This is a genomic window from Mycobacterium pinniadriaticum (genome assembly GCF_026242045.1).
GTDB classification, from domain to species: domain Bacteria; phylum Actinomycetota; class Actinomycetes; order Mycobacteriales; family Mycobacteriaceae; genus Mycobacterium; species Mycobacterium pinniadriaticum.
The window spans coordinates 1-115,343 of the sequence record NZ_JAPJDO010000009.1 but is presented as its reverse complement, the minus strand read 5'-3'; the positions used below and the strand labels follow the sequence as shown (position 1 = coordinate 115,343).

The window sequence follows — 115,343 nt, the reverse complement described above, 5'->3', positions numbered from 1 at the left end:
GCTGTACAGACGACCGTCGGTGATGTAATCCTGCAGCAACTTGGCGTAGTCCCACGGATTATGAAGCTGGGCCGGAGTGAACAGCTCATATCCGGCATGCAGAAAACTGTTCGGGTTCGCGTTTCCGTACATATCGGCAGGGAAGCAGTAGTCGTACCACAGCACGCCCCGCACTTCTATGCCGCCGCCGATCCCCGCGAACTCCAGCGCCGGCTGCCCTTCGATCTCGCGTCCCTGGGCACGTCGTGGATTGCCGAACGTCACGACGGCATCGAGATCTCCCCGGCGATCAACGAGACGGCCGGACGTGAACTCCTCTACGAGACGCGAGGCCAAGTCCGCCCCTTGCGAATAGCCGCCAAGCACCAGTGGACCTGGCGTGCGCTTGATAACACCGATAGCGTAATCCACGCCAGCGCTTACTGATTCCTCATACGATGGATTCAGGAGCGATGCCTCGGGATTCTGACCGTCGCCGTCGATGAACCCGAAGGACCCCTTATAGCCCGGAGGACATAGGAATCTGTAGCTCCAACGGGCAGGGTCGAGCCTGCCCTCGAAACGCCAGTCGACGAGCCACAGGCCAAGGCCGAAGCCGTTGTCCTCAGCCGGATGCTCCCCCCGACTCTCGGCGACCTCGGCCTCCCAAGTGCCTGGCGCCCATATGAGCGTGGTTTTCATTTCTGATCCCGAATGGCCTCATACATATCTGTTTTCCTCTCATAGTTCTGCATGACAACGGTTTTCATCCATCGAGCGCGGCAGCCCGACGACGCGGTCGGTGGTCCCGGATCAGCGACCACGTCCGCCGCCCACCGGCCTGAGTGCGTGAGGCGATCTCCGTGTGTTTCTCCGCCGTAGACCGGAACCCGTTGACGTGTTGCATAGTGCACCAGTACCTCAGCGCTGGGGCAAGGGAATCGCAGCGGTTGGATCCCCCAGGATCACGGTGCTCGCCCGATCGTGGGCGGTGACCCGACTGTAGACCAGCATGTCCAGACTCGGTTTGGCCTCGGCACCGACCAGACCGTTATAGTCCTCGCGCGCGGCCGTGTAGCTCACCAGCAGCGACCCGATAGCAGGGTAGTACGCGCTCATGGCCAGCCCGACCGGCTTGCCCGAACACACTCCGTCATGGAGCGCCCTCGTCAGGTCGGCCGACAGCGCCTGCCGGTTCGGCGGGAAGCTCAACGTCCAGCTGAACGTCGGTTCGACGTGCCCGACGAATGCCCGGAGCGGCTTGTCGCAGCCGAGTAGAGCGCGTGGAAGGGGGGCGATCGATGCGCCGGCCTGCGCGATACCGGTCAGCGTCTGATCCAGCAACGAGCCAGACTCGAAGAGACCCGTGTAGGCGGTGGGACAATCAGAGCCAGCAGAACAGCATGCTTGTGCGAACCAGATAGCTCCGTCCGGTCGCCATCCATCGAGAAGCGTTGCTGCAGCGATTATCTGGTGGCTCGCATCGACTGGAAGGCCCAAGTTCGCATGCATCGTCGCAAGGTCAGACAGCGGGCCCGTCATCCCATGGCTGGAAGTGACTACCAGCGACGGTTGATTGGCGGCAAGCGCATCGTGCAGGCGACCGCCGGTCGCCGCGGTGGCCCTGCCATCGACGAATGTCGCTCCGGTCATCTCTGGGTCGCCGTGCAGTCTCTCATATACCGGCTCGGCCACCACGTCACGCATCAGCGCGGTGATGTCGCCGCCCCCGTGATCAACCGCCCAGACGACCGGACGCGCATAGCTGGCCTGTGAGTCGTTCCAGTCGCTGAGCAACGCTTCGACGTAATTGTCGAGGGCTTCGCCGGTCAGATCGAGCCGACCGACGAAGCGAACCGGGTTCAGAGCGTATTGGATGCGCCACGGCACCTCGAGCGGTGTTGCATAGATGAGGAGGTACTGCGGCAGTTGCCGCGCCGCCGTCCCCATCGGGGAGGCCGCATTCAACAGATCGCCACCGCCGCCATAGTCACGCAAAGTCCAGTCCCCGAACTGTGTTCCGGCCCGGTAGCGCAACACCTTTCCGTTGCGGTGGGCGAGCAGGCGTTGGATCGGATCCGGGGCATCACCTGCACCGGCCAGTTGTTCCGCTGTGCGGTCGTCGCGGTCCGGCAGGATGAGGCCCCAACCGACCCGGTCATCTCGCCACTGCGCAAGATCCAACTCCGGGGGCCGCATGACGGGCTTCCCGTACCGCGGTTGCACAAGGGCCCATCCGCGATACTCGCGGGCGAAGTGGCCCACGACGGGTGCATCGCCGGTGTAGGCGTCGATGGCGATGGTTTCGGAGGTGTCGACACTCGGGTTGGGCATGGTGCACCCTCCGCTAGCCGGCGCTCAAACGGGCGTTGAGTTCGGCGATCCGCCGGCTCGCCTCAGCCTTGAGCCCGTCGGCTTGTTCCGGCGGCAAGGTGACGAGAAGTTCCTCCAGCGCTTCGATTTCCAGGCGAGCGGCACGAGCAGAGGTCCCATTGAGGACGGCCTCCGTCGGTGGTTGCTCGTCTGGTATTCCCAGGGTGGGAATACCGCGAATCGTCGGGGTCTCCGTCGCGACCTGGGAGACGACTTGGACGCTGAACTCCTCGGGTCTGACGTAGACCACTGGCAAAGTCCATTCCTTGGTGCCTGCGGCCGCCTGGCTGGGCAGCACACCCGGCGTTCGGATCAGTGCCTCTCGGACACCGACCAACAACGAAGGCCAGTCCAGCGGTTCCGGCGACCCGTCCACAGCCGCAATGCGCGCAACCAGATCCGCCAGCAGCTTCGAGTACAGATTTCGGGTCAGCAGGTTCGCGGTGTCACTGACAACGGCTTCGCGCATGCCAACCACTGCAGGCGCGATACCCTCCAGCGCCAACGACAGGGCCAGCGACTGCGAATCGGCACCGGCGTCCACACCTGCTCCCTCACAGCAGTTGAGTACCAACAGCCACGGTAGGTCGTCGGTAGGCTGGGTGAAGCCGCGAAAGTCTCGTGCCTCGGCGAGCAGCCCGCTGCTCGCCGGACCGAGCTTTTCCCAATCCTCTTTCAACGCAAGCGCGATATGAGGAGTGCCTTGCTGGGAGCCGTGGCAGAAGAAGTGCAGCAGATGGGGTCGAAACTCGCCGATCAGCGCCTGCAGCGCCCCTAGGTCGGTCGCGATGAGCGACACCCGGGCAACCTCTGGAGCCGACCCGGAGTCAATCTCCGCCTGAAGATCGACGACCAACTCTTCTTCACTGGCCACTATGAGCAACTCCACGTGCTGCGGGCCGGCCGCACGCACCGCGGCGCGCAGGGCCTTGAGCTCTCCGGCCGCCGAAATGCCCAGGCACGACAGCACCGCTGCGATACGTACGGGTGGGGAAAGCCGATAGAACGGGGCACCGGGAGTCTGGGGTTCCACCGTCCTGGCCAGCGACCACCGTTCATCAAGGCCGAAGAAGTCGCCCGTCGGCGAGCACAACGCTTCCCACGGAAGCGCTTCGGCACAGGCGGGCGCGGTGATCTCGACGAGCAGCGGACAGCGGCTTCCGGCACGCGTCTGCAGGGCCGTCTGAAGGTACTCGCCGATGACGGGGTGTTTACGCAGCGCATCAAAGAGGTGCTCGCCAGCGCGCTTGACCGAGTCGACGTCGAGCTGTGCGGCGCTTAACGCCTGAAATGCGGGATCATCGACGGCGCAGGTGAAAGCGATTGTCGGACTACCGAAGACATGTGGTTCCTCCAAGGACAGCGACACGAATGGGCTGCCATCGGGGGCGATCGTCGTGCCTAGCTGAATGACGATGCGATTCACGGTTCACCACCGTCGGCCAGTCGCTGTGGAAAGGTTTGGCCGACGTGGCGCTCGATGAGGTCGGCGACATTCTGCAACGCGGTGACTGCTGCCGGGTCCGCAGCGACATCGGCCGAGTTTGGCAGCCACCGCATCTGCTGTGATTCCATGACACGGGAAGCCGAGGCAATCCAGGTGGGCGTATCACTTTGTGCCAAAGCTGCTTTCGTCAGTTCGCTGACGAAAGCTGAGCTGCCGTCGGTGTTGAGCCCGAGGTCGTAGCGGTAGTCGTCGGGATACTGCACAAACTGGGGGTGCGCCCAGCATGTCACGGCCGGCACGGGATGGTTCAGTGCGCTTCCGGGCCGAAAAACCGTCTCGAGCAACGTCCCGAAGTCAGCACTCGCAGGGTCAACATCCAGGCAATGCTCGATCGTCACGCATGGACGCATCAATGTGACCGCGTCGGCCAGTTCACGCAAACCCACGTCGGCGGAACCACCCAGCGGCCCGCTCAGTCCCAGTCCCCAAGCGCCCACCTGGGACAAGAATGTATTGAGCTCACCCGGGCCGATCGACCGAGAGCCCTGTTTGGTCTGGCCGACCACCGGTGAGGTCGCCACAGCAAGTGCTCCCCGGTCCCCGGCCAGATACCCCGGGCCCACGAAATGCACCCAGTCGAACGGCCTGGTGCCGAGATTGTCACGCATCCACAGCAGCCACGGGCTCGAAATTTGCACGGCGGAGCCAGTATTGGACACATTCGACCGGGGGTCGTAGCCGACGGCGCCAGCCGGATCATGAAGCACAACCGAGTCCCCGTAGGCGTCGAGCCTCTTTTGGACTGCGCCGAACCAGGAGGGGTCGGTGAAGATGTGCACGGTGACGGCACGGGAAGCGGCGTGCTGCAGATATTGGGCCACCAGGTGGTCGAGGATGTCGGGCAGCTTCTTGAGTGTCGAGGACTCCTGCGACGTGGTCGCACAAATCGCCACTTCGAGCGCGTCACCGGGAGCCTGCGGGCGCACGAGGTGGTTGGGCAGCCGAATCAAGGGCCGGCCAAGCGGGGCCAGAATGCGTTCCCACGGCATGATGTAGAGCGATCCACGCGGACTGGGGAACTCCAACCACAGGGCGTCTTGCGGCGGCAACGGCGACCGTCCCAGTGTTCCAGCCGCCCGCTGCAGTGCCTCGACGACTTCCGCCGGTATCGACAGATTGTGATCGTCTACCGGGTTCAGGCCGGTCATTGCGGCCGGCAAGCCTAGGTCGCCAAGGCTGCACCGGGCAACCTCATCGGGTGTCTGTGTACCGAGCAGCACCCGAAACACCGCCTCGGAGAAGTTCGTCCGCTGCGGGTCGAGCAAGATCTGCAGGGTCGGCAGCTCGAATTCCGAGCGGATCTGCATTGCCATCGTCAGGCTCGTATCTGGCTGAGCAACGCCCACGCGGTCTCGGGTGTCTCGACAGCCCCGTGGCTGGCGATGTAGCGCGTTCCATTGACGGCGATGACCCGCAAATCGGTGGACAGCGGGTATGGATCTCCAACGGCTGGCATGTCGATCCAATCCGTGTCGACGCCGGCGGGGCCGTAGCCGCCCATCGCCGCGAACTTCGAAGGCGGCTGCCCGGCGATGACGGCCTCTGCGAGGTCGGAGTTTCGGCGAACCGCAAGATGGAAGAACTTGGTCAGCGGCACATCGTTGGCCGAGTAGGTGGTGATGATGGGTTGACGCACCCGCTCCAACGCCGAATGGTAGCCACCGGCATGCCCGTCGACGTTGTCGGTGAAGGCAAAACAGGACAGCGCCGGTTCCAGCAACAGCGCCGAGTCGACGACACGGCTCGCAGCCGGCCCATTGCACAGTGCCGATAGCACGACTTTGCAGCCGTAAGAGTGCCCAACGAGGGAAATTCTGGCCTCCGAGGTGTCAGCCAGCCGATGCAGCATTCGGGAAACCCCGTTGCCCCCTACCCGGCCGGCCCGGTCCTTCATCAGCAGCACGGTGGTAGCTCGGATTCCGTCACGGATGAGCTGGATCGGATTCCAGCCTGCCGCGGCCGGCGCACCTCCCGCCGATGCGCCTCCGTCATCGATGAAACCACCATCGAGCCCCGTTGAGGACGGCGCTTGCGCGGTTGCCACTGTGTTCCACACCGCGAGAACGTCCTCCGCGGTGACGGGAGCCTCGTCGGAGTCGACCTCGTTGATACATTGCGACACAACGGGTGCCAACATTCTCGCCAGTTGGTTGACGTCGTCGGCGCTGGGGTTGGCCACCAGGGCGAGGAAGGCGTCCTTCTGGTCGGGCGGCAAGGCGTCGGCCAGCACAGCGACATCCGCATCGGGCAGCAACGCGGCAGCAATATCCGGGCCTTGCTCCCAGGGGGCCACCAGCGCCGCGCTCGGCCAGAACACCCCGACCAAGACGGGCGCGAAAGCACGCGTCGGGGGGCGCCACCGTTGGTGTCGGATGGCGATGAACCGATCAATGAATCGGTCGTAACGACTCGTCGCGGCGTTCCAGTCGTTGTTCCAGCCGTGCGAGAACAAGATCACATCAGTCTTGCTCGCGCTCGTGCCGATGAGGTGCTCGAGCGCGTCCGGCGAAGTGCAATTGCCGTTCTTGTCGAATTCGATGACGTAGAACGGCACATCGCCGAGTTCGCTAGGTAGCGTCTTCCACGGAATGTTCGCTGCCGCGCCAGTCACCGCCGGTCTCCAATGCGCTGACCGGCGAGGCGCCCGGCGAGTCCGGTGTCGATCAGATGACCGAAACTGTACGGCGCTGGGGCCATAGCCACCTCCGTTGATCGATCGGCCGCATGAGCCCAGACCTTTCGGTGCCCTTCAGGGACGAACGATAGCCCTGCGGTTGCCCGTCTGTTGGGCGAACGGCTCACCGCGTTGTCCCCAGCTGCAGAGGGCTGCGGCGGCCCGGGTGCCCGGCGTTCTCTCCGCATGTGCGGCACACAGATCCCGCCGATGAGCGCCGGGCTGACGAACTACTTTCTTTGCTCCCGACGAACGGCCGGGACACCGAGCGTTCCGTCGGTCGCGACGAACGCCGCACACCAACCAACGGCCGCAGCACGGGAAGTTCGCTACTCGGATGCCAGCAACGAAGCTTCTCGTAGCGTACGACCACGGGGCAACCCGACGGCGATCGAGGTCGCCGAAGCCCACAGGCCTCGCTTGGCCATGACGGCAGATCGCGGCAAAGGTGGGTTCTCTTTGCGGCTCACAGCCGAGTTCATCCGACCGGCATCGCTGTCTGCGACCTCGGCCTGGCAGCCAGCCCGGCGCTCGTAGTCGGTCATCAAGGAGACATGCGCAATCCGAGACTGCGATCCTGAGGATCGAGGCCGAAGCATTGGGGCATTAGGTCCCTTCACCCTGCAGTAACGGATCTGCCATTGTGGTGACGCCGCAAATTGGGGACTGCCGGACAACAAGGCAGGACGATGAATCACAACCGATGCCGACCGTCGCGGTGGGCGCACACCCCACGCATCATCTGGCGCCACTCAACGGCGCCGGACAACCTAAGCCAGGACTGCCGCCACAGTGGCGAAATCGCGCGAACTCCCCGCACGAGACGCCCGGTGGCCGAATCGAGGTGGCAAGAATATGACCGCTGTTCGGCGTGATCCAGGTGTACTGACCGACGTCCTCGGCGACAGAATGGCGAAATTCCTTGAGCGCTATCCCAAAGCCGGCGAGATCTCCATAGCCAGCGGCAAGGACGGCGCTCACGGAGCCCTGTCGCACCACTATGGCCTCCACTACCTGGGCTCGCCCACCGCAGCGCTCGACGTCACTGCTGCCGACAAGGAAAAGAGGCGCGACTTCGCGAAATGGCTGTACGACAACTACTCCGACCACACAGTGGAGCTGATTCATTCAAGCCGAACGGCTGACGGCGGCGGTTTCTACGTCAAGAATCAGAAGCGGTACCCCGGCGGCGGTATCTACGGCGGGCCCGAGGCGATCGACCATTACGACCACGTCCATTGGGCAACCTCCGCGGACCTGCTCCAAGACCTCGAACGGCCGGCTGGTGAACAGCCGGCGATTGCGGCCGCTGATATCCCGCAAGATGTTGCGCCGGTTAGCCCCGCGCCGGGGGAACCTGCCGACCTGGTCGGCATAGCCAACACCGCTCCGGTGTGGGGCTGGGACGCATCGAATCTCGATTGGGAGCGCGGCCCCATGGACTTGGTCGCCGCCCAGGGTGACGGCATCTCGTTTTTCACCCACAAGGCAACCGAAGGAGGCGACTGGAAGGACAGCCACTACAAGGATGCGCTCGATCGTGCCCGGGCCGCAGCCATCCCCGTACTGGGCACCTACCACTATCTGAAGCCCGGTGACATCGAGGCCCAGGTGAAGTTCTGGATGGACTATGTCGACGAACAGACACCCTGGTGGAAAACCGTGCCGTGGATCTGGCAGATCGATGCCGAGAAGGAAAACGTTCCGCGCCCACCTACCCCCGAAGAGATCGGGCAAGCAGTGCAGGCGGTGCGACGCAGAATGGCGACACAGGGCACGACAGGCTATGTGATCGTCTACGCTCCGCGATCGGTGTACCAGAACAGCCTGGACGCCGGTTATGACGTCTGGGGCAGTGATTATCGCGGATCCGGTGCCGCCCGGGCGTTTAAGGAGCAGTACCAAGGCGTGACGGACTGCGCCGCCGGCTGGAGCCTCATGTCAGGCCGGAAGCCGCGGATCCTGCAGTTCGCCTCCAACGGAAAGGTGGGACGACAGGAGTCCTGCTGTGTCGACAAGTTCGACGGAGACCTGCATACGCTGATTGAACTGTGCGGTCGCGACCCGGGCTTCATCGGCGCGCCCGCTGCCCGAGTCGCCGTCACCGAGAAGGTGCTGTCCTATGACCACGCGATCGTGCCGCAGGACACGTATTACGACTGTGGTCCTGCGGCAACGCAAGTCGTACTCAACTCGTTGGGCATCAACGTCGCCGAGCACGTCCTCTGCAACGAGATCGGCACCACCAGAAGCGGCACCAACTGTGTTCAGATGATCGAGGCTGCCCTCGACAGGCGGCTGCCCAACGCCCGCTACACATCGGTCGAGATGCCCAACGATCCCCCGACCGCAGCCCAGCGTGAAGCGCTGTGGGCCAACATCGTCGGCTCGATCGACGCCGGGTACGGCGTGATCATGAACTGGGATGCGCCAGTGAGCAACTATCCCCGCGGTGTGAAAGGGTCGGTGAATCCCAGTTATCACGGCGGTGAAGTGTTCCACTATGTCGCTTGCATGGGTTACGACTCCAACCCCGCCCTGCGCGCGGTGTGGATCGCCGATAGCGGCTTTCGCCCGTTCGGATACTGGATAAGCATCGAGCAGGCCGCGTCCTTGATCCCGCGCAAGGCCTATGCCTACGCCGCCGCGACCTCGGTCAGCCCGATAACGATCACGCCCAAGCCTTCACAGGTCCCAGTGGCGCAGGGTGGCGCCGAGACACTCTCGCAGGCGATGGGCGCCAGCCTCCCCCTCGACCGGTACCGAGCGTTGTTGCCCGCCGTAACGAGCGCACTACAGGCGTGTGGCTGCGTCACCGCGGATCCCGCTACCACCATCAACCGCATCGCGATGTGGATGGCACAGGTGGGCCACGAGTCGGTCGGCCTGAAGTACATGACCGAACTCGGCGACGACGACTACTTCAGGAAGTACAACAACCGACCCGATCTGGGTAACGGACCCACCGACGGGCCGCGCTTCCGCGGCCGCGGGCCCATCCAGGTGACCGGTCGGCTTAACTACACCGAGCTGTCACGCTGGGCACACACCCGCGGGCTGGCGCCCTCCCCAACGTTCTTCGTCGACGATCCTGACCAACTCGCTAGTGACGTCTACGGATTCATCGGGGTCATCTGGTACTGGACGGTGGCCCGCAACATGAACAGCTTCGCAGACAACGCCGATATCGAAGGCGGATCGGTCGCGGTCAATGGCCGCAACTCAGTGACGGGCCGTGCCAACGGAATCGAGGATCGCATCGCACGCTGGAGCCGATGCCGAGACATCGGGACGGCTCTGCTGACCCTCACAGGACCGCCCGAGACGGGACAGATCAGCATTCCCAACGCACCGGAAATCAAGGACCCAGCTGCCGGTGTCGACGCCAACGGCTGGCCGCTGCCGTGGCGCTTCGCCTACTCGCGCCACCCGCGTGACTTCAACCAAATCGTCAACGACCCCGAGCGCGGTCCCTGGAACCGCAGACAACCCGACGGCACCCAACATGATGGCCACACCGACGCCTTTGAGCAGATTGTCCCGATCAACGAGCAGATCGCCTGGACGCACGTGTTCTCCGATGGCATCAAACGTGACTCCGGAGACGTGCTGCTGGAGTTGATGGAGTTCGCCATCGCGTGGCGCAAAGCCAACAACCTGCCGACAAGCGCATTCCCGCCTGCCAATCCACCCGGCCCCGTCGATACTGGGCTGGCACCGACACCTGTTGACGCCGGCCTCAATTCCCCGCCGGGCGGGTTCATCGCCGCAGTGACCGACAACGGTGAACCGGCGACGACGCGTCCCTCCAAACGATCGGCGAACTCGGTCAAGAGCCAACCAACCAAGGCCGCGAAGAAACGGACTGCCAAACCCGCAAAGAAGGAAACCTCAGCACCGCCGAAGGCAAACGGCACCCGATAACCGGGCCTCATATTCGTCATTTCATTTGTCAGAACCGAAATGCTCTGTCCCACAAGCCATCAGGATTCCAAATGAACGAGGTGAATGATGCCAGCTGACCAAGACGTCTATAACGGGATCAACGGGGTGCAGTCCGACGGAACTCCGCGCCCGTGGGCGTGGGTCAGGGGCCGTGCGCGCACCGTGCTCGGTGATCTCATGGGCGCCAACCGCAAACCGTTCTCCCGCGTGCTGCCCAACGGCAGCCCAGTAGCCGCGACGACCAGCCAACTCGATCATGACGTTCTCACCGCCGAGCAGGTCGGCTGGCGCTACATCGACTCCACCGGCACGGTCTGGGATCTCAAAGACTTCGTGATCGTGCTTATCGAGAAGATGGTCGCTGAGACCGATGCGGACAAGCTGGCCAAGTACCGCCAAGCGGCCTCGACCTTGCGGCCATGGCCCCAGGACTTCCCTGCCAAGCCAGACTTCGAGTAGTCGTGAGCACTCCACTGTGGCCAGAGATCCGCGCCGCCAAGAACGGGGTGTTCTGGGAACCGGTGGGTACCTTGTTCACCGTCAACGGCACCATGGTCGCCGACCCGTTCGGACCCGGCTACCCCGGCGATGTCGCCCGCGCGCTGATCGAGAAGGCGGATGGGCTGTGGATCTGGCAGCCGATCGGCTACCCAGCCGCGGTTTTCCCGATGGGTCCCTCCGTGCGGGCCGGGCGCCACCAGCTGATCAGCGACATCAACCAGCGTTCGGGCAGAATCGCTCTGAGCGGGTACAGCCAGGGTGCAATGGTGGTCGACATCGTTTGGCGCGATGACATTCTCAGCCCGAGCGGGTCCCTACATCACCGCAAAGACGACGTTGTGGCGATCGTCAACTTCGGTGACCCGATGCGTTGCCCGGGAATCGCCAATGGCAACAAGTACGCCGGGGCGGCGCCACCGACCAAGGCCGGCTGGCCTTTTCTCCCGGACACCGGGTGGCCCACACCCGAGCAGGTCAATCTTCAACATCACACGACAGGCGGTATCGCGGGACCAGGTAACCTCACGCCCGCGCAGACCCCAGACTTCTTACTCTCCTTCGCCAACGACGGGGATCTGTTTGCCTGTTCCCCGACCGGCGACGACCCCTGGCATCACGAAACCGAAGTGGCCAAAGACGAACGTCTGATCTTCGACATCGTCCAAAATGCGACGCCTGAAACCATATTGGCGATCGCCGAGCGGGTGGCCAAGATAGTTCAGAGACCCCTGACGGAAATCGTCGACATGGCGCAGGCCATTGCCAACGGGCTGGTATTCGCCAGTGCCGGAAACCAGGCTCCGCACTGGAAGTACACGATCGGCTGGGCCGTCGACTATCTGATCGAGCGGGGACATCAGCTTCGGGAACGCTCCACGGACATTTCCGCATAGTTTCGTCACTGTCGGCGGCCTCGCAGGATGCGATCAAGACGCAGCAACACAGCATCGCCGAGGCGAATCGACTCCCGATAGAGGGCCGGCAGTCAGAGACTACCCGAAGGTAATTCGCAGAGTTCCGGTCCGGCCCGCCCGAGGCATAGGCGGTGCCCCTGGCGTCCGGTCGGCATCGTCCGCCGCTTTATGTTTATGGCTGCTGTCTGGTGAGATCACCGAACAGGCTGCGTGCGAGGTCCGCGTACCGTTGTCGCACATCCTCGACCGGTGATGAAACATCAACTCCCCTAGTCAAACCGACGCCACCGGCTATCTCCGGCATCGCGGTGCCCGCGGTTGGGGCATCATGCTGCAAAATCGTCGCCAATGCGCGTCCGTTGTCGGCATCAGTCTTCGAATCAGCTGCGCGGCGTTCTGCGTCATCAACCCGACCTTGTTGGACGGCGGTACCGAACAAGGCACCCGCCGCCGCGAACGCGATGCTCTGGACGGAACTGAAGATCCACGTCATATGCGACCACAGCCTTTCGTCATCGGTCCCTGCGCGCGTCAGCAACACCGCGGCGAACACCGCCCACAAGAGCACCGAGGCGACGGCCACCGCCGTGCCCGCACGCGACAACTTCTTCTTGCTGGCCATCGTCTTGTCGGTCATGGTCCCTCCGAGCGCACACACTAGGAGACCAGGGGCGAAAGGTGACAAGTATTGAACCGATCAGCGCCCGACGCTGCGGCACACCATGCCCATGGCTGCTGTTGTTGCGGTGCACGTCCGGAAGATTGGCGTGCCTGTTCACTCGTCAATGAGTGTGTCGACTCACGGGCACGCCCCACACGGCTAGAAGAAAAACTGGGGCGATTGCCCGGCCAGGGCCCCAATACATATTTCCGACAGCTAGGCGACTTATCGATGCTGAATCACGGACACCGAGCCGGCATTGCCGTTAGCCACTGCCACATAGACCTTGTGTGTGACCGGGTCGACTGCCACGCCCTCGGGTTTGCCGTCGACGGCCACATCGTCGATCGGCTGGTGAGTGCGCCCGTCGATTACCGACACCGAACGGCCATCCTCGTTGGTCACGTAGACGGTGCGGGTGACAGGATCGACCGCTATGCCGTTGGGGTGAAGGCCGACATCTACGGGGGCGATCAGCGTGTGCGAGCGGCCGTCGATCACCCACACCGTCTTGCCTGCGTTGTTGGCGACGTAGATCGTCGGGGTATTGGGGTCGGGATCAACAGCCACCCCGTCGGGACTCCCGCCGGTCTCCAGGTCAGGGATCATCCGCGTGTACGTGTGTCCGTCGATCACCGACACTGTGCCGCTGCCGTAGTTAGTGACGTACGCCGTTCCGGTACTCCAATCCACCGCTACCCCGTTCGGCTTCACACCGACAGCGATGGGCGGCACGACCGGGTCGAACGTCGTTCGTGCCCCTTTCATCACCGCCACCCTTTCCCCCCCGACAAGGGTGACGTAGACGATGCTCTTAGGGCCCACGGCAATCCCCGAAGGGCTGTCGGTGGTTGTTGTGAGCGGGTAGCGCTGCGCCTTCGTCGACGACCTCTCGATCACGGATACCGTGCCGCTGCCGAAGTTAGCGACGTACACCGCACGAGTGGCCGGATCCACCGCAACCCCTGCCGGCTTCGCGCCGACGGCAATCGGCGGTCCGATGGGCAGAAGCTTATCCGTCGACCCGTCAAGCACAGACACCGTGCCGTTGTCGTTGTTGTGGGTGACGTAAATGGTTGCCCCGTCTAATGCGACCCCCCGGGGATTGCTGGCCACGGGCACGGTGGCGATTACCCGGTAGCGTGATCGATGTTGAAAATGTTCGACGTAGACATAGCTCGCTACGGCAACGGCGACAAGTACACCGGTGATGGCCAGTATCGACACAAGCAGCACCCGGCCTGACATCCGCTCGCGCAGACTCTGGATGCGTTGGCCTACTGCGAGTGGGCCAGGATGCTCTCGCGATGTTTCGGTTTGCGGCGGAGCAGCCGTACGCATCGGTTCGGGCGAGCGTCCGGCGACATGGAACAACACGGTGGTGTCACCGCGGACGTAGAGTACCGGCGTGACCCATTCGAGGGTTCCGGGTGCACCAAGGATCGAGACTCGGCCGCTGCGGGTGGCGTCGTCCACGCTATGGCCATGTGCTATCGCGGTATAGAAACCTGTTGCGAACGCGATCGCCGCGGCGTCGCTAACGGTGAATTGCATGGCGGCCACGGCACTGATGCCGCTGCGCACTAGAGCCGCGGCGGTGCCCGAGAACAGATCCTGGGTCCCTTGCTCACCTGACGAACAAGAGTTGAGCACTACCAACCGTGGAGTCGGGTGCGCTTCGTTAAGCAAGTCGGCCAGTTGGTCGGCGCCCACCAGGTTTGCCCGGCCATCCGAGCCGACCAGAGCTATCAGCCCTTGATCGTTGGCGACGTCGTAGTCGCCGTGCCCGATGAAGTGCAGCACGTGCCACTGTTCGGACAGCAACTTCTCCTGCACAGCCTCCCAGCTCGCCTGTGTCAGCCATACCAGTTCGATCAGGCCCGCAGAAATCGGCCCGGCCAGAGCCTGCGACAAGTGGGCCTGCTCCGCGACGACATCAAGCGTCGGCAAACCGCGCGGCGAGGCCACCAGCCCTAGCACTCGCAGCGGCAGCACCACCTCCAGCGGTTCAGGGGTATACGGCGCAGGGACGTGCCGTACCAACGGTTCTTTCCGGCAGATGTAAGTCCCGGTTTCGGGGTCAAAGAGCGCCTCCCAAGGCAGGGCGGCCAACCGCGGGGCGGTCAGCCGCAGCACCACCCGCAGACGTTCACCCTGCTGCTGCGCCGCCCCGAGGCTGGCCCGATAGGCGCCATAGACCGGACCGCTGAACAATGCTTCGAAAAGTTGCCGACCCACCTGCTGCAACTGGCGTTCCCCAGCAGAGGCGATCCTGCGTCCAGCCACCGCAGACGCCAGCACCGTGGATTCCAGCGCGTCGCGACCACGGAGAATCCCGTCCACATCGAGGCGCGTGTTCGCCGATTGCTCACCTCCCGAGACCGCACGTACCACCCGGATCGTGAACTCGTCAGGGGAGGGTCCAGCTCCGATCTCCAGTTCGATGTCGCTGGACATCCGCCCCTCCCTCGCCGCCCGAGTACCTGTCCACCAGTGCCAGTACCCGCCGATTCCATAGCCACCCCCGCGTCGGCAGATCGGCCAGACCGGAAGCTGAACCTCGCCGCAACAATAATTCGATGCATCCGCGGGTCGCTGACTTTTGACGAGAAACCGTTCCCCGCGTAATCGCAGTCCGGCAGGCATCGCATCGGAATTCGCCTATCCAGCAGCATTTTCCACGACGTCTACACCAAGAAATCAACGTGAGTGCAGCGCGAATCCGACAGGCTAGCGGGAATAGACCCTGACTGATTTCCCATCGGAGATCGGTGACTCGTGCAGCTCAATCTCGGTTGGTGTCGCGCCATCCGGTACGTCGAAAACCACCTTGACATTCACCCGATCTCCAGGGCTGATCGTGGTCTGGATTCCCTTGTTGAGCAAGAGGTCAGCCTGAGGATCTGCTGGAAATTCGTGGCCAGCATCGTCCTTCAACTTTTGGTACTCGTCGGAGTACGACTGCGGACGATCTCCCGTGTTCTCTACCACCATCTCCACCACCACATAAACGCCGTGTGCGATCTTCAACGGGTTGGCAGGGCTTGGCAGAGCCTCGGTTGTGCCTGCTCTGTTGACGACAAACGCAAATGCGCCGTCATTCACCTTGTCGCCGATGCCCGCCGGAATCAAACCCGGGATGGATTTCGTAGTCGGGGGCGGCGTCGGGGGCGGCGTCAACGACGTGACGGGCAAAGCCTCGGTCGGTTCCGTCGAAGACATTGGGACGCTAGCCATGGACGTAACGTCTGCGTCCTTGTCCCGAGCGATGGCAGAACACGAAGTACCAACGAATACGAGGCACACGACTGCCGCGGCAATCCTTGACACCGTCCTACACGTCCTGCGTACCGGATCCACTGCCGACTCACAGTGCGGCTGATTTTTTGCGCCGCTACCCACATCTCGAAATAAGCAGCGTGAAGTCGAGGGCAAAGGCACAGTCATCAGTCCCCCATTCACCGTAATTACCCAGTCTGATTGCACCGCGCAAATTCGTCAACGGCTTCGCCGTCTTCTCGGTGGCAGGCCCGGGCAGCTAGTGCGGAACACAATTTCAGTCGCACGGCCATGGCACACCAAACCCGATGGAGCGCTCGTGAAACCCTGCAATAGTCCAACGCGGCGTCGCCGACAATCGCGGAATTCATCAGGTTGAACGGCGTGACGGGGAGCCCGAAATCACGAAATCACGCGTGCCTATTTCCACAAGGACCACGTCGAGATCTTCAATGGACGTGACCTCACACTGGCTCCGAGCATGCCGATCACATGTGAACGCACCGACCGATTGCCTACCCCCAGCAGATAGCCCCGAGCAACGGCAGGGGCTATCTGTAACCCATGACGCAAGGTGAGCAATCGAGCTCGGACCCGAGTCGTCACTCTATGGAGCTGAGGGGACTCGAACCCCAGGTCATACCTGCGGAAACCCCGCTTTACGTGGCGTTTCTGTGCCTTGACATCGTTACGCGGATACTCCGATGCCTTGGCGTGTTTAGCCGAAATAACGGTGCCCGTGACAGGCGGCCAGATTCTCGCTGCTTACTCTCCAAGTGGCCAGCACGAGGGTCCGGTGTTTGGACCGCTTCAGTTCCTCGGCGTGCAACTGCTCAAACTCTGTGGAGCTAAGGGGAATCGAACCCCTGACCTTCTCGATGCGAACGAGACGCGCTACCAACTGCGCTATAGCCCCTTGGTCGGTAGCAGGCTACCAGTCGCAGCCCGCCTTGCCGAAACCGGCGACCTACTGGCCTGCGGCCCGCGGCAGGTCGAAGTGCCGCGCGAACGGAACCTCGTCGAGGTGCTCGAAGATCGGGTCCTCGTCGTCGATGTCCAGCACGGCGGCACCGGGGCGGCGCAGCCGGGAGGGAACCACGTCGAAGTCGCGATCCTCGGTGTTCTCCACGCCGAGGCGCGAACGCGCCATCCGCTGCTGGCGACGGCGACGCACCTGCTCCTCGATCCGGGTCTGCCGGCGCAGGTAGCCCAGGTAGAGCACCGTCACCGCGCCGACCGTACCGGTGGCCCACCACAGGCCGGAACTGACGGTGAAGGACAGCACCGCCGTGATGACCATGGCCGCGGCCATCGCCATCAGCATCCGCTTACGGAAGCGGTACTTGCGCGCGCTGACCGCGGCGGCTGTCGCGGACTCTGCCCGCCGCGGCCGACTGGACCGCGGGGCCATGACCGTCGCCGGTTCCTCCTCGGCCTCCAGACCCGAAGTGTCCTCGACGTATTCGTACTCGTCGGCGGTGCCGTCCTGCGGCGTGTCATCGGCGATCGCCTCGAACGTGTCGGTGGCCTCACCTTCGGCGATGGCCTCGGCATCGTCTTCCTCGACGTCTTCCTCGACGTCTTCCTCGACCGCCGGCTCCGTAGCCGCCGATTCTGCGGCCTCGTCGAACAGACTCGGTTGCGCGTCAGCGGCGCGCGTCGCGCCGCCGCCGACGGGAAGAGCGCCGGAATCCTCGTCGACCACGTCGACATCGAGGTAGTCGGGCTCGACCTCTTCCACCGTGGCGGCCACGACGACCACCGAGCGGGTGCGGGTCGGCGCGACCTGGTCGTCGGAGTCGATCACGTCGAACTGGTCTTCCTCCGGCTGCCAGTCGGGGTCGTGCCGGTGGCCGGCCGACGGCCCGCTTCGCTTGAACCTGCGTGATTTCGCGCCGCCGTTGAGTACCCGGGTGGCAAGCGCGACGTCGCTGGTGCGACGCACATTCTCGCGCTTGCTGATGAGCATCGGGACGAGCACGAACAACCACAGCACCACGAGCGAGATCCAGAGCAATGACTGGGGGATGCTTGGCATGGTGGCCTGCTCCTTTCCCGTTCAGGCTAGGTCCGTGACCTACGCAACCTGCAACGGCGCGCCGCAGTCAATTACACACGTGTAATTAGCCATTGACAAGCACCAACAGCCCCAAATGCCACATTAGTAACAAGTCGACCGCGCAATCACGTCCACTTCGCCAGCCCGCGATGCACCAACCGGCTCGCGATCGACCCGTCGATTTCCTCCACGGTCATCGCGACCAGCAGGTGGTCTCGCCAACCTCCGTCAACGTCGAGATAGCGCTCGAGAAGGCCTTCCTCTCGAAAGCCGACCTTGGCCAGCACCGCGCGACTGGCGGCGTTCTCCGGGCGCACCGTCGCCTCGACCCGATGCAGCGTGACCGGCCCGAAACAGTGGTCGAGTCCCAGCGCCAGGGCGCCGGTCGCCACGCCCGCCCCGGTGACAGCGCTGGATACCCAGTAGCCGATCCAGGCCGAGCGCAGGGCTCCATGCGTCACATTGCCGATCGTGAGCTGGCCACAGAACTGCCCGTCGAGTTCGATGACATACGGCAGCATCCGCCCCTTGCGCGCTTCCGCGCGAAGACCCGAACACACCGCCGGCCACGACGAAACTGCATGTCGCACAGTCCAGTCCACCTCGGACGTCGGTTCCCACGGTTCGAGCTGGCGACGGTCGGCCAGCCGGATGCGGCTCCACGCCGCGGCATCGCGCATCCGCACCGGCCGCAAACGGATGACACCGGCATGCACCCGCAGCGGACCCACCGAAGCGGGCCAACCCGGATGCAGAGAACTGTTACGCCACAGATTCACAAGCGGTTCCGCGGTTCAGCCACGCTGAGCCAGGAAGGCGACGTCGACGAGCTCGCCCGTCCGTACCTGGTCGACCTCGGTGGGCACCACCACCAAGCAATTGGCTTCGGCGAGTGTCGCCAGCAGGTGCGACGAGGCGCCAGGCGCACCGCCGAGCGCCTGCACCAGGTATTCGCCGGTGTCCTGGTCGCGCATCAGCTGCCCGCGCAAGTACCCCTTGCGGCCGGGAACCGACGAGATCGGCGACAGCGCCCGGGCCTGGACGACACGCCGCATCGGCTGGCGTTTGCCCAGCGACAGCCGGATCAGCGGACGCACCATGACCTCGAACACCACCAGCGCACTGACCGGGTTCGCCGGCAGCAGGAATGTCGGCACCCCTTCGCGGCCCAGCTGCCCGAAGCCCTGCACCGACCCCGGATGCATCGCGATCCGGGTGACTTCCATCTCGCCCAGTTTGGACAGCACCGTGCGCACGCTCTCGGCGGCGGCCCCACCGACGGCGCCGGCGATCACCACCAGCTCGGCCCGGTTGAGCTGGCCCTCGACCACCTCGCGCAGCTCCTTGGGATCGGTGCTGACGATGCCCACGCGGTTCACCTCGGCGCCCGCATCGCGCGCGGCCGCGGCGATCGCGTACGAATTCACGTCGTACACCTGGCCGTTGCCGGGCGTACGGGAGATGTCGACCAGTTCACCGCCGACGCTCATCACGGTCACCCGGGGTCGCGGGTGCACCAGCACCCGCTCTCGCCCAACCGCGGCCAGCAAGCCGACCTGCGCGGCGCCGATGATCGCTCCGGCCCGCACCGCCACATCGCCGGGCTGTACGTCGTCGCCCGCCCGCCGCACATAGGCACCTGACCGAACCCCGCGCAGCACCCGCACCCGAGCCTGACCACCGTCTGTCCACCGCAACGGCAGCACGGCGTCGGCCAGCGTCGGCATCGGCGCGCCGGTCTGCACCCGCGCCGCCTGTTTGGGTTGCAGCCGGCTCGGGGTACGCGCACCGGCCTCGATGACACCCATCACCGGCAAGCTGATGTCGCCGTCACCCTGTTCGTCCTCGGGATCGGCGCCGATGCCCTGAACATCCACACTGCGCACGGCATAGCCGTCGATCGCCGCCTGGTCGAAACCCGGCAGGGGGTGTTCGGTGATGACTTCCTCGGCACACATCAGTCCCTGTGCCTCGGCGATCGGCACTCGAACCGGACGTGGCGCCACCGCGGCAGTCGCCACCCTGGCCTGCTGTTCCTCTACCGAACGCACCGCGCGCCTTTCTGCCTCGATCCCCGGTCGCGCGGGCCGGCCGCAGCTCCTACTGTTCGGACTTGTCGGCCAGGCCTAGGCGCGCCACCAACCATCGCCGCAAATCCGGGCCATAGTCGTCACGATCCAACGCAAAGTCAACCGCAGCCTTCAGGTAGCCGCCGGGATTTCCCAAGTCGTGTCGAGAGCCGCGGTGCACGACGACATGCACCGGATGGCCTTCCTTGATCAGCAACTCGATGGCGTCGGTCAGCTGGATCTCGCCGCCAACCCCGCGATCGACCCGGCGCAACGCGTCGAAGATAGCCCGATCCAGCAGATAACGACCGGCCGCCGCATAGTGCGAGGGCGCGTCCTCCGGCTTGGGCTTTTCCACCATGCCGTTGACCTTGAGCACATTCGGGTTGGCCGCGTCAGGCACTGTTTCGACATCGAAGACGCCGTAGGCGCTCACCTCGTCCTCGGATACCTCGATCGCGCACAGCACCGTGCCGCCCCGCTTGGCACGCACCTTCGCCATCGTCTCGAGCACACCCGAGGGCAGCACCAGATCGTCCGGCAACAGCACCGCCACCGCGTCCTCGTCCGGGGACAGCACCGATTCCACGCACCCGACCGCATGCCCCAGGCCCAGCGGTTCACGCTGCACCACCGACTCGACCTTGATCAGGGCGGGGGCGCGGCGCACCTTCTCCAGCATCGCGCTCTTGCCGCGCGCCTCCAGCGTGCCCTCGAGCACCAGGTCCTCCACGAAATGCGCGACGACGCTGTCTTTGCCTTCGGAGGTCACGATCACCAACCGCTCGGCGCCGGCCTCGGCGGCCTCCTCAGCGACCAGTTCGATGCCCGGCGTATCCACGACGGGCAACAGTTCCTTGGGCACGGTCTTGGTCGCGGGCAGAAAGCGCGTCCCCAACCCGGCCGCGGGGACGATCGCAGTCCGCGGAATCGGGACCTCTGGCGGCCTCATCGTTCACACCCTATCGGCATCATGTTCCCCCTTCACTCTGGCGCATTCGACACGCGCGCTGACATGGTGGATGGCGTGCTCGCCGGTACGAAAGCCCAATACAGAGAAGCAATGCTGTCCGCACGACGCGCCGTTCCCGACGCGACTCGGGCCAACGAAGCGGTCGCGCTGAACGACCATCTCACCGGCATCGTCGGACGGAACGACACCGTCTGCGCCTACCTGCCGGTGGGCGCCGAGCCCGGTTCGCCGCAGATGGTGGACCGATTGCGCGAGCTGTGTGCGCGGGTGCTCTTGCCGGTGACCCGTTCGAGCGCCGACGGTGAACCACTCGCCCTGCTGTGGGGCGTCTACGTGCCCGGCGCGTTGGTCGCGGCGCGATTTGGCCTGCTCGAGCCCGCCGAGCCGTGGTTGCCCAGCTCCGCGGTGGCCGAGGCCGACATGGTGTTGGTCCCGGCGCTGGCGGTCGACCGCGCAGGAGTGCGGCTGGGGCGCGGCGGCGGGTTTTACGACCGATCGTTGGTGCTGTGCAAACCCGGCGCCATGCTCGTCGCGGTGGTCCGGGACAGCGAGGTTGTCGACGAATTGCCCAGCGAGCCGCACGACGTACGGATGACCCATGTGCTGACCCCCCACCACGGACTGTTCGCGCTGGCCGACAGGTAATGCCGCCATCGGCCTACCTTGCACCCGAGCGTCCCCCGTCGAATCGGTTTTGTCGCATTTTGTTGGCCGGCTCCCCGCGCGCGGCTTGCGGGAATGATACGCGCCACATGGCGGTTCTAGCACTTGACACGATAGAGTGCTAAAGACCCACGTTTCATCCCGGAGGTTCATGTGCCGACCTACAGCTACGCGTGCACCGAGTGCGACAACCGCTTCGACGCGGTGCAGGCGTTCACTGACGACGCGCTGACCACCTGCCCCGAGTGCTCCGGTCGGCTACGCAAACTGTTCAACTCCGTCGGCGTGGTGTTCAAGGGCAGTGGTTTCTACCGCACCGACAGCCGGGATTCGGCCAAGAGCACCAGCAAGTCGGAATCGTCTTCGTCGTCCAGCCCGGAGAAGTCGTCGACTTCCAGCGAGTCATCCGCCAGTGCATCGAGTTCGAGTACCTCGAGCACGTCGACGCCGGCTGCGGCAGCCTCCAGCTAGCGAAGGCGCCGTTTCCGTCAGGACGCCACCTCGGTCGAATTCGGGTTCGAGGTGTCGCCGAATTCGACCGAATAGCCGAGCAATTCGCTGCTCTCGTCCTTGACGGGGCGGATCAGTATGCGCGCCCTCGACCCGGTGGCCGTGGCCTCTTCGAGCGCCGGGAAGGGCTCGTCGAGCAGGTCGGTCGCGCACAGCTCGGCGAATGTCTCCGGCGTGACCCCGATCAGATCCCAGATGTGGCGGCCGGCCGCTTTCCCTCGATCGATGTCCACCGTTCGGTCAAAGGCGGTACTCGATGCGACGACGGTGCCGGTCGGATCCATGAACGCGATGGCGGCATCCGACTCGCACGCTTCGGAGAGCCGATGAGCACGTAGCTCCAGGGACATCGGGACCAACGATTCGGCGTCGTCGGTGGACGACATCAGGTCGGCCAGGACTGCCGGAACTTGGTCCGCAGGCGCCGGCCGGCCGAACAGATAACCCTGCGCCAACTTGCAGCCCATACCCCTGAGCAGGTCGGCCTGCTCGGCGGTCTCCACCCCTTCCGCGACAACCGCCAGTCCCAGACTGTGGCCCAGTCCGACCACCGCGTCGACGATCTTGCGACTCTGACGGTGTTCGTGGATCGCCATCACGAAGCTGGCGTCGATTTTGATCTTGGAGAACGGCAATGTGCTCAGCCAGCTCAGGCTCGAGTAGCCGGTACCGAAGTCGTCCATCGCAATCACGCAGCCGAGGTTTATCAGCCGCTCGAGCGTGCGTCGCGGCTGGGTCAGATCGTTGATGAAGCCCGACTCGGTGACCTCAATGTGTATGCGGCTCAACGGAAATGACGTGTCGATTGCCGCCTTGGCGACTCTTGTCGCCAGCTCGGAGTTACGCAGTTGGGTCGGCGAGACGTTGAAACCGAGGAACAGATTGTGCGGCCATTCCGCCGCGGCCAGAAATGACGTGCGCATCAATTGATCAAGCAGACGGTCGAGGAGACCGAAGCGATCGGCGATGGGGATGAATCGGTCCGGGGCGATGTAACCCTGAACCGGATCATGCCATCGGGCAAGCACTTCGAAGCCGAGAACGTGTCCGTCCTCCAAGGACACGATCGGCTGGAAGAACGGCGCCACCCCACCGCCGGACAGCGCGGACAAAAGGTTGCGCGCGAGGAGCTGGTCAGCGTTCACAGCCGCGCCCCCTTCTCCCCACCCCAGGCGCCGTAACAGCGGTTACGTCAACGTACAGGCAAAGTCGTCCCGGGACCCCGAAACAGCCAACCAGTGCCCTAAGCAGCCCCGCTTATCCACAGGGTAGCGCGCCGGGCGAAGCCCGGCCCAGGCTGCTCGGGCTACGTTGACCGGATGGGCGAGTCGCTCAATCCCACGCTGCCGGCCCGAATTCGGCAAATGCTTCGGCCCGACTTCACCCGAACGACGACGGCGCGACGCGTCGCCGCGGGCGGTCTGGTCGTCCTCGCCGGCGTTGCCGCGCTGCGGCCCGATCCCGGCGAGCGCCGAACCGACGTGGTGGTGGCCGCCCACGACCTCAGCCCCGGCCAGGCATTGGCCGCCACCGATCTCAGACTTGAGAAGCGCTCCGCGCCATCGGTGCCCGACGGCGCTTCCGCGACTATCGACACCCTCGTGGGCAGCACGCTGGCCGGGCCGGCCCGCCGGGGCGAGGTTCTCACCGACGTCCGAGTGCTCGGCCCACGACTGGCCGGTCTCGCAGCCGGACCCGACGCTCGGGTGGTGCCGCTGACCCTTGCGGACGCGGCGGTTCTCGACTTGATCAGACCCGGCGATGTCGTCGACGTCATGGGCGTGGCTGGCGCGGGTACCGACGCCGAGCCGACGGTGGTGGCCTCCGATGCGATCGTCGTGCTGGTTTCGCCCAAACAGAAAGCCGTGGGAACCGGCGATGACCGGGTGGTGCTGGTGGCACTACCGGCGGCCGCGGCACACTCCCTGGCGGCGGCCGCCCTGGTCAAGACCGTGACGTTGACGATCCACTGAGCTTGCGGCTAGCCGGCGGGCGGGGCGGGCACCGCTGTGGTCGTGGGCGGAGCTTGTCGCGCAATGGCATCCATCACCATATCGGCGATGTCGTCGGAGGACGACGCGCTTGTCGGCCCGGGCGCCGGAGCCGGACTTGGTGCGGCAGGCGCGACACCGCCGGACACCGTCAGCGCACCGAACAGAACTGCGCCGGTGGCCGCGATCATGACCGGCCGGGGCGGCATCGACATGCTGGTTTCCTTCCAAAGAGGCCTGCGGCCAAGCTAACAGCTCGGCGCTCCGCCCGCCTGGCGCGTAATACCCTTCGAGGACCGTTACCTCCCACCGAAAGGGGCAATGCCGTGTTGAAAGGTTTCAAGGAATTTCTGTCCCGCGGGAACATCATCGATCTGTCTGTCGCGGTGGTGATCGGTACCGCGTTCACCGGGCTGGTGACCAAGTTCACCGACAGCATCATCCAGCCGCTGATCGACCGGATCGGGGCGGGCAAGGACACCGAATACGGCATCCTGCGGATCGGCATCGGTGGCGGACAGGCCATCGACTTGAACATTCTGCTGTCGGCGTTGATCAACTTCGTCCTGGTGGCAGCGGTCGTGTACTTCTTCGTCGTCGCCCCCTACAACCGGCTGCGCAAGAAGGGCGAGATCGAACAGGCCGGCGATACCGAGTTGAGCCTGCTCACCGACATCCGCGACCTCCTAGCCGATGCAAACGGCACGCCCAAGAAGGTCACCGGCCCGGGTTCTGGCCCGAGTCCCGACACCGCAAAGACCAAGAACGCGGACTAGAACTGCGTGTCGCGCATACAAAATGGCCCCCGGCTTGAGCCGGGGGCCATTCTGTTGACTGCTCTAGGGAGAGGTCAGTTCATGTTCCAGGGTTCGCCGTAGGTGGTGACGCTGTCACCGGCCTTGGAGATCAGCCGGGCGAACGGGCGCAGCAGCACACCGCCGGCCGCACCGGTGACGGTGCCGTGGGCGTTGGCCACGGCCACCGAGCCGTTGGGGCCTTCGACGTCCACCGAGAAGGTGGCGACTTCCTGGATGCCGGGGCCGTTGCCCAGGTCAGCGCTGATCGACACACCCGGGAACAGGTTCGGGGTGATCACCGAGCCCAGCGGGTTGAAGCCCGTCGGGGAGATGTCGGCGTCGTCGAGCAGGATGTTGGGCGTGGTGTAGCTGAAGTTGATGCCCACACCCAGCGACCACGGGAAGCCCACCTGGTAGCCCAGCTCCAAGGTGCCCGCGAAGTCATCAGCACCCGGGCCGACCACGCTGTAGACGGCCTTGCCGGAGTGGAACCACTCGCGAGTCAGCCGGTTGCGGTCCAGGGGGAACACACCGTTGAGGTAGGTGTCCCACTGCTGAATCGTCATCGTGCGGCCACCGCCGTCAACCAGACTCAGTTCGTTGTCCAAACCTGCGTGCGAGGTACCTGTCCCGACGAAGAGCGCCGCGACGGCAGCGATCATCGCCACCAGTACCCGACCGATTACCTTCATGTTCTCCCTAGCTATGTCGACGGCGGACCCGTGGGCTCACCGAGTTTTGTAGTTCGTGCTCGGGGTCCAAAACATGCTGACACCGCACACGGCGCTCGGCAGTTCAATGAGAATCCTCACAACCTGCTCTTACGCTTTGCTCATCGTTGACACGAGGAACATAACGGGATGGCATCTGGGCGGCAACGCGTAGGGTCGCGGTGCGCCGAGGTGGTGTTTGCGTGGGGAAGTTTGCTGGGAGCGGTGCCACAGCCATCCGGACGCCGGGGCGGCCTCGGCCACGGCGACACCAGGAACCACGAGTTCGACCCGCCCCCTTCGGAAGCCTCCCCGGCCATCTGGCACGCGTAGACCTGCCCGATCAGGACCTGCTGATCCTCAATGGTGGTGTGGCGGAACGTTATCCCTGAACCACTGCTCGCGGTCCGCGATGTCACGACGGTCGTCCGAATCACGTTCGTCGGACGACTCCTGAGGCAAGTCGGTACCGAAGATCTTGTTAACTGCGCTTCGGCTCTGGCGCGAGGATCCCATCACATCACCCCATATTTGTGACAAAGATCACAATCTTGATGTTTGTGCAGTTCACGAGGTGTTAACACAACATGCCTACCCCTCGTTGTGGGTCCCTTAATTGACGGTACGCCACCACCAGGCGCGACCGCCGATGCTCCGCGTGGAGCTTGCTTAGATCTCCAGGCTGGACAGCTGGCCGATGACATGGGCCGCCAGCGGGTTCAGCGTCGCCATGCCGTCGCGAACCGCGTAACGCGACCCCGCGATGTTGACGACCAGCGTGCTGCCGGAGATCCCGGCCAGACCGCGGGACAAACCTGCGTCGGTGATTCCCGCCGACAGGCCGGAAGCGCGCAGCGCCTCGGACATGCCGAGGAGTTCGCGATCGAGGATGGTCTTGGTGGCCTCCGGCGTCACATCACGCGGAGTGACGCCCGTGCCGCCCACCGAAACCACCAGATCAACACCACCGATGACGGCGGTGTTGAGCGCGTTGCGAATCTCGACCTCGTCGGCAGACACCACCACGACGCCGTCCACCACGAAACCCGCCTCCGCGAGCAGCTCGGTGACCAACGGCCCGCTGTGGTCCTCCTCATCGCCGTGGGCCGTGCGGTCGTCGACGACGACGACGAGGGCACGCCCCACCAGCTCCCCTGGCTGTTCCATGGATGTCACCGTATATCCGCCCGACGACATCCCGGCAGTCGTGCTGGTCAGTGTGACGGGATATTCACCCACCACCCGGATCACTGGGTTGCCTTTCCGAGCGTGACCTGCACGGAACGGTCAGTTCCGGAGGGGTCGGTGAAAGTCAGCGTCACCTTGTCGCCCGGGGCACGCGATCGGACGGCGGCTACCAGGGCGTCGGCACTGCCGATCACCCGGTCATCGACCTTGGTCACCACCACGCCGCTGGGCAGGCCCGCTGCCGCGGCGGCACCGCCCTTTGTCACGTCGACGATCTTCGCCCCGTGAGTGGTCATGTCGTTGCTGACCTGCACACCCAGTGAGGCGTGGGTCGCGGTGCCGGTACTGATCAGCTCGTCGGCGATCCGTTTCGCCTGATCCACCGGGATGGCGAAGCCCAGCCCGATCGAGCCGCTCTGGGCGTCCGGGGAGTCCCCTCCCAACGTGGCGATCGCCGAGTTCACCCCGACCAGCTCGCCACTCATGTTCACCAACGCACCACCGGAATTACCAGGGTTGATCGCGGCATCGGTCTGGATCGCATCCAGCACGGTGTTCTGGTTGTTGGCATCACCACCGGTGGCCACCGGGCGGTTCAGGGCGCTCACGATCCCGGTTGTGACCGTGCCCTCCAGGCCCAGCGGCGAACCGACCGCCACCACGTCCTGGCCGACCCGCAGGTTCGACGACGAGCCCACGCTGATCGGGGTCAGGCCCGACACTCCCTGCGCCCGAACGACGGCGATGTCACTGGCCGGATCGGTGCCGATCACGGTGAACGATGCGGTGCGGCCGTCAGAGAACGTCACGATCGTCTTCGGCGCTCCATCGGTGGACGGAGCGCTCGGCACGCCGGAACTGCCTGGTCCGCCTGGGACCAGCGACGGCAGACCCGGTATCGCCGGCGGGGCGGCAGGCCCCAGGCCACCGGGCTTGGCGGCCGCCACGACGTGGTTGTTGGTCAGGATCAGTCCGTCCGAGGACAGGATGATGCCCGAGCCTTCCTCAGACTGGCGGCCGAACTCGGTCTCGAGCTTGACCACACTGGGGACCACCTTGGCCGCCACCTGCTCGACCGAACCCACCGGCAAATTGGCCGCCGGAACATTGGCGGGCACGTTGGGTGAGCCTTGCAGGACGGAGCCGACCGGTTGCCGGTCCGGTTGAGCGAGCAGCGCCACCGTGCCGCCGACGCCGGCCGACACAACGGCGATGGCAAGGGCTCCCGCTGTCAATGCCCCTGCGCGCGACCGTCGCCGTGGTGGCATCGTCGGCATACCCGGCGTGGTGGACGGATGTCCTTGCCGTACAGCGTGATACGGGTCATAGGCTTGCCGGTAGCCCGGCTGCTGTTGTTGCGTCGCGTAGCGCCAGTCATAGGGCTGCTGGTAACCGGCCGTGCCTGGTGGCTGTGAATACCCTGATGCCGCATGCTGATTCGGCCCGGAGTGGCCATGTTGCTGCGGCGGCGAGTACCTCGAGGGGTCGGTCATGTCGTCAGATCGCTCTTTCTCTTCGCACGACGCACGCTCTTATTGATCAAAGAGACGTTGCCTTCAAGCTTGCCTTGCGCTACTGAGAATCGACTGAGATAACACTCGGTACAGTCGATCGTTTTTGCTGGGAGGCCCCTTGACCACCGTTGGTCTTGGCCATTTTGGCCGTGATTTCGCTCTCAGCTGAAGCATCCGGATACGTCATCGCGGTCGTCGGCAGCCCCGGTAGCAGGACGTAGAACGCGGTGCCCGGCGGCTGGCCGCCCGGCACGGTGTCGGCGATTCGGATCATCCCGCCGTGCTTGACGACAACTTGCTTGACGATCGCCAAGCCCAGCCCCGACCCGGGCATGGCCCGTGCCGATGCCGACCGGTAGAACCGCTCGAACACCAGACCACGTTCGGCAGGGGGAATCCCCGGCCCGTGGTCGGACACCACGAGCTCGGCATGGGCGGCGTCCACCTGACGCAGCCGAACCCCGACATGGCCGCCCGACGGGCCCCACTTCGCCGCATTGTCGAGCAGGTTGACCACCGCCCGGGACAGTCCGGCGGGATCGCCGTAGACCTGCCAGCCGACGACGTCGACGTCGAAAAGAACGTCGTTGCGGCGTCGGCGCGCACGCTCGAGGCTGCGGTCGACGATGTCGCTCAGGTCGACCGCTTCGTGCACCACCCCGCCGGCGTCCTCACGCGTGAGGTCGACCAGATCGCCCACCAGCGTGGACAACTCCTCGATCTGTGCGATCACATCGGTGCGCAGATCGGCCATTTCGTTCTCCGGCAGCCGCGGGGCACCCGGTTGCATCGACGCCATCAGCAACTCGACGTTGGTACGCAGCGACGTCAGCGGCGTGCGCAATTCGTGCCCGGCGTCGGCGACCAGCCGGGCCTGCCGTTCCCGCGACTCGGTCAACGCGCGAAGCATCGTGTTGAACGTTTCGGTGAGCCTGGCCAGCTCGTCGCTGCCGAACACCGGGATCGGCCGAAGATCGTCTGTCCGCGCCACCCGCTCGGCGGCTTCGGTCAGCCGCGCCACCGGTCGCAGGCCGGTCCGTGCCACCATGCCGCCGGCGATCGCGGCGACCACCACGCCGATACCGCCCACCGCCAGCAGCACCCATTTCAGCTTGGTCATCACCGCGTTGGTGGGGGCCAGGCTCTTCGAGATCAGCAGTGAGCTGCCGGTGGGCAGGTGAACCGCCAGTACCCGCTGGTTGGCCACCGTCCGGCGGGACATCAGCAGGTCTCCGCCGATGACAGACTTCTCCGGCTCGCCGACCGGTAGCCGCTGGCCCTGCTGGTTCGCGGTGTAGATCGATCGGCCCGGATTGACCAGCATCGCGTTGACATCGGAGTAGGCGGTGCCCTCGATCGCTTTTCCGGGATCGGCGGCCAGCGACCCGCTGGCGATCAGCAGGCTCGCCCGGCTCTGCAACTGGTTGTCGATGTCGGTGTAGAGCGCCGCGGACACGACGGCGTAAACCGCGACGGCCATCAGCACGACGACCATCGCCACCATGGACATGGCCAGCAACATCACCCGCCATCGCAGGGACAGCGATGTCGTCGATTCCTCGGGCGCCCGCGAGGCTCGCGCGCGCCGCCTCAGTCGTGCCATCAGGGCGGTGTCTCACGCAGCACGTAACCCACACCTCGCACGGTGTGGATCAGCCGCGGTTCTCCTTCTGCTTCGGTCTTTCGGCGTAGGTAGCCGACGTAGACCTCCAGCGCGTTGCCGGAAGTCGGAAAGTCGAAACCCCACACCTCTTCCAGGATGCGACTACGAGTCAGAACCCGTCGCGGATTGGCGATCAGCATCTCCAGCAGCGCGAACTCGGTCCGGGTGAGGCTGATGGCGCGTTTGCCTCGATGCACCTCGCGGGTCACCGGGTCCAACGTCAGATCGTCGAACGTCATCAGCGCCGAATCGGACTGTTCGTCGGGGCTGGTCCGGCGCAGCAGCGCGCGCATCCGCGCCAGCAACTCCTCCAGGGCGAACGGCTTGGGCAGATAGTCGTCGGCGCCGGCATCCAGGCCCGCCACCCGCTCAGACACCGAGTCCCGGGCGGTCAGAACCAGGATCGGCAGATCGTCACCGGTGCTGCGCAGTTGCCGGCAGACCTCGAGCCCGTCCAGCCGGGGCATCATCACGTCGAGCACGAGCGCGTCGGGCCGGTCGTTGGCGATCGCATCGAGGGCTTCGACACCGTCCTGCGCCAGATCTACGGAATATCCGTTGAATGAAAGGGACCGGCGCAACGACTCGCGCACTGCGCGATCATCATCAACGACAAGTATTCGCACGGGCACCAGTGTCAACCCAACGCCTGAGATTGGGCTGAGAGGCACGCCGTGCTAGCAGGCAATTCGCGGTCGGCGAACGTTGTCAGCGCTTGTCGAGGTCGATCAATCCGAGCCGCGCGGCCTTGAGCAACCGACGCGGAACCTTGTGCTGGCGGCCGCCGACGGAAACGTTGACCAGACCGGTGGCCTCGGTCTTCCACTGCGCGCGCCGACTGCGAGTGTTCGCGCGCGACATTCTGCGCTTGGGCACAGCCATGACGTGCTTCTCCTTGATCAGGGGTGTCGCCGCGCAGGAGTGAAATGGTGCCGGCGGCCAACAGTTGCACTTCAGGATAGCCGCTCACCTGCGTGGGCTCCAAAACGTCCCGCGGCCTGCGGTTGGTGCCTTCACCCCTTGACTGGAGACCGGACGTCGCCAGTAACCTACCAGTTGGTTGGTCAACGAGAGGGAAGACGGCGCGCGTGGCGAATGCGGTGCGGATCGGCAACTGTTCAGGCTTCTACGGTGACCGTCTGGCCGCGATGCGCGAAATGCTCACCGGCGGTGAGTTGGACTATCTGACCGGCGACTACTTGGCCGAGCTCACCATGCTCATTCTGGGCCGCGACCGGATGAAACATCCCGAACGCGGCTACGCCAAGACATTCCTGACCCAGCTCGAAGAGTGCCTCGGATTCGCCCACGACCAGGGAGTTCGCATCGTCGCCAACGCCGGTGGCCTCAATCCGGCGGGCCTGGCCGACGCCGTCCGCGAGCTCGCCGATCGGCTCGGCATCCCGGCAACAGTGGCCCATGTCGAGGGCGACGACCTGCTCCCCCGGGCCCCTCAACTTGGCTTGGGCTCGCCGCTGACCGCCAACGCGTACCTGGGGGCGTGGGGCATCGTCGACTGCCTGCAGGCCGGCGCCGACATCGTCGTCACCGGCCGAGTGACCGACGCCTCCGTGGTGGTCGCTCCAGCAGCGGCGCATTTCGGGTGGGGCCGCCAGGACTACGACCAGCTGGCCGGGGCGGTGGTGGCCGGTCACGTCATCGAATGCGGCGCGCAGGCCACCGGCGGCAACTACGCGTTCTTCACCGAGATCGCCGACCTCGGCCACGCCGGCTTCCCGCTGGCGGAGGTTTATGCCGACGGCTCCTCGGTGATCACCAAGCACAGCGGTACCGGTGGCCAGGTCAGTGTCGGCACGGTGACCGCGCAGTTGCTCTACGAAATCGGCGGCGCGCGCTACGCCAACCCCGATGTCACCGCCCGCTTCGACACCGTCGCGCTGGCTGACGACGGAATAGACCGGGTACGCATCAGCGGTGTGCGCGGCGAGCCTCCGCCGCCCTCGCTGAAGGTATCGCTGAACAGCATCGGCGGGTTCCGCAACTCGGTGACGTTCGTGCTCACCGGACTCGATATCGAGGCCAAGGCGACATTGGTACGCCAGCAGCTGGAGTCGGCGCTGAGCGTGAAACCCGCCGAGATGGGCTGGACGCTGGCCCGCACCGACCATGTCGACGCCGACACCGAGGAGGCGGCCAGCGCACTGCTCAGTTGCGTCGTGCGCGACCCCGATCCGAATCGGGTTGGCCGCCAGTTCTCCTCGGCTGCAGTCGAACTCGCGTTGGCCTCCTATCCCGGCTTCACCTCCACCGCACCGCCGGGCGACGGTCAGGTCTACGGTGTGTTCACCGCCGGTTATGTACCGGCCGACGAGATCGCGCAGGTCGCCGTCGGACCCGACGGGAGCCGAACCGACATCGCCCCTGCCACAAACACACTGGAGCTGGCCGAGGTCGACGCGCCGCCGCTGCCCGAACCGCTGGCCCCCGGTCCGACCAGGCGCCTGCCACTGGGCACGATCGCCGGAGCGCGCAGCGGGGACAAGGGCGGGGCGGCCAACGTCGGCGTCTGGGTGAGCACCGACGAGCAGTGGCGCTGGCTGGCCAACACGCTGACCATCGACGTCCTGCGCGAGTTATTACCGGAGACAAAGGCTCTCGGAATCTCCCGGCACCTGTTCCCGAACCTGCGCGCAGTGAACTTCGTCGTCGACGGGATCCTCGGACAGGGCGTCGCCTATCAGGCCCGGTTCGACCCACAGGCCAAGGGTCTCGGCGAATGGCTGCGTAGCCGGCACCTCGACATCCCGGAAGCGATCCTGGCATGACCATCTGGAACACCCCCGAACGCCAGCAGCTACGCAAGACCGTGCGCGGCTTCGCCGAACGCGAGATCCTTCCTCACGTCGAGGAGTGGGAACGCGCCGGTGAGCTCCCCCGCGATCTACACCGGCGGGCCGCCGCCGCCGGGCTGTTGGGGGCCGAGCTGCCGGAGTCGGCCGGTGGCGGCGGCGGCGATGCCGCGGATTCGTTGATCATCTGCGAGGAGCTGCATGAAGCCGGCACTCCCGGTGGGGTTTTCGCTTCGCTGTTCACCTGCGGTATCGCGGTACCCCATATGGTCGCGGCCGGCGATCAACGGCTGATCGAGAAGTTCGTCCGCCCCACGCTGCGAGGTGAGCTGATCGGCGCGCTGGCGATCACCGAGCCCGGCGGCGGCTCCGACGTCGGTCACTTGCGGACGACGGCGATTCGCGCCGGTGACGAATACGTGGTCTCGGGCGCGAAGACCTACATCACGTCGGGCGTGCGCGCCGACTACGTCGTCACCGCCGTGCGCACCGGCGGTGACGAGTTTCCCGGTGCCGCCGGGGTGTCGCTTCTCGTCGTCGAGAAAGGTACGCCGGGGTTTGACGTCACCCGCAGGCTGGACAAGATGGGCTGGCGATCCTCGGACACCGCCGAACTCTCCTACACCGAGGCGCGGGTTCCGGCGGCCAACCTCGTCGGTATCGAGAACACCGGCTTCGCCCAGATTGCCCAGGCCTTCGTGTCCGAGCGGATCGGGCTTGCCGCCCAGGCATATTCGTCGGCACAGCGCTGCCTGGACCTGACTGTGCAGTGGTGCCGCGACCGGGAGACATTCGGCCGGCCGTTGATCTCCCGGCAGGCGGTGCAGAACACGCTGGCGGAGATGGCCCGCCGCATCGAGGTGGCCCGGGTGTACTCGCGCCATGTCGTGGAGCGGCAACTGGCAGCCGGAGCCGCTGGGCCGGCGACATCAAACACGAGCACGGATCTGATCGCGGCGGTGTGCTTCGCCAAGAACACCGCGGTGGAAGCGGGTGAATGGGTGGCGCACCAGGCCGTGCAACTGTTCGGAGGGATGGGCTACATGACCGAATGCGAGGTCGAACGCCAGTACCGGGACATGCGGATCCTGGGTATCGGCGGCGGAACCACCGAAATCCTGACCAGCCTGGCCGCAAAAGTATTGGGATATCAGTCATGACGCCAGCAAGAAGCGGAGCGGATTGCCCATGACCCTGCTGCGAAGCACCCTCGACCCGAAGGCGCCGACGTACGTCGGGGCGGCCGAGGCCATGGCCGCCAAGCTCGCCGAGATCGACGGTGAACTGGCCAAGGCGCTGGCCGGTGGCGGGCCCAAATACGTGGACCGGCACCACGGTCGCGGCAAGCTCACCGCCCGCGAGCGGATCGAGATGTTGGTGGACCCCGATTCGCCATTCCTGGAACTGTGCCCGCTGGCCGCATATGGCAGCGACTTCCAGGTCGGCGCCAGCCTGGTGACCGGTATCGGTGTGGTGGAAGGGGGCGAGTGCCTGCTGATCGCCAACGATCCCACCGTCAAGGGCGGCACCAGCAACCCCTGGACGCTGAAGAAGATACTGCGAGCCAACCAGATCGCGTTCGAAAATCGGCTGCCGGTCATCTCACTGGTGGAGTCCGGTGGTGCGGATCTGCCCACCCAGAAAGAGATCTTCATCCCGGGTGGTCAGATGTTCCGGGACCTGACCCGGCTGTCCGCGGCCGGCATTCCCACGATCGCGCTGGTGTTCGGCAACTCCACCGCCGGCGGTGCCTACATCCCGGGCATGTCCGATCACGTCGTGATGATCAAGGAACGGTCGAAGGTCTTCCTGGCTGGTCCCCCACTGGTGAAGATGGCCACCGGGGAGGAGGCTGACGACGAATCCCTCGGTGGAGCCGAAATGCATGCCAGGGTATCGGGTTTGGCCGATTATTTCGCCGTCGACGAGCTCGATGCCATCCGCATCGGCCGACGTATCGTGGCACGGCTCAACTGGGCCAAACAGGGACCGGCGCCGCGGCCGGTCATCGCGCCCCTGGCCGACCCCGACGAGTTGCTCGGCATCGTGTCGGCAGATCTGCGGATACCGTTCGACCCGCGTGAGGTGATCGCCCGCATCGTGGACGGCTCCGACTTCGACGAGTTCAAAGCGATGTACGGGGGATCTTTGGTGACCGGCTGGGCCACCCTGCACGGCTATCCGCTGGGCATCCTGGCCAACGCCCGCGGCGTGCTGTTCAGCGAAGAGTCACAGAAGGCAACCCAGTTCATCCAGCTGGCCAATCGGTCGAACACGCCACTGCTGTTCCTGCACAACACGACCGGTTACATGGTGGGCAAGACCTACGAGGAAGGCGGGATGATCAAGCACGGCTCGATGATGATCAATGCCGTATCCAACTCGCGGGTCCCGCACATCTCGTTGTTGATCGGCGCCTCCTACGGCGCCGGCCATTACGGGATGTGCGGACGCGCCTACGATCCTCGCTTCCTGTTCGCCTGGCCCAGTGCGAAATCCGCGGTGATGGGCGGTGCGCAGCTCGCCGGTGTTCTTTCGATCGTCAATCGCGCGGCCACCGAGGCCCGCGGCGGCACCGTCGACGAACAGGCCGATGCCGCCCTTCGGGCTGCCGTCGAGGCACAGATCGAGGCGGAGTCGTTGCCGATGTTCCTGTCCGGCCGGCTCTACGACGACGGGGTGATCGATCCTCGCGACACCCGCACCGTTCTCGGAATGTGCCTGTCCGCCATCGCCAATGCACCGATCGAGGGGACGTCGAACTTCGGCGTCTTCCGGATGTGAGCCACCCGTGATCAGTCGAGTTCTCGTCGCCAACCGCGGTGAAATCGCCCGTCGCGTTTTCGCCACCTGCCGTCGGCTCGGAATCGCCACCGTGGCCGTCTACACCGATCCCGACGAGCAGTCGCCACATGTGTTCGAGGCCGACGCACGGGTACGGCTCGACGGCAGTTCCGGGTACCTGGACATCGCGCAGCTGATCAGCGCGGCCCGCCGCGCCGGTGCTGACGCTATCCACCCCGGTTACGGATTCCTTTCCGAGAATGCCGATTTCGCCAAGGCGGTCATCGACGCCGGGTTGACCTGGATCGGACCACCGGTGGCTGCCGTCGCGTCGATGGGCTCCAAGATCGAGGCCAAGAAGATGATGGCAGCGGTCGGTGTTCCGGTGCTCGACGAACTCGACCCCGACACGGTGACCCAAGCCCAGCTGCCGGTACTGGTGAAAGCGTCGGCCGGAGGCGGCGGACGCGGTATGCGGGTGGTGACCGAACTGTCCGAGCTGCCCGGCCAGGTGCAGGCCGCACGCCGGGAAGCCCAGTCCGCCTTCGGTGATCCGACCGTGTTCTGTGAACGGTATCTGCCCACCGGCCACCACATCGAAGTCCAGGTGCTCGCCGACGAGCATGGCACGATCTGGGCGGTCGGCGAGCGGGAATGCTCCATTCAACGCCGGCACCAGAAGATCATCGAGGAGGCTCCCTCACCTCTGGTCGAGCGAATTGCGGGCATGCGGGAGAGGCTGTTTGCGGCCGCCCGGCTGGCTGCCGGCGCCATCGGCTACGCCGGAGCGGGCACAGTGGAGTTCCTGGCCGAGGACGCACCTGGACGGGAAGGCGCGTTCTACTTTCTCGAGATGAACACCCGACTACAGGTAGAGCACCCCGTCACCGAACTCACCACCGGCCTGGATCTGGTCGAGTTGCAGCTGTCGGTGGCCGACGGAGAGCGACTCGGCGCCCAGCCGCCCGCAGCCCACGGACATGCCATCGAGGCGCGGATCTACGCCGAGGACCCGGCCCGCAACTGGCAACCGCAGGCCGGCCGAATCCATCACTTCGAAGTGCCCGGCACTGCAACGTGTTTCGGATTGATATCGAGGACGGGTGTCCGCCTCGATTCCGGGATCACCGACTCTTCCACCGTGTCGATTCACTATGACCCGATGCTGGCCAAGGTCATCTCCTTGGCCCCGACCCGGCGTCGCGCGGCCCAGGTGCTCGCCGATGCGCTCGCCCGTACCAGGTTGCACGGCGTGGGCACCAACCGCGACCTGCTGGTCAATGTCCTTCGGCATCAGGCGTTCCTGGACGGCGAGACAGACACCGCGTTCTTTGACACCCACGGTCTGACCGAGCTGACCCGCCCGCTGGCCGACGACCGCACGGTCCGGCTCGCCGTGGTGGCGGCCGCCCTGGCCGAAGCCGCCCACAACCGGGCCACCGCCACGGTGCTCGGCGGACTTCCCAGCGGTTGGCGCAATGTCGTCTCGGACAATCAGCACAAGACCTACCTGGACGCCGCCGGGCAGGAGCACCGGGTCGCCTATCGATTCACCCGCGGCGGCCTGGTCCTGCCCGACGACGACGGCGTGACCCTGCTCCGGGCCCACCCGGACGAGGTGGTTCTGGCCGATGCCGACGAGGTCGCCACCGTGTTCGCGGTGAGCCGCTATGGCGCAGAGGTTTTCGTCGACTCGCCGATGAGATCGGTGCGGTTTACCGTCGCCCCGCGCTTCCCCGAGCCGGGCTCGGCCGTCGAGAAGGGATCGCTGCTGGCACCCATGCCCGGCGCGGTGATCCGGCTCGGCGCGGAGTTGGGTGACAAGGTCGTGCTCGGCCAACCGTTGGTCTGGTTGGAGGCGATGAAGATGGAGCACACCATCACCGCACCGGCAGACGGCGTGGTGACCCAACTGGATGTCAGCGTCGGCCAGCAGGTCGACGTGGGGACCGTTCTTGCCCGGGTGGAGAACAAGAACGAAACAGAAGGAGAGCTGTGACCGCCTTGAAGACCGACACCGGATTCATCGAGAGTGCCGAACGACAGGAGCTGCGCAAGGCGGTCGCGGGGATGGCGGCCAGCTACGGCCAGAACTACTACCTGCAAAAAGCGCGCGCCGGCCAATACACCGACGAATTGTGGGCAGAGGCAGGAAAACTCGGATTCATCGGCGTGAGCCTGCCCGAGGAGTATGGCGGTGGGGGCGCGGGTATCTACGAGCTTTCGCTGGTGATGGACGAGATGGCCAGCAACGGCTGCGGCCTACTGATGATGGTGGTCTCGCCGGCCATCAACGGGACGATCATCAGCAAGTTCGGCACCGACGAGCAGAAGAAGCGCTGGCTGCCCGGTATCGCCGACGGCTCGACCATCATGGCGTTCGCCATCACCGAACCCGACGCCGGTTCGAACTCGCACCGCATCACCACCACCGCGCGACGCGACGGCAGCGACTGGATCCTTTCGGGTGCGAAGGTGTACATCTCCGGTGTCGACCAAGCCCAGGCGGTCCTTGTCGTCGGCCGGATGGAAGACGCCAAGACCGGCAACCTGAAGCCAGCGCTGTTCATCGTCCCGACGGACGCCCCGGGCCTCACGTACACCAGGATCGACATGGAGATCGTCAGCCCGGAGAGCCAGTTCCAGCTGTTCATCGACGAGGTCCGGCTGCCTGCCGAAGCTCTGGTGGGCTCTGAGGACGCCGCGATCGCCCAGCTGTTCGCGGGCCTGAACCCGGAGCGGATCATGGGGGCCGCCAATGCGATCGGGGTGGGCCGCTTCGCGATCGGCAGGGCCGCCGAATACGTCAAGACCCGGCAGGTGTGGAAGACCCCGATCGGCGCCCATCAGGGCATCGCCCACCCGTTGGCGCAGAACCACATCGAGATCGAGCTGGCCAGGCTGATGATGCAGAAGGCGGCCACGCTCTATGACAACGGCGACGACTTCGGCGCCGCGGAGGCCGCCAACATGGCGAAGTACGCCGCGGGTGAGGCGTCGACGCGGGCCGTGGACCAGGCCGTGCAATCCCTCGGCGGCAACGGGCTGACCAAGGAATACGGCGTCGCGTCTCTGCTGACCGCCTCACGACTGGCGCGTATCGCCCCGGTGAGCCGCGAGATGATCCTGAACTTCATCGCCCAGAGCTCGCTGGGCCTGCCGCGGTCGTACTGACATGACCGACTTGGTTCGCTACGCCGTCGACGGCCACGTCGCGCGGCTGACGCTGGATTCACCCCACAACCGCAACGCGCTGTCCACCCGGCTGGTCGAGCAGCTGCACTCCGGCCTGCGGGAGGCGGCCGCCGATCCGGCGGTCAGGACCGTGGTGCTGGGTCACGCCGGTGGCACGTTCTGCGCCGGCGCCGATCTGAGCGAAGCACCAGACGGCGACCCGTTCGAGACCACCGCGGCCCGGGCCCGCGAACTCACGTCCGTGCTGCGCGCGATCGTCGAGTCACCCCTGCCGGTGGTGGCGGCCATCGACGGCCACGTCCGCGCCGGCGGGCTGGGCCTGGTGGGTGCCTGCGACATCGTGGTTGCCGGTCCGCGCAGCACGTTCGCGCTGACCGAAGCGCGTATCGGCGTGGCACCGGCGATCATCTCCCTGACGCTGCTACCCAAGTTGTCGCCGCGCGCCGCTGCCCGCTACTTCCTGACGGGCGAAACGTTCACCGCGGCCACGGCCGCCGAGATCGGGTTGATCACCCTGGCCGCCGACGACCTCGACGCCGCGATCGCCGCCGTTGTGGCTGACCTGGGTCGCGGCTCACCCCAGGGCCTCGCCGCGTCAAAAGCCCTGACCACCGCCGATGTCCTGGCCGGGTTCGACCGCGACGCCGAACGGCTGGCGAAAGAATCGGCGCGGCTGTTCGTCTCTGACGAAGCGCGAGAAGGGATGCTGGCGTTCCTTGAGAAACGACAGCCGCGCTGGCTGCGATAACACCACTGTGAGAGATCAGCGAACACTCTTGCGGTTGCCTTCCAGAGCCGTACGCTCGTAGCGATGAGCAACTCGACGCCGCGGGACGCATCGACGCGAGCCGCTGACACCGACCGCATCCAGGTTGCTCAGCTGCTCACCGAGGCCGCGTCCAAGGGCCGTCTGCAGCTCGGAGAATACGAACGCCGGCTGTCCAAGGCCTATGCCGCGCAAACCCATGAGGAACTGGATCGGCTCACCGAGGACTTGCCGGAGGCGACCGACACATCGCACCGGCGCGGCGCATGCAAGCCGGCGCCCAAGACACTGCTGCTGGCCATCCTCAGCGGATTCGAGCGCCGCGGCCGATGGAACGTGCCCGGACGGATCACCACGTTCACGCTTTTCGGCGGCGGCGTGGTCGACCTGCGCTATGCCGATTTCACCTCGGCCACCGTGGAGATCCACGCGTACTCGATCATGGGTGGGCAGACCATCCTGCTGCCACCCGAGGTCAATCTCGAAGTGCGTGGGGTCGGCGTGATGGGCGGCTTTGACCACCACGTCGACGGCGCCGGCACCCCGGGGGCGCCGAAAGTCACAATCCGCGGCTTCTCACTATGGGGCGGTGTGGGCGTCAAACGAAAGAATCGTAAACCCGGCGGCTCTGAGCAACTGGCGCGCTAGCCAACCCGAGCCCGATCAAAAACTTCGGCCCCTTCCATCCGGAAGGGGCCGAAGTTTGTTGGGAGACTAGCTACTTCGCGCTGTGACCCTTGCCGGAGCTGGAGCCGCCGCTCGACTTGGAACTGCTCGAGGAGCTGGAGCTCGACTTGGCCTTCTTACCGCCGCCGAGCGCGTCCGAGATCCGCTTGCCGATCTTGGCGAGCGGGTTCTGCGGCTTGGCGGACGAGGCCGCGGTGGTCTTCGGGGTAGCAGCTGCAGCACTTGCGACCGACGTCGTGGTGCTGTCCTCGGTCGAGGTGCTGTCCTCGGTCGAGGTGCTCTCCTCGGTCGACTTGCTGTCCTCGGTCGAGGTGGTATCCGTGGACTCGGTCGCAGCCTCGGCTGGCACCGACTTGGTGCTCGACTTGGCCGCAGCCGATGCGCTGGGGGTGATCGCGGCCGCAACAGCGGTCTCGACACCCTCGACGGCGCCCTCGACAGCCGTGGAAACCTCGGTGGCGGCCGCGGTCAACGAGCTGCTGACCGCGGCTGCGGTGGGCAGGCTGTCCGAGATCGACGTCGAGATGTAGGCCAGGATCGAGGACATGCCGCCGCTACCGTAGGCGTCGCCGCCCGGGGTTTCGCCGTAGAAGTACAAGCTGGCGAGGATGCCGCCACCGACCGTGACCGGGCCGATGTCGACGGTGGGGACCAGCGACGCCGCCGAGGCGACGATCGAGTTGACCACGTTGGGAATGCCGTAGTAGAACGTCGCCTGCGCGGCCTGGAAGACCGGCGATGTGGTTCCAAAGATTTCGCCGGCGCCCACATAGGGCACCGCGGGCGCACCGATCTCGAAGTAGTAGTTGTCCAGGTCGAACGAGGAGTCGAAGGAGTCCACCACATTGTCCACCACGTAGTAGAGGACACCCGACGCACCGCTGAGGTAGATATCACTCACGCCCGGGTAGTAGAAATTCTCCGCAGTGATGTAGCCGCCCCACCCGAACCAGTAGGCATCGTTGATGCCCTGAATGGTGATGTCGGTGATCGCCGTCAGCTCGTACTTCGCGGTCGACAGCGGCAGCGGGCTGGGCGTCCCCACCGCGATGTCGTGGGTCGGCAGGAACGCCGGCGAGGCGGTGACGATGGCTGCGGCGCTGGCCAGTGCCGCGCCGGTCATCAGGAAAGGTCGAGTACGTGACGCCATTGCTGTTTCCCCTTGTGGATGCGGTTCGCCAGGTTCGTGACGAACTCGATGCTTTGCTGATGCGAATCTTAGAAGATCCTGATAGATACTAAGGGGCTGTTTGCCCTTCAGCAAGCGGAACGGGTGAAATTGGCGACCATCATCCTTCGCTTGTGTCACTTCCATCACGGCGTCTCGACAGCCATTGAGTAGCCGGTTCACAGCCGGGCGACATTCAGGTGAACAACATCTTGCACGTGTTCGCTAGGACACGATGCCGAAGAATGTTGCCGTCAATAATAACCGGGTTTGCCACGCTCTTTGCGGCCACCGCCTGAACAGGCGCTGCGCTCCAGATGGCATAGCGATTTGCTGAACACCACATGTCTCCAGCTCAGCGACGGCGACGGCGCGACCTCAGATAGTCGCCGACGACCGCCGCACCCAGGCCGTCCACGTCGGGAACGACCACCCGGCCCTCCACCCGACGAGCAACCTGGTCGATAAATCTGGCGAGACCCGGATCGTTTCCGAGCCGGAAGATCGTTACCTGAGCTCCCAGACGCGCGACCTCATCGAAGCCGCGAACAGTGTGGGCGATGGTCCGCGGATGCGGCGGGTAATCAAAAAACACCGCAGAACCCGACCCCGTCCCGTCGAAATCCTCGAGATGCGCGGTCGGCTCCCCGTCGGTGACCACCAGCACCACCGGTTGGGCGTTGGGGTGACGACGCAGATGCCGGACCGCCAGTGCCAGCGCATGATGCAGATTGGTGCCCTGCTCGTAAACGCCCTCGAGCCCGGTCAACTCGGCGGCGGTCACCGTCCGCGCGTAGCGGCCGAACGCGATGATCTGCAGCGCGTCGGACCGGAACCGCGTACTCACCAGATGGTTGAGCGCCAGCGCGGTCTGCTTCATCGGCACCCACCGGTTCTCCATGACCATCGAGAACGAGGTGTCGACCAGCAGCGCCACCGCCGCCTGGGTGCGGGTCTCGGTCTCCGACACCTCGACGTCATCGACGGTGATCCGCAGCGGGCCGCCCAGGTTGTCGGTGCTCCGCCCGATTCCCCCGTCGCTTCGCTCCTGCCCGCCGGCTTGTCGCAGCACCGCGTTGGTCAGGGTGCGGGTGACGTTCCACGGCTCGGTGTCCCCGAACGCCCACGGCCGGGTCGCGCCGGTCAGCTCACCGGCCGCCCCCGCGCGACGGGTGTCCCGCTCGCCGTGGCGGCCGGAGAGTTGTTGGGCAACATCGCGAAGAGCCGTTTGGCCGAGTTGCCGCATGGCCTTCGGGGACAACCGCCACTGCCCGTCGGAGCCGCGATCCAGGAAACCCTGATTCATCAGGGCGCGCTCGAGCTCGGCGAGCGTCCGCGCATCGATGGCGGCTTGATCGCCAAGCTGGCGGGCTAGGGCATCGAGGTCGACGTCGTCCATGGTGGCCCCGGCATAGCTCTGCGAGAGTTGCTCGGCGAGCTGCTCGAGTTCGCCGATGTCGGCCAGCGCCTGCGCTCCCTCCCCCATCCCGAGGGCGTTGTCGCCGGAGAACTCCGACGAGCCGCTCCAGTCCTCGCCGGGCCGGGCGGCCTGCAGATGGGAGTCGAGGCGGTTGAGCGCGTTCATCAATTGCGGCGAACCGAATGCCTGCTGTGCCAGGGCATCGAGCTCGGCGCGCTGCTCTGCGGTCAGGCTGTTGCGAAATCGCTGGGCCGCGGCGGCCCGCTTGGCCAGCGAGTCGAGAAGCTCCTCGACGTTCTTCGGATTCTCCGGGAAGTACTGTCCATGCTTGCGCATGAAGTCGTGAAAGTCCTCGGGGCTGTCCTCACCGCGAGAGTGCTTGTCCAGCAGGTCGTTGAGGTCGTCGAGCATCTCGTTGACGGCTTGGCGGTCCTCGTCGGTGGCGTCCTGGAGCGCCTGCTTCATCCCGGCGAATCGCTGGTCGAGCATCTCCCGGCCGAGCAGATCTTTGATCTGCTCGTATTTCTGGCGCGCCTCGGGGCTGCGCCAGTCGTAGTCGGACAACTCCTGCACAGCCTTGGCCGGTGACGGTGACAAAGCCTCGATCTGCAGTTCGGCGAACCGAGCGTCGTCGTCGAGTGCCCGCGCCAACTCCTTACGCTCGGACAACACCGCCTCGTCGAGCAGTTGTTTGATCTCCTGCAGAGTGCCATCGAGGTTGTTGCGGTTCAACAGCTCTCGCCGTCGACGGTTGACCTCGGCGGCCAGCCGGTCGGCGCCCTTGGTGTCCCTGGTGCCGCGCCGCAGCAGTTCCGACAACGCCCGGCGCGGCGACGTGCCCTCCATGACGTCCTGCCCGATCTGCTCGAGCGCGTCACGCAGGTCCACCGGCGGCGCCAGCGGATCCGGCCCCCCGGTGTAGGCCGAATACCGGGAGTCGTGCGCATGCGGGCGTTTAGAGCTCATTGGGGTCACCCATAGACCGTCTCGCCTTCTCCCGTCACCTTGTCGATGCGCTTGGCCAAATACAGTGCCTCCAGCGCTAATTCCACGGCCGCGGCACGCTCGCCCTCGGTTTCGGCCTCCAGCCGCTTGGCAATCGCGTCGATCACCGGCAGGTCGGGCAGCGCGGCCAGTACGTCCTTGGCCGGCACCTGCTCGCCGGTGGTCACCGCCGAGCCGCCCTCGACCGCGGAGACCAGCGGGCCGACGTCGATACCGCCGAGCACGCGCTGGGCGGTATCGGCCGTGGCCCGGCGCAGCAGGTGCTCGAGCACCGCCTGCTCGCGGCCCTCCTCGCCGGACTCGAATTCCAGCTTGCCGCGCAGCACGTCGATCACGGTGCCGAGGTCAACCACCCGGGCCACCGGCTCATCCTCCCCCAGCACCGCGCCGCGATGGCGTGCCGATGCCGCAACGGTCTCGGCGGCCGCGATCGCGAACCGCGCGGACACACCCGAACGCTGGTCGACGGAATTGGACTCGCGCAGATAGCGCGCGAACCGGGCGATGATCTGCATCAGGTAGGTCGGAACCTGCGCGGACAGGTGCGCTTCCTGAGTGATGACGCCGACCTCGGCGTCGAGTTCACGCGGATAGTGCGTGCGGATCTCGGCGCCGAACCGGTCCTTCAACGGCGTGATGATGCGACCGCGGTTGGTGTAGTCCTCGGGGTTGGCGCTGGCGACCACCAGCACGTCCAGCGGCAGTCGCAGCGTGTAGCCACGGACCTGGATGTCGCGTTCCTCCATCACGTTGAGCATCGAGACCTGGATCCGCTCGGCCAGGTCGGGCAGTTCGTTGACGGCCACGATGCCGCGGTGCGCGCGCGGGATCAGGCCGTAGGCGATGGTCTCGGGATCACCCAGGGAACGTCCTTCGGCGACCTTGATCGGGTCGATGTCGCCGACCAGGTCGGCCACGCTGGTGTCCGGGGTGGCGAGCTTTTCGGTATAGCGCTCGCTACGGTGCCGCCAGCCCACCGGCAGTGCGTCACCCAGGTCGGCCGCCCGGCGGATCGACCCTGGTGTGATCGGGGTGTACGGGTGCTCACCGAGTTCGGCTCCGGCGATCACCGGCGTCCACTCGTCGAGCAGGTTCTGCAATGACCGCAGCAGCCGGGTCTTGCCCTGCCCCCGCTCACCCAGCAGGACGAAGTCGTGCCCGGCGATCAGAGCCCGCTCAAGCTGCGGCAAAACGGTGTCCTCGAACCCGAAAATGCCTGGCCAGACGTCATCTCCTTGGGCCAGTGCGGCCAGCAGGTTCTCCCGGATCTCCTGCTTGACGGTGCGTTCCCGATGGCCGGACGCGCGCAATTCGCCAAGTGTGCGGGGGAGGTTGTCAGGTGAAGTCACCTCTCCACGCTACGACTGCGACGCCGTGAGGGCATTACGCGGTCGGCGCAATGTCACATATGGATCAGTGCGCGAAGTGGCGGGCCCCGGTGAGATAGAGCGTCACGCCCGCCTTGGCGGCGGCCTCGGTGACCAGCTCGTCGCGCACCGAGCCGCCGGGGTGCACGACGGCTTTCACCCCGGCCGCGGTCAGCGTCTCCAACCCGTCCGGGAACGGGAAGAACGCGTCGCTGGCGGCGACCGCGCCGCGAACCCGCTCACCACCACGCTCCACCGCCAGCCTGGCCGCGTCGACGCGGTTGACCTGTCCCATGCCGACGCCGACCGTGGCGCCGTCGGCCGCGATCACGATCGCGTTGGATTTGACCGCGCGGCAGGTCCGCCAGGCGAACTGCAGGTCGGCCATCATCGCCGGGTCCGCTGGTGTTCCGGTGGCCAGCGTCCAGTTCGACGGATCGTCACCGGACGCGTTGAGGGTGTCCCGCTCCTGCATCAGCAGACCCCCGCTGATCTGCCGCAGCTCGACCCCGTCGACCGGAGGTTCAGCGGCGACCAGCACGCGAATGTTCTTCTTGCGGGCCAAGATCTCGACCGCACCGGGCTCGTAGGCCGGGGCGATGATCACCTCGGTGAAGATCTCGGACACAAACTCGGCCATCTCCACACTGACCTCGGTGTTGGCCGCGATCACTCCCCCGAATGCGCTGAGCGGATCGCATTCGTGGGCCTTGCGGTGCGCATCGGCCACCGACACCGACGAGATGGCGATACCGCACGGGTTGGCGTGCTTGATGATCGCCACGCAGATCTGTTGGTGGTCGAACGCCGCCCGCCATGCCGCATCGGCATCGGTGAAGTTGTTGTAGGACATCTCTTTTCCGTGCAGCTGCTCGGCCTGCGCCAATCCCGGCCAGCCGGAATCGTCGCTGTAGAGCGCGGCCTGCTGATGCGGGTTCTCGCCGTAGCGCAGCTGCGAGGTGCGCCGCCAGGTGTAACCGAACCAGGGCGGCAGAAGTGTCCCCCCATCTTCTTCTGCGGGCGCCAGCACCGAACCCATCCAGCTGGCCACTGCCAGGTCATATTCCGCGGTGTGCCGAAATGCCAACGACGCCAACTTCTGCCGCTCGGCCAGGGTGAAGCCACCAGTACGGACCGCGGCCAGCACCCCGTCATAACCGAGTGGGTCGACGACCACGGCCACGCTGGCGTGGTTCTTGGCCGACGCACGCACCATCGACGGGCCGCCGATGTCGATCTGCTCGACGCACTCCTCGATTTCGGCGCCGGAGTCGACCGTCTCGCTGAACGGGTAGAGGTTGACCACGACGAGGTCGAACGGCGCGATCTTGAGATCCTCGAGGGCACGCATGTGGTCGGGGTTGCGGGTATCGGCGAGCAGGCCGGCGTGGATGTGCGGGTGCAGGGTTTTGACCCGTCCGTCCAGCACCTCGGGGAAGCCCGTGACGAACTCTACCGGGGTGACCGGAATACCTTTGTCGGCAATGGTTTTGGCCGTGGAGCCGGTGGAGACGATGTCAACGCCCGCGTCGTGCAGACCTTGTGCGAGCGGAATCAGCCTGCTCTTGTCGTACACGCTGATCAGCGCACGCCGGATCGGCTTCTTTCCGATCAATGTCCCCGCGGTCATCCTATGGTCGCCTTTCTGCCACTCCAGGTCACACCGCGCGTTGCCAGCGCGGCCAGCACGTCCACCAACAGCCGTCGTTCCACGACCTTGATGCGTTCGTGCAAGGTGTCTTCGTCATCACCGTCGAGAATCTCGACCGCCTCTTGGGCCAGGATGGGCCCGGTGTCCATGCCGGCGTCCACGAGGTGAACGGTGCACCCGGTGACCTTGACCCCGTACGCCAGCGCCTCGGGAACCGCGTGAGCACCCGGAAATGCCGGCAGCAACGCCGGGTGAGTGTTGACGACGCGGCCAAGAAACCTCGAAAGGAATTCCGGGCCAAGTATTTTCATGAAGCCTGCGGACACGATGAGGTCGGGGCTGTGCGCTTCGGTGGCATCGGCGATCGCGGCGTCCCAGTCCGTGCGGTCAGCGAAATCCTTCAACCGCACCCGGAAAGTGGGGATGGAGGCTGCCTGCGCGATGTCCACGGCTCGGCAGTCGCGATCCACCCCGACCGCGACAACGCGGGCGGGATAGTCGCCAACGGCGGCAGCCAGCAGTGATTGCAGCAATGAACCGGTCCCCGACGCCAGGACGACGAGCCGCGCCGGCGCACTCGGGGCGACATGGATCGGATGCTGCACGGCGATGAGCCTAGCGGGAGGACGACGAGCGCAGCTCACCGCTCGGGCGGGCCGGTGTCGATGTCGTCGTCGACGAACATCAGATCCTCCACGTCCTCGAGGTCGGGCGCGGGTCGAACCGGCGGCGGTGGCGTCGGCGGCGCCGGCTCGGGTTCACCCTGGGCCTCGGCCTCGGCCTCGGCCTCGGGCTCGGGCTCGTGGTCCGGCCCGGCTTCAGATTCCGGCCCCGGTTCCTCGGAGACGTCGGGTATCGGCGTGGTCAGCGCCTCTTCGTCGTCCTCGACTGTCGGCTCTTCGGTGGGCGGCGCGGGCTCGGGGGCCTTCACCCGCTTGGGGCGGCGCCGCAGGCCACCGGTCATCACCACGGTGACCGCACCGACGAGGAAAAACCAGAAGAACACCGCTGGGCCGAAGGTGGCCTGGTCCACCCCGACATCGCCGAAGTTGCCCAGCTGGCCACCGCCGGCATAGCCGAGCACGACCATCGTGACGGCCGCCAGCAGCGACGCGACCGCGAGCTTGCCCAGCGCGGTCGGCCAGGGCAGCGGACGACTGGCGCACTGCTGCCCCACCGCGACCCCGGACGCGGCACCGACGATGAGCAGCGCCACCCACACCGGTCCCAACGGTGGCGTCGGCACCGCCGCCAGGATCGGCAGCGCCGGGATGTCCCCGCCGAAGACGGTGAAGGAGCTGAAGGTGGCGAAACCGATGTGGGCGCTGGAGCCGACCGCCACCGCCGACGTCCCGACAATCACGTTGGGCACGTACAGGGCCGACAACGCCGTGAGGCTGAGCTGACCGAACAGCGAGTCCGTCACGGCGTACAACTCGTGCATGGTCCCCCAGTGCACGACCAGGGACAGTGCCGTGACCGCCCCGGACAGTCCCAGGAGCGCCAGCACGCCCGCCGTCGCGGCTCGTACGGTGTCGCCGAGCCACTCGGGGAGCCGCAGGGCGCGCAATGCCCGCCACCCCACGCGTGACCCCACCCCGATCAGCGCGCCGATGGCGTGCACCGCGAGCACACCGGAGAACGCACGCAACGCACTCGGCGTCTGCAACTCGGTGATCACCGACGAGGCGTCGTGGATGACGGCCAGGGCAATCGCGGCGAACAGCAGCGGACCGCCGATGGCCGACGCGACGATCCAGCGGATCACGAACCACGACCCCTGCGGGGACGTGGCCTGCGCCGTGGTCCGCGCGGTACCCCAGACCATCAGCAACACCGGCAGCAGCGGCAGAACCGCCAACTGATGGCCGGCGATCGAGACGGGCACCTGATGCACGGCCAGCCACATACTGGCGATCGCGCCGAACGCGCCGGTCATATCGCTGTTGGCGATGACGAGTTGCAGCAGCGTCACCGCCGCGATCACCACCAACGCCACCAGCGACGGGCCGAACGCGACCCGCACCAGGTCACGCGCCTGGCGCGCCCCGACCGGTCGCTTGTCCTCCATCCGTGTCACCCGACGCGCCAGTCAGACGTACTGCGCGACGAGCGCCCGGTTACGACGGGGTGGAACCCGATGACGGCGACGATGACGGCGCCTGAGGCTGTTCCGGCTGCGAGCCGGTCTGCTGCTGACCCGACCCGGTCGACGGCGGTGGGCTGAAGCTCGGGAAGCCCGTGGGCGGGGTGGGCGGTCCGCTCTGGGCACCGAGCCCGCCGAATCCACCGGTGGACGGACCCGATGAGTAGCCACCGCCGTACTGCGAGGGGTAACCGGGCCGCGGCGGCATCCCCTGCGGCGGGCCCTGCGGTCCGGGCTGACCGTAGTAGCCGCCGGGAGGGGGACCGTACTGGCCGAACTGCTCGTAGCGGGGCCGAGGCGCCGGGGCGGAGATGATTCCGGACTCCAGCAGCAGCGCAACCACGGCGGCGATGGTCTGCAACAGGGTCAAGGCGATCATCACCCACAACCCCCACCCGACACTGAAACCGGTCGGTTTGCCGAGCACCATGGCGATCGCCGTCAGCACCGACACCCCCGACGCGGTCGCGATCACACCTCCGTAATCGCGAGCCTTGGGCAACAGACTGGCGGCCGCCAACAACGCGGCGACCAGAGTCGCGAGGACCGGATAGCCGCCGCCACCGCCGCTGAGCTCGGCCCCGCCGAAGGGACCGAGGTCGGCCTTGATGGTGAGGATCGGTCCGAAGCTGGACAGATAGGCGGCCAAGCCCAGGACCACGACGGCGACGTTCAGGTACAGCGGCAGCTTGCTCGGCCCTGCCTCGGCTTGCGCGAATGGCTGCGCGGGAGCACCGTAGGGTCCGGCCGGCTGGCTCGGTGGGTAGCCCGGGTTGGGCGGGTAAGTCATGGCCTCTCCTTCAGCCTCGTCACGCCGGCGCTCCCCGCGGCGCTGCGTCGGTTGTGGCTCGTGAAAGGACCCGCAGGTCCGGTTCGCCCACCACGCTAGCGCACGCCGCCGTGACGACCTGTGACCATCGGCGTGTCACATCGGGCCTACCAACTCGCCGAGAGTGCAGGTGTTGTACGGGAATCGCGAGTGGGAGCGTCAACAAGTGCCGTCTGGGCGCAGCCAGCAGCCCGTAGAGCCGCGGCGGCGCGACGGACGATGCCGTCAGGTTGGCTGCGTAGATGCCTCGCGCTCACCCGAACGATCCGCCAGCCGAGGTCGGCGAAGAATTCGAGCCGGTCGATATCGCCCGCATGCTGTACCGGATCAGTCCAGTGTTGCGCTCCGTCGTACTCGACCCCGACCTTCCACAGGGGCCAGCCCATGTCAATCCGCCTGACCACCCGACCGGTGGGGCCGCAGATCGGTATCTGGGTGGCGGGCCGAGGCAAACCGGCTCGCACCAGCAGCAACCTCAGCCTCGTTTCCTGCGGTGATTCCGCTCCACCGTCAGCGCATTCGAGCACACGGCGTAACCGTCGAATATGACGAGCACCAGAGTTTCGGCGGGCGACTGCGGCGACGTCCTCCACACCGATGCCGGTAGCCGCCAACACGGCGTCGACTCGAATCACCCCAACAGTGAACTCGTAGGTGCGACCCAGGTCATAGGCAGTACGTGCCGGCGTGGTGCAGCTGATGCCCGATGCCCTGCACACTTCGTCGTCGCGGAGGGCACCCGAATGCACGACGATGCCTGGCGGGCAGCGCTTCTGTGCACGCGCAAGTTCCGCGGGATGGTTGTCGGGCATCCACGGGGCTCCCAGCAGCGCGGCTGCCGAGACCCCCGCGACGGTGGCCCGTCTCCCCGACCACATCCACGCGGCGATCGCTCGGTCAGCGGCGGACAGTTCGACCCCGCGAGGCGCATAGACATTGCGATGTACTTTGACGAATCTCTTGCCCAACTCGCGCCGGGTGACCACCCCGGCGGCAAGCGCCTCGTCGGCCATGATCAGCTTCACCACGCCGACATCGTCGCCACAACCGGCCCACGCAGCTATTCACCATGTGGATGCCCGCCCAGAGTGCAAGTGTTGGACACAACTTGCGAGTAAGTGCGGGAAGAACCGCAGTCTCGGCGACTGAAACCCGGCCTTGCCCCGGGATATGGCGCCCGTTCTAATTCAGCGCATGGATTACGGGCTCGTTCTGTTCACCAGCGATCGCGGCATCGCCCCGGCGGCCGCGGCCAAGCTCGCCGACGACCACGGCTTCACGACGTTCTACGTGCCCGAACACACGCACATCCCGGTGAAGCGGGAGGCCGCCCACCCCACCACCGGTGACGAGTCGTTACCCGACGACCGCTACATGCGCACGCTGGACCCGTGGGTCAGCCTGGGCACCGCATGCGCGGTGACCTCCAAAGTTCGACTGTCCACCGCGGTGGCGCTGCCCGTCGAGCACGATCCCATCACCTTGGCGAAATCGATTGCGACCCTTGACCATCTGTCTGGGGGCCGGGTCAGCCTCGGCGTCGGATTCGGCTGGAACACCGATGAGCTGGCCGACCACGGCGTTCCGGCCGGACGGCGCCGCACCTGCCTGCGCGAGTACCTGGAAGCGATGCGGGCCCTGTGGACACAGGAAGAAGCCGAATACGACGGCGAATTCGTCAAGTTCGGGCCGAGTTGGGCCTGGCCCAAGCCGATCCAGTCGCACATCCCGGTTCTCGTCGGCGCGGCCGGCACCGAGAAGAACTTCAAATGGATCGCCCGCAGCGCCGACGGCTGGATCACCACCCCGCGGGACTTCGACATCGACGAGCCGGTGAAGCTGCTGCAGGACACCTGGGCCGGAGCCGGTCGCGACGGCGCCCCGCAGATCGTGGCACTCGACTTCAAGCCGGTCCCCGAGAAGTTGGCACACTGGCGCGAAATCGGGGTCACCGAAGTGCTTTTCGGACTGCCGGACAAATCAGCCGACGAGGTTGCCGGCTACGTCGAGCGGCTGGCGGGCAAACTCTCCGCCCTGGCTTGAGGGTCAGGCCAGGACTGCCCGGTTGATCCCGTCCTCGCCGGCGGTCACCGTGATCGCGGCGCCCAGCGGGTCGCCGTCGCTCATGAGTGATACCAGGGCGGGGTCGGTGCCGATCGCCATGAAGCGGCTGCCATCAGCGTCGAGGCGGCCGATGATGACGCCGGTGCGTTCCGGCCAGTCGTAGCGCACCGAATAAGTCTCGATCACACCCGCTCCGGTGGCGTTACGGGTGACCGGCACCGTCGGAAGAGCGGCGATGTCCTGCTGCAGGGCCGCGCTTCGATCAGCTGCCCACTCGACCGGGGTCGTCGAGTACACGCCCACCGAATACTTGCTCATCACACCACCGTTGGCACCCACCAGCCCGAAAGCACCTGGCTTGTCCCGCATTGCGGCGACAGTCTCGGCGATACCGTGCAACGAATAGCTGTTGCCCGGTCCCCCGAAATACGGCAGGCCGCCGGTGAGCGTGAGCCCACGGGGATCATCGGCGGCCAGTCCGAAGTCATCACACACCGCGAAGACAGGGAAGGGAAAACAGCTGTAGAGATCGAAGGTCGAGACGTCGTCGATGGAGATTCCGGCTCCCCGAAGTGCCTCTGCCACAGCCTGTCTCGACGAATGGCTGACGCTGACGTCCGCGCGGTCCAGCAGGTCCTGCTCACGCTGATCAGCGTGCCCATGCAGGTAGACCCATCTCTCCTCGGGCACACCGAGTCTGCGTGCGGCCTCGACTGACATCAGCAGGGCTGCCGCCCCCTGGTTGACGGTGTCGCGGGCCACCATCAGCCGCGGATACGGGTCGCAGATCATCCGGTTCTCGGCGGTGACGGTGGCCAGTTCCTCGACAGATCGCTCCACCGGTGACGACGAAAATGGGTTTTTGGCAGCGACTTTCGAGAATGGTGCGAACAGCTCCGCCATCTTCAGCCGGTAATCTCCGACACTGAGGCCCAGCCGCGCACGGCGTGCGTTGTCCAGCAGCCCGTACTGCACCGGCGCGCCGGTCAGTCCATGCTTGGCGGTGTACTCGCTCATGTACTGCTCGAAGCCGTAGCCGCGGTCCTCGAGCTGGCCGCCGACGGTCTCGCTGTGGTCCGGTTTCCCGTCGCGACCCGCGAATGTCTTCAGCGTCGAGCCGTTCTCCGAACCGAGGATCAACGCCACCGCGATCTCGCCGGCCGCGATCGCACCCGCGAACTCGGTGACCAACTTCTGCGGACCGTTGCCGCCGATCGGCTCGAGAACCGCCCGTGCAGGGTCGGCACCGACACGTTGCGCCACCGATCGGACGTAGTTGTCCGAGCATCCCAGCCGCGGGTCGGCGAAGGGTGTGCAGATCTCGAACTGTCGCAGGCCGGCGAACACCTCGATGGCTCCGGCGACGGCGGCGACGTCCGCTCCGGTGTCGACAAGCGCCGCGCGAACCGCCTCGGTGGCCAGCTCGACCGCCGACATGCCGCGGTAGTCCGCGTCGTCGATGCGTTCGGTGAACTGCCCGACGCCGACGATGACGGGAGTACGGGGATCGACCATAGTTCGACAGGCTAACCGATTTGTCGCCCGCGTCGAAATCGACATCAGGGCTGTGACTCCAGCGGAATCACAGCCCTGATGCAGAACTCGCGGCTAGATCACAGCCCGGCCAGGATCTCCCTGGCCAGCGTCGCGGTCGCCGACGGCGTCTTGCCGACCTTCACCCCGGCGGCCTCGAGGGCCTCCTTCTTGCCCTGCGCGGTGCCGGCACCGTCGGACACGATGGCGCCCGCGTGGCCCATGGTCTTGCCCTCGGGCGCGGTGAAGCCGGCGACATATCCCACGACCGGCTTGGAGACATTGGCCTTGATGTAGGCGCCGGCCTTCTCCTCGGCGTCGCCGCCGATCTCGCCGATCATCACGATGATCTTGGTCTCGGGGTCCTTCTCGAACGCCTCGATGGCGTCGATGTGGGTGGTGCCGATGACCGGGTCGCCGCCGATGCCGATGGCGGTCGAGAAGCCGAGATCACGCAGCTCGTACATCATCTGGTAGGTCAGCGTGCCCGACTTCGACACCAGGCCGATCGGGCCCTTGCCGGTGATGTTGTTGGGCGTGATGCCGACCAGCGACTCACCCGGGGTGATGATGCCGGGACAGTTCGGCCCGATGATGCGGGTCTTCTCGCCTTTGTCGACGTTATAGGCCCATGCATACGCAGTGTCCTGCACCGGGATGCCCTCGGTGATGACGACCAGCAGCGGGATCTCAGCGTCGATGGCCTCGATGATGGCGTCCTTCGAGAACGCCGGTGGCACGAACGCGATCGACACGTCGGCGCCGGTCTCCTTCATGGCCTCCGCCACCGAACCGAACACCGGGAGCTCGACGTCGTTGCCGTCCTTGTCTTTGTGAGCCACGGTGGTTCCGGCCTTGCGGGCGTTGACGCCACCGACCACCTGGGTGCCGGCCTTGAGCATCAGTGCGGTGTGCTTGGTGCCCTCGCCGCCGGTGATGCCCTGGACGATGACCTTGCTGTCCTTGTTCAGGAAGATAGACATATTTCGTTGGCTCCCTTACTTGTTGGCCAGCTCGGCGGCCTTGTCGGCGCCGGAGTCCATGGTGTCGGCCTGAATCACCAGGGGGTGGTTGGCTTCGTTGAGGATGCGGCGGCCTTCCTCGACATTGTTGCCGTCGAGGCGCACAACGAGGGGCTTGTTCGCACTGTCGCCGAGCTTCTTCAGCGCGCCGACGATGCCGTTGGCGACCGCATCGCACGCGGTGATGCCGCCGAACACGTTGACGAACACGCTCTTGACCTGACTGTCGCCCAGGATGACGTCCAGGCCGTTGGCCATCACCTCGGCCGACGCTCCGCCGCCGATGTCGAGGAAGTTGGCCGGCTTCACGCCGCCGTGCTTCTCCCCGGCGTACGCCACGACGTCCAGGGTCGACATGACCAGGCCCGCGCCGTTTCCGATGATGCCGACCTCGCCGTCGAGCTTGACGTAGTTGAGGTCGTTCTGCTTGGCCTTGAGCTCGAGGGGATCGGTGGCGTCCTTGTCCTCGAACTCGGCATGCCCGGGCTGGCGGAAGTCGGCGTTGGCATCCAGGGTCACCTTGCCGTCCAGCGCCAGGATCCGATCGTCGGGGGTGCGCACCAGCGGGTTCACCTCGACGAGGGTGGCGTCCTCGCCGACGAACACCTCCCACAGCTTCTGGATGGTCACCGCGGCGGCGTCGAGTACCTCGGCGGGCAGGTGGCCCTGCTCGGCGATCGAGCGGGCGAAGGCCAGGTCCACACCGGTGACGGCGTCCACGGGCACCTTGGCCAACCGATCGGGCTTGGTGGCGGCGACCTCTTCGATCTCCATGCCGCCCTCGACCGAGCACATCGCCAGGTAGGTCCGGTTGGACCGATCGAGCAGGAAGGAGATGTAGTACTCCTCAGCGATGTCGCTGGCCTCGGCGACCAGCAACTTCTTCACGATGTGGCCCTTGATGTCCAGGCCGAGGATGTTCTTGGCGTGGGTGTAGGCGTCCTCGGGTGTGGCGGCGAACTTGACACCACCGGCCTTACCCCGGCCACCCACCTTGACCTGAGCCTTCACCATCACGGGCTTGCCGATTTCCGCGGCGATGGCTTTGGCGTCCTCGGGCGAGTCGGTGACCCGGCCCGGGGTGGTGGGAACGTTGTGCTTGGCGAACAATTCCTTCGCCTGATACTCGAAAAGATCCATGGGCTCACTGTCTGGTCGGCGCTGACTGCTTGTTGAAGAAGATGATTGAGGAAGTCGCTCCGGGGGAACTGTATCTAGACGACTACGGGACGCCGTCCCCGCCCACCACTCATGTGGCCCATTTCACCGCGGGGCCGAAGTGATTCAACTCACAATCCCCCGTGGAATAGGCGCTTGGGTTGCCACCTTCATTAGATCTTCGTTAACGTCGTCGGAGTCTCAGATAACGCTTTGGTCACGACTAGAGGGACTTCGAGTTTTGACGCAGCATAGGCCGGCCCCGACTCCAGTCGGAGATTCTTTGGCCTCGCATGCGAAGACCAGCACATATGGTCGTCCAGCGGCCTCGAGCCGGGCGACGGATCCGGAGCGGCTCGACGTCACCGACATCATCCCGTTCAACGAGTTCGGCGACCTCGGTGACATCGATTTCCGGGAAAACAGCGCCTTCGACACCGATGCAGAGGTTGCCCGCTGCCCGGAGCTCGACGATCTGCATGACGCGGACGACCTGAAACCGCTCCGGCTGGCCGTGCCGTCGGAGTTCGCCGCGGCCCGCGAGGACCGTCGTGCCGAAGTACCGCGCTTCAGCAACAGCGAGAACACCGACGTGCTGCCCCGCACGCCAGCCCACCGCAGGCAACCGACCGGGGCCGCGAAGGGCCGCGCGATGATCGCCGCGATGGCCGCCGGCGCCGCCGCTGCTGCCGCCTACACCGCTCTGAAGCCGGCCACCGACACCACCACACGGACCGTGCTGGCCGTCGACAAAGCGCCGATGGACGGCACCGTGACCACGCCGCGGGGAATGCAGCTGATCGCCGTCAAGCCGATCGCCGACGCATCCGTGCACGGCGAGGAACTGGCCAAAGGTGTGGCCTTCGCCCAGGAACGCGCCGAGCGTGAGGCGCGGCTGCAGCGGCCCCTGTTCGTGATACCCACCAAGGGCGTCTTCACCTCAGGCTTCGGCTACCGGTGGGGCGCGCTGCACGCCGGCATCGACCTGGCGGCTCCGATCGGCACACCCATCGTCGCCGCCTCCGATGGTGTGGTCATCGACGCCGGACCGACGGCGGGTTACGGCGCCTGGGTCAAGCTCCGGCATTCGGACGGCACGGTGACCCTCTACGGTCATGTCAACACCTGGACGGTCCAGATCGGGCAGCGGGTGTTCGCCGGCGACCAGATCGCCACCGTCGGCAACCGGGGCAACTCGACCGGGCCGCACCTGCATTTCGAGGTGCTGCAGAACGGCACCAACCGGATCGATCCGGCGCCGTGGCTGGCGCAGCGTGGGCTGGCGGTCGGCCCCTACGCCGGCTGACCTGGTGTCTGAGCCGAACGACCCGCGCACCCGCATCATCCGACGCCAGCCGTCCGGACCGATCCCCCAACCCGAAGAGCCCCGCACGGGCATCATCCGGCGTGCCCCGACCGGGCCCATTCCGCAGGTGCCCGACGAGCGCACGACGCACATTCCGCGCCCACCCGCCGACGAGGCTCAGACCGGATTGATCCGCCGGGCCGCCCCGGTGGCCGTTCCGGCCCGATCGGTTCACGTCGACATCTCGACGGGGCGAACGGCGATCGCGGCCAGCGCCGTCAGCATCCTCAGCGGATGGGCGACGGCCGTGGTCGCCACCGACCTGATCACCGGGTGGTGGGGCACCGATCGGCTGTTCTGCGCGGCGGTCGGCTTCCTCACCCTGCTGTTCGCGGTGAGCAGCATCGCCGGGGTCATCATGTTGCTGTTGCGGCGCTCGGCCGGCCGCTATCTGATCGCGTTCGGATCCGTCATCGCGTTGCTGACGTTCGGCAGCGTGTTCGTCGCGGGGGCGCGAATCCCCTTGCCGGTCTATCTGATTCCGATCTTGCCGCTGACAAGCCTGATCCTGGCGTTGCAGCCCTCAACCCGGCGCTGGTGCCGCTTGCGGTGAGCTTGCGCGACTAAAGCTTTTGCAGCGGCGCGTGATTGTGCATCAGCTTGACCCGCCCCGCGCTGCCGAAGTCGATCAGGGACATCGCCGACTCCCCCATCCCGGATACCTCCTCGACACGGCCGAGACCGTACTTGTCATGGCTGACCCGATCGCCGGGTTCGAGGACCAGCAGCGGCCGCTTGCTGCCGCCCGCCGAGCGCATGGGGGACGGCCGTGGGGTACCGAAGCGGCCCGCACCGCTGACGGGCGCACTGTAGGACGGTGTGGGGTCGGTGCGGCGCCAGTCGACAAGGTGCTCGGGGATCTCCCGCAGGAACCGCGATTCCGGGTTCAGCATCGGCTGCCCCCACGATGAGCGGACCTTCGCGCGGGTGAGGTAAAGCCGTTGGCGCGCACGGGTTATGCCCACGTAGGCGAGTCGGCGCTCCTCGGAGAGCTCGGTCGGGTCACCGAGCGCGCGCATGTGCGGGAACATGCCGTCCTCCCAGCCGGTCACGAACACCACCGGGAACTCCAGGCCCTTGGCGGTGTGCAGGGTCATCAGCGTGACCACACCGGCGCCATGTTCGGGCAGTTCGTCGGAGTCAGCCACCAGTGACACCCGCTCCAGGAACTCCGCGAGAAGGCCGGTCTGCGGGACGTCCTCGTCGGTGGTGTCGTCCTCGGCCAGCGCAGCGGCATTGGCCCGGTCGATGCTGAATTCGTGTGCGACACTGACTAATTCGTTGAGGTTGTCCAGCCGCGCCAGGTCTTGTGGGTCACTGGAGGACTCCAGCTCATTGCGGTAGCCGGTGCGGTCCAGTACCGCCTCGACAAGGTCGCCGAGCTCGTCGTCGAGCTTGCCGCGCAGTTCGTCGATCAACTTGACGAAACTCGCGATCGCCTTCTCCGAGCGGGTGTTCAGCATCGGCACCTTGCCCTCGGCTGCGGCGACCAGCGCGTCGGCGAAGGTGGCACCGGTGTTCTCGGCGTACACCGACACGCAGGCCTCGGCCCGGTCACCGATGCCCCGGCGCGGGGTGTTCAGGATGCGACGCAGGCTGACGGCGTCCCCGGGGTTGTCCAGCACCCGCAGGTAGGCGACGATGTCGCGAATCTCCTTGCGTTCGTAGAACCGAACGCCGCCCACCACCTTGTAGGGGATGCCGGCGCGGATGAACACCTCTTCCAGCGAACGGGATGAGTTGTTGGTGCGATAGAACACGGCGACGTCGTTGTAGGAGATATCGCCAGCCCCACGAGCCCCGTCGGCGAGCGCGTCGATCTCCCCGGCGACGAACCTGGCTTCGTCGTGCTCGTTGTCGGCGACGTAGCCGACGATCAGTTCTCCGTCACCGGCGTCGGTCCACAGCCGCTTCTCGCGCCGGTTGGAGTTGCGCGAGATGACGGAATTGGCCGCCGACAGGATGTTCTGGGTCGACCGGTAGTTCTGCTCGAGCAGGATCGTGGTGGCGTTCGGGAAGTCGCGTTCGAAGTCCTCGATGTTGCGGATCGTCGCGCCGCGGAAGGCATAGATCGACTGGTCGGCGTCCCCGACGACGCACAACTCGCTGGGCGGCACGGTGTCGGTGTCAGGGGCGGCGACTCCGACAAGTTCGCGCACCAGGACGTACTGGGCGTGGTTGGTGTCCTGATATTCGTCGACGAGGATGTGCCGAAAACGCCTCCGGTAGTACTGGGCGATCTGCGGGAAGTTCTGCAAGACCGCCACGGTCTCGCCGATCAGGTCGTCGAAGTCCAGCGCGTTGGCCGCGCGCAGTCGCCGCTGGTACTCGCCGTAGACGCTGGCGACCGTGCGGGCCAGATCGTCGGATTCCGGCTCGAGCGCGGCCACCGCATCCTCGGGCAGGATCAGCTCGTTCTTGAGGTTGGAAATGGCGTTGGCCAGCAGTCGCGGTGAGTACCGCTTGGTGTCCAGCCCCATGTCCTTGCCGATCATCAGCAGCAGGCGCCGGGAGTCGTCGGCGTCGTAGATCGAGAAATTCGAGTTCAGCCCGGGTAGCAGCGAGGCCTGATTGCGCAGGATCCGCACGCAGGAAGAGTGGAAGGTGGAAATCCACATGTTCCTGGCCCGGGGTCCGACGAGCGAAACCACCCGCTCGCGCATCTCCGCGGCGGCCTTGTTGGTGAACGTGATGGCCAGTACCTGGCCCGGCCCGACGTCGCGAGCCGCCAGCAGATAGGCGATCCTCCGGGTGAGGACGGCCGTCTTGCCCGACCCGGCACCGGCCACGATCAGCAATGGGGAACCCTCGTGCAGCACGGCCTGGCGCTGCTGCGGGTTGAGACCCTCGAGGAGTTCGGCCGCGTCGGCCGGAGGCTTGAAATCGGTCACGTTCACACTCATGTCTGACCCAACCTACCGCTGTATGGCGACAGTTTTTTTGCTAAGCCGCCCTTCGGAGTGGCACACTTCAAACGTGCTTTCACCGCAGCGTCGATTTTTCTACGGGTACCGGTCCGCGGTGCCCGTGGTGGTCTAGCTGCTCAACCCGAGAGCCCCGCGGTCCGCATTCCGGATCCGGGGCTCGTCTCTTGTGTGAGGCCCGGAACCTGATGGGACCAGACCCACACACGAGGAGAAGAAGCGATGACCCTGGAAATGGTTCCTGAAGCCGAACACGACATCGGCAGTCTGCGCGGCGAGATCGACCGGCTCGATGCCGAAATCCTGGCTGCGGTCAAGCGCCGCACCGAGGTGTCCCAGGCGATCGGCCGGGCCCGGATGGCCTCCGGCGGCACCCGGCTGGTGCACAGCCGCGAGATGAAGGTGATCGAGCGTTACAGCGAGCTCGGCGAGGACGGCAAGGATCTCGCGATGCTGCTCCTGCGCATGGGCCGCGGCCGGCTCGGGCACTGACGCCGGCCATCAGGCAGCGCCGGCTCGGGCACTCCTAGCGCACGGCGTCGAGCAGCCAGGGTGTCATCCACTTGACCGCGTTCGGGGTCGGGTGCACACCGTCGATACGCACCCGCACACCGTTGATCTTGTTGGTGTAGGCGCCGTTCGGCCCGAGTTTCTTGTTCAAGTCGAGCAGCGTCACGTTCTTGCGTCCGCTGACGACCTTGCGCAGCAAGGTGTTCCACTGGTCGACCCGGCTGGGCTGATCCTCGGGATACAGTTTGCCGTTCGTCTGCTCGCCGTGCCGGCTGTACGGCTCGGTGGTCACCACCACCAGCGCCCCGGTCGAGGTCAGGATGTCCAGCGCATGGTTCAGCTCGCTCCGCAGATACTGATCGAACTCGGGTTGGCCGATGTGCGCCCAGGTCCCGTGAAACTTGCGGTCGACGATCTCCCAGCGACCGATGACCATCAGCACGACGTCGGGCCGGTCGTAGCCGATCCGCTGCGCCCAGCGCTCCGGCCAGGTGTCGCATTCGGGCTTCTGCTCCAGCACCTGACCCGAGTAGCGGTACGGCCCGCCGCGCACCAGGCCGCAGCCGATGGTGGTGCGGTCCAGGAAGTTGTTGCCCGGGGTCGGCGGCAGGTACCGCATTATCGTCCAGCCGATCGAATCGCCGAACACCGAGACGGTGTGTTCGCGGGGACCCGAGTGCAGCGGCGGGGCGACCCGCACCGTTTCCACCGGTGAGATCAGCGCGGCCTGCGCGACGTCAGGACTCCGCGGATCGATCCGGGTTCCGACCGGGACGACGACGACCGCGATCGCCACGGCCGTGGCGATGGTGGCGGCAGCCAGCCGCAGCTGCGGGACGTGGACGGGCCGCCAGCGCCGAACCGGCCGCTCGATCACCCACCACGACCCCGCCGCGACCAGCACGGTGATCACGCAGCGGGCACCGAACAACGCATACCCCGACCATCCCGTGCGTTCGCCGGTGAGCACCAGAAATATCGGCCAGTGCCACAGGTAGACGCCGTAGGAGATGACGCCGAGGGCCACCAGCGGCGGGGTGGACAGCACCCATGCCACGGGTCCGCGCTGCTCGAGTGCCACCGGCGCTATCACCGCCACCGCGGCGACGGCGACGACGGTGAGCAGGCCGTGCCGGAACTCGGCGGCGCTGCCGGTGGCGACATGCGTGATCGCGGCCAGGACGGCCACACCGGCCACCGGCACACCCCAGGCCAGCCAGCGGACCCACCGTGACCGGATCAGCGGCCAGCCGGCCAGTATCGCCGGCCAGTCCCTGACCAGAAGCGCGGCGGCCGCGGCGCCGACGAGCAGTGCCTGAGCCCGGGTGTCGGTGCCGAAGTACACCCGGTTCAGTGAGCTGTCCGACGCCATCAGGATCGACTCGGTCGCCGATCCCGCTGTTCCCAACACCGCCAGGACCAGCACCGCGCGCCGGACGGCGACGATGGTAGGCGTCTTGCGCCGTCGCCGGGCGATCAGCGCCAGCAACATTGCCACCCCGACGATCAGCACCGGCCAGATCAGGTAGTACTGCTCCTCGACGCCCAGTGACCAGGTGTGCTGCAGCGGTGACGGCGGCGCACCCTGGCTGAAGTAGTCGGTCTCCTGCCTGACGAACGCCCAGTTCGCCACCCACAGGAATGCGGCGATCGCGTCGTTGCGCAGGCCGCTGACCGCGTTCGGCGGGAACAGCATGCGGGCGGCGACCACCGCCAGCACCATGATCAGCAGGGCCGGCAGCAGCCGGCGGGCCCGACGCACCCAGAACGCGCCGAGGTCGAGTTGTCCGGTGCGACCGAGCTCATCGAGCAGCAGCGACGTGATCAAGAACCCGCTGAGCACGAAGAAGACGTCGACCCCGATAAATCCGCCTGCGACGCCGGGAATTCCACCGTGGCCGATCAGCACGAGGGCGACGGCGACGCCCCGGATCCCGTTCAGCGCGGGAACACCCGAGCCGCGTGGCTTCGGACGCCGCCGCTGGCTCGGCTGTGAAACGGGATCGACCCATGGACTTTGCGCGGATAAGCGCGCCGTCACGTGCATGCCCTCCTAGTTCGAGTGCTGTGAAATCTAGATGGCATCGACGGCCAATGGACGCAGGCGCGCGGTCGCCGGCGTCAAATAGCTCAGGCAGGTGTCCGATCGAGAGGCAAACAGACCCTCTTGGGGGGATTTCGGCGCACGCCGGCGCCTTCGACACTGAAGGCTCATGAAATCGCCCGACGGCGACATACACTACGACCAGGAGTTGAAATGTGCATACCAGATTTGTTGGGCACCAACGATTTCACACCACAATGACCGCCGGCATGTATCTCACGCAGGGTCTGCACAGGTCGTCGCGCGCCACCGGCGACGACACGATGACGATCTGCGGTGACCGCGTCCACACGTTCACCGACGTCGCCGATCGGGTTTCCCGGCTGGCCGGGGCGTTCCAGTCGCTGGGCGTCCACGAGGGCGACCGGATCGCGATCCTGTCGCTGAACTCCGATCGCTATTCGGAGTACCTGCTGGCCACCCCCTGGGCCGGTGCCGTCGTCAACCCGATCAACATCCGCCTGCGTGCCGCCGAGATCGCCTACAGCCTGCGCGACTCCGACACTCGAATACTGCTGATCGACGATACTTTCCTACCGTTGCTTCCCGAATTGCTTTCGCAATTCAGCGATCTGGCGACGGTCATCCACTGCGGCGACGGCCCGACGCCGGCGGGAACCCTCGGGTACGAGGAGCTGGTGGCCACCAGCGCCCCGGTGCCCGACGCGCATCGCAGCGGCTCGGATCTGGCCGGTGTCTTCTACACCGGAGGCACCAGCGGGCATCCCAAGGGCGTCATGCTGACCCACGACAACCTGATGACGTCGGCGCTGGGCTGCCTTGCGTCGGGATTCTTCCTGACCTCCGGCGGGCCGCTATTGCATGCCGCGCCGATGTTCCACCTCGCCGACCTGGCCATCTGGCTGGCGCAGGTGATCCACGGCGGCACCCACGTGTTCATCCCGGCTTTCCGGCCGGACTTGGTGCTGGGCGCCGTGCAACAGCATCGGGTCAGCGACCTGCTGCTGGTTCCGACGATGGTGCAGATGCTCGTCGACGAGCCGACCCTGCCCGACTACGACACCTCCAGCCTGCGGATGGTCATATACGGCGGCTCCCCGATCTCGGCGGCCCTGCTGGAACGTGCGGCCCAGCGGTTGCCGACAGCGTCGTTCGTGCAGGCCTACGGGATGACCGAGGTGTCGCCGGTCGCGACGCTGCTATCGCCGGCCGACCACCACAACCCGGCGTTGCGCCGGTCCGGCGGGCGTGCCGCACCGCATTCGGAGGTCCGCATCGTCGGCGACGACGACACCGAGCTGGCGCGTGGTGAGGTCGGCGAGATCGTCGTGCGCGGCGGGCACGTGATGGCCGGCTACTGGGGCAAGCCCGAGGAGACCGCGGCCGCGTTGCGGGGCGGCTGGATGCACACCGGCGACGCCGGCTACCAGGACGACCGCGGTTACGTGTTCGTCGTCGACCGGATCAAGGACATGATCGTGTCCGGCGGGGAGAACGTGTACTCCGTCGAAGTGGAGAACGCGCTGGCCCGCCATCCCGCGGTGGCCACCTGCGCGGTCATCGGGGTGCCCGACGAACGGTGGGGCGAGCGCGTGCACGCGGTGGTGGTGCTCGCCGCCGGACAGCGCGCGGAGCATGACGAGCTGCGGGAGTTCTGCAAGTCGCTCATCGGCGGTTACAAGATCCCCCGCAGCTTCGAGCTGGTCGACGCATTGCCGTTGTCGGCGGCGGGCAAGGTCCTCAAACGCGAACTGCGGGCCAAGTACTGGGCGGCAGCCGACCGCGCGGTCGGCTGAGGCCGCCCGAGTTATTTGGTCAGCGCGATGTACTTGGTGTCGAGGTACTCCTCGATGCCCTCGTACCCGCCCTCGCGGCCGAACCCGGACTCCTTCACACCGCCGAATGGGGCGGCCGGATCGGAGATGACACCCCGATTCACCCCGACCATGCCGGATTCGATGGCCTCGGCCACCCGCAGCGCCCGGTCCAGCGACTCGGTGTAGATGTAGGACGCCAGTCCGTATTCGGTGTTGTTGGCCGCGGCGACGCCGTCCTCCTCGGTGTCGAAGCCGATGATCGGAGCGACGGGACCGAACACCTCCTCGGTGAGGATGCGGGCATCAGGCGGGACGTCGGTCAGCACGGTAGCCGGATAGAAGTTGCCGGGGCCGCCGGGCGCCTGACCGCCGAGCGCGACCCTCGCGCCCTTGGCCACCGCGTCGTCGACCAGTTCCTGCACCTTGGCCAGCTGCTTGGTGTTGACCAGCGGGCCGAGCTTGGCCGACGGGTCGAGCCCGTTGCCCAGGTTGACCTCACCCATCCGCTTGACGAATTTGTCGGTGAACTCCTCGATGACGGCATTGGCGACGTGGATCCGGTTGGCGGCCGTGCAGGCCTCGCCGCCGTTGCGCATCTTGGCCAGCATCGCCCCGTCGACCGCGGCGTCGATGTCGGCATCGTCGAACACGACGAACGGGGCGTTGCCACCGAGTTCCATCGAGGTGCGCAGCAGCTTGTCCGCCGACTGGGCCACCAGCGCCTTACCGACCCCGGTGGAGCCGGTGAACGTCAGCTTCCGCAGCCGGCCGTCGTCGATCAGGGCTTTGGTGACCTCGCCGGGCCGGCTGGTGGGCAGGATCGACAGCACACCGGAGGGCAGGCCGGCCTCGGCCATGAGCTTGGCCAGCAGCAGCATCGTCAGCGGGGTCTCCTGGGCGGGCTTGACGATCATCGTGCAGCCGGCCGCGAAGGCGGGTCCGATCTTGCGAGTCCCCATGGCCAGCGGGAAGTTCCACGGCGTGATCGCGTAGCAGGGTCCGACCGGCTGTTTGGTGACGATGATGCGCCCGGTGCCGGCCGGCGACGGCGTGTACCGCCCGCCGATACGCACCGCCTCCTCGGCGAACCAGCGGAAGAATTCGGCGCCGTACTTGACCTCGCCCATACTCTCGGCGACGACCTTGCCCATCTCCAGGGTCATCAGCGTCGCGAGATCATCGGCGCGGGCGATGATGGTCTCGAACACCGAGCGCAGGATCTCGCCACGGTCGCGGGGTGAGGTCGCCGCCCACTCGGCCTGCACCGCGCACGCCGCGTCGAGCGCGGCGACGGCGTCCGCCGCGGTCGCGTCGGCCACCGTGGTGAGGACGGCGTCGTTGGAGGGGTCGTGGACCTCGAACGTCGACGAGCCGGGTCGCTCCTCACCACCGATCCACAGGCCGGTGGGGACCGACGACAACAGCCGTTCAATGTCTGGGGTGCTCATGCCTCCATCATGTACACCTTTGGACACCTCGTCACACTAGGGTTGAACGAATGACTGGAGACATTTCCGCCACCCCCGAATGGAACGCACTGCGTCGCCACCACGACCAGATCGCCGGGAAACACCTCCGAGAGTTCTTCGCCCAGGATCCCGACCGGGGTCGCGAGCTCACGCTCACCGTCGGTGACCTCTACATCGACTACAGCAAACACCGCATCACCCGGGAGACGCTGACCCTTCTGGTCGACCTGGCCCGCGCGGCGCACCTGGAAGAACGTCGCGACGCGATGCTGTCCGGCGAGCACATCAACACCTCCGAGGACCGCGCGGTGCTGCACACCGCGCTGCGGCTGCCCCGGGACGCCGAGTTGGTGGTCGACGGCCAGAACGTGGTCGCCGACGTGCACCAGGTCCTCGACGCAATGGGTGACTTCACCGACCGGCTGCGGGGCGGCGATTGGCTAGGCGCCACCGGCGAGCGGATCAAGACCGTGGTCAATATCGGCATCGGCGGTTCGGACCTGGGTCCGGTGATGGTGTACCAGGCGTTGCGGCACTACGCCGACGCCGGTATCTCGGCGCGGTTCGTCTCCAATGTCGACCCGGCTGACCTGGTTGCCAAGCTGGACGGACTCGACCCTGCCACAACACTTTTCATCATCGCCTCCAAGACGTTCTCGACGCTGGAGACGCTGACCAACGCGACCGCGGCCCGGCGCTGGCTGGTCGACGCCCTCGGCGATGCCGCGGTGTCGAAGCATTTCGTGGCCGTGTCGACCAACTCCAAGCTCGTCGACAGCTTCGGCATCAATACCGCGAACATGTTCGGGTTCTGGGACTGGGTGGGCGGCCGCTATTCGGTGGATTCGGCGATCGGCCTGTCGGTGATGGCGGTGATCGGCAGGGAGTCGTTCGCCGACTTCCTGTCGGGTTTCCACACCGTCGACCGCCATTTCGCCACCGCGCCGCTGGAGTCCAACGCGCCTGCGCTGCTGGGCCTGATCGGGCTGTGGTACTCCGACTTCTTCGGCGCCGAGACCCGGGCGGTGCTGCCGTATTCCAACGACCTGTCCCGGTTCGCGGCGTACCTGCAGCAGTTGACCATGGAGTCCAACGGCAAATCGGTGAAAGCCGACGGCAGCCCGGTCACCACGCCGACCGGTGAAATCTTCTGGGGTGAACCGGGAACCAACGGCCAGCACGCGTTCTATCAATTGCTGCACCAGGGCACCCGGCTGGTGCCGGCCGACTTCATCGGCTTCTCCCAGCCCACCGACGACCTGCCCACGGCGGACGGGTCGGGCAGCATGCACGACCTGCTGATGAGCAACTTCTTCGCCCAGACCCAGGTGCTGGCCTTCGGAAAGACCGCGGCCGAGATCGCCGCGGAGGGCACGCCCGCGAATGTCGTCCCGCACAAGGTGATGCCGGGTAACCGGCCGAGCACGTCGATCCTGGCCGACCGGTTGACCCCGTCGGTGGTCGGGCAGCTGATCGCGCTGTATGAGCACCAGGTCTTCACCGAGGGTGTGATCTGGGGCATCGACTCGTTCGACCAGTGGGGCGTCGAGCTGGGCAAGACGCAGGCCAAGGCGCTGCTGGGCGTGATCACCAGCGACGGCTCGCCGCCCAAGCAGACCGACAGCTCAACCGATGAGCTGGTCCGCCGGTATCGAGTCGAACGCGGCCGTGCACGATAGATTTCAGGCGAACGGCTTGGTGAACCGCGGCGGCAGCACCCGCAGCAGCGCCACCAGCGGAATCCACGGCCAGCCGGGCACGATCGCGCGCCCGCGCTCGCGTTCGATGGCGTCGACCATTTGACGCACACCGGTCTCGGTGTCCACCATCAGCATGGTGGTGTTGGATTTCGCCGTCATCTCCGACTCGATGTAACCAGGCTCGACGACAGTGACTTTGATTGGGCCGGAGGCGTATTCGGCCCGCAGCGACTCCCCCAGCGAACTGACTCCGGCCTTGGATGCCGCGTAGGCGGCCTTCGCACCCGGAACACCCTTGGTGCCCATCACGCTCGAGATGAGCACCAGGTGTCCCGAACCCGCCGCCTTGAACATCTCCAGCGCCGCCTCGATCTGCACCAGCGCCGAGACGAGGTTGGTCTCGATGGTCGCCTTGTTGGCCCACAGCTTGCCGGACCCGAGCGGGGCGCCTTTGCCGATGCCGGCGTTGACGATGACCCGGTCGATACCGCCGAGTTCGTCGGAGAGTTCGCCGAATACCTTGGGTACCTGGTCATGGTCGTTGACATCAAGGGCGGCGACGGCGACCGTGATGTTCGGGTGCCGCCGGGTGAGTTCGGCCTTCAGCTCGTCGAGGCGGTCGGCGCGCCGCGCGCACAGCGCCAGGTCGCGCCCCTTGGCTGCGAAGGCACGCGCCATGCCGGCGCCGAGACCCGAACTGGCGCCGGTGATGAGGATTCTCTGCCGAGTCACGGGTGGCAGCCTATCGACTACTTGAGCAGTCGTGACATTCGCCGGTCGGCCAGCACCTTGCCCCCGGTCTGGCAGGTCGGGCAGTACTGAAACGACTTGTCGGCGAAGGACACCTCACGCACGGTGTCGCCGCACACCGGGCACGGCAGCCCGGTGCGGGCATGCACCCGCAGCCCGGATCGCTTCTCCCCCTTCAACGTTGCCGCCTGTTGCCCCACCGACCGTTGCACGGCGTCGGTCAGCACCGAGATGATCGCATCGTGCAGGGCACCGAGTTGCGCGGCGGAGAGCTTGTTGGCCGTCGCGAACGGCGAGAGCTTCGCGACATGCAGGATCTCGTCGCTGTAGGCGTTGCCGATCCCGGCGATGACCTTCTGGTCGGTGATCACCGTCTTGATCCGTCCGCCGTGCGGAGCGAGGATCTCCGCCAGCTGGTCAGGGCCGACCTCCAGTGCATCGGGGCCCAGCGCCGCGATGCCGGGGACCTTGGCCGGATCGTCGACGATCCACACCGCGAGCCGCTTCTGGGTGCCCGCCTCGGTGAGATCGAACCCCACGCCGTCGCCGAGGTGTACTCGAAGGCCGATCGGCCCCTTGCCGGGCTTGAGCGGGGCCGCGGAGAGTTTGTCGCTCCATTTGAGCCAGCCCGCCCGCGATAGATGGGTGATCAGCCAGAGGTCATCGGCTTGCAGCCCGAGATATTTGCCCCAGCGCGCCGCGCCCGTCACGGCGCGCCCGTGCAGCGCCGTCGGCGCGGGATCGAACGTCTTCAGCACCGACAGTGCCGCGACGTCGACGCGGCCGACCGGCTTGCCGACCGCATGCCGGCGTAGATGGTCGGCCAGGGCCTCGACTTCGGGAAGTTCGGGCATGTGTCAAGGCTAGCCGGGCCAGTTACCGGTCGGCGTCTTTGAACGGCAGCGAGAACACCCAGCTGACGATCGACAACACGATCGCGGCCCAGATCGCGGTCCACCAGAACTGGTTGATCTGCAATCCCCAATGGGTGGTGTGCTCGGTTATCCAGGCGGTGATCCACAACATCAGCGCATTGATGACGATGTGGATCAGCCCGAGCGTCAGGATGTACAGCGGTATCGACAAGACCTGAACGACCGGTTTGATGATCGCGTTCACCAGGCCGAAGATCACCGCGACCACCAGAACGATGCCGACCCGCTGCAGCGGCGTCTCGCCGCCGACGAAGTTGATGCCGGGCACGATCAGTGTGACGACCCACAGCGCCAGTCCGGTAACTGCGGCGCGAACGAGAAACGGTCCCATGTGGCGATCTTCCCAGACGACGGCCGCGGTCAGGGCCGGGAACCGACGATCTCGTCGAGCCAGTCGAGGGTCACCGCGTTGGACAGCGTAAGGTTCCCGAGCTGGCAGTGTGTGTCGGCGCCCTCAGCCGAAGTGAACATCCGCCCGGTGACCCTGCCACCGGCGCGTTGGCAGAATTCTTCGTACTGGCGGATCGGCTCCCCGCCTTCCCCGGTACCGACGAGTCCCAGCGCAGGACAGCGGATCTCCGCGGGATCGACGCTGAACTGACGCAGATGGGCGAACGTGCCCAGGAATGTCGTCTGGCCGAACCGTCGGATCAGTGACCGCGACATCTCCTTGATCGTCGGGGGCATCTCTTCGTCGGGGATTTCGTCGATATCGGTGAGGCTGAAATCATCCTCGGGACGCAGAACCTGTTCCGGGTCGCCACCCATCGCCGCGACGAACGACACCATGTACGCCCGTAGGTCGATGACCGGTGAATTCGCCACCAGTGCAGCGATTCTCGATTCGTGGGCGGCAGCCCGGGACACGAAGTACCCACCGAAGCTGATACCTAGCAGGGCCAGCCGGCCGGCATCCACCCCGGGGCGGGCCAATGCCATATCGATCCAGGGCGACACCCAGCTCTCGGTGTCGGGAACGAAGTGCGTATCGGGTTCGGTTCGCGCGGTGTCCATTTGGCCGGGGCCACAGATCATCATCACGTTCCAGCCGCGCTGAAGCGCTGAAACACCGATCTGGAAGTAGGTCTCTTCCAGCGTGCCGTCGAACCCGCTGGTCGCGACCAGCGTCGGGGCGGGGTCAGGCGATGCCGACAGCCAGTAGCCGGGCAACCGCTGACCATTCCACGGCAACCACAGCTCCTCGATGTGAACCGGGTCGTATTCCATTGCTGACCCGAAAGCGGCCCGGCTGGCCAGCCCGAGATCGACATGACGTTGGGCACCGAAAGGCGAGAAGTACTCGGCCGCACGAAAGCTGTTGGCGGCGTGCAGGTACCGTTCACGCGCGCTGACCCGGTGCCCCGCCGCGGCATACTGCTCGGCCTCGGCGCGCTGGCGCTCGGCGAGCGCGGCGAACGCGTCGGTCCACCCCTGTCCGTCACGGATCTGCGCGGCCACCGCGAGGCATTCGCCGACCGCCGCCCCGCCGTAGACAGCCGACCCCAGATGACGGAGCAACTGGAAGTCGAGCTCGGGATCCTCGAAGCCGGTAACTCTGGTTGTGCTACGAAGCGTCTCACCACCCACCCGTACGACCGTAGTCGACTACGCCCTCAGGAGGTAGGTGTCCATGATCCAGCCGTGCCGTTTCCTGGCATCGGCCCGCAGGGCCGCGATACGCTCGCCGACCTCGCCGACGGTGCCCGCGATCAGCAGCTCGTCGGCCGTACCCAGGTAGGCGCCCCACCAGATCCGGGTCTCAGACGGGCACGTCAGGAAGGAGCAGTCCCCGTCGAGCATCACGACGGCCGAGCCGGCCAGGCCGCTGCTGCGCAGTTGCCGCCCGGTGGTGATCAGGACGGGCTCGCCGACGTCGTTGAGCGGGATGCGATGACGTGCGGTCAGCGCCTGCACCGCGGTGATCCCGGGGATCACGTCGTACTCGAGTTCGACGTGATGCGCGACCTCGTCGAGGATCCGCAGGGTGCTGTCGTACAGCGACGGGTCTCCCCAGGCCAGAAAGGCCCCGACACCGTCGGGCCCCAGCTCGTCCTCGATCGCCCGAGCCCAGAGCTGGGCGCGGGCGAGGTGCCAGTCGGCGACGGCCTGGGTGTAGTCGCCTTCGGCGGCGCGTTTCGGATCGGGTAGCTCGACGAAGCGGTAGCGCGGCTCGTCGACGAACCGCCGGCAGATGTCCCTGCGCAGTGCGACGAGATCACTCTTGGCCTCGCCCTTGTCCATCGCGAAGAACACTTCGGTGTCGTTGAGCGCACGGATCGCCTGCGACGTCACGTAGTCGGGGTCACCGGCTCCGATGCCGATGACGTGGATCGTGCGCATGCGGGTCAGCCTATCGACAGCGCCGCACGACCGTCGGCGCCAGGAGCACCACCGCGAAGCACCCGCCGATCACCCCGGAGACCAACAGCGGAAGCCGCCCGTCACTGCCCCACAGCAGCCCGGCCCACAGCCCGGCCGCCAACACCGCGAACCCACTGGCACCTTGGAAGACTCCCTGCGCGGTGGTCTGCCGGTCCGCGCCGACGAGGGTGGAGATCCACGCCTTGCCGACACCGTCGGTGCACGCGGTGAACATCCCGTAGGCCGCGATCAGCAGCCACGCCGCGACCCGATCCGTGGTCAGCCCCAGCCCGATGTATCCGACGGCGAAGAACACCAGCCCGAAGCCGAACACCACCGACTGGGGCAGCCGGTCGGCCAGCACGCCGGCCGGAAAACTACCCAGGGCATAGACCAGGTTGTAGCCGACGTAGGCCAGGATCACTTCGACGACCCCGAAACCGATCTCGTTGAGCCGCAACAGCAGCAGCGCGTCCGGGAAGTTGACAGCACCGAAGGCGACCAGCAGCCCGGTCACCCGCCAGTACCGTTTCGGCAGTTCCCGTAGCCCGCGAAAGATCGGCTGACGGGTCGTCGACGGAATCATCCGCCGCGGCTCGCGTACCAACACCACCAGCAGCACGGACAGCACCGCGGGGACGATCGCGAGGTACAGCAGCGGCGGTATCCGGTGGTCGAGCAGCTCGTAGCCGGCCAGTCCCACCAGGGGACCGACTACGGCGCCGAGGGTGTCCATCGTTCGGTGGAAGCCGAACACTTTGCCGCGCAACGACTTGTCGATACCATCGACCAGCAGCGCGTCTCGTGGCGCCCCCCGGATACCCTTGCCGAGTCGGTCGACGACGCGACCGGCCAGCACACCGGGCCAGGCCCCTGCGACGGCGATGATGACCTTGCCCAGTGCGGCCAGCCCGTAACCCGTTGCGATCAAGGGGCGTTTGGCAAACCGGTCACCCAGTGGACCGACCGCGAGTTTGGTCAGCGATGCCGCCCCCTCTGCCGCCCCCTCGATCGCGCCGACCACCGACGGCGGCGCACCCAGGACCGCGGTCAGATAGATGGGCAGCAGCGGATACAACAGTTCACTGGCGGCGTCCTGCAGGAACGACACCGCCGAGAGAACACGGACGTTGCGGGTCAGCCAGGACGTCACGACTCGTCTGCCACGTTCAAGAAGGCCGGTGCGAGCACGAAGAAGTTCTCTTCCTCCTGAACGAAGTGCAGCCGGAGCAACGCATACAGACCGTACAGACAGGCCATCAGGTCCTCACTCTGGTCTCCCCGCACCGCGGCGGCCTCGTCGGCGAGCTCACGGTGGGCGTGCAGGCGTTGCGCGAGACGGTGAATCTCGGCGTGCATGCGGCTCATCGTCGCGGTGGCCTCGGTGCTGCCCAGCGGTCGGGCCAGCTGCGGGTACAGCGCGCTGTCCTCGGCGTCCTCGTGCGGAAGCAGCGTGTCCTGCAGGAAGGAGTCGGCGGCGCGGAGCGATACCAGTGCCTGTGCCGACTGCCCGGTTGCGAGGTAGTGGGCGGTGTCGCGCAGCAGGGACAGATCGTCGCGCATCTGGTCATGCTCGGCGGCGAACCGCCGTACCAGGGCCTCGGCGTCGTGGCTCAGTGGGGGCAACCCGTTGTGATCGTCGCGGAGCGCCCGAAGCGCGTTGAGAATCACCGCGAGGTCGATTCCTTCCTGCAGCAACGCTCCCCACGCCGGCGGCAGCCAACCGACCGCCGCGAATCCCATGGCTACCAACGACAGGCACATCCCCACCGCCGCGCTCTGCACCGCGATGCGCCGCGACCGGCGGGCGATCAGTTTCGCGTCGGCGAGCCGGTCGAGCCGATCGGAGGTGATCACGATGTCGGCGGCCTCCGAGCTCGCCGTCGCACCGCGGGCCCCCATGGCGATCCCGACGTCGGCGGCTGCCAGGGCGGGCGCGTCGTTGACCCCGTCACCGACCATGGCCGTGACGGCCCGTTCACTCTCGGCGCGCACCCGGGCGACCTTGTCGGCCGGGGTCTGCTGCGCGGCCACCTCGTCGAGACCCAGGACGGTACCGATCTGTTGCGCGGGCGCGGGCCGGTCGCCGGTGAGCATCACCAGCCGGGCCATGCCGGCCATCCGCAACCGCCGCAGGGTGCGCGGCGCGTCGGGCCGCAGCGGGTCGGTCAGCAGCACGGCACCGGCCAGTTCGTCGTCGACGCGCACCCACGCCACCACAGCTCCGTCGAATGATGCCCGCGACAGCACCGCCGCCGCCCATTCCGGCACCGCTGCGCCAAGGCTGAGATTGCCGACGGAGACCCGCTTTCCGTCCACCGTCGCCGACACACCGATGCCGGCTTCCTCGGTGACAGCACTGGGCATTCGCAATGGCGCCCCGTGCAGCCGCGCCTCCTCGACGATCGCGGCGGCCAGCACATGCGGGGACAGTTGATCGGCGGACGCCGCCAGGGCGAGTACCTCGCCGATCGTCCAGCCCGGACCGACCACGACGTCGGTCCCGCGCGGGCGGCCCGACGTCAATGTTCCGGTCTTATCGAGAACCAAAGTAACTGCCCGGCCGAGTGTTTCGAGGGCACCACCGCCCCGGACCAGTACGCCGATCCGCGATGTCCGGGACAGCCCGGACACGATGGCGACGGGCGCGGCCAACAGCAGTGGGCACGGGGTCGCCACCACCAGGACCGCGACCGCCCGCTCGGGGGTCCCGCTGACGATCCAGGCCAGGCCGGCCACCGCCAGCGCCAACGGCAGGAACCAGGCCGCGACACGGTCGGCGATGCGCACCACCGGCGCCGACTCCGCCGCGGCCTGACGGGCCAGCCGCACGATCCCGGCGTAAGTACTGTCGGCCGCGGTGGCCGACGCCCGAAGTTCCAGTGCGCTGCCCGCGTTGACGCTGCCACTTCGTAGCGCCTCACCGCGGCCGCACCGGACGGGCACCGATTCGCCGGTCAGCGCGGAGTCGTCGAGCACGGCGTGCTCCGAGAGCACGATTCCGTCGACGGGTAGCACCTCGCCGGGGCCCACGACCACGACGTCGTCGACCTCGATGTCGTCCAGGCCGACCACCTCGACGCCGTCGGGTGTGCGTCTGCGCGCGGTGCGTGGCACCCGGTCGAGAAGCGCCCGCAGGTCCATGGTGGCCCGTCGCTCGGCCGCCGCGTCGAGCGCCTGGCCGGTGGCGAGCATGACGCCGATCAGCGCGCCCGCCAGGTATTCGCGCACCGCCAGCGCACCGGCGAGCGACAAGACGGCAAGGACGTCCACGCCGACCCGGCCGGCCCGGACGGAAGCGATGACCCACCACAAGGCGGGAAGGATGGCGGCGCCGGTGCCGACGATCCAGCAGGCATCGGCCACCAGATGGGCGCCGAGTACCCATGCCACCCCGCCGGCGAGCAGCGCGGTGAGCGTAACGGCGAGAAGTGCCCAACGCATGAATCCCCCGGCGAGACCGGCATTCTTCGGCACTGGGTCGTCCATATCAGCCATGATCTCCGGTGTGTGACGGCTTTTCCCGGGCTGCGGCAACTACTACAGGGTATGTAGTATTCGCGGCTGAGCCGCAGCCCACCCATCGGCAGGAGAAATCTCAGGTGTCGACGTTCAACGGTCTACCCGTCCATGCGCTGCTCGTGCACTTCATCGTGGTACTCGCACCGCTCACGGCGGTGCTGGCGATCCTGTGCGCGGTGTGGCCCGCCGCCCGCCAGCGCCTGGTGTGGCTGGTGGCGGCACTGTCGTTGGTGACGGCGGTGCTGACGCCGTTGACCACCGAGGCCGGTGAGTGGCTCGAGCACCGGGTGGGACGTACGCCGGCGGTGCGCACCCATGCCGAACTCGGCGAGACGATGCTCTACTTCTCGGCCGCGTTGGTCATCGCGGCGGTCCTGCTGGTGGTGGTGCACCTTCGGGCGGGGCGCGGGCGGGCGCTGTCCTCGGCCCTGTCGGTCGCCATCGCGGTTTTCGTCGTGGTGACCGCCATCGCGACCATCGTCCAGGTGTATCGCATCGGCGACTCGGGCGCGAAGGCCACCTGGGGCCAGGTCGCCCTGGTATCGCCGGCCCCGAAGAGCTAACCGAGCACCTGGTCCGCGGGCTCGCCCCGCTCGGGCGCGATCCGGTCCTGCGCGATATCGGCGATCACGACGAAATTGGCCGCCAGCGCCAGCACCACCGCGCACACCGCCGCCAACAGCCACCGGCGCTGCGGTCGAGGACCCGGCCGCCGCAGCGCGTGAACGCGTCGCATCACCTCGCCCGACTCCCCGCCGATCCCGACCCACGCCGGAGACGCCGTCGCCGAGCACAACAGCGCCGCCCTCGCGACCGCTCGCAGCGCGGCACCGCGATCACCCGCGGCGGCCCGCTCGTCGGCGGCCCGCTCCGCGGCGAATCGAACCGCCGCGCACCAGGAGTGCACGAGCGGGTTGAGGCGGGCCGCGGTGTGCACCGCCTGGATGAGCAGCCAATGCCGACCGGAGAGGTGGGCCCGTTCGTGCTCGATGACGGCGCTCAACTCCTTGTCGTCGAGCTCGGAAGCCAGCGCACTGGTGATGACGACCACCGCACGCCGACCCGGGACCGCGAACGCGTCCGGCATGGTCGAGTCGACCAGAAGGACGTCACCGACGCGGCCCGGACAATCCCGAAACAGTCTCCCGGCACGCAGATTCGCCCCGACCCGCACGCTGTGGTGCACGGCGCTCAGCGATGTCCACACCAGCGCAGCACCCAGCAGCACGGCGGCAACCCGGATCGGCACGGAACCGATGCCGATCGCGGTGGTCGCCAACGCCAGCGCTGACGTCCAGGTGGTGATCGCCAGCGCCACCGCCGTGACGGCAAGGGCTTTCGCCAACCAGCCCGGAGTGAACAGGACCGCCCAGCGCCGCAGCCACAACGTCAGCACCGCACCGACGAGCCACGGCGCTGCCAGCATCAGCCAGAGCATCAGGAGGCACTCGCGTCGTCGTCGGAGAGCAGTCTGCGCAGGGCCGCTTCATCGGCCGGGTCCAGTGCGGCGACGAAATTGGCCAGCACGTCGGCACGGTCGGGTGCCAGTCTGCGGTGCAGTTCGTCGCGCATCTTGATGGCGGTTCGCAAGGCGGGCAGCTCACCGGCGGGCACCGCGAGCGAATACCGGTACGCCCGGCCGGTCTTGGTCCGGGTGACCAACTGCTTGTCGGTCAGCCGGACCAACGCCGTCATCACCGTCGTATGCGCGAGGTCACCGCCCAGTTCCGCCCGCACCGCGGCGACGCTCATCGCCGGGTGGCGGCCCAGGACCGCGATGATGGCGTCTTCGAGACTGCCGGGTTGTCTGCGCACGGGCGTTCCTTTCCGCCGAAAGGATAGGCACCCCGGCGACCGGGCGCTCGGGTGGCACTTCGACCTGCGACCATAGCCCTGCGGGTAGAACACGTTCTACTATCGCGGGCATGCGATTCACCTATGCCGAGGCCATGACCGACCCCACGTTCTATATCCCCTTGGCCCAGGCCGCGGAGGCGGCCGGCTACCACGCGATGACGATCCCCGACAGCGTGGCCTATCCATTCGAGTCGGACTCCACCTATCCGTACACCCCGGACGGCAACCGGGAATTCCTGGACGACAAGGCATTCATCGAGTCGTTCGTGCTGACCGCGGCGCTGTGTGCGGTGACCACGACCCTGCACTTCAATCACTTCGTGCTCAAGCTGCCGATCCGCCCGCCCGCCCTGGTGGCCAAACAGGCCGGCTCGCTGGCCGCCCTGTTCGGCAACCGGCTGGGCCTGGGTGTGGGAACCAGCCCGTGGCCCGAGGACTACGAGCTGATGAACGTGCCGTTCGCCAAGCGCGGCAAGCGCATGGACGAGTGCATCGACATCATCCGGGGGCTCACCTCCGGCGACTACTTCGAATACCACGGCGAGTTCTACGACATCCCCAAGACGAAGATGACACCGGCGCCGTCGAAGCCGGTACCGATCCTGATCGGTGGTCATGCCGATGCCGCGTTGCGTCGGGCCGCCCGCAACGACGGCTGGATGCACGGCGGCGGCACCGAGGACCTCGACGAACTGCTGGCCAAGCTCAACCGTTACCGGCAGGAGGAAGGCAGCACCGGTGACGATTTTCAAATCCACGTGATCTCAGTCGACGCGTTCACCGTCGACGGGGTGAAGCGCCTGGAGGACAAGGGCGTCACCGATGTGATCGTCGGCTTCCGGATCCCCTACATCAAGGGGGCGGACACCGAGCCGCTGGACGCCAAGATCCGCAACCTGGAGTGGTTCGCCGAGAACGTCATGGCCAAGGTGTAACCGTCACAGCGGATCCCACTTCGGGGAGCGCTTCTCCCAGTGCGCCATGGCCGCCTCGCGCGGGTTGTTGGTGAAGCCGGTCAGGATCTGCGTCCGGTTCTCGATCTCCTTGGCGTGCCGCAGGCTCGGCGCGTCCAGGGCCGCGTTCAGCCCGGTCTTGGTCTGCCAGACCCCGAAGGCATTGTTGGCGGCGATGCTGCGCGCCATCGCCAATGCCGCGTCGGCGAGTTGGTCCTCGGGCACCACCTCGTGCACCAGCCCGATCCGGTAGGCCTCCGCGGCGTCGATGATCCGCCCGGTCAGCATCATCTCCCGCGCGGCGCCCGCACCGACGATCTTGGGCAGCAGATAACTCGTTCCCATATCCAGTGACGAGAAGCCCGCCTTGATGAACACCGATCCGAAACGCGCGGCCTGCGCGGCGATCCGGATGTCGCAATGCAGCGCGTAGGCGAGACCGCCGCCCACGGCCACGCCGTTGACCGCGGCGACCACCGGGACCGGCAGCTCGTAGAGCCGGGTCAATTGGTCGGCCAACCGAACCTGGGCGTCGTAGGTGGTCTTGAACTGCGCGCTCGCCGGTGCGGTCCACGGCTTTCCGGTGCCACTGAGATCGGCTCCGGCGCAAAAGCCCCGGCCGGCACCGGTGAGGACGGCGACCCGGTACTTCCACGAGCTCAGCTCGTCGAGGACGGCGTCCAGCCCGTCGATCAGGGCACCGTCGATCGCGTTGAGCACCTCCGGCCGGTTGAGGGTGACACCGGCGATCCCGTCTTCGAGGTCTTCGAATTCCACAGCAGCCATGTGCTGCACGTTAGCGGTGGCCCGTCGCCGTGCTTTCGCCTGCTCGCGGAACTGTCCGGCGGGCTGCTGAACGGCCCGATAGGCCGGTTGGTCGCCCGCCAGCTCCAATCCGAAGTGCAGAAATCGGTGAACAATCTCACCGCGCCGGCCTGATCGGGACCAGCCGTTCGGCGCAGATGCCGGTGCGTTCACCGACAAACCTTCGGGTAGCCGCCATCTGCGCCGCCTCCCCGCGCTACCGTGCTACCACCCAATGACGGGAGGAAGCGCCGATGGGCGGATATCGCGAACTGTTCGACGCCAGCGTCGCTGACCCCAACCAGTTCTGGGCGCAGGCCGCCCGCGCCGTATCGTGGTTCAAGGCGCCGCAGCGGATTCTCGACGACAGCAACGCGCCGTTCTACCGGTGGTTCCCCGATGCCGAGTTGAACACCTGCGTCAACGCCCTGGACCGCCACGTCGTCGTCGACGGTCGCGCTGATCAGACGGCGTTGATCTACGACTCTCCGGTCACCGGCACCAAGCGCACCTACACCTATCGCGAACTGCTCGACGAGACAGCACGTTTCGCCGGAGCGCTACGCGGCTTGGGCGTCGGCAAGGGCGACCGGGTGGTGCTGTACATGCCGATGATCCCCGAAGCGGTGATCGCCATGCTGGCCTGCGCACGCCTGGGCGCGGTGCACTCGGTGGTCTTCGGCGGGTTCGCCGCCCACGAGCTGGCCACCCGCATCGACGACGCGCAGCCGTCGGTGATCGTCTCGGCGTCCTGCGGCATCGAACCCACCCGGGTGGTGGAGTACAAACCGATGCTCGACCACGCCCTGGAACTGGCGTCGCACAAACCGCAAGCCTGCGTCATCGTCCAGCGCGACCGGCTCCGCTGCGATCTGGTCGAGGGGCGCGACGTGGACTGGGCCGACGTGATGGCCACGGCGAGGCCGGCCGACCCGGTGCCGGTGGCCGCCACCGACCCGCTCTATGTGCTCTACACGTCGGGGACGACGGGCAAACCCAAGGGCATCGTCCGCGACAACGGCGGCCACGCGGTGGCGCTGCTGTGGAGCATGCGGCACATCTACGACATCGACCCGGGTGACGTGTTCTGGGCGGCCTCCGACGTCGGCTGGGTGGTGGGGCACTCCTACATCGTCTACGGGCCGCTGCTCGCCGGCGCCACGACGGTGCTCTACGAGGGAAAGCCGATCGGCACACCGGATCCCGGTGCGTTCTGGCGGGTTTGCGCCGAATACGGGGTGAAGGCGTTGTTCACGGCGCCGACGGCGATCCGGGCGATCCGCAAGGAGGACCCGGAGGGCTCGCACATCGGCCGCTACGACCTGTCCGGCCTGAAGTACCTGTTTCAGGCCGGCGAGCGCCTCGATCCGGACACCTACGCGTGGGCGTCGGCAAAACTCGGTATCCCGGTGGTCGACCACTGGTGGCAGACCGAGACCGGATGGGCGATCGCGGCCAATCCGATGGGGGTGCAACATCTTCCGCTGAAGGCCGGGTCCCCGACCGTGCCGATGCCCGGCTATGACGTGCAGATTTTGCAGGTGGACGGCTCGCCGTGCGCGCCCGGCGAGGAGGGCGCCATCTGCATCAGCCTGCCGCTGCCGCCCGGCACCCTGCCGACGCTGTGGGGCGACGACGCCCGCTACGAGGCGTCCTATCTGTGCGAGCACCCCGGCTACTACCTGACCGGCGACGGCGGCTACCTCGACGAGGACGGCTACCTGTTCGTCATGGGCCGGATCGACGACGTGATCAACGTTGCGGGACACCGATTGTCGACGGGGTCGATCGAGGCTGTGCTGGCGGCGCACCCCGCAGTGGCCGAGTGCGCGGTGATCGGCGTGGCCGACGAGATCAAGGGCCAGGTGCCACGCGGATTCGTGGTGCTCAAGGCCGGAGCGTCGGGCGACGGCCTGGCCGAGGCTTTGGTGGCGTCGGTGCGCGACGAGATCGGTGCGGTGGCGTGCTTCCGGCTGGTCGATGTGGTGCCCGCGCTGCCGAAGACCCGCTCGGGGAAGATCCTGCGTAAGACGATGCGCGGCATCGCCCACGGTAAGGACGAGCCGATGCCGTCGACGATCGAGGATCCGGCGGTGCTGGACACGTTGCGGCCGATCCTGCGGGGTTGATGACCGTCACGATCGACGAATTGCAGGTCGCCGACCCGGCTGATCGCTGGCGCGCAGCGGGTTTCAGCGTCGATCCCGACGGTGTCTGCCGGATCGGCGAGGTTCGGGTTCGGCTGCTCGGACGCGGTAGCGGAATCGTCGGGTGGACGTTGCGGGGCCTGCCTTCCGACGGTGCGCTCGACGGTATCCCGACGATGCGGTCCGAGAGTGATCCCCCGGCGCCGGCGGCGCACCCCAACGGCGTGACCACAATCGACCACGTGGTCCTGTTGTCGCCGAACCTGAACCGGACCGTCGGCTCGCTGGCCGCCGTCGGACTGCGGCCGCGCCGCGAACGTGACGCCGAGCTGGGCGGGCAGCCGATGCGGCAGGTTTTCTACCGCCTGGGTCCGGTGATCCTCGAGGTCGTCGGCGCACCGGATGCGGCGGGCGACGACCCGTCGACCCTGTGGGGCATCACCTATGTCGTCGACGACATCGACGCCACCGCATCGTTCTTCGGGGACCGCACGCTGCCGGTGAAGGATGCCGTGCAGCCCGGCCGTCGGATCACCACACTGCGGAATCGGGATCTGGGCATGTCGGTCCGGACGGCGATGATCTCGCCGCCTATTGTCGGCGCATGACTTCCGATGTCGTTGTCATTCATACCGACGGCGGGTGCCGACCCAATCCGGGTCCCGGAGGCTGGGGTGCGGTGCTGCGGATGCGCGAGCACGTACGCGAGATGTTCGGCGGCGAGGCCGGTTCGACCAGTAACAACCGGATGGAGCTGACCGCTCCGATCATGGCTTTGGAAGCGCTGACCCGCTCGGTGACGGTGCACCTCTATACCGACAGCACCTACGTCCGCAACGGCATCACCAAGTGGGTGGCCGGCTGGCAGCGCAACGGCTGGCTGACCGCCGCCAAGGAGCCGGTCAAGAACGTCGATCTGTGGCAGCGGCTGCAGGCCGCATGCGCGCGACACCAGGTCGAGTGGTTCTGGGTGAAGGGTCACTCCGGTGTCGCCGACAACGAGTTGGCCGATCAGCTGGCGACGCGTGGACTACAGGAAGCGATCGCCGCGTCGGGTGTCACGATCTGACCTTCGCGATCACCCACCCGAAACTTGTCGGTAGGTCGAACTATTGTTCGAACCATGAGTTCGATTGATGCGGTGTTGGAGGTGCTCGACGACGCGGTCGACGCCCTGGCCGCGGTCGATCTCGACGTGTTGTCGCCGCCGGAGCGGTTCGTGGTGTTGGAGCGGTTGGAAACCGCGCGGCGCCGCCAGGTCGCCGTCTCGCACGCGGTGGTGGCGCGGTTGGAACGCTTCGAGGGCTGCCCACCGATCCCGATCACCCTGGCCGACGTGCTGCGCATCAGCCCCACCGACGCCCGCCGCCGCATCCGCGACGCCACCCAGCTCACACCCCGCACCGCGCTGACCGGGGAGCCGCTCCCGCCGGTGTTGCCCGACACCGCGGCGGCGTGGCAAGCCGGGCACCTCGACGGTGAGCACCTGGCGGTGATTCAGAAATTCTTCCGCGACCTGCCCGACCACGTACCACCCGCCGAGGTCGACAAGGCCGAACGTTCGCTGGCCGAACACGCGGTCACCCTGCGCCCCGACCAGTTAGGGAAGCTCGCCGATCAGTTGGCTCTCCTGCTGAATCCCGACGGGCTGTTCTCCGATGAGGACCGCGCCCGTCAACGCAGCTTCACCTGGAAGGGTCGGCAGCGCCCCGACGGCATGAGTGAAGGCAAGCTGGTGGCCGACCCCGAACTACGCGCCGAACTCGATGCCTGGTTCGCCAAATTCGCCGCGCCTGGTGTCTACAACCCAGCCGACGAAAATCCCACGAGGGCGCCGTCTGATGACGTGGTTGACCGGGATGTCCGCAGTCACGGCCAACGCCAGCACGACGCCCTCAAGGCCCTGGTGCGCGGACAATTGGGGAATCCGACATTCGGCCAACACAACGGCCTACCCGTGACCGTCATCGCCACCGCCACCGTGCAGGACCTGCAGAACAAGACCGGCCACGCCGTCACCGCCGGCGGAACCCTGCTACCCATCCCCGACCTGATCCGGATGGCCACCCACGCCTACCACTACCTGGCCCTGTTCGACGGGGTGAACGGGCGAGCCCTGTGGCTGGGCCGCACCAAACGTATCGCCACCGCCGACCAGCGAATCATGCTGCACGCCAAGGAGCGTGGGTGTACCCGACCCGGCTGCGACGCACCCGGCTACCACAGCGGCGTCCACCACGCCGCCCAAGACTGGAAAAACGGCGGCACCACCAACATCGACGACCTCACCCTGGCCTGCCACCCCGACAACGAACTCGTCGAAACCGGCGGATGGAAAACAAGGAAACTCGCAGGCGGCGACACCGAATGGATCCCACCACCCCAACTCCCCATGCTGCGCGGCGGCGTCAACGACTACCACCACCCAGAACGGCTATTGGGGAACGAGCATGACCCGCCATCTGATGATGCGGGCGCCGCCTAAACCGGCAGCTCGACGACCACGTCCGCGGGCTCCTTGTCGGGCCGCAGGCCGCGCCAACTCGGATGGCGCAGCCGGCCGTCGGACGTCCACTCCCCGTAGCGGACCTCCCCCACGAGCTCAGGGCGCACATAGGTCACGCCCTTGGCGTCCAGCCTGGGAAGCGGTGCAACGAACGGTGATTGCTCGGTGTGCAGCGGAGCGAGAATCTTCTTGAGCCGGGCGAGCTCCTTCTCGGAGAAACCGGTGCCGACCCGTCCAACGAACCGCAGGCCGCCGTCCTCGGGGATACCGAGCAGAAGCGCACCAATGCCGCTGGAACGTCCGCCGTTGCCCTCACGCCAGCCGCCGATCACGATCTCCTGCGTCTTCCAGAGCTTCTGCTTGATCCAGGCCACCGACCGTCTGCCCGGCTGATAGGTCGAGTCCCATTTCTTGGCGACAACCCCTTCCCATTTTTCCTGATGAGAGAACGCCAGCGCCTCGGCGCCGTCGCCGTCGATCAGCGGCGGGACGATCAAATCCGTTCCCTCGGCCAGGGTTTCCAGCACCTTCCGCCGGTCGCGGTACTTCGCCTTCAGCAGCGAGCGCTCGTCGAGCCGCAGGATGTCGAAGGCCCAGAACTCGATCCGGGTGGCCCGCGCCCGGTTCTGTAGTTCGCCGAAGTCCGGGACACCGTGCGCATCCAGCGCCACCACCTCGCCGTCGAGGATGACCTCGTGGTCGGCCAGATCTGCCGCCAGCAAATGCAATTGCGGATACTCGGCGGTGACATCGCGACCGCTTCGGGATTGCAGCCGGAGCCGGCCGTGATCGATCTCGACCAGCAGCCGATAACCGTCGAACTTGCCCTCGAACCCGTACTGGGCTGCGGTCAGCTTCTCGACCGAACCCAATGTCGCGAGCATCGGCGAATAGTCCTGCAGACGCGGGCGGGGTTGCTCCTTCATCCGATGCGCCAGCCACTGATCGCCATTGGTCTGAATCAGCGCATAGCGTCCCGAGATCCGCTGGCCGTGCAGGTCGACGATCACCTCGCCGCCCTTATCACCGCCATCCCGGAACTTCTCCGCCTCATACGTACCGGAGTCCCAGATGATCACCTTGCCGCCGCCGTACTCGCCCTTCGGGATGGTGCCCTCGAACGTCGCGTACTCCAGCGGGTGATCCTCGGTATGCACGGCCAGATGGTTGACCGCCGGGGTGTCCGGCAGGTTCTTGGGCACCGCCCAGGACACCAGCACACCGTCGCGTTCCAGCCGGAAGTCGTAATGCAGCCGGCGCGCGTGGTGCTCCTGGATCACGAACGTGTTGTTTTCGCCGACCGCGGGTGTGGCCGTGGGCACCGGCTCGGGCGTCTTGGCCGAGTCCCGCATGCTGCGGTACGTCGTCAAGCGGTCTTCTCGTGGCACGTCGGCGTCCAGGCCGGCCAGCAGGTCCCCCTGCTCAGCCACCCGGTCCAGCACTTCGCGATAGTCCAGGTGCCGCAATCCGGGATCGCCGATCTCCTCCCACGTCCGCGGTGCGGCAACCGTCGGATGAGCACGGCCGCGCAGCGAATACGGCGCGATGGTGGTCTTGGATGCGTTGTTCTGACTCCAGTCGATGAAGACCTTGCCCGCCCGCAGGCTCTTGGTCATCGTGGCGGTGACGAGCTTGGGCATGCTCTGCTCGAGCTGCTGGGCTACCCGGCGCGCCAGCACTACTGCCCCGTTGCTGCTGACCGGATCGGTCAGCGGGGCATACAGATGCAGCCCCTTGCTACCACTCGTGAGCGGATAGACCGTCAGCCCGATATCGTCCATCAGATCGCGGACCGCGCTGGCCACCTCACCCATCTGCGCCATCGTCACCCCCTCGCCCGGGTCGAGGTCGAACACCAACCGCGTTACCGGACCGGGCTTTCCATCCGCGGTGAACCGCCACTGCGGCACATGGACTTCCAGCGCGGCCTGCTGGGCGATCCATGCCAGGCCGGTCGTGTTCGTGATGATCGGATAGGTGGTACTGCCCGAGCGATGTGCCACCGTCGCGCGGTCGAGCCAGTCCGGGGCCGAACTGGCGAGCTGCTTTTCGAAGAACGACGATTCCTCGACACCGTTGGGCCAGCGTTTGCGGGTGACCGGGCGGCCGGCGATGTGCGGCAGCATCACCTCAGCGATGGCGGTGTAGTAGCCGAACACATCGGCCTTGGTGGTGCCAGTCGACGGGTAGAGCACCTTGTCCGCATTGGTCAGCACGACGCGCGGTCCCCTCGTCGCCCCTGGCGGCCACACGTCATTCACCATGCCAACGTATTACCCGCTGCTACCGTGGACCAATGACAAGAATGCTGGTGGCCACCTTGATGGCGCTGCCCGCGTTGATCGGCGTTCCGCAGGCCGCTGCCGATCCGGATGAGCATGTGCCGTACTGCTCGGCCGGGCAGGACCCGACGGAAGCCAACTGCCGGCCCGCACCCAATCAGGAAACCAGCGACGGCGCGCCGGGGGCCAACCCGGATCTGCCCATCGGGGTGAATCCGGGCGTCCAGCCCGCCATCTGACCCGGTAACCCCGGTTAGGGTCTGCATACTGGACATATGCGTTCCATCTGGAAAGGCTCGATCGCATTCGGTCTGGTGAACGTCCCCGTCAAGGTGTACAGCGCCACCGAGGACCACGATCTGAAGTTCCATCAGGTGCACGCCAAGGACAATGGCCGCATCCGCTACAAGCGCGTCTGCGAGGTGTGCGGTGAAGTGGTTGAGTACCGCGACATCGCCAAGGCATACGAATCCGACGACGGCCAGACCGTGGTGATCACCGACGAGGACATCGCCACCCTGCCCGAGGAACGCAGCCACGAGATCGAGGTGGTGCAGTTCGTCCCCGCCAGCGAAATCGACCCGCTGATGTACGACCGCAGCTATTACCTCGAACCGGACGGTAAGTCGTCGAAGTCCTATGTGCTGCTGGCGAAAACGCTCGCCGATACCGATCGGGTGGCGATCGTGCACTTCGCGCTGCGCAACAAGACCCGGCTGGCCGCGCTCCGGGTCAAGGACTTCTCCAAACGGGACGTGATGGTCGTGCACACCCTGCTGTGGCCCGACGAGATCCGCGACCCGGACTTCCCGGTCCTCGACAAAGAGGTGGAGATCAAGCCGGCCGAGTTGAAGATGGCCGGCCAGGTCGTCGAGTCGATGGCCGACGACTTTCACCCCGAACAATTCCACGACACCTATCAGGAACAGCTCATGGAGCTCGTTCAGGCGAAGCTGGACGGCGGCGAGGCGTTCACCACCGAGGACCAGCCGGCCGAGCTGGACGAGACCGAGGACGTCTCCGACCTGCTGGCCAAGCTCGAGGCCAGCGTCAAACGCCGCCGTGGCGAATCGAACGGCGACGACGGCGAGGCACCGGCCAAGAAGGCGCCCGCGAAGAAAGCTGCCGCCAAGAAGGCGGCCGCCAAGAAATGATCCGTTTTTCACCCAAAACTTGAACTCGGCACCAGAATAGAACGTGTTTCAGTTACGTTGCGAAGTGAGCGTCATCGACCGCGACGATCTTGTTACGGTGTTCGCCGACAAGGGAAGAGAGACACGTGATCCTCGACAAGTTCAGACTTGATGGTCAAGTTGCGGTAGTCACCGGCGGCGGCCGTGGCCTGGGTGCGGCGATCGCCGTCGCATTTGCCGAAGTCGGCGCCGACGTCGTCATCGGTTCGCGAACCCAGTCGGAGTTGGAGTCGGTCGCCAAACAGATCGAGGCGGCGGGCCGGCGCGCCCACGTGGCCGTCGGGGACCTCGCGCACCCTGAGACGACCGCCGCGCTCGCCGGCACGGCGGTCGAGGCGTTCGGCAAGCTGGACATCGTCGTCAACAACGTCGGCGGCACCATGCCCAACGCGCTGCTGAACACCAGCGTCAAGGACATGAAGGACGCGTTCACCTTCAACGTCCTGACCGCGCACGCCCTGACGTTGGCCGCCGTGCCGCTGATGCTCGAGCACTCCGGCGGCGGCAATATCATCAACATCACCTCGACGATGGGCCGGTTGGCCGGTCGCGGGTTCGCCGCATACAGCACCGCAAAGGCCGCCCTGGCGCATTACACCCGGCTGACCGCCCTCGACCTGTCCCCCAAGATCCGGGTCAATGCGATCGCACCGGGCTCCATCCTGACCTCGGCGCTGGACATCGTGGCCTCCAACGATGCGTTGCGCGAGCCGATGGAGCAGGCCACCCCCATGAAGCGGCTCGGCGATCCGCTCGACATCGCCGCGGCGGCGGTCTACCTCGCGTCCCCCGCCGCGAGCTACCTCACCGGCAAGATGCTCGAGGTCGACGGCGGCCTCATCGTGCCGAACCTCGACCTTCCCATCCCAGACCTGTAAGCCCCGACCGCTAAGGAGAGCCATGGCCATCCGCGTCGCACAGATCGGCACCGGCAACGTCGGTGTCCATGCGTTGACCGCCCTGATCAACAACCCCGCATTCGAACTCACCGGCGTCTGGGTCTCCTCGGACGCCAAAGCCGGCAAGGACGCCGCCGAACTTGCCGGACTACCCGGCACCACCGGTGTCACGGCGAGCACCGATCTCGACGCGGTGTTGGCGACCAAGCCGGACTGTGCCGTCTACAACGCGCTGGCCGACCACCGGCTGCCCGAAGCGCTGGAAGACTATCGACGGATCCTGGCCGCCGGGGTCAATGTCGTCGGCAGTGGCCCGGTGTTCTTGCAGTGGCCATGGCAGGTGATCCCCGACGAGATGATCAAACCGTTGGAAGACGCTGCTCAACAAGGAAATTCAAGCCTGTTCGTCAACGGCATCGACCCCGGCTTCGCCAACGATTTGCTGCCGCTGGCGCTGGCCGGCACCTGTCAGAGCATCGAGCAGATCCGCTGCATGGAGATCCTCGACTACGCCACCTACGACAGCGCCACGGTGATGTTCGACGTGATGGGTTTCGGTAAGCCGATGGACGAGATCCCGATGCTGTTGCAGCCTGGCGTGCTGAGCCTGGCCTGGGGTTCGGTCATCCGCCAGATCGCGGCCGGGCTCGGCCTCGAACTCGACGGCATCGAAGACATGTACGTACGCGAGCCCGCGCCGGAAGACATCGAGATCGCGGCGGGCACCATCGCCAAGGGCACCGCCGCCGGGCTGCGGTTCGAAGTGATCGGACTGGTCGGCGGCGCCCCGGTCATCGTCGTCGAACACGTCACCCGGCTGCGCGAGGATCTGTACCCGGAGTGGCCGCAGCCCGCGCAACCCGGGGGCAACTACCGCATCGAGATCACCGGCGAACCGTCCTACGCGCTGGATTTGTGCCTGAGCTCGCCCAACGGCGACCACAACCACGCCGGATTGGTGGCCACCGCCATGCGCCTCGTCAACGCCATCCCCTCGGTGGTCGCCGCCCCCGCCGGGATCTGCACCACAATTGACTTGCCGCTCGCCACTGGCAAAGGGCTGTACGCTACTGGGTAGGGGAACTCCCAGGAAGGGAATGCCCATGCGGCATAGGCTCCGCTATGTGTTTCCGCTCATGATCACGGCGGCCGCCGCCGCGAGTGTGTTGGCGCCGTCCGCGGGCGCCGACACGACGCTGATCACCCCGTCAGTTCCCAGCTGCACCAACACCGGAGGCAGCGCCGTCATCGGTGGCCAAACCACCCAATGCGCCACCCCCGGCAACGTTCAGCTCAACGCAACACCGGAAGTCCCGGAGGATTTCGCATACCCCTGGGGCGACGAGTTCTACGGTCCCGCACTGATTTTCGGCGGCCCCGGCGGGGGCTTCCACGGTGGCGGTGGCGGCGGCGGCCACGGCGGTCGCTGAGCTCGAAGATCGCGGCCACAAAGGAGGCCAACATGACGACCAGGATTGTTCTTGGCACCCCCCTGCTGATCGTGGCCGCGAGCGTCCTGCTCGCCGCCCCGGCGACGGCTCGGCCCACGCAATGCGAAGACACCGGACCCACCACGACGGTCTGCCAAACCCCCGGGCACGCACAGATCACCACGTCACCCAACCCGGCCCTGCAGAATCCGCTGGCCGGCTGGGGCTTCGGCGGAATCGGGATCGGCATCGGCGGTATCTTCATCGGCTTGTGACGGGCCCTCCGGACACCCCGAGGTAGTTTCGTCTTCTGTTTGAGTGTCCGGATAGAAGGCTCGGCGATTGGCACAGGTGACGCGCGCCCGCGGTGGAGGCTGGTATCTGCTCGGCCCGGCCTTCGTCGCCGCCATCGCCTACGTCGACCCCGGCAACGTCGCGGCCAATATCAGCGCCGGTGCACAGTTCGGCTTTCTGCTGGTGTGGGTCATCGTCATAGCCAACGTGATGGCCGGATTGGTGCAATACCTGTCGGCGAAACTCGGTCTGGTCACCGGGCGCACCCTGCCGGAGGCGGTCCGCGACCACACCCGCACTCCCAGCCGCATCGGGTACTGGATTCAGGCCGAACTGGTCGCGATCGCCACCGACCTCGCCGAGGTGGTGGGTGGCGCGATCGCGCTGTGTCTGCTCTTCGGCCTGCCACTGCTGCTCGGCGGGGTGATCACCGGCGCGGTGTCACTGGTGTTGCTGGCTGTGCAGGACCGGCGCGGTCAGCAGATGTTCGAGCGGGTCATCACCGGGTTGCTGTTGGTCATCGCGGTCGGGTTCCTGGCCAGCCTCTTCGTCAAACCGCCGCCGGCCGCTGATGTCCTGGCCGGCCTGGTCCCCCGGTTCGACGGCCCGGAGAGCGTGCTGCTGGCGACGGCCATGCTGGGTGCCACCGTGATGCCGCATGCCGTCTACCTGCATTCCGGGCTGGCCCGCGACCGGCACGGGCACCCCGAGGCCGGTGCGGCGCGCGCCCGGCTGCTGCGCATCACCCGCTGGGACGTGGCCATCGCGATGCTGGTCGCCGGCGCGGTCAACATGGCCATGCTGCTGATCGCCGCTACCAATCTGCAGGGACGCAACGACACCGACTCGATCCAGGGGGCGCACGCCGCCGTCCGCGACGCTCTCGGCCCGACGGTGGCGCTGCTCTTCGCAATCGGACTGCTGGCGTCCGGGCTGGCGTCGACGTCGGTCGGCGCGTACGCCGGGGCGATGATCATGCAGGGGTTACTGCATAAGACCTTCCCGTTGCTGCTGCGCCGGCTGGTGACGTTGATCCCCGCACTGGTGGTGCTGGCAGTCGGGCTCGACCCCAGTCGCGCCCTGGTCATCTCGCAGGTGGTGCTGTCGTTTGGGATCCCGTTCGCGCTGGTGCCGCTGGTGCGCCTGACCAGCAATCCCGCGTTGATGGGTGCCGACACCAACAACCGGCTGACCACGCTGCTCGGGTGGACGGTGGCCGCGGTCATTACGCTGCTGAACGTGGCCCTGATCTACCTGACCGTCGCCGGGTGACTGTGCGGCACCCGTATTTCGCCTACGGGTCCAACCTCTGCGCGCAGCAGATGGCCCGGCGTTGTCCCGAGGCCGCCGACCCGCGGCCGGCGACCCTGACCGACCACGATTGGCTGATCAACGAACGCGGCGTGGCCACCGTCGAACGGTTCGCCGGAAGCACCGTCCACGGGGTGTTGTGGTGGCTGACCGACCACGACCTGGCCACCCTGGACAGCGCCGAAGGAGTCCCGGTGCGCTACCGGCGCGACTGGCTGACCGTGCACACCTCCGACGGTCCCGCACCGGCCTGGGTCTACATCGACCACCGGACCGAACCGGGACCACCGCGGCCCGGCTATCTGGAGCGCATCATCGACGGCGCCCTGCACCATGGCCTGCCGACGCGCTGGGTGGATTTTCTGCGCCGCTGGGATCCGATGCACTGGCCGCGGCCGTTGGCGTCGAATGGATCTGGCCCGCAATCTCTTTCCCAGCTTCTCACCGATCCCGCGGTCGTCGAGGTGAGCCGGCTGAAGTCGAAGTTCGGGTTCCTGGCCATCCACGGCGGCGGGCTGGAGCAGATGACCGACGTCATCGCCGAACGCGCCGCCGACGCCGCCGGAGCGTCGCTGTATCTGCTTCGCCACCCTGCGAACTATCCGCACCACCTGCCGTCCGCGCGCTATCTCGCCGCCGAATCCGACCGGCTGGCAGCGTTTCTCGACCACGTCGAGGTGGCGGTGTCGGTGCATGGTTACGGCCGCATCGGTCGCAGCACCGAACTGCTCGCGGGCGGCGGTAATCGGGAACTCGCCCGCCACCTGGCCGCCAATATCAACCTGCCGGGGTATCGGATCGTCACCGACCTCGGCGCCATCCCCTCCGAATTGCGGGGCCTACATCCCGACAACCCGGTGAACCGGGTGCGCGGCGGCGGGGCTCAGCTGGAACTGCCGACCCGGGTTCGCGGCATCAGCCCGCGCAGCCAGCCGCCGGAGGCCGACGGGCTCTCACAGGCCACCTCCGCATTGGTTCAGGGCCTGGCCGCGGCGGCCAATTCCTGGGCGTTCTAGCGGGAATGCAAACTCCGGCAGACAAACCGGTTAACGGCGGCCCCGCCGGGTATCGCATCGAGCAACGCTGCTACAGGATCTCAGAGTGTGGCCGACGTCGACTTCTCCGTATTGAATCTGCCGCGCGAGGCGCCGCCGCCGGACGCTGAGTCCTACCTGCGCGCGGCCATGGCATGGCACTTCGGCGCCGACACCGGCTCACCGTACTGGCTGCGCACCGCCAAGGAGCTCGACTTCGATCCCCTGACCGATGTGCGGACCTTCGCCGACCTGCGCCGGTTCCCGAATCTGGTCAACCAACTGCGCGACGTACCCGCCGAAGAGCTGATCCCGCGCGGTTACGGTTCACCCCCGCCGATCCCGCTCATCTTTGAATCCGGCGGCACGACCGGCGCACCGAAGCGGACGGCACAACTGCCGGACTGGGTGGCCCAGGTCATCGACTGGCAGACCGACGACTTCCGACGGGCCGGGTTCAACGCGGGACGCGGTTTCCTGTGTCTGATGCCCAGCGGCCCGCACGGTGTGGGCTACTTCTCCCGGGTGGTGTCGGCGCGCCTGGGTTCGATCTGTCATGCGGTCGACCTGGATCCGCGATGGGTCAAGAAGCTGGTCGCCCGCGGGGCCGCGACGGAGATGTCGGCGTATCTGAGCCACCTCCTGGAGCAGGCCGAACACGTTCTGCGCAGCCAGGACATCGCCAATCTGCACACCACGCCCCCGCTGCTGGACGCGATCGCCCGCGACGACACCCTCGCGCAGCTGGTCGGCGAGAAGGTCCGCTTCATCCTGCTCAGCGGTGCGCATGTGGACCCCGACACCCTCGACGTGCTGCGGGACGTCTTTGCGGAGGCCACCATCGCGATGGTGTTCGGTAGCACGATGATCCTGTCGCAGGCGCAGACCAGAGTCGACGGCGAGACGTTCGTCTTCGATCCGCGCAGCCCCTACGTCGTGTTCTGGGTGGTCGACCCCGACACCGGTGAGCAGGTCGGCTACGGCGAACGCGGCCAAGTGGTGATGAACCACATCAGCAAGGGCATGTTCATCCCGAACAATCTCGAACGCGACAGTGCCATCCGGCTTCCCGGCCCCGACGGCCAGGTCGGGGATTCGGTCGCCGAGGTGGCGCCGGTCGCCACGCTCGACGGTGAGCCGGTGATCGAAGGCGTGTACTGACGTGATCGACCTGCCCGGCTTGGTACCCGGCGGAGAATACCGTTCCCGCCGAAGGGAAGTCGTCACCGACGCGGCCGGCACCCCGATGGCCGAACTGAGCATCGCGCCGCCGCTCTACATCGCCAGGGCGATGGCTGCGCAGCGCAGGACAAGGCCGCTGCCCGTCGATCAGCGCCGCGCCGCCCTGAACAAGGCCGGCGCGGTCTTCGCCACGTCGGAGGCCGCCGGGCTGGACTTCGAGTCCTATGTCCGCGCGGCGAGCCGGGTGTCCGGCCTGCCGATCGCTGTTACGCGCCGCCAAGCGCGGGAGGTGAGCGAGGCCGTCATCGCCGCGTTCGACTCGGCCCAGCCGGCCCGACCCGTCGCGGCGGCGCTCGACTGGCAGACGGCACGATCCGGGCAGGCGACGGCGATCTGGTCGCGGCGCGGCGAACTGTTCGGCGTGCATGCCTCCGGCAACGCGCCGGGCGTCCACGGCCTGTGGCCCCAGGCGCTGGCGCTGGGCTACCGGGTGGCGATCCGCCCGTCGCGGCGCGAACCCTTCACCGCCCACCGGCTGGTGGCCGCACTGCGGGAGGCCGGTTTTCGCGATGACGACGTGGCCTATCTGCCCACCGACCACGCGGGCGCGGACGAGATCGTCGCGTCGGCCGACCTGGCGCTGGTGTACGGCGGCAGCGACGTCGTCGCCAAGTACTCCGGGGATCCGACAGTCTTCGTCAACGGTCCGGGCCGCACCAAGATCCTGCTCACCGCCGAGCAGGACTGGCGCGATCACCTCGACGTCATCGTTGATTCGATTGCCCGACTGGGCGGCATGGCGTGCGTCAACGCCACCGCCGTGCTCGTCGAGGGTGACGCCGCGCCGCTGGCTGCCGCGATCGCCGAGCGGCTGCGCGGCATCGAGGCACTGCCACCCGAGGACGAGCGCGCGATCCTGCCCACCCAGCCGATCGAATCCGCGCGGGCCGTCGCCGGCTTCGTCGCGGCCCGCGCCGCGGGAACGACGGCACTGCTCGGGGCGGATCAGGTCGTGGCCGACCTCGGCGACGGCCGAGCGGCACTGCGCCCGGCCGTGCACGTGCTCACCGGCCCGGACAGCGAGAAACTCAACACCGAGCTGGCCTTTCCGTGTGTCTGGATCGCGCCTTGGGAGCGGACGAACGGGATTGGACCGCTGCGTGATTCGCTGGTGGTCACGGTATTCACCGAGGACGACGCCCTGGTCGGCGACCTGCTGGATGAGCCGTCGATCGCCAATGTCTACCGCGGGCCGGTGCCCACCTACTACACGGCGGCGGGGTTGCCGCACGACGGGTTCCTGGCCGACTTCCTGATGCGCACCAAGGGGTTCGTCCGGCTGGACGGTTAGTGCCACGCAGCGGGACCGACGCTGTCGGCGCGGCCGGAGCCGGTCCTAACATGCCGGGATGGGCAGAGACTTCCGCTTCGGCATCGGCGTGCGATCGGTCAAGTCGGCGCAGAAACTGCGCGACACCGTCAAGCGGTTCGAAGATTTGGGTTTCGACGTGCTGCACGTCCCCGACCATCTCGGCCGCTTCGGGATACCCGCACCGTTCCCGACGATGGTGGCCGCGGCCGAGATCGCCAAGACGATGCGGGTGGGCACATTCGTGATCAACGCGGCGTTTTACAAGCCCGCGCTGTTGGCTCGCGACGCCATCGCCGTCGACGTCCTGAGTGAGGGACGGCTCGACCTCGGGCTGGGCACCGGATATGTGCGCGAGGAGTTCGAAGCCGCCGAGATGCCGTATCCGAGCGCGGGCGAACGCGTCGACCACCTCCGGCACACCACCGAATACCTGAAACAGACCGCACCCTCGATCCCGATCCTGATCGCCGGCAACGGTGACCGGGTGCTGCGGATCGCTGCCAAGCACGCCGACATCATCGGCCTCACCGGCGGCGGGGTGCCCGAGTATCCCGGCCACGATCCGCTGGCCGAGCGCATCCAGTTCGTCCGCGACGCTGCCGGGGAACGATTCGCCGACCTCGAGCTCAACATCGCGATCACCGGGGTGCCCACCGACTCCTCGGGTATCCCCGATCTCGCGCTGACCCGCGGATACGCCCCCGACGCCACCGAGGAGCAGCTGCTGGCCCTGCCGACCGTGCTGACCGGGACGCCACGCGATATCGCCGACACCCTGCGGGCCCGCCGGGATGACTACGGCATCACCTACTTCACCGTGCAGGACTACCACGCCGAGTACTTCGCCAAGGTGATCGCCGAACTGCGCTGACGATCAGGGTTTGCCAACCCGCCAGTCGGGCAATGGCTTGATGCACGGGAGGCGAACCATGACGGCGGGCGACGATATGCGGCGGTATGCCGAAGGCGTGCTGGTCGGGCTCAAACGGTGCACGCTGGACGCCGCGTCCAGCGAGATCGCGCTGGCATCGCAGCGGCATCACCTGGACACCCAGCGGGTGGCACAGGCGCTGGTCCGGCTGGCTCAGGACGTCGACCCGGAGATTGACAGCAATGCCACCTCCGTCGCCCGCTACGAGTGGGGCGCGCTATTTCACCGACCGGGACGAGCATGATCCGTCGCCTTGTCGCCTGGTTTCGCCAGGACCATCCCCAAGCCGCCCCGGTTCGAGGGCACTGCTACCTGGTCGCGCTGTGCGGGACCGACGGGGTTGACGCCGGTAGGCGGTAAGCTGCCAGCCGGTGCGCCCCCGTAGCTCAGGGGATAGAGCACGGCTCTCCTAAAGCCGGTGTCGCAGGTTCGAATCCTGCCGGGGGCACTAGCGTTACTAGCGTTACCGCAGCTCATCAATGCTTTTCGCGATTCCCGGCTACACGTCGGTCCGACTCCTGGTCGGTGCCTGGTCGGTGAGCCGATCACACGAAGTGGCACTCACTGGTCCCCGACGGCCCCTCTCGCGGCGGCATCGAGGCGTATCGCGACATCGTCAAGGTCGGTAGGAAAGAGCCCTGCATAATGATTGAGCGTCGTCGCAGCCGACTCATGGCCAAGTAAGCGCGCAACCGCAACGACCGAGGCGCCCGCTTGTATGGCGAGCGACGCTGCGGTGTCACGGAGGTTGTGCGGAGTGATCGCCAGGCCCAGAGCAGCCGTAGCCGCATCGAAGCTGTCGCGTCGAAAATTGCGGTTTCGCAGCGGCGTAGAGTTCGCGGAGGGGAAAACGAGTTCCGAAGGCGCTGACAGCGCATGTAGCTTGCTCAGTTCATCCACCACCATTCTCGGGATCGGAACGGTGCGTGCCTGGTGATCTTTCACCGGAGACATCTCACCTCGAGGCGCCTCTTCGGAGTAGGCACGAGATACTCGCAGTCGACATAGATCGAGATCGATATCGCTCCATCTCAACGCCGCCAGCTCGCCCCAACGAAGTCCACAGTACCCGGCAACGACGATAAGGACCCGGTCTCTCCTGGCATCGAATTGCTCGGCGAGCTGCCATAATTCGGTGTGCGTAAGCGGCCGGGGCTCATTCCCTTGGACTTTAGGTAGGCGGATACCTGTCGCGGGATTCCGGGGAATGGCGCCGTCCTGCACCGCGTAGTCGAAGACACGGCGTAAGACGCCCAGCGAGTGACGCGCGGTCGCCGAGGACTGTGTTCGTGCCAAATCCGCGCACCAAGCCCTGACCTCAGACGGTCGCACCGATATCGCCGGGCGCCGGCCGAAGGTTCTTGCGATCCTCTTGTTGATGGCCTCACGGATCTTGCGTTCGGTCGCCGGCGCTCGCGGAGGCTGTGCGGCTAGCCAAGCATCACACCAGTCCTGCACTGGCCTTTCTGCCGCACCCGGGTCGGACCATACTCCAGAACGCAGACCGTCAACCTGACGACGTTCCCATTCCTGAGCATCTCGCTTCCGAGCGAAAGTCCGTGACGCGACGTAGCGACCGCGGTAGTAAATCCGAGCTCGATAGGCCCGAGCACCGTCAGGGCCAGTCCGGACCTCAATCACCGTGCCGTCCGTTGCCAACCGGCTCGCGAACTGTATTCAGCCTCAAGAGGCTAATCCGCCTGATTCGCGACGCGTATTCAGCCAGGCATCAACCTCGCGTTCGTCCCAACGCAAGGCCGAGCCAACTCGAATCGCGGGCGGTCCCTCGCCACGGATGCGCCACGCCCGCAAACACCCGACACTGATCGTGAGGCGGTCGGCGACCTGTTTGATGGTCAGGAGTCGCGGCGCGGTTCCGGTCGAATGTGATTGCCCGATAGATTTTTTCATCACACCTCCAGTGCGGATAGCTTCTCGAATACGTTCGCGCTCGCGAAGGGCAGCTTCCGACTCGGATCCAGCGCAAGCGGCGGCGTCCCGCGATAATGGTCAAAGTTGGCACCAACCGTCGGTGCTTGGCACGCCATGGCGAGATCATCCGCCACAACAACAACTATCCGCCAACACCAGGGCCACATTCGATGAAAACAGACTCGGACGGACAAGCGTGCCTCAGCCGAGGAGTCTGGCAACAGGTTAAGCATCCCATCTTCGGATACCCGCAGAATAACCGTCGGCGCGTCCACCGAGGCAAGGCACTTCACCAAGGAGTTGTATCGCGCGCCGCGGGAACGACCTTCCCTTCAGCGGGGTCATTGCTCACGTGGACTCCCCGGGGGTGCGTGCCACCGGCAAATCATATATGAAATAGGATGTATGACGCTGGGTGGATCGGCGAAGAGAGGTTTGATCAGATGGCGTTCGTGGCTCACCGCGTAGTAATTCGTGCCCGCGGAGCCGCGGAATGACGCGCACGGCCGTCATCTGCGAGCCGGTTCGCACGCCGATCGGGCGCTACGGCGGCATGTTCGCCTCGCTGACGGCCGTCGACCTCGGGGTGGCCGCGCTGAAAGGTCTACTGGCGCGCACCGGGGTCGCACCCGACGCCGTCGAGGACGTGATCCTCGGGCACTGCTATCCCAACAGCGAGGCCCCGGCCATCGGCCGGGTCGTGGCGCTCGACGCCGGCCTGCCGGTGACGGTGCCCGGCATGCAGGTCGACCGCCGCTGCGGCTCGGGCCTGCAGGCGGTCATCCAGGCGTGCCTGCAAGTCGCTTCGGGTGACAACGATCTCGTCGTCGCCGGTGGCGCGGAGAGCATGAGCAACGTCGCGTTCTACTCGACCGACATGCGCTGGGGTGGCAGCCGTACCGGGGTGCGGGTCCACGACGGGCTGGCCCGCGGACGCACCACCGCCGGTGGTAAGCACTACCCGGTGCCGGGCGGCATGCTGGAGACCGCCGAGAACCTGCGCCGCCAGTACGGCATCTCCCGTCAGGAGCAGGACGAGCTGGCGGTGGCCTCACATCAGCGGGCGGTCGCCGCGCAGAAAGACGGCATCCTGGCCGAGGAGATCATCGCAGTCACCGTCGCGAACCGCCGCGGCGAGGACGTGATCGACACCGATGAGCACCCCAGGGCCGACACGACGGTCGAGTCGCTGGGCAAGCTCAAACCCGTTCTGCTGAAGGAGGATCCGGAAGCGACCGTCACCGCGGGCAACTCCAGCGGGCAGAACGATGCCGCCTCGATGTGCATCGTGACGACACCGGAACGGGCGGCTGAACTGGGCCTCACCCCGCTGGTGCGGTTGGTGTCATGGGGCTCGGCGGGGGTCGGGCCCGAGGTGATGGGCATCGGGCCGGTACCCGCCACCGAAGCCGCGTTGGCCAAGGCGGGACTGGCGCTGGCCGATATCGACCTCATCGAGCTCAACGAGGCGTTCGCCGCCCAGGCGCTGGCCGTCATGCGCGAGTGGAACTTCACCGACGCCGACCACCAGCGCACCAACGTCCACGGCTCGGGAATCTCGCTCGGACATCCGGTGGGCGCCACCGGCGGACGGATGCTGGCCACGCTGGCCCGGGAGCTGCACCGGCGGGAGGCGCGCTACGGGCTGGAGACGATGTGCATCGGCGGCGGCCAGGGCCTGGCCGCGGTGTTCGAAAGGGTTTGAGATGACCAGACTTGCCCAGACTCTCGGCTTGACCGACGTTCAGGACGAAATCGTCTCCACTGTACGGCAATTCGTCGACAAGGAGATCATTCCCAACGCCCAGGAACTCGAGCACTCCGACACCTATCCGCAGGCCATCGTCGACCAGATGCGGGAGATGGGCCTGTTCGGCCTGATGATTCCCGAGGAGTACGGCGGGCTCGGCGAATCGCTGCTCACCTACGCGCTGTGCGTGGAGGAGCTGGCTCGCGGCTGGATGAGCATCTCCGGGGTGATCAACACCCACTTCATCGTGGCCTACATGATTCGTCAGCACGGTACCGACGAGCAGAAGCAGCGCTTCCTGCCCCGGATGGCCACCGGCGAGATCCGGGGTGCGTTCTCGATGTCGGAGCCCGAGCTGGGATCTGACGTCGCCGCGATCCGCACCAGGGCCAGGGACAACGGTGACGACACCTACACCATTGACGGCCAGAAGATGTGGCTGACCAACGGCGGCAGTTCGACCCTGGTCGCCGCGCTGGTGCGCACCGACGAAGGCGCGGACAAGCCACACCGCAACCTGACCGCCTTCCTGATCGAAAAGCCCTCCGGCTTCGGCGAAGTCGCGCCGGGCCTGACGATCCCGGGAAAGATCGACAAGCTCGGCTACAAGGGCATCGACACCACCGAGCTGATCTTCGACGGTTATGTCGCCAGCGCCGACGACGTCCTCGGCGCCAAGCCGGGACAGGGTTTCTTCCAGATGATGGACGGTGTCGAGGTCGGCCGTGTCAACGTGTCTGCCCGGGCCTGCGGGGTCGGCATCCGCGCCTTCGAGCTGGCCGTCCGATACGCCCAGCAGCGCAGCACCTTCGGCAAGCCGATCGCCGAGCACCAGGCCATCGCCTTCCAACTGGCCGAGATGGCCACCAAAGTCGAAGCGGCACACCTGATGATGGTCAACGCGGCTCGGCTGAAGGACTCCGGCGAGCGCAACGACGTCGCCGCCGGGATGGCCAAGTACCTGGCGAGTGAGTTCTGTGCGGAGGTCACCCAGCAGAGCTTCCGCATCCACGGCGGATACGGATACTCCAAGGAGTACGAGATCGAACGGCTGATGCGGGACGCACCGTTCCTGCTCATCGGCGAGGGCACCAGCGAGATCCAGAAGAACATCATCAGCAAGCGGCTGCTGGCCGACTATCGGATCTGACATGAGCGCGCCTCCGTGCACCCATGGTGGCAGCCGCCGAGGACACGCGCGCCATCGCGTCGGTATCGAATCTGTGGGTCATGGATCTGGGTCATCAATGCCGTCGTCCTCGGTGTGCGGTTCTGGACGCGACGAATCGATCGGTGAGAAGTAATCCCGAGATCTGCGGGACGTCAGTATGAGTGTTGGACGGCAGGGCGCATTGTCCGCCCATGCACGCTGTGGTAGTCAGGCACGCCCGGGGACCCGAGAGCGCCGAGGCCGATGTCGTGCGCTTCGGAACTTTCCTTGCCCTGCCAAGGAGCGGCGGCCCCGATGTTCGATAACGAGGGGTGGTACCCAGCCTGGGACGCCCGTCGGCCGCCGGCCGTGCCGGCGACGATGCGGGTCAGCCGATCACCACCAGCAGGTCGCCACCTTCCACCTGGGCGGTGGTGCCGACCGCGACCCGGTTGACAGTGCCGGCCTTGGGTGCGGTGATCGCCGCCTCCATCTTCATCGCCTCGATGGTGGCGATGGTCTGCCCGGCGGCGACCTCGTCACCGACGGCCACCACGACGGTGACGACGCCAGCGAAGGGCGCCGCGACATCGTCGGGGTTGGCCCGGTCGGCCTTCTCGGCGGTGGGCACGGTCTCGCCGATGCTGCGGTCGCGCACCGCCACCGGCCGCAGCTGACCGTTGATGATGCACATCACCGTGCGCATGCCGCGCTCGTCGGGATCGGAGATGGCCTCCAGCCCGATCAGCAGTTCGACACCACGCTCGAGCTGCACCCGATGCTCCTCGCCGTAGCGCAGCCCGTAGAAGAACTGGTTGGCGGTCAGCCGTGAGGTGTCGCCGTACTGTTCGCGATGGGCTTCCAATTCCCTTGCGGGACCGGGGAACAACAGTCGGTTCAGCGTGGCTTGCCGCTTCGGTCCGGCCAGGTGCAAGGTGGCCTCGTCCTCGGCCGTGACCTCGTCGACCGGTTTCTCCGACGGCCGGCCGGCCAGCGCCTTGGTGCGCAGCGGCTCCGGCCAGCCGCCCGGCGGGTCGCCCAGTTCACCGCGCAGGAAGCCGATCACCGAGTCGGGGATGTCATAGCGCGCCGGGTCGGCGGCGAACTCGTCGGCGCTCACACCCGCACCCAGCAGAGCCAGGGCGAGGTCGCCGACCACCTTGCTCGACGGGGTGACCTTGACCAGCCGGCCGAGGATGCGGTCGGCGGCGGCGTAGTTTTCCTCGATCTCCTCGAACCGGTCACCGAAACCCAGCGCGATCGCCTGCTGACGCAGGTTCGACAGTTGGCCGCCCGGGATCTCGTGGCTGTACACCCGGCCGGTGGGAGAAGAAGGACCGGATGCGGCAACATCAAAGGGAGCGTACACCTTTCGCAGCGCCTCCCAGTACGGCTCCACGTCACAGACAGCCGACAGCGACAACCCGGTGTCGTACTCGGTGTGCGCGGCCGCGGCCACGATCGAGCTGAGCGCCGGCTGGCTGGTGGTTCCGGCCAGCGGTGCCGCCGCCCCGTCGACCGCGTCCGCGCCGGACATCCAGGCCGCGACGTAGGTGGCCAGCTGCCCACCGGGGGTGTCGTGGGTGTGCACGTGCACCGGCAGGTCGAAGCGGCTGCGCAGCGCGCCCACCAACCGCTGGGCGGCCGGCACCCGGAGCAACCCGGCCATGTCCTTGATGGCCAGCACGTGCGCACCGGCGTCGACGATCTGCTCGGCCAGCTTGAGGTAGTAGTCCAGGGTGTAGATGTTCTCGGCCGGGTCGGCCAGGTCGCCGGTGTAACTCATCGCGACTTCGGCGACCGCCGTTCCGGTTTCGCGTACCGCGTCGATGGCGGACCGCATCGACTCGACGTTGTTGAGCGCGTCGAAGATCCGGAATATGTCGATACCAGTCGCGGTCGCCTCCTCGACGAACGCCGAGGTGACCACCTCCGGATAGGGCGTGTAGCCGACGGTGTTGCGGCCGCGAAGCAACATCTGCAGACAGATGTTGGGCATCGCCTCGCGCAGGGCGGACAGCCGCTCCCACGGGTCTTCCTTCAAGAACCGCAGTCCCACATCGTAAGTCGCGCCGCCCCAGCACTCGATCGACAGAAGCTGCGGGGTCATCCTGGCGATATAGGGGGCGATCTCCAGCAGACCGGTGGAGCGCAGCCGGGTGGCCAGCAGCGACTGGTGCGCGTCACGGAACGTCGTGTCGGTGACGGCCAGCGCCGGCGACTCCCGCAGCCAGCGCGCGAATCCCTCCGGGCCAAGTTCCTCGAGGCGCTGCTTAGATCCCGACGGCGGCGGCGCGGTGAGATCGACAGCGGGCAGCTTGTCACACGGATACACAGTCGACGGCCGCGGGCCGTGTGGTTGGTTGACGGTGACGTCGGCAAGGAAGCTGAGGATCTTGGTGCCGCGGTCGGCCGACGATCGCGATGTCAACAACTGCGGACGCTCGTCGATGAACGACGTGGTGATCCGACCGGCCTGGAAGTCGGGATCATCCAGAACCGCCTGCAGGAACGGGATGTTGGTGGACACGCCGCGAATGCGGAACTCAGCGACCGCGCGCCGGGCCCGATTGACGGCGGTGGAGAAGTCCCGGCCCCGGCAGGTCAGCTTGACCAGCATCGAGTCGAAGTGGGCGCTGATCTCCGCGCCCAGATGGGTCCCGCCGTCCAGGCGGATACCGGCGCCGCCCGGCGAGCGGTAGGCGGTGATCCGCCCGGTGTCCGGCCGAAATCCGTTGGCCGGGTCCTCGGTGGTGATCCGGCATTGCAGCGCCGCTCCGTGCGGCTGGATCGCCTCCTGGGACAGACCGAGATCGGCCAGCGTCTCCCCCGAGGCGATCCGCAGCTGCGCCGACACCAGATCGACGTCGGTGATCTCCTCGGTCACGGTGTGCTCCACCTGGATCCGGGGATTCATCTCGATGAACACATGCCGGCCACGCTCGTCGAGCAGGAACTCGACGGTGCCCGCGCAGCTGTAGCCGATCTGGCGGGCGAACGCCACGGCGTCGGCGCAAATCTGTTCGCGCAGAGCGGGATCCAGGTTGGGTGCCGGGGCCAGCTCGATGACCTTCTGGTGGCGACGCTGCACACTGCAATCGCGCTCGTAGAGGTGGATGACGTTGCCGTAGGTGTCGGCAAGGATCTGCACCTCGATGTGGCGTGGATTCACCACGGCTTGTTCGAGGAACACCGTTGGATCCCCGAACGCAGATTCGGCCTCGCGACTGGCCGCCTCGATCGCTTCGGGCAGCACCGCCGGGTCGGCCACCCGGCGCATACCCCGCCCACCGCCGCCGGCGACAGCCTTGACGAACAACGGGAATTGCATGGTCTGGGCGGCTTCGACCAGCTCCTCCACCGACGACGACGGTGCCGACGAAGCAAGCACCGGCAGGCCGGCCGCACCGGCCGCCGCGATGGCGCTCACCTTGTGGCCGGTGAGCTCCAAGATCGCCGCGTCGGGCCCGATGAACGTGATGCCCGAGGCGGCACACGCCGCGGCGAGTTGGGGGTTCTCCGAGACGAACCCGTAACCGGGATAGATCGCGTCGGCGCCGCACGCCAACGCGGTGTCGACGATCTCGTCGACCGACAGGTACGCGCGCACCGGATGCCCGATGTCGCCGATCTGATAGGACTCGTCGGCCTTGAGCCGGTGCAGAGAATTGCGATCCTCGTAGGGGTAGACGGCCACCGTGCCGATGCCCATCTCATAGGCGGCGCGGAAAGCGCGGACCGCGATCTCACCACGATTGGCGACGAGAACCTTGGAGATCACACGAGCCTGCCCGAAGACTCGTCGCGCAATCTCCCCGCTGCCTGTCCACGAAGAGAAGAGATCAGGGCGAATGGGTAAGTCGGTTGACTCAGATCACAGTTAGGGGGCCTCGACCTCCGGTCAAACACGCCGATTGAGCAGCTCTCAGGATCGGACCCAACAACTATTCGGGGAATTCGCTCGGCGTTGGACATCAGCGACCTGGCAGACGATCCAACAAGCATATTCGAACTCAATTTTATTCATACCCCTTGAATTACCTCGAGATCGCCTGTCGAGGTGAACCCCGACGATGCGCATCCGTCACCCTCTTGAGCGGCGAGGCTGGTCCAGCACCCAAGATCGTCAACGCGAACTTTCCGCATCATATAGTACATTAATACATCGAATTGGATGAGCAACCTCGAACGGGCCGTCAACCATGAGAACGCGATGGTGGTGGAGTCATGACTGTGCGACGAAGAGACCACGGCGATGCGGTCAGGCGTTTTTGGAACTTTGCCTAGCACGCATACGATTTCGAATATCTGCAGAACCGGCTTTGTCGTCCCGCACAAGATGAGGTGATCGCGGTCCTGGAGTCCCACGGCGCTCGCAGGATCGCTGATGTCCGTTGCGACACGGGGATACTAGCCAACCGCATCCAGCGTGAGCTGCATCCCGACGAGGCCTACGGGCTCGATGTATCCGAAGGCATGATCGACGAGGCACGACAGCGTTTTTCACTGGTGCAGTGGTGCATAAGTCCCGCTGAGCAGCTGCCCTTCACCGACGGAACTCTGAACGGTGTCGTGACGACCTCGGCATTTCAGTTCTTCAACCAAGCGGCCGCGTTGCAAGAATTCTACCGGGTAGTTGCTCCGCAAGGGCTCGCGATCGTCGCAGTAGTCAGCCCCAGCGCCCTCTGATTCGGCGTCTATCACCCGACGCCTTGTCGAGTCCTTTGCACCTTCCTTCCCCACCGCAGGTTCGGAAGTTATTCGGAGAGGCGGGCTTCTCCGTCATCAGCAGCGCCGCGTGGGTCGATCCCCGTGGATGAAGGTCTTGCCCAAGACGATCGCGGTCGGAACCAAGGCACCGTCACTCTCCACGGCACCTAATCGTCTCCGACTTAGCAATGTCCGCCTCGCAGAGGGGCACCTGGGTTCTTTGCGCCAATCCGACTCAGGGTAAGTCCCCTGGCGTGGTGGGGTTTCGGAATCCGGTGTCGACGGTGCCGGACCTATTGCCGGGTGTGTCGCTGATGGTGCCGGGGTGGGCCATCGCGTAGTGGTCAGTGAGTTACCGACCAAAGTGACTCACGATAGGACACACGACGCGATGACCCATGATCATTCTGCCCTGCTTGCCCAGCTCGATGCGCTGAAGTCCGCCGATGCTTCGGCGGTGTTCGCCGAGCTGATCCGCGCCGGGCTGCAGGCCTTGATCGAGGCCGAAGCCACCGCCACGATCGGCGCCGGCCGCTACCAGCGCACTGAGGGCCGTGCCGTGCACCGCAACGGGCACCGACCGAAAACGGTGTCGACCACCTCGGGTGACATCGAGGTGCAGATCCCCAAGCTGCGGGCCGGGTCGTTCTTTCCGTCGCTGCTGGAGCGGCGGCGCCGCATCGATCGGGCGCTGCATGCTGTGATCATGGAGGCCTACGTCCATGGCGTTTCGACCCGCAGCGTCGATGACCTGGTGGCCGCGATGGGCGTCGAGGCGGGGGTGTCCAAATCCGAGGTGTCACGGATTTGCGTCGGCCTGGACAAAGAGATCGAGGCGTTTCGCACCCGCAGCTTGGCCCATACCGAGTTCCCGTACATCTTCTGCGATGCGACCTTCTGCAAGGTCCGTATCGGGGCGCACGTCGTGTCTCAGGCCCTCGTGGTGGCCACCGGGGTGTCCATTGACGGCACCCGCGAAGTCCTGGGCACCGCCGTTGGTGACAGTGAGTCCTATGAGTTCTGGCGCGAATTCCTGGCGTCGCTGAAAGCGCGCGGGCTCACCGGGGGGCATCGGGTCATCTCTGATGCTCATGCTGGTCTGAAAACTTCTGTGGCACCACAGTTCACGAACTCATCGTGGCAGCGGTGTCGGGTGCACTTCATGCGTAACCTGCACACCGCCGTCGCGGCCAAGCATGCCCCGGCGGTGACCGCGGCGGTCAAGACCATCTTCGCCCACACCGACCCCATCGAGGTCGCCGCCCAGTGGGACCGCGTCGCCGACACCCTGGCCGCCAGCTTCCCGAAAGTGGCCGCGATGATGTCTGAGGCCAAGACCGATGTGCTGGCGTTCACCGCGTTCCCGCGGGCGCATTGGCAGAAGATCTGGTCGAACAATCCCATATCGAGCGGCTCAACAAGGAGATCAAGCGCCGCGCCGATGTCGTGGAGATCTTCCCCAACCCGGCAGCGTTCCTGCGGCTGGCGACCGCGGTGGTCATCGAAGCCCACGACGAATGGCAGGTCACCCGCCGCTATCTCTCCGATGTCTCCATGGACGAATTACGCACCGTCATCGCCACTAAACACGCCGCTGCAGCACTTGCCAAACAACACCAAATCACCTAGCGTTCAACATGACTCGTTGATCGCAACGCGTGAACCACGCCAGATCCGAATTCCACCACTCCCCGGGACGCTATCCCGACTCAGTCCCCCGCGCGCGGATGACCGGCAGGCGGTGCAGTCTTGCTTTCCCGCCGCAAGCGTGCCCACACATGCCAACCCACATTGCAGCGCGACTTTTAGGGTAGTGAGCCCGTCGGCCCAACCGAGCCACCGGGAGTTGGACTGGGGGGTTGCGTCTCAGCTATGTGACCCAGCCCTGGTGGCGTGCCAGATATCCTGCAATCAGGAGATTCGAACCACTCTCCACATTGGCTGGGCAAGCTTCAGCTGACAGCTATGACAGCTAATGGAAGTACCGAAGACGGTACGCTTACGGTGCGCCGAGAATGGTGGCAACCTCGGCGCTCAGCTTGATCAAGTTGCTCGGATCGTCGGCGACGCCGTTCAGCAGCACATCGTCGAAACCGAGTTCGAGGTAAGGAGCTATCGCTTCCGCCACATCTTCCGGTGTTCCGCACGGTGTATACTGCTCGAACCTGGTGAACGGAATCTTGTACAGATCTTCCATCACCGGCGCGACGAGTGACTGGGCATGCTGGCGCGACGGCCCGAAGCCGCACCACACCATCAGCGCATTCCGGTTTGGTATCTGTGTCCGACCGCATGCCGCAGCGTGATCGGCAATCGTCGCCAGAGCCGCTCTGGCGCGTTCGACCGAGGTCCATATCGCTATCCACCCGTCGGCGTCGCGGGCGACCCGGCGTAAGGCCGCGTCCGAGCGCCCACCCACCAGAACGGGTACCGGTGGATTTGGCACCGGCCGGATGGTGGCTTCGGGAATGTCGACGAATTCGTCGTGCACGCTGACCGTCTCGCCAGCCATGAGAGACCTGACGACAGCGAGGTGAGAGTCAAGTCGGCGTCCGCGTGTATGCGGGTCCACTCCGCAGATCTCCAATTCATGGGGGTCTTCGCCGCCGAGTCCGACACCGAAGACGAAGCGATCCTTGGCAACTGCCGCTAGCGAACTAATCGCTCGTGCAACGGGAACGGGGTGGCGAAGCGCCAACAGATAGACCGCCGTCCATACTGTGAGCCGCTGGCTCGCAGCGACCACGGCCGTAGCTTCGATGAGTCCTTCATAGCCGGAGCCGTTGTGAAAGCTGATGTGGTCTCCGGTGAATACGCCCTCGATTGGCGTCATCTCGACGCGAGCAACCCAGTCACGCAGGGCGGAGGCTCCGCTGGTCAGGGAACCACGCGGAGTGCGGATTACGACCCTTGGTGTCGGCAATCTTGGCTCGTTATTGTCCATTCGACTTTCGATGTTCGCAACTCCCGACGAGGCGGCGGGTTCAGGTGGGCGTCGGATCTGCGCGATGTTGGGCACCTCATGCCGGCATTGATGACGGCCACCCTTGCGAGGACTCTGGGCGCGGGTCTCTAGTGAGAACCATAGCCGGCCTCACCCCAGGCCGAGTGAAGTGAACATTTTGAGGTCGTCGGCTGCGATGGCGAATCGCGTCAGATACGGTTCGTTAACCTCGTCGGGCTGGAAATCCTCTGGATTCACCAGCCAAACCATCAAGCCCCAGGCGAGGTAGCGCCGGTACTCGAGCCACGCCTCATCGAAATCGGGTGCGTCGACGCCATATTCCTCAAGCTGAGCAAGATAGTGCTTCAACAAATCTTCTTCGCTGTTTCGACGATCGGCGACATCGAGTGCCGTGACGATGGCGTACGTGACATCGTGCGCCCAGCGTCCGCGGCGCAAGATCTGCCAGTCGAACAGCCCTGGCGTGCCGTCCTTCTCGAAGAACATGTTGCCTATGTGCGGGTCGCCGTGCAAGAGGCAGGACGGCGTAGAGGCCATCAAGGCCTGCAGGGCCCACAACGCGTCATTGAGGGCTTTTGGGTTGGCGATGTTGCAGGGGACTGCCGCAGCGCGGGGACGATCGAGATAGGATGCGACAACTTCCGGCGTGTGCGCCCGGAAGTAGGCTTCCATGGGACTGCCATAGTCGAGGGGCAGCTGGAGCCAGCTGAGTTCCCACAACTTTGGATCAGCCCACCATGCCGCGTGCAGCCGCGCCAAGCCAGTCAAGATCTTTCGCATGGTGTCGATGCTGACCGGACGGGTTGAGTAGCCGAAGGTGGCACCGCGACCATCGAGGTCTTCGATCAAGATCACCCCGCGCTTTGCCGATTCATCACAGGCTGCGAAGTAGCACTGCGGCGCGTTCACCGGCAGTTCTCCTCGCAAGTCGCGGTAAAAGCGAGCTTCGGCAGCGTACAGGTCAAGCTGACCCATAGCGTCACTATGGGGTTCGTACCCCGCCTTCACCCACAAGCGATCGGGAAGTGACGCGGCGGCAGTCGAATCGTCGTACTGAAGGGCTAGACGGGCCATGGTGGACGTGCCGTGTACCTCTTTGTCAATCGTCACTGACTTGACGACGACGCGTCCCCGTTCCCCTGACAGGACCCCCGACAACCATTCCGGGGTCACATCTTTGAGGGACTCAGGAAGTTTCGGCCCCGATACTTCAATTACGTTGTTCATCATTTCCTTCCTTCCCCCGAACGCTCCGTCTCAAGCCTTCCCCCGAACGCTCCGTCTCAAGAGTGCGGCGCCGCATCTCTGAAGTCGCTTCCGCGAATCAACCTGACCGGTACATAGGTCAACACCTCTTCGTCGCGTTGGTTGCGAACGCTGATCCGGCTGGTGACAACCCCGCGTTCCCCAGATCTGGCGGCGCGACTTTCAGTTACTTCGACTATCGCATGTATCGTGTCGCCAACGTAGACTGGCTGGCGCACATACAACTCCATGGCCATGAAGGCAAGTCCCGTGCCATGTAATACGTTGGTCTGCAGGACAAGTCCCTCGGCGACGCAGTAGGTCAACGCTCCTGGAACGAGTCGCCCCGTGTAGCCGCCTTCGGCGGCGTGTGTCGACTCCCAGAACAAGGGCTCTGTGAAGCCGCCCCAGGTCACGAAGTTGACAAGGTCGGTCTCGGTGATCGTTCGCCGCGCGGTCTTGAACCGTTGACCCACTCGCATTTCTTCCCATGTGAGGCCCTTGACGAACGGTTCAACTTCATCGGAGCGAGGGCTGGCCGGTACATTCTTGTCCACGAACAATCTCCAGATCGATCAACTAGTTGGGGTGGTGGGCCGACGCGGCGCGTTAGCCCGATGGCGGAGTCGGCGCGTCGTTCAGCACGGCAAAGTTGGGTTTGCGCTTCTCCCGGTGCGACGTCAGTCCTTCGACCACATCTGGTCCGCCGAAGCCGAAGAACTCCAGGCCGAGCGCGGCATCGAAGATCGGCCCGGCCGAGCGATACCAGTTGTTCAGCGCATACTTAGTTCCTCTGATGGCATGTGCGGAACCAGAGGCGAGTTGGCGAGCGATGTCTCCCGCGACCAATTCCACCTCATCATCCGGGACGCACTTCGAGACAAGGCCGATTCTCTCCGCTTCTTCACCGGTCAGCGGCTCGCATGTCAGCAAGTAATACTTGGCCTTCGCCATGCCGCAGAGCAGCGGCCAACAGATCGCTGCGTGGTCACCTGCGGCCACGCCGAGGCGTGTGTGACCATCTACGATACGCGCCGTGCGGCCTGCGACAGAGATGTCGGCCATCATCGCGATGACAAGGCCGGCACCAACCGCTGGCCCGGTGATCGCGGAAACCACAGGTTTTGAGCAGTTGATCATCCCGTAGACCATGTCTCGCGCCTCCCGCATCACCCGTGCGCGAACGGTGTGTTGCGCGGCCATCTGCTCAATCGAGTCGAACGTACCGCCGGCGGAAAAGGCTTTCCCTGCGCCCTGAACGAGAACAACTTGCGCCGTTGGGTCTCGGTCTATTACCGGCCAGACGTCGGCTAGATCGCGATGCATTTGCGGCCCTACCGCGTTGAGGTTCGGTGCGTCGAGGACAACGCGCAAGACCCCATGGTCTGGGCGGTCGAACTTCAAGCTCGGGAACTCCGTGGCGTACTCGGTCATTCTCTTCTCCGGGATTGTCGGGCCAGTCGATGCGGAGGAACTCCTGATCCAACGATCAAAAGTAAACCGTGCGGTATGGAGCGAACTCAGGCGGTCGCTTCTCAACGAGGCTGCGCACACCTTCCTGGAAATCGGGTTGCCGCTTGGCGATCGGTAGAAGCTGCTGAGCCCGCACCCGTGAGTTCTCCAAAGACGTATCCCAGTCGCTCCAAAGCTGGTGCTTGACCATAGCCATCGCGGTCGGGGACACGTTCCGTGCGAGATCAGATGCGTAGTCCATCGTCCGAGCCAACAGCTCATCGGGTTCGAAAAGCCGCTGAACCAGACCCATTTCGTAGGCCTCCTCGGCTGTGAAGACTCGTCCGGAAAGGAGCAGATCCATCGCACGCCCGTGCCCGACGAGACGTGCCAGCGTCCAGGAGGAGCCATCTTCCGCAGGTAAACCCCGCCGTGAGAAGGCCCAGCTCAACTTTGCTCCCGCTGCGGCGAACCGTAGATCGCAGAGAGTTGCCTGCACCATTCCGACACCGGCACATCCACCATTGATGGCCGCGATCACGGGCTTTGGAATCGTGGTGGCGACGGTCGCTGGACGGCGGTTGTCTGCGAACGTCGAACCAGATCTTATTTCGTCGAGGATCGCCTTGTCCAAGCCGGGACAGAATGACTTTCCTTCTCCGGTCACGATGATGACCCGAACGTCGTCGTCGACTGCCGCCCTGTCCAGCCCCGCATAATACGCCTGCTCCATCGAGATACTCCAGGCATTGTTACGGTCCGGCCGATTGAACGTGAGTGTGCAGACACCTGCGGCCACTTCGTAACGGACAGTCTGCTTTTCAGTCATGGTGTCAATCCTTTGAGATCATGTCTTTGCGACTTATGGATTTGACGGGGAACGAGTGGCGCTGCCTTCGGAAAGTAGGCGGCGCATTATCTTCCCCGCATGATTCCGAGGAAGTGAGGTAACGAATTCCCAGTCGCTCGGAACTTTGAACCCAGCAAGGTGCTCACGGGCAAAGGCCCGCAAGGAGTCTGGCGAAGGGGGGTCAGTTTGATCGGCCGCAACTACGAATGCCTTGACCGTCTCGCCGAGACGTCGGTCTGGCACCCCGATAACAGCCACATCCGCGACGCCGGGATGCTTCGCGAGCACCTGTTCGACCTCGATCGGATACACATTTTCACCGCCACGGACGATCTTGTCGCCAAGACGACCGCGCAGGTATAGATAGCCGTCCGCCGCTAACCTCCCTATGTCACCGGTGTGAAGCCACCCCTCGTCGTCGACATGCACGAAGTGCTCAGCACGAGCGAGGACTTCACCGAGCCCATTGACATCCGGATCCTGAATACGTAGCTCTACTCCGGGCACAGCACGTCCGACCGACGACAGCAGGCTTGTCTCACCCGCAACGGCGCGCCGATGGTCTTCCGGACTGAGGTAAGTAATTGGACTTCCTTCGGTTTGACCGAACATGTTCAACAGCCGCACGTTCGGCACCGTCTCGACCGTCCGGCGGAGGGTATCCGGATGAATCGGTGCAGCACCGTACTGGATTACCTGCAACGTCCCTGCGCGAAGTTCGCCCGATTCCAGCAGCATTTCGATCATTGTCGGGACGAGTTGTGCATGTGTGACGGCCACATTAGCCAGAGCTCGCCACGCTTGAACTCTGAATCGCGGAAAGGGTACGAGAGTGGCGCCTACTGCCAGCCCCACAAGAAGGTTCCCGACACCGCCGACATGATGGAAGGGCGAAGCGGTCAGATAGGTGCTTCGCTCGCTGAGTTCCATGAGCTGCGAACTCACCAACGCTCGCCTCAATACATGGCGGTCGCGGTAGAGCACAGGTTTCGGCATCCCAGTGGTGCCCGAGGTGTGTATCAAGATCACCGGGTCGTTCTCGGCCTGGCTGGTCCAGAGCTTTCGCCCGCTCTCGGGGAGGGGTGGGAGCGTCGCGGCGGCGCAGCCGATATCGCGAGCAACCCGCGCGGCGACCTCGCTCGCCTGTTGCTCGGCCACGATCACCCCGACTCCGAGTGGGCCTGCGCACTGCGCGATCTCGCGCGGTGTTAGTCGGGGTCCCAACGGGGCGAGTACTCTGCCCGATCCAACGGCGCCGATGAGTAGCGCCAGCGAGTCCGCGCGGTTCGAAATCAGTGCGGGGACATATCCTCCGACTGGGATGTCAAGATCATCGAGCCAGTCGGCGGCCGCCGCAGCACGACTAAGCAGCTCTCGTCCGGACATCGTCGATCCTTCGGACGCAACCTTCGGACGATCACTGTCATAAGCCGCAGTGACCATGCCCAGCCAGCTCGTCACACCAGACCTCTCCACTCAAACAAGAACGCCGTCACTATATAGTTTGATCTTTGAACTGTATAGTCCGGGATCGGGGGCGCGCTCGTAGCAGCGAAGTCGTTGACCATCGGCACAGAGAGAGGGCGTGGGGTGGATAGGCGTAATTTCACTCGGGCCGCTATCACTACGGCAGTCGGCCAACAATCGAAGAGAGCGAGCAGCCCCGGTGTCCGATCCAGCAACCTACGTGCCTCGATAGCCGCCACTGCCGTGTTGACGGTCATGTTCGCTTACCCGGCAACGGTTTCCGCAGCACCCGATGAAGCACAGGACCTGACGTGCTCCTACACCCTGACTCTGCCGCAACGGATCGAACTTCCCATGGGCGGTGCGGCCGTGACGGCCACTTTGTCCGTCCGATCCTGTCGCGGGTCAATCCAGCCGACTCGAGTCACTGTCTGTGTCGCAACTGAAGGAGTTCAGACGCAGTGCGGGACGGAGTTTGCCTGGAACGCAGCCCAAGTGACGTTCACACCAGCGCGGTCCGGCGCGGTCTACACCGCAACGGGTACCGCTTGGGCGATCGGTGGGACTCCTCCGCACAGCATCACTGTCAGTGTAGGGCCAACCTCCGCGACCCTCTAACTACCGGCCGCTTGTTCAGTAGAGCAGGCCAAACGCAGACACGACAACGGCAGGATTGAATGCTACCGCCTCGCCACAGCGCCGCGAAATCCAGCGACACCGGCACGGTCTTGTACACCGTCGATCCATCCGAACCGATGTCGCCATTAGATCGCGGTCGCCGACCAGGTCATAAGGGTGCAGTCGTCTGCCAGCTGAAGTTGTTGGTCGACAGTAATGTTCGGCTGTCCACGGTCACGTAATTCCCCAGGGGCTGCCGTCACGTAATTCCCCAGGTTCAGGCGCTGCTGCGGTGAGCGTAGCGAACCGCTGAAGTGGGTGTCAGGTGGTCTTGGTGCCGGGTCGTTTCCGGGGTCGGTAGGACGGGCCGTCCATGAGGACTTGGTGGCTGGTGTTGATCAGTCGGTCGAGCAGCGATTCGGCCACGACCGGGTTCGGAAACAGCGGGTACCAGTCCTTCGGGGCCCGGTTGCTGGTCAGGATCAGGGGCTTGGCGGCGATGGCGCGGTCGGAGACCAGGTCGTAGAGGTCGTCGCTTTGGGTGGGGGTGTGCTCGCGCATCGCGAAATCGTCGACGATCAGGACCAGGGGGCGGGTGTATTCGCGCATGCGTTGTCCGATTGTGCGGTCGGCGTGGCCGCCGGCGAGGTCGGCGAGCATGCGGGAGCATTTGACGAAGCGGATGTCTCCGCCGCGGCGGGCTACTTGGTGCCCGAGTGCTTGTGCCACACGGGTTTTCCCGACGCCGACGGGACCGTAGAGGATGACCGACTCGCCGGCGTCGAGCCAGCGCAGCGCGGCCAGGTCGCGCAGCATCGCAGCAGGGAGCTTGGGGCTGACGGTGAAGTCGAAGTCCTCGAAAGTGTTGTGCTGTTCGAAGCGGGCGCGGCGGACCCGTCGGGCCAGGGCGGCGGTCTCGCGGCGGGCGATTTCGTCTTCGCAGAGCACCTGCAGGAATTCCAGGTGTCCGAGTTTCCCGTCGCGGGTTTGGGCCAGGCGGGCGTCGAGGGTATCGAGCATGCCGGTCAGTTTGAGGGTCTTCAGTGCGGCCCGCAGGCTGGGATCGTGAATTGTCATGACAATGTCCTTGGAGTCGAAGTGGTTGCAGTGGAGTGGTTTTGGTGCGCTCAGGCGCTGAGGTCGGTGTCGAACGCGTCAGGTCCGCGCAGCATCGCCGGTGGTGCTGGGACGACTGCGGGCGGGTCCTGGTCTGCTTCGGTGCCGGCGACCAGGATGCCTTTGACGGTGCGGTAGCTGGGGTCCCCGACTTGCAGTGCTCGTGTGCAGGCCGCGTCCAGGCGGCAATCGCCGTACTTCTCGCGCAGGCGGATGATCCCCTGGATGGCGCGGAGCCGGTGGATGGCGTTGACCGTGGACAGTTCGGCGACGACCGCGACGGCGCCGGGCCCGATCTGCTCGGCCTGGGTGCGACACCACGTCACGGTGCGCAGGGTGTGGGCGATCTTGTGTGGCGGGTAGTGCTCGAAGTTCGTCGAGCGGCCCGACAGGTGCAGCACGTGGGTCGCGACCACGGTCCCGCTGTGGAAGATCTGCACGACGTCACCAGCGGTGCGGGCGGTGACCTGCTGGCCGATCAGCCGCCACGGCACTGAGTACAGCGCCTTGCCGGACTTGACGTGGCAATCCGCGGCGACCCGCCCGATCGAGTAGACAACCGACTCAAACGCTCTGGGCGGCAACGGCATCAGTGCATCACGTTCGATCGCGGCGAACACCGATGCCGGTGTCTGCCCATCCAGGCCGCGGTGCTTGTGGACCCCGTATACCTCAGTGGACCACCTGATCGCCTCGGCCTGCATCTGTGCCAGCGAGGTGAACTCGCGGCCGGCGAAGAACGAGTCCCGAATGTAGGGCATCGGCCGCTCGATGCGGGGTTTGTCCTTCGGTTATCCGGCTAATCTTGGTGCGGTTTCTGCTGTTGAAGGTGGGTCTTCAGTCAGGTTTTGCTTTTCGTAGGCGGCGGATTTCTTCTTCGTGACGGCGCACGGTGGTGG

At 66.0% G+C, this 115,343-nt stretch carries 95 protein-coding genes, 2 tRNA genes and 5 pseudogenes (1 of these 102 running past the window's edge); 44 read left to right on the top strand and 58 right to left on the bottom strand.

Features of this window, described 5'->3' with window-relative positions:
- The 5 genes from ORI27_RS12865 to ORI27_RS12845 form a co-directional block, all read right to left on the bottom strand.
- Nucleotides 1-681: the 5' portion of a cutinase family protein gene (locus ORI27_RS12865; protein ID WP_265997241.1), read on the bottom strand. It extends 225 nt beyond the left edge of the window; 681 of the gene's 906 nt are visible here — the first part of the coding sequence; it begins with the start codon at nucleotides 679-681; its stop codon lies beyond the left edge, outside the window.
- 219 nt (nucleotides 682-900) lie between these two features.
- Nucleotides 901-2,313, bottom strand: a complete 1,413-nt coding sequence (locus ORI27_RS12860; RefSeq protein WP_265997242.1) for a hypothetical protein — start codon at nucleotides 2,311-2,313, stop codon at nucleotides 901-903.
- 13 nt (nucleotides 2,314-2,326) lie between these two features.
- Complete coding sequence (locus ORI27_RS12855; RefSeq protein WP_265997243.1) at nucleotides 2,327-3,778, bottom strand: CHAT domain-containing protein; 1,452 nt, start codon at nucleotides 3,776-3,778, stop codon at nucleotides 2,327-2,329.
- A complete protein-coding gene (locus tag ORI27_RS12850; protein ID WP_265997244.1) occupies nucleotides 3,775-5,172 on the bottom strand; it encodes a hypothetical protein in 1,398 nt (465 codons plus the stop codon). The genes ORI27_RS12855 and ORI27_RS12850 overlap by 4 nt, the downstream gene beginning before the upstream one ends.
- 2 nt (nucleotides 5,173-5,174) lie before the next feature.
- Nucleotides 5,175-6,470: a hypothetical protein gene (locus tag ORI27_RS12845; protein ID WP_265997245.1), complete on the bottom strand. Its 1,296-nt coding sequence runs from the start codon at nucleotides 6,468-6,470 to the stop codon at nucleotides 5,175-5,177.
- 918 nt (nucleotides 6,471-7,388) lie between these two features.
- On the opposite strand from ORI27_RS12845, the gene ORI27_RS12840 reads away from it, so the two are divergent.
- The 3 genes from ORI27_RS12840 (at nucleotide 7,389) to ORI27_RS12830 (ending at nucleotide 11,872) form a co-directional block, all read left to right on the top strand.
- Nucleotides 7,389-10,457 carry a GH25 family lysozyme gene (locus tag ORI27_RS12840; protein WP_265997246.1) on the top strand — a complete coding sequence of 1,023 codons (3,069 nt, stop codon included), beginning with the start codon at nucleotides 7,389-7,391 and terminating at the stop codon, nucleotides 10,455-10,457.
- An 87-nt stretch (nucleotides 10,458-10,544) separates the two neighbouring features.
- Nucleotides 10,545-10,937 carry a hypothetical protein gene (locus tag ORI27_RS12835; RefSeq protein WP_265997247.1) on the top strand — a complete coding sequence of 131 codons (393 nt, stop codon included), beginning with the start codon at nucleotides 10,545-10,547 and terminating at the stop codon, nucleotides 10,935-10,937.
- A 2-nt stretch (nucleotides 10,938-10,939) separates the two neighbouring features.
- The gene (locus ORI27_RS12830) at nucleotides 10,940-11,872 is read left to right on the top strand and encodes a cutinase family protein (protein ID WP_265997248.1); all 933 of its coding nucleotides are present in this window, start codon (nucleotides 10,940-10,942) and stop codon (nucleotides 11,870-11,872) included.
- A gap of 193 nt (nucleotides 11,873-12,065) precedes the next feature.
- Here ORI27_RS12830 and ORI27_RS12825 read toward each other — a convergent pair whose 3' ends face one another.
- From ORI27_RS12825 to ORI27_RS12790, 8 genes are all read right to left on the bottom strand, one after another.
- Complete coding sequence (locus ORI27_RS12825; RefSeq protein WP_265997249.1) at nucleotides 12,066-12,530, bottom strand: hypothetical protein; 465 nt, start codon at nucleotides 12,528-12,530, stop codon at nucleotides 12,066-12,068.
- Nucleotides 12,531-12,779: 249 nt separating this feature from the next.
- Complete coding sequence (locus ORI27_RS12820) at nucleotides 12,780-15,011, bottom strand: CHAT domain-containing protein (RefSeq protein WP_265997250.1); 2,232 nt, start codon at nucleotides 15,009-15,011, stop codon at nucleotides 12,780-12,782.
- A gap of 273 nt (nucleotides 15,012-15,284) precedes the next feature.
- Nucleotides 15,285-15,776 (bottom strand): DUF4352 domain-containing protein, encoded by a 492-nt coding sequence (locus ORI27_RS12815; RefSeq protein WP_265997251.1) that lies wholly within the window; start codon nucleotides 15,774-15,776, stop codon nucleotides 15,285-15,287.
- A 900-nt stretch (nucleotides 15,777-16,676) separates the two neighbouring features.
- Nucleotides 16,677-16,749: transfer RNA gene (locus tag ORI27_RS12810), tRNA-Ala, on the bottom strand.
- A 51-nt stretch (nucleotides 16,750-16,800) separates the two neighbouring features.
- On the bottom strand, nucleotides 16,801-17,871 hold the full coding sequence (sepX, locus tag ORI27_RS12805; RefSeq protein WP_265997252.1) for a divisome protein SepX/GlpR: 1,071 nt from the start codon (nucleotides 17,869-17,871) through the stop codon (nucleotides 16,801-16,803).
- A gap of 146 nt (nucleotides 17,872-18,017) precedes the next feature.
- Nucleotides 18,018-18,671, bottom strand: a complete 654-nt coding sequence (locus tag ORI27_RS12800) for a GNAT family N-acetyltransferase (RefSeq protein ID WP_265997254.1) — start codon at nucleotides 18,669-18,671, stop codon at nucleotides 18,018-18,020.
- Nucleotides 18,672-18,686: 15 nt separating this feature from the next.
- Complete coding sequence (glp, locus tag ORI27_RS12795; RefSeq protein WP_265997255.1) at nucleotides 18,687-19,943, bottom strand: molybdotransferase-like divisome protein Glp; 1,257 nt, start codon at nucleotides 19,941-19,943, stop codon at nucleotides 18,687-18,689.
- Nucleotides 19,944-19,992: 49 nt separating this feature from the next.
- Nucleotides 19,993-20,913 (bottom strand): UTP--glucose-1-phosphate uridylyltransferase, encoded by a 921-nt coding sequence (locus ORI27_RS12790; RefSeq protein WP_265997256.1) that lies wholly within the window; start codon nucleotides 20,911-20,913, stop codon nucleotides 19,993-19,995.
- 63 nt (nucleotides 20,914-20,976) lie between these two features.
- On the opposite strand from ORI27_RS12790, the gene ORI27_RS12785 reads away from it, so the two are divergent.
- Both ORI27_RS12785 and ORI27_RS12780 read left to right on the top strand, forming a co-directional pair.
- A complete protein-coding gene (locus tag ORI27_RS12785; protein WP_265997257.1) occupies nucleotides 20,977-21,579 on the top strand; it encodes a 5-formyltetrahydrofolate cyclo-ligase in 603 nt (200 codons plus the stop codon).
- A 171-nt stretch (nucleotides 21,580-21,750) separates the two neighbouring features.
- Nucleotides 21,751-22,068, top strand: coding sequence for an FmdB family zinc ribbon protein (locus ORI27_RS12780; protein WP_265997258.1), 318 nt, complete (start codon nucleotides 21,751-21,753; stop codon nucleotides 22,066-22,068).
- Nucleotides 22,069-22,085: 17 nt separating this feature from the next.
- Here the strand turns inward: ORI27_RS12780 and ORI27_RS12775 are convergent, their stop codons facing one another.
- Nucleotides 22,086-23,252 carry an EAL domain-containing protein gene (locus ORI27_RS12775; protein ID WP_265997259.1) on the bottom strand — a complete coding sequence of 389 codons (1,167 nt, stop codon included), beginning with the start codon at nucleotides 23,250-23,252 and terminating at the stop codon, nucleotides 22,086-22,088.
- Nucleotides 23,253-23,426: 174 nt separating this feature from the next.
- On the opposite strand from ORI27_RS12775, the gene ORI27_RS12770 reads away from it, so the two are divergent.
- Complete coding sequence (locus ORI27_RS12770; protein WP_265997260.1) at nucleotides 23,427-24,080, top strand: SAF domain-containing protein; 654 nt, start codon at nucleotides 23,427-23,429, stop codon at nucleotides 24,078-24,080.
- A gap of 8 nt (nucleotides 24,081-24,088) precedes the next feature.
- Here ORI27_RS12770 and ORI27_RS12765 read toward each other — a convergent pair whose 3' ends face one another.
- Entirely contained in the window at nucleotides 24,089-24,313 is a 225-nt protein-coding gene (locus tag ORI27_RS12765; RefSeq protein ID WP_265997261.1) for a hypothetical protein, read from the bottom strand.
- Between the two features lie 111 nt (nucleotides 24,314-24,424).
- Here ORI27_RS12765 and mscL point away from each other — a divergent pair, with 111 nt between their 5' ends.
- Nucleotides 24,425-24,874, top strand: coding sequence for a large-conductance mechanosensitive channel protein MscL (gene mscL, locus ORI27_RS12760; RefSeq protein WP_265997262.1), 450 nt, complete (start codon nucleotides 24,425-24,427; stop codon nucleotides 24,872-24,874).
- A gap of 74 nt (nucleotides 24,875-24,948) precedes the next feature.
- Here the strand turns inward: mscL and ORI27_RS12755 are convergent, their stop codons facing one another.
- The 6 genes from ORI27_RS12755 to rpmF form a co-directional block, all read right to left on the bottom strand.
- Nucleotides 24,949-25,587 (bottom strand): MspA family porin, encoded by a 639-nt coding sequence (locus ORI27_RS12755; RefSeq protein WP_265997263.1) that lies wholly within the window; start codon nucleotides 25,585-25,587, stop codon nucleotides 24,949-24,951.
- 687 nt (nucleotides 25,588-26,274) lie between these two features.
- Entirely contained in the window at nucleotides 26,275-26,802 is a 528-nt protein-coding gene (locus ORI27_RS12750) for a MogA/MoaB family molybdenum cofactor biosynthesis protein (RefSeq protein ID WP_265997346.1), read from the bottom strand.
- A gap of 50 nt (nucleotides 26,803-26,852) precedes the next feature.
- The gene (locus tag ORI27_RS12745; protein WP_265997264.1) at nucleotides 26,853-28,286 is read right to left on the bottom strand and encodes a S1C family serine protease; all 1,434 of its coding nucleotides are present in this window, start codon (nucleotides 28,284-28,286) and stop codon (nucleotides 26,853-26,855) included.
- A 79-nt stretch (nucleotides 28,287-28,365) separates the two neighbouring features.
- Nucleotides 28,366-29,910: a HAMP domain-containing sensor histidine kinase gene (locus tag ORI27_RS12740; protein WP_265997265.1), complete on the bottom strand. Its 1,545-nt coding sequence runs from the start codon at nucleotides 29,908-29,910 to the stop codon at nucleotides 28,366-28,368.
- Nucleotides 29,910-30,596, bottom strand: coding sequence for a response regulator transcription factor (locus ORI27_RS12735; RefSeq protein ID WP_265997266.1), 687 nt, complete (start codon nucleotides 30,594-30,596; stop codon nucleotides 29,910-29,912). The genes ORI27_RS12740 and ORI27_RS12735 overlap by 1 nt, the downstream gene beginning before the upstream one ends.
- An 82-nt stretch (nucleotides 30,597-30,678) precedes the next feature.
- Nucleotides 30,679-30,852 carry a 50S ribosomal protein L32 gene (gene rpmF, locus ORI27_RS12730; RefSeq protein ID WP_265997267.1) on the bottom strand — a complete coding sequence of 58 codons (174 nt, stop codon included), beginning with the start codon at nucleotides 30,850-30,852 and terminating at the stop codon, nucleotides 30,679-30,681.
- Nucleotides 30,853-31,070: 218 nt separating this feature from the next.
- On the opposite strand from rpmF, the gene ORI27_RS12725 reads away from it, so the two are divergent.
- The 7 genes from ORI27_RS12725 to ORI27_RS12695 all read left to right on the top strand — a co-directional run bounded on the left by ORI27_RS12725 (nucleotide 31,071) and on the right by ORI27_RS12695 (nucleotide 40,173).
- Nucleotides 31,071-32,756: an acyclic terpene utilization AtuA family protein gene (locus ORI27_RS12725; RefSeq protein WP_265997347.1), complete on the top strand. Its 1,686-nt coding sequence runs from the start codon at nucleotides 31,071-31,073 to the stop codon at nucleotides 32,754-32,756.
- Entirely contained in the window at nucleotides 32,753-33,940 is a 1,188-nt protein-coding gene (locus ORI27_RS12720) for an acyl-CoA dehydrogenase family protein (protein ID WP_265997268.1), read from the top strand. The genes ORI27_RS12725 and ORI27_RS12720 overlap by 4 nt, the downstream gene beginning before the upstream one ends.
- Nucleotides 33,941-33,974: 34 nt before the next feature.
- The gene (locus tag ORI27_RS12715) at nucleotides 33,975-35,564 is read left to right on the top strand and encodes an acyl-CoA carboxylase subunit beta (protein ID WP_265997348.1); all 1,590 of its coding nucleotides are present in this window, start codon (nucleotides 33,975-33,977) and stop codon (nucleotides 35,562-35,564) included.
- The gene (locus ORI27_RS12710) at nucleotides 35,518-37,563 is read left to right on the top strand and encodes an acetyl/propionyl/methylcrotonyl-CoA carboxylase subunit alpha (protein WP_265997269.1); all 2,046 of its coding nucleotides are present in this window, start codon (nucleotides 35,518-35,520) and stop codon (nucleotides 37,561-37,563) included. The genes ORI27_RS12715 and ORI27_RS12710 overlap by 47 nt, the downstream gene beginning before the upstream one ends.
- A 5-nt stretch (nucleotides 37,564-37,568) precedes the next feature.
- Nucleotides 37,569-38,738 (top strand): acyl-CoA dehydrogenase family protein, encoded by a 1,170-nt coding sequence (locus ORI27_RS12705; RefSeq protein WP_265997349.1) that lies wholly within the window; start codon nucleotides 37,569-37,571, stop codon nucleotides 38,736-38,738.
- 1 nt (nucleotide 38,739) lies between these two features.
- Nucleotides 38,740-39,507, top strand: a complete 768-nt coding sequence (locus ORI27_RS12700) for an enoyl-CoA hydratase family protein (protein ID WP_265997270.1) — start codon at nucleotides 38,740-38,742, stop codon at nucleotides 39,505-39,507.
- 63 nt (nucleotides 39,508-39,570) lie between these two features.
- Complete coding sequence (locus ORI27_RS12695; protein WP_265997271.1) at nucleotides 39,571-40,173, top strand: DUF1707 SHOCT-like domain-containing protein; 603 nt, start codon at nucleotides 39,571-39,573, stop codon at nucleotides 40,171-40,173.
- Between the two features lie 70 nt (nucleotides 40,174-40,243).
- On the opposite strand, the gene ORI27_RS12690 is transcribed toward ORI27_RS12695, so the two are convergent.
- The 8 genes from ORI27_RS12690 to ORI27_RS12655 form a co-directional block, all read right to left on the bottom strand.
- The gene (locus ORI27_RS12690; protein WP_265997272.1) at nucleotides 40,244-41,362 is read right to left on the bottom strand and encodes a hypothetical protein; all 1,119 of its coding nucleotides are present in this window, start codon (nucleotides 41,360-41,362) and stop codon (nucleotides 40,244-40,246) included.
- A 373-nt stretch (nucleotides 41,363-41,735) separates the two neighbouring features.
- On the bottom strand, nucleotides 41,736-43,766 hold the full coding sequence (locus ORI27_RS12685) for a vWA domain-containing protein (RefSeq protein ID WP_265997273.1): 2,031 nt from the start codon (nucleotides 43,764-43,766) through the stop codon (nucleotides 41,736-41,738).
- Between the two features lie 5 nt (nucleotides 43,767-43,771).
- Entirely contained in the window at nucleotides 43,772-45,154 is a 1,383-nt protein-coding gene (locus ORI27_RS12680; RefSeq protein ID WP_265997274.1) for an ATP-binding protein, read from the bottom strand.
- A 64-nt stretch (nucleotides 45,155-45,218) separates the two neighbouring features.
- Nucleotides 45,219-46,802 (bottom strand): bifunctional phosphoribosylaminoimidazolecarboxamide formyltransferase/IMP cyclohydrolase, encoded by a 1,584-nt coding sequence (gene purH, locus ORI27_RS12675; protein WP_265997275.1) that lies wholly within the window; start codon nucleotides 46,800-46,802, stop codon nucleotides 45,219-45,221.
- Nucleotides 46,799-47,428, bottom strand: a complete 630-nt coding sequence (gene purN / locus ORI27_RS12670; protein WP_265997276.1) for a phosphoribosylglycinamide formyltransferase — start codon at nucleotides 47,426-47,428, stop codon at nucleotides 46,799-46,801. Before purN ends, purH begins: the two co-directional genes overlap by 4 nt.
- Before the next feature lie 35 nt (nucleotides 47,429-47,463).
- Nucleotides 47,464-48,894 carry a cell division protein PerM gene (locus tag ORI27_RS12665; RefSeq protein WP_265997277.1) on the bottom strand — a complete coding sequence of 477 codons (1,431 nt, stop codon included), beginning with the start codon at nucleotides 48,892-48,894 and terminating at the stop codon, nucleotides 47,464-47,466.
- A 49-nt stretch (nucleotides 48,895-48,943) separates the two neighbouring features.
- The gene (locus ORI27_RS12660) at nucleotides 48,944-49,759 is read right to left on the bottom strand and encodes a DUF5336 domain-containing protein (RefSeq protein WP_265997278.1); all 816 of its coding nucleotides are present in this window, start codon (nucleotides 49,757-49,759) and stop codon (nucleotides 48,944-48,946) included.
- Between the two features lie 146 nt (nucleotides 49,760-49,905).
- Nucleotides 49,906-50,811: a hypothetical protein gene (locus ORI27_RS12655; protein WP_407666303.1), complete on the bottom strand. Its 906-nt coding sequence runs from the start codon at nucleotides 50,809-50,811 to the stop codon at nucleotides 49,906-49,908.
- 181 nt (nucleotides 50,812-50,992) lie between these two features.
- Here ORI27_RS12655 and ORI27_RS12650 point away from each other — a divergent pair, with 181 nt between their 5' ends.
- Nucleotides 50,993-51,841, top strand: coding sequence for an LLM class F420-dependent oxidoreductase (locus ORI27_RS12650; RefSeq protein ID WP_265997280.1), 849 nt, complete (start codon nucleotides 50,993-50,995; stop codon nucleotides 51,839-51,841).
- A gap of 3 nt (nucleotides 51,842-51,844) precedes the next feature.
- Here ORI27_RS12650 and ORI27_RS12645 read toward each other — a convergent pair whose 3' ends face one another.
- The 3 genes from ORI27_RS12645 to sucC all read right to left on the bottom strand — a co-directional run bounded on the left by ORI27_RS12645 (nucleotide 51,845) and on the right by sucC (nucleotide 55,557).
- Nucleotides 51,845-53,377 carry an acetyl-CoA acetyltransferase gene (locus ORI27_RS12645; protein ID WP_265997281.1) on the bottom strand — a complete coding sequence of 511 codons (1,533 nt, stop codon included), beginning with the start codon at nucleotides 53,375-53,377 and terminating at the stop codon, nucleotides 51,845-51,847.
- A gap of 98 nt (nucleotides 53,378-53,475) precedes the next feature.
- Nucleotides 53,476-54,378 (bottom strand): succinate--CoA ligase subunit alpha, encoded by a 903-nt coding sequence (sucD, locus tag ORI27_RS12640; protein WP_265997282.1) that lies wholly within the window; start codon nucleotides 54,376-54,378, stop codon nucleotides 53,476-53,478.
- A 15-nt stretch (nucleotides 54,379-54,393) separates the two neighbouring features.
- Nucleotides 54,394-55,557: an ADP-forming succinate--CoA ligase subunit beta gene (gene sucC, locus ORI27_RS12635; RefSeq protein WP_265997283.1), complete on the bottom strand. Its 1,164-nt coding sequence runs from the start codon at nucleotides 55,555-55,557 to the stop codon at nucleotides 54,394-54,396.
- Between the two features lie 301 nt (nucleotides 55,558-55,858).
- Here sucC and ORI27_RS12630 point away from each other — a divergent pair, with 301 nt between their 5' ends.
- Both ORI27_RS12630 and ORI27_RS12625 read left to right on the top strand, forming a co-directional pair.
- Nucleotides 55,859-56,881: a M23 family metallopeptidase gene (locus ORI27_RS12630; RefSeq protein WP_265997284.1), complete on the top strand. Its 1,023-nt coding sequence runs from the start codon at nucleotides 55,859-55,861 to the stop codon at nucleotides 56,879-56,881.
- 4 nt (nucleotides 56,882-56,885) lie between these two features.
- Nucleotides 56,886-57,494: a hypothetical protein gene (locus tag ORI27_RS12625; RefSeq protein WP_407666298.1), complete on the top strand. Its 609-nt coding sequence runs from the start codon at nucleotides 56,886-56,888 to the stop codon at nucleotides 57,492-57,494.
- Between the two features lie 10 nt (nucleotides 57,495-57,504).
- Here the strand turns inward: ORI27_RS12625 and pcrA are convergent, their stop codons facing one another.
- Entirely contained in the window at nucleotides 57,505-59,844 is a 2,340-nt protein-coding gene (pcrA, locus tag ORI27_RS12620) for a DNA helicase PcrA (protein WP_265997285.1), read from the bottom strand.
- A 243-nt stretch (nucleotides 59,845-60,087) separates the two neighbouring features.
- On the opposite strand from pcrA, the gene ORI27_RS12615 reads away from it, so the two are divergent.
- Complete coding sequence (locus tag ORI27_RS12615; protein ID WP_265997286.1) at nucleotides 60,088-60,357, top strand: chorismate mutase; 270 nt, start codon at nucleotides 60,088-60,090, stop codon at nucleotides 60,355-60,357.
- A 34-nt stretch (nucleotides 60,358-60,391) separates the two neighbouring features.
- On the opposite strand, the gene ORI27_RS12610 is transcribed toward ORI27_RS12615, so the two are convergent.
- Nucleotides 60,392-62,416, bottom strand: coding sequence for an acyltransferase family protein (locus ORI27_RS12610; RefSeq protein ID WP_407666299.1), 2,025 nt, complete (start codon nucleotides 62,414-62,416; stop codon nucleotides 60,392-60,394).
- Nucleotides 62,417-62,676: 260 nt separating this feature from the next.
- On the opposite strand from ORI27_RS12610, the gene ORI27_RS12605 reads away from it, so the two are divergent.
- Nucleotides 62,677-64,236 (top strand): long-chain-fatty-acid--CoA ligase, encoded by a 1,560-nt coding sequence (locus ORI27_RS12605; RefSeq protein ID WP_265997287.1) that lies wholly within the window; start codon nucleotides 62,677-62,679, stop codon nucleotides 64,234-64,236.
- Between the two features lie 11 nt (nucleotides 64,237-64,247).
- Here ORI27_RS12605 and ORI27_RS12600 read toward each other — a convergent pair whose 3' ends face one another.
- Nucleotides 64,248-65,705, bottom strand: coding sequence for an NAD-dependent succinate-semialdehyde dehydrogenase (locus ORI27_RS12600; RefSeq protein ID WP_265997288.1), 1,458 nt, complete (start codon nucleotides 65,703-65,705; stop codon nucleotides 64,248-64,250).
- 50 nt (nucleotides 65,706-65,755) lie between these two features.
- Between ORI27_RS12600 and pgi the strand changes: the two genes are divergently transcribed.
- Nucleotides 65,756-67,405, top strand: a complete 1,650-nt coding sequence (gene pgi, locus ORI27_RS12595) for a glucose-6-phosphate isomerase (RefSeq protein WP_265997289.1) — start codon at nucleotides 65,756-65,758, stop codon at nucleotides 67,403-67,405.
- A 3-nt stretch (nucleotides 67,406-67,408) separates the two neighbouring features.
- Here pgi and ORI27_RS12590 read toward each other — a convergent pair whose 3' ends face one another.
- The 8 genes and pseudogenes from ORI27_RS12590 to ORI27_RS12555 all read right to left on the bottom strand — a co-directional run bounded on the left by ORI27_RS12590 (nucleotide 67,409) and on the right by ORI27_RS12555 (nucleotide 74,961).
- Nucleotides 67,409-68,158, bottom strand: coding sequence for an SDR family oxidoreductase (locus ORI27_RS12590; protein ID WP_265997290.1), 750 nt, complete (start codon nucleotides 68,156-68,158; stop codon nucleotides 67,409-67,411).
- 17 nt (nucleotides 68,159-68,175) lie between these two features.
- A complete protein-coding gene (locus ORI27_RS33135; RefSeq protein ID WP_265997352.1) occupies nucleotides 68,176-68,634 on the bottom strand; it encodes a zinc finger domain-containing protein in 459 nt (152 codons plus the stop codon).
- Nucleotides 68,635-68,787: 153 nt separating this feature from the next.
- Nucleotides 68,788-69,030, bottom strand: a pseudogene (locus tag ORI27_RS33130) (DNA-formamidopyrimidine glycosylase family protein); the annotation flags it as partial.
- 22 nt (nucleotides 69,031-69,052) lie between these two features.
- Complete coding sequence (locus tag ORI27_RS12575) at nucleotides 69,053-69,442, bottom strand: phage holin family protein (RefSeq protein ID WP_265997291.1); 390 nt, start codon at nucleotides 69,440-69,442, stop codon at nucleotides 69,053-69,055.
- Between the two features lie 29 nt (nucleotides 69,443-69,471).
- The gene (locus tag ORI27_RS12570; RefSeq protein WP_265997292.1) at nucleotides 69,472-70,698 is read right to left on the bottom strand and encodes an alpha/beta hydrolase family protein; all 1,227 of its coding nucleotides are present in this window, start codon (nucleotides 70,696-70,698) and stop codon (nucleotides 69,472-69,474) included.
- A gap of 18 nt (nucleotides 70,699-70,716) precedes the next feature.
- Nucleotides 70,717-71,451, bottom strand: a complete 735-nt coding sequence (cobF, locus tag ORI27_RS12565) for a precorrin-6A synthase (deacetylating) (RefSeq protein WP_265997293.1) — start codon at nucleotides 71,449-71,451, stop codon at nucleotides 70,717-70,719.
- 10 nt (nucleotides 71,452-71,461) lie between these two features.
- On the bottom strand, nucleotides 71,462-72,625 hold the full coding sequence (locus ORI27_RS12560; protein WP_265997294.1) for an MFS transporter: 1,164 nt from the start codon (nucleotides 72,623-72,625) through the stop codon (nucleotides 71,462-71,464).
- Nucleotides 72,622-74,961 (bottom strand): heavy metal translocating P-type ATPase, encoded by a 2,340-nt coding sequence (locus ORI27_RS12555; RefSeq protein ID WP_265997295.1) that lies wholly within the window; start codon nucleotides 74,959-74,961, stop codon nucleotides 72,622-72,624. The genes ORI27_RS12560 and ORI27_RS12555 overlap by 4 nt, the downstream gene beginning before the upstream one ends.
- A 113-nt stretch (nucleotides 74,962-75,074) precedes the next feature.
- Here ORI27_RS12555 and ORI27_RS12550 point away from each other — a divergent pair, with 113 nt between their 5' ends.
- Complete coding sequence (locus ORI27_RS12550; protein ID WP_265997296.1) at nucleotides 75,075-75,557, top strand: DUF2231 domain-containing protein; 483 nt, start codon at nucleotides 75,075-75,077, stop codon at nucleotides 75,555-75,557.
- Here ORI27_RS12550 and ORI27_RS12545 read toward each other — a convergent pair.
- Nucleotides 75,554-76,420: a M48 family metalloprotease gene (locus ORI27_RS12545; protein ID WP_265997297.1), complete on the bottom strand. Its 867-nt coding sequence runs from the start codon at nucleotides 76,418-76,420 to the stop codon at nucleotides 75,554-75,556. The two genes, ORI27_RS12550 and ORI27_RS12545, sit on opposite strands and share 4 nt — an antisense overlap.
- Nucleotides 76,421-76,431: 11 nt before the next feature.
- Nucleotides 76,432-76,809 carry a BlaI/MecI/CopY family transcriptional regulator gene (locus tag ORI27_RS12540; protein ID WP_265997298.1) on the bottom strand — a complete coding sequence of 126 codons (378 nt, stop codon included), beginning with the start codon at nucleotides 76,807-76,809 and terminating at the stop codon, nucleotides 76,432-76,434.
- A 110-nt stretch (nucleotides 76,810-76,919) separates the two neighbouring features.
- Here ORI27_RS12540 and ORI27_RS12535 point away from each other — a divergent pair, with 110 nt between their 5' ends.
- On the top strand, nucleotides 76,920-77,786 hold the full coding sequence (locus tag ORI27_RS12535; RefSeq protein WP_265997300.1) for a TIGR03619 family F420-dependent LLM class oxidoreductase: 867 nt from the start codon (nucleotides 76,920-76,922) through the stop codon (nucleotides 77,784-77,786).
- Between the two features lie 3 nt (nucleotides 77,787-77,789).
- On the opposite strand, the gene ORI27_RS12530 is transcribed toward ORI27_RS12535, so the two are convergent.
- Complete coding sequence (locus ORI27_RS12530) at nucleotides 77,790-78,581, bottom strand: enoyl-CoA hydratase/isomerase family protein (RefSeq protein ID WP_265997353.1); 792 nt, start codon at nucleotides 78,579-78,581, stop codon at nucleotides 77,790-77,792.
- A gap of 42 nt (nucleotides 78,582-78,623) precedes the next feature.
- Between ORI27_RS12530 and ORI27_RS12525 the strand changes: the two are divergent.
- From ORI27_RS12525 to ORI27_RS12505, 5 genes and pseudogenes are all read left to right on the top strand, one after another.
- Nucleotides 78,624-78,743: pseudogene (locus tag ORI27_RS12525) on the top strand (type II toxin-antitoxin system Rv0910 family toxin); the annotation flags it as partial.
- A 119-nt stretch (nucleotides 78,744-78,862) separates the two neighbouring features.
- The gene (locus tag ORI27_RS12520) at nucleotides 78,863-80,737 is read left to right on the top strand and encodes a propionyl-CoA synthetase (RefSeq protein ID WP_265997301.1); all 1,875 of its coding nucleotides are present in this window, start codon (nucleotides 78,863-78,865) and stop codon (nucleotides 80,735-80,737) included.
- A complete protein-coding gene (locus ORI27_RS12515) occupies nucleotides 80,737-81,363 on the top strand; it encodes a VOC family protein (protein WP_265997302.1) in 627 nt (208 codons plus the stop codon). Before ORI27_RS12520 ends, ORI27_RS12515 begins: the two co-directional genes overlap by 1 nt.
- Nucleotides 81,360-81,824 (top strand): ribonuclease HI, encoded by a 465-nt coding sequence (rnhA, locus tag ORI27_RS12510; RefSeq protein ID WP_265997303.1) that lies wholly within the window; start codon nucleotides 81,360-81,362, stop codon nucleotides 81,822-81,824. The genes ORI27_RS12515 and rnhA overlap by 4 nt, the downstream gene beginning before the upstream one ends.
- Before the next feature lie 54 nt (nucleotides 81,825-81,878).
- Nucleotides 81,879-83,240, top strand: a complete 1,362-nt coding sequence (locus tag ORI27_RS12505; protein ID WP_265997304.1) for an HNH endonuclease signature motif containing protein — start codon at nucleotides 81,879-81,881, stop codon at nucleotides 83,238-83,240.
- Here the strand turns inward: ORI27_RS12505 and ORI27_RS12500 are convergent.
- The gene (locus ORI27_RS12500; protein ID WP_265997305.1) at nucleotides 83,237-85,525 is read right to left on the bottom strand and encodes an ATP-dependent DNA ligase; all 2,289 of its coding nucleotides are present in this window, start codon (nucleotides 85,523-85,525) and stop codon (nucleotides 83,237-83,239) included. The genes ORI27_RS12505 and ORI27_RS12500 overlap by 4 nt on opposite strands.
- A 32-nt stretch (nucleotides 85,526-85,557) precedes the next feature.
- Here ORI27_RS12500 and ORI27_RS12495 point away from each other — a divergent pair, with 32 nt between their 5' ends.
- From ORI27_RS12495 to ORI27_RS12435, 13 genes are all read left to right on the top strand, one after another.
- Entirely contained in the window at nucleotides 85,558-85,782 is a 225-nt protein-coding gene (locus ORI27_RS12495) for a hypothetical protein (RefSeq protein WP_265997306.1), read from the top strand.
- Nucleotides 85,783-85,818: 36 nt separating this feature from the next.
- Nucleotides 85,819-86,697 carry a non-homologous end joining protein Ku gene (ku, locus tag ORI27_RS12490; RefSeq protein ID WP_265997308.1) on the top strand — a complete coding sequence of 293 codons (879 nt, stop codon included), beginning with the start codon at nucleotides 85,819-85,821 and terminating at the stop codon, nucleotides 86,695-86,697.
- A 125-nt stretch (nucleotides 86,698-86,822) separates the two neighbouring features.
- A complete protein-coding gene (locus ORI27_RS12485) occupies nucleotides 86,823-87,614 on the top strand; it encodes an SDR family oxidoreductase (RefSeq protein WP_265997310.1) in 792 nt (263 codons plus the stop codon).
- A 22-nt stretch (nucleotides 87,615-87,636) separates the two neighbouring features.
- Complete coding sequence (locus ORI27_RS12480; protein WP_265997311.1) at nucleotides 87,637-88,713, top strand: NAD(P)H-dependent amine dehydrogenase family protein; 1,077 nt, start codon at nucleotides 87,637-87,639, stop codon at nucleotides 88,711-88,713.
- A 25-nt stretch (nucleotides 88,714-88,738) separates the two neighbouring features.
- Entirely contained in the window at nucleotides 88,739-89,065 is a 327-nt protein-coding gene (locus tag ORI27_RS12475; protein WP_265997312.1) for a hypothetical protein, read from the top strand.
- Between the two features lie 32 nt (nucleotides 89,066-89,097).
- Nucleotides 89,098-89,340 carry a hypothetical protein gene (locus ORI27_RS12470; RefSeq protein ID WP_265997313.1) on the top strand — a complete coding sequence of 81 codons (243 nt, stop codon included), beginning with the start codon at nucleotides 89,098-89,100 and terminating at the stop codon, nucleotides 89,338-89,340.
- 67 nt (nucleotides 89,341-89,407) lie between these two features.
- Nucleotides 89,408-90,631 carry an Nramp family divalent metal transporter gene (locus tag ORI27_RS12465; RefSeq protein ID WP_265997315.1) on the top strand — a complete coding sequence of 408 codons (1,224 nt, stop codon included), beginning with the start codon at nucleotides 89,408-89,410 and terminating at the stop codon, nucleotides 90,629-90,631.
- A gap of 2 nt (nucleotides 90,632-90,633) precedes the next feature.
- Complete coding sequence (locus ORI27_RS12460) at nucleotides 90,634-91,686, top strand: poly-gamma-glutamate hydrolase family protein (protein ID WP_407666304.1); 1,053 nt, start codon at nucleotides 90,634-90,636, stop codon at nucleotides 91,684-91,686.
- A gap of 87 nt (nucleotides 91,687-91,773) precedes the next feature.
- Nucleotides 91,774-92,865: an acyl-CoA synthetase family protein gene (locus ORI27_RS12455; RefSeq protein ID WP_265997317.1), complete on the top strand. Its 1,092-nt coding sequence runs from the start codon at nucleotides 91,774-91,776 to the stop codon at nucleotides 92,863-92,865.
- A 1-nt stretch (nucleotide 92,866) separates the two neighbouring features.
- Entirely contained in the window at nucleotides 92,867-94,237 is a 1,371-nt protein-coding gene (locus ORI27_RS12450; RefSeq protein WP_265997318.1) for an aldehyde dehydrogenase family protein, read from the top strand.
- 58 nt (nucleotides 94,238-94,295) lie between these two features.
- Nucleotides 94,296-95,129 carry an LLM class F420-dependent oxidoreductase gene (locus ORI27_RS12445; protein ID WP_265997319.1) on the top strand — a complete coding sequence of 278 codons (834 nt, stop codon included), beginning with the start codon at nucleotides 94,296-94,298 and terminating at the stop codon, nucleotides 95,127-95,129.
- A gap of 58 nt (nucleotides 95,130-95,187) precedes the next feature.
- A complete protein-coding gene (locus ORI27_RS12440) occupies nucleotides 95,188-95,433 on the top strand; it encodes a hypothetical protein (RefSeq protein WP_265997320.1) in 246 nt (81 codons plus the stop codon).
- A gap of 131 nt (nucleotides 95,434-95,564) precedes the next feature.
- Nucleotides 95,565-95,637: transfer RNA gene (locus ORI27_RS12435), tRNA-Arg, on the top strand.
- A gap of 113 nt (nucleotides 95,638-95,750) precedes the next feature.
- On the opposite strand, the gene ORI27_RS12430 is transcribed toward ORI27_RS12435, so the two are convergent.
- Together ORI27_RS12430 and ORI27_RS33125 are read right to left on the bottom strand one after the other, a co-directional pair.
- A complete protein-coding gene (locus ORI27_RS12430; RefSeq protein ID WP_410174319.1) occupies nucleotides 95,751-96,647 on the bottom strand; it encodes a tyrosine-type recombinase/integrase in 897 nt (298 codons plus the stop codon).
- Nucleotides 96,648-96,872: 225 nt separating this feature from the next.
- Nucleotides 96,873-97,100 carry a helix-turn-helix transcriptional regulator gene (locus tag ORI27_RS33125; protein ID WP_407666300.1) on the bottom strand — a complete coding sequence of 76 codons (228 nt, stop codon included), beginning with the start codon at nucleotides 97,098-97,100 and terminating at the stop codon, nucleotides 96,873-96,875.
- Between the two features lie 514 nt (nucleotides 97,101-97,614).
- Here ORI27_RS33125 and ORI27_RS12425 point away from each other — a divergent pair.
- Both ORI27_RS12425 and ORI27_RS12420 read left to right on the top strand, forming a co-directional pair.
- On the top strand, nucleotides 97,615-98,826 hold the full coding sequence (locus tag ORI27_RS12425; RefSeq protein ID WP_265997321.1) for an acetyl-CoA C-acetyltransferase: 1,212 nt from the start codon (nucleotides 97,615-97,617) through the stop codon (nucleotides 98,824-98,826).
- A gap of 1 nt (nucleotide 98,827) precedes the next feature.
- On the top strand, nucleotides 98,828-100,021 hold the full coding sequence (locus ORI27_RS12420; RefSeq protein WP_265997322.1) for an acyl-CoA dehydrogenase family protein: 1,194 nt from the start codon (nucleotides 98,828-98,830) through the stop codon (nucleotides 100,019-100,021).
- Between the two features lie 388 nt (nucleotides 100,022-100,409).
- Here ORI27_RS12420 and ORI27_RS12415 read toward each other — a convergent pair whose 3' ends face one another.
- Entirely contained in the window at nucleotides 100,410-103,802 is a 3,393-nt protein-coding gene (locus ORI27_RS12415) for a pyruvate carboxylase (protein WP_265997323.1), read from the bottom strand.
- Between the two features lie 527 nt (nucleotides 103,803-104,329).
- Here ORI27_RS12415 and ORI27_RS33120 point away from each other — a divergent pair.
- Together ORI27_RS33120 and ORI27_RS12405 are read left to right on the top strand one after the other, a co-directional pair.
- Nucleotides 104,330-104,876: pseudogene (locus tag ORI27_RS33120) on the top strand (class I SAM-dependent methyltransferase); the annotation flags it as partial.
- 246 nt (nucleotides 104,877-105,122) lie between these two features.
- Nucleotides 105,123-106,360: pseudogene (locus tag ORI27_RS12405) on the top strand (IS256 family transposase).
- A 370-nt stretch (nucleotides 106,361-106,730) separates the two neighbouring features.
- Here ORI27_RS12405 and ORI27_RS12400 read toward each other — a convergent pair.
- The 8 genes and pseudogenes from ORI27_RS12400 to ORI27_RS12365 form a co-directional block, all read right to left on the bottom strand.
- Entirely contained in the window at nucleotides 106,731-107,675 is a 945-nt protein-coding gene (locus tag ORI27_RS12400) for an LLM class flavin-dependent oxidoreductase (protein ID WP_265997326.1), read from the bottom strand.
- Nucleotides 107,676-107,825: 150 nt separating this feature from the next.
- The gene (locus ORI27_RS12395; protein WP_266073952.1) at nucleotides 107,826-108,926 is read right to left on the bottom strand and encodes a phosphotransferase; all 1,101 of its coding nucleotides are present in this window, start codon (nucleotides 108,924-108,926) and stop codon (nucleotides 107,826-107,828) included.
- Between the two features lie 53 nt (nucleotides 108,927-108,979).
- A complete protein-coding gene (locus tag ORI27_RS12390) occupies nucleotides 108,980-109,498 on the bottom strand; it encodes an FAS1-like dehydratase domain-containing protein (protein WP_265997328.1) in 519 nt (172 codons plus the stop codon).
- 52 nt (nucleotides 109,499-109,550) lie between these two features.
- The gene (locus ORI27_RS12385) at nucleotides 109,551-110,375 is read right to left on the bottom strand and encodes an enoyl-CoA hydratase/isomerase family protein (protein ID WP_265997329.1); all 825 of its coding nucleotides are present in this window, start codon (nucleotides 110,373-110,375) and stop codon (nucleotides 109,551-109,553) included.
- A gap of 55 nt (nucleotides 110,376-110,430) precedes the next feature.
- A complete protein-coding gene (locus ORI27_RS12380) occupies nucleotides 110,431-111,222 on the bottom strand; it encodes an enoyl-CoA hydratase-related protein (protein ID WP_265997330.1) in 792 nt (263 codons plus the stop codon).
- 33 nt (nucleotides 111,223-111,255) lie between these two features.
- Entirely contained in the window at nucleotides 111,256-112,704 is a 1,449-nt protein-coding gene (locus ORI27_RS12375) for a class I adenylate-forming enzyme family protein (protein WP_265997331.1), read from the bottom strand.
- A gap of 945 nt (nucleotides 112,705-113,649) precedes the next feature.
- Nucleotides 113,650-114,405, bottom strand: coding sequence for an IS21-like element helper ATPase IstB (istB, locus tag ORI27_RS12370; RefSeq protein ID WP_265997332.1), 756 nt, complete (start codon nucleotides 114,403-114,405; stop codon nucleotides 113,650-113,652).
- Between the two features lie 50 nt (nucleotides 114,406-114,455).
- A pseudogene (locus ORI27_RS12365) lies at nucleotides 114,456-115,235 on the bottom strand (Mu transposase domain-containing protein); the annotation flags it as partial.
- Between the last annotated feature and the right edge of the window lie 108 nt (nucleotides 115,236-115,343).

What these genes read in the sequence shown, in the direction of transcription:
- ORI27_RS12720 (WP_265997268.1), top strand. Translation starts at nt 32,753, where the DNA reads ATGACCATCTGGAACACCCCCGAACGCCAGCAGCTACGCAAGACCGTG.
- ORI27_RS12750 (WP_265997346.1), bottom strand. Translation starts at nt 26,802, where the DNA reads ATGTCGTCGGGCGGATATACGGTGACATCCATGGAACAGCCAGGGGAG.
- purH (WP_265997275.1), bottom strand. Translation starts at nt 46,802, where the DNA reads ATGACCGCGGGGACATTGATCGGAAAGAAGCCGATCCGGCGTGCGCTG.
- ORI27_RS12850 (WP_265997244.1), bottom strand. Translation starts at nt 5,172, where the DNA reads ATGGCAATGCAGATCCGCTCGGAATTCGAGCTGCCGACCCTGCAGATC.
- rnhA (WP_265997303.1), top strand. Translation starts at nt 81,360, where the DNA reads ATGACTTCCGATGTCGTTGTCATTCATACCGACGGCGGGTGCCGACCC.
- ORI27_RS12445 (WP_265997319.1), top strand. Translation starts at nt 94,296, where the DNA reads ATGGGCAGAGACTTCCGCTTCGGCATCGGCGTGCGATCGGTCAAGTCG.
- sepX (WP_265997252.1), bottom strand. Translation starts at nt 17,871, where the DNA reads ATGCCAAGCATCCCCCAGTCATTGCTCTGGATCTCGCTCGTGGTGCTG.
- ORI27_RS12470 (WP_265997313.1), top strand. Translation starts at nt 89,098, where the DNA reads ATGACGACCAGGATTGTTCTTGGCACCCCCCTGCTGATCGTGGCCGCG.
- ORI27_RS12695 (WP_265997271.1), top strand. Translation starts at nt 39,571, where the DNA reads ATGAGCAACTCGACGCCGCGGGACGCATCGACGCGAGCCGCTGACACC.
- ORI27_RS12665 (WP_265997277.1), bottom strand. Translation starts at nt 48,894, where the DNA reads ATGGAGGACAAGCGACCGGTCGGGGCGCGCCAGGCGCGTGACCTGGTG.
- ORI27_RS12840 (WP_265997246.1), top strand. Translation starts at nt 7,389, where the DNA reads ATGACCGCTGTTCGGCGTGATCCAGGTGTACTGACCGACGTCCTCGGC.
- ORI27_RS12385 (WP_265997329.1), bottom strand. Translation starts at nt 110,375, where the DNA reads ATGACCGAGTACGCCACGGAGTTCCCGAGCTTGAAGTTCGACCGCCCA.
- ORI27_RS12860 (WP_265997242.1), bottom strand. Translation starts at nt 2,313, where the DNA reads ATGCCCAACCCGAGTGTCGACACCTCCGAAACCATCGCCATCGACGCC.
- sucC (WP_265997283.1), bottom strand. Translation starts at nt 55,557, where the DNA reads ATGGATCTTTTCGAGTATCAGGCGAAGGAATTGTTCGCCAAGCACAAC.
- ORI27_RS12400 (WP_265997326.1), bottom strand. Translation starts at nt 107,675, where the DNA reads ATGGACAATAACGAGCCAAGATTGCCGACACCAAGGGTCGTAATCCGC.
- ORI27_RS12495 (WP_265997306.1), top strand. Translation starts at nt 85,558, where the DNA reads ATGACAAGAATGCTGGTGGCCACCTTGATGGCGCTGCCCGCGTTGATC.
- ORI27_RS12755 (WP_265997263.1), bottom strand. Translation starts at nt 25,587, where the DNA reads ATGAAGGTAATCGGTCGGGTACTGGTGGCGATGATCGCTGCCGTCGCG.
- ORI27_RS12520 (WP_265997301.1), top strand. Translation starts at nt 78,863, where the DNA reads ATGGGCGGATATCGCGAACTGTTCGACGCCAGCGTCGCTGACCCCAAC.
- ORI27_RS12505 (WP_265997304.1), top strand. Translation starts at nt 81,879, where the DNA reads ATGAGTTCGATTGATGCGGTGTTGGAGGTGCTCGACGACGCGGTCGAC.
- ORI27_RS12380 (WP_265997330.1), bottom strand. Translation starts at nt 111,222, where the DNA reads ATGACTGAAAAGCAGACTGTCCGTTACGAAGTGGCCGCAGGTGTCTGC.
- ORI27_RS12745 (WP_265997264.1), bottom strand. Translation starts at nt 28,286, where the DNA reads ATGACCGACCCCTCGAGGTACTCGCCGCCGCAGCAACATGGCCACTCC.
- ORI27_RS12790 (WP_265997256.1), bottom strand. Translation starts at nt 20,913, where the DNA reads ATGAGGCCGCCAGAGGTCCCGATTCCGCGGACTGCGATCGTCCCCGCG.
- ORI27_RS12825 (WP_265997249.1), bottom strand. Translation starts at nt 12,530, where the DNA reads ATGACCGACAAGACGATGGCCAGCAAGAAGAAGTTGTCGCGTGCGGGC.
- sucD (WP_265997282.1), bottom strand. Translation starts at nt 54,378, where the DNA reads ATGTCTATCTTCCTGAACAAGGACAGCAAGGTCATCGTCCAGGGCATC.
- ORI27_RS12605 (WP_265997287.1), top strand. Translation starts at nt 62,677, where the DNA reads ATGACCGCCGGCATGTATCTCACGCAGGGTCTGCACAGGTCGTCGCGC.
- ORI27_RS12660 (WP_265997278.1), bottom strand. Translation starts at nt 49,759, where the DNA reads ATGACTTACCCGCCCAACCCGGGCTACCCACCGAGCCAGCCGGCCGGA.
- ORI27_RS12655 (WP_407666303.1), bottom strand. Translation starts at nt 50,811, where the DNA reads ATGGCCGACGAGGCGCTTGCCGCCGGGGTGGTCACCCGGCGCGAGTTG.
- ORI27_RS33125 (WP_407666300.1), bottom strand. Translation starts at nt 97,100, where the DNA reads ATGAAAAAATCTATCGGGCAATCACATTCGACCGGAACCGCGCCGCGA.
- ORI27_RS12690 (WP_265997272.1), bottom strand. Translation starts at nt 41,362, where the DNA reads ATGGCGTCACGTACTCGACCTTTCCTGATGACCGGCGCGGCACTGGCC.
- ORI27_RS12815 (WP_265997251.1), bottom strand. Translation starts at nt 15,776, where the DNA reads ATGTCTTCGACGGAACCGACCGAGGCTTTGCCCGTCACGTCGTTGACG.
- pcrA (WP_265997285.1), bottom strand. Translation starts at nt 59,844, where the DNA reads ATGAGTGTGAACGTGACCGATTTCAAGCCTCCGGCCGACGCGGCCGAA.
- ORI27_RS12740 (WP_265997265.1), bottom strand. Translation starts at nt 29,910, where the DNA reads ATGGCACGACTGAGGCGGCGCGCGCGAGCCTCGCGGGCGCCCGAGGAA.
- ORI27_RS12535 (WP_265997300.1), top strand. Translation starts at nt 76,920, where the DNA reads ATGCGATTCACCTATGCCGAGGCCATGACCGACCCCACGTTCTATATC.
- ORI27_RS12545 (WP_265997297.1), bottom strand. Translation starts at nt 76,420, where the DNA reads ATGCTGGCAGCGCCGTGGCTCGTCGGTGCGGTGCTGACGTTGTGGCTG.
- ku (WP_265997308.1), top strand. Translation starts at nt 85,819, where the DNA reads ATGCGTTCCATCTGGAAAGGCTCGATCGCATTCGGTCTGGTGAACGTC.
- ORI27_RS12500 (WP_265997305.1), bottom strand. Translation starts at nt 85,525, where the DNA reads ATGGTGAATGACGTGTGGCCGCCAGGGGCGACGAGGGGACCGCGCGTC.
- ORI27_RS12425 (WP_265997321.1), top strand. Translation starts at nt 97,615, where the DNA reads ATGACGCGCACGGCCGTCATCTGCGAGCCGGTTCGCACGCCGATCGGG.
- ORI27_RS12395 (WP_266073952.1), bottom strand. Translation starts at nt 108,926, where the DNA reads ATGATGAACAACGTAATTGAAGTATCGGGGCCGAAACTTCCTGAGTCC.
- ORI27_RS12475 (WP_265997312.1), top strand. Translation starts at nt 88,739, where the DNA reads ATGCGGCATAGGCTCCGCTATGTGTTTCCGCTCATGATCACGGCGGCC.
- ORI27_RS12420 (WP_265997322.1), top strand. Translation starts at nt 98,828, where the DNA reads ATGACCAGACTTGCCCAGACTCTCGGCTTGACCGACGTTCAGGACGAA.
- ORI27_RS12765 (WP_265997261.1), bottom strand. Translation starts at nt 24,313, where the DNA reads ATGTCGATGCCGCCCCGGCCGGTCATGATCGCGGCCACCGGCGCAGTT.
- ORI27_RS12835 (WP_265997247.1), top strand. Translation starts at nt 10,545, where the DNA reads ATGCCAGCTGACCAAGACGTCTATAACGGGATCAACGGGGTGCAGTCC.
- ORI27_RS12440 (WP_265997320.1), top strand. Translation starts at nt 95,188, where the DNA reads ATGACGGCGGGCGACGATATGCGGCGGTATGCCGAAGGCGTGCTGGTC.
- ORI27_RS12685 (WP_265997273.1), bottom strand. Translation starts at nt 43,766, where the DNA reads ATGAGCTCTAAACGCCCGCATGCGCACGACTCCCGGTATTCGGCCTAC.
- ORI27_RS12650 (WP_265997280.1), top strand. Translation starts at nt 50,993, where the DNA reads ATGGATTACGGGCTCGTTCTGTTCACCAGCGATCGCGGCATCGCCCCG.
- ORI27_RS12820 (WP_265997250.1), bottom strand. Translation starts at nt 15,011, where the DNA reads ATGTCCAGCGACATCGAACTGGAGATCGGAGCTGGACCCTCCCCTGAC.
- pgi (WP_265997289.1), top strand. Translation starts at nt 65,756, where the DNA reads ATGACTGGAGACATTTCCGCCACCCCCGAATGGAACGCACTGCGTCGC.
- istB (WP_265997332.1), bottom strand. Translation starts at nt 114,405, where the DNA reads ATGACAATTCACGATCCCAGCCTGCGGGCCGCACTGAAGACCCTCAAA.
- ORI27_RS12515 (WP_265997302.1), top strand. Translation starts at nt 80,737, where the DNA reads ATGACCGTCACGATCGACGAATTGCAGGTCGCCGACCCGGCTGATCGC.
- ORI27_RS12555 (WP_265997295.1), bottom strand. Translation starts at nt 74,961, where the DNA reads ATGGACGACCCAGTGCCGAAGAATGCCGGTCTCGCCGGGGGATTCATG.
- ORI27_RS12615 (WP_265997286.1), top strand. Translation starts at nt 60,088, where the DNA reads ATGACCCTGGAAATGGTTCCTGAAGCCGAACACGACATCGGCAGTCTG.
- ORI27_RS12600 (WP_265997288.1), bottom strand. Translation starts at nt 65,705, where the DNA reads ATGAGCACCCCAGACATTGAACGGCTGTTGTCGTCGGTCCCCACCGGC.
- ORI27_RS12480 (WP_265997311.1), top strand. Translation starts at nt 87,637, where the DNA reads ATGGCCATCCGCGTCGCACAGATCGGCACCGGCAACGTCGGTGTCCAT.
- ORI27_RS12700 (WP_265997270.1), top strand. Translation starts at nt 38,740, where the DNA reads ATGACCGACTTGGTTCGCTACGCCGTCGACGGCCACGTCGCGCGGCTG.
- cobF (WP_265997293.1), bottom strand. Translation starts at nt 71,451, where the DNA reads ATGCGCACGATCCACGTCATCGGCATCGGAGCCGGTGACCCCGACTAC.
- ORI27_RS12785 (WP_265997257.1), top strand. Translation starts at nt 20,977, where the DNA reads ATGGTGGATGGCGTGCTCGCCGGTACGAAAGCCCAATACAGAGAAGCA.
- rpmF (WP_265997267.1), bottom strand. Translation starts at nt 30,852, where the DNA reads ATGGCTGTGCCCAAGCGCAGAATGTCGCGCGCGAACACTCGCAGTCGG.
- ORI27_RS12770 (WP_265997260.1), top strand. Translation starts at nt 23,427, where the DNA reads ATGGGCGAGTCGCTCAATCCCACGCTGCCGGCCCGAATTCGGCAAATG.
- ORI27_RS12645 (WP_265997281.1), bottom strand. Translation starts at nt 53,377, where the DNA reads ATGGTCGATCCCCGTACTCCCGTCATCGTCGGCGTCGGGCAGTTCACC.
- ORI27_RS12710 (WP_265997269.1), top strand. Translation starts at nt 35,518, where the DNA reads ATGCACCGATCGAGGGGACGTCGAACTTCGGCGTCTTCCGGATGTGAG.
- ORI27_RS12575 (WP_265997291.1), bottom strand. Translation starts at nt 69,442, where the DNA reads ATGGGACCGTTTCTCGTTCGCGCCGCAGTTACCGGACTGGCGCTGTGG.